We start from the raw sequence: 111,447 nt of genomic DNA on the forward strand, positions 1-111,447 counted from the left end.
CATGCGCAAAATCTCACCGTTGGGCAGCAGTACGGCATAGTAATAGGTCTCGTAGCCCATGGTCTGGGAATCGCGGATGTCCCGGCCCACACCTTCGGTCATGGCCTGACGGATCTCCGGGCGGGAGAGATGGTTCTCCATGGGCTGATCGGTAGCAGATTCAAACAGCACGCTGCCGTCCTGCGAGATCAGGGTGATGCGCAGATCATTGGTAACAAAGAACGAAAGCTGCTGCGGGTCCTGCACCAGATCATAACCGGCGCTTGCCAGATCGGCTTCCCGCTCAAGGCTGGTCCATGCCTGAGCCGTGAATGCCTTGTGAAAAACAAAGATGCAAAGCGCCGCCGTGAACAGCAGACCGAGGAAGCCCATCAGGAACAGGCGGTAGCTGATCTTTTCTTCCATGCTGCGCAGCTTCATTCTTCACCGGCCTCCTCTTCATCGGTCAGCTTGTAACCCACCTTGCGCACAGTGCAGATGTATTTGCCGGCATCCCCCAGCTTTTTGCGCAGGGTGCGGATATGCATATCCACAGTGCGGCTCTCCACCGAAATGTCGGTGCCCCACACCACCTGCAGAATGGTCTCGCGTGTCACCACCAGATTGGTGTTCTCCAGCAGCAAACGCAGCAGGCTGTACTCCTTGTAGGTCAGCTCCACCGGCGTTCCGCTCACAGTCACGTTGTGACGGGCATTGTCCAGCAGGATCTCGTGAAAGCTGAGTACGTTGGGACGTGCTTCCGGAGCCGAGCGGCGCAAGGCGGCGCGCACCCGGCTCAAAAATTCCATGATGCCAAAAGGCTTTGAGATGTAATCATCGGCACCGCAGTCCAGCCCGCGCACGGTGTCCAGCTCACTGGATTTTGCAGTCACCATGATGACGGGCAGCCTGCGCAGGGAAGGGGTGTTGCGCAGCTTTTTCAGGATGGAAAAACCGTCCTCACCGGGCAGCATCACGTCTAAGATCACCAGTTCCGGCTCTGCAGCGTGCATGGCCTGCCAGAACAGCTCAGAGCTTTCAAAGCTGGTCACTTCGTATCCGCTGGACTGCAGGGCATACTGTTCCAGCTCCCGGATGGCGGCATCGTCTTCAACAATATAGATCATTTGTCAAAATCCTCCGCAGATTGATTTTCAGGGAAGAGATAGCGTTCACGGTAACGGTCAAGACGGCGATGGAATTCCTCACTTTCCTTGGTGTCATTGCCGTGACGCAGCTCGTTGAGGTATGCGTGGGTATCAAAGCTGTCCTGTGCAACCTCGATCTGTGCAACGGCTACGTTGCTGCAGTGGTCGCACACACGCTCATAGTTGGTCAGCAGGTCGTCCAGCACAAAGCCGTATTCAATGGAGCAACTGCCGGCCTGCAGGCGGGCAATGTGGTGGGCCTTGATGGCACGTACCAGCTCGTTGACCACGGCTTCCAGCGGTTCCACCTTGCTGGCAAGATGCAGATCACCCTTGCGGAAAGCATCAGTGGTGCGGTTCAGAATATCCTGCACCGCATCCTCCAGCACTTGCAACTCGTCGCGGGCATCCTGCGAGAACTGGATTTCTTTGGTGTGCATCTCTTCGGCAGATTCCATCAGGTTTACGGAATGGTCGCTGATGCGCTCAAAATCGCTGATGGTGTGCAGCAGAGTATTTACGCTCTGGCTGTCGGCATGGTTCAGCTCACGGCTGGAAAGCTTGACAAGGTAGGTGCCGAGAGCGTCCTCGTAACGGTCTACCTGCGTCTCTTCCTCGCGGACTTTCTGCGCAAGGGTGTCGTTCCACTCATGAGTCAGGCTCATGGCCTGCATCACGCCCACACGGGCAAGCTCTGCCATTTCAGCAGTTGCAGAGCGTGCACGCTCCACGGCCACGGCAGGGGTGTTCAGCAGGCGGTCATCCAGCAGCGCAAAGCTTTCCTTTTCCGGCGAATCCGGAATGGTGAGGATAGCAAGCTTTTCCAGCAGGTTTGCAAAGGGCAGCAGCACCAGCGTTGCCACGATATTGAACACCGAGTGCACCACAGCGATGCCCCATGCCTCGATGGTGGTGTTCACAAAAGCAAAGTGGCAGACCGTATTCAGGCCGTAAAAGCCGACAAGGAAGATGGTCACACCGATGATGTTGAAGTACAGATGGACCATGGCAGCACGGCGTGCATTCTTGTTGGCACCCACAGAGGAAATCAACGCGGTAACGCAGGTGCCGATGTTCTGACCCATGATAATGGGAATGGCACTGCCGTAGGTGATCACGCCGGTGGCGCTCAATGCCTGCAGGATGCCGACGCTGGCGCTGGAGCTCTGGATGATGCCGGTAACAAGGGCACCCACCAGAACGCCCAGAAGGGGGTTGGAAAAGCGGGTGAACAGGCTGGTGAACCATGCCTCGTTCTGCAGGGGCAGGACGGCGTTAGACATGGTGGTCATGCCAGTCATCAGCACGGCAAAGCCGATGAGGATGGTGCCCACGCCTTTTTTCTTCTCACTCTTACACATATACAGCAAAATGCCGATAAATGCAAGCAAAGGACTGAAAGAAGTGGGTTTGAGCAGATTGATGAGGAGGCTGTCGCCCTGCAGGCCGGAAAGGCTCAGGATCCAGCTGGTGACAGTGGTGCCCACATTGCTGCCCATGATCACGCCGATGGCCTGATGCAGCTCCATGATGCCGCTGTTGACAAAGCCGACCACCATGACCGTGGTAGCGCTGGAACTCTGGATCACAGCGGTGACGCACAGGCCAAGGAAAAAGCCTTTAAGGGGGTTGTCAGTCAGCTTGCTCAGGATCTTCTGCAGCTGGCCGCCGGCCTGCTTTTCCAGTGCTTTGCCCATGATGTCCATGCCGAACAGGAACAGGGCAAGACCTCCAAGCAGGGAAAAGACATTGAAGATGGTCATAAAGATTTCCTCACTTTTGTTTGACGTGTTTTTGATGTGTTTCTCCTGATTTTGAGTATACAGATGCAATGTAAAATCCAAAATCGAGGGAATGTAAAATCCGTGTAAAGGTAAGAAAAATGTAAAAAATCAGTACATGGCTGCGCTGCTGCGTGCATTCTTGCCGGGCTGCGAAAAAGCCGCCCGCACAATATTGTTTTTTACCGATCGTTCTATTATAATAATAAGAAGGAATCCTGTACGGTACCTGACAGCAGGCAGGGCTGTGCAGCAAAAGGGGAGCACAGGAGGAACAAGAATGGGCACATTCAATGTCTCGCTCAAAACGCTGACCGACCGTGTCAGCATGGAAGTTGTCTATACGCCGAAGGAACTGGATCAGATCTGTGTGGAGATCGCCGAAGTGAACCGCCCGGGTCTGTTTCTGGCGGGCTATTACGATTATTTTGATAAGCTGCGTCTGCAGATCATGGGTCTGGCCGAGATGAACTTTCTGTCCGGCCTTTCACCGGAAAAACGCTACGAAGCGCTGGATCAGCTGTTCCGTCAGCAGCCGCCGGCTGTTATCGTCTGCCGCAGCGAAGAACTGACCCCCTTCCCGGAAATGCAGGAGCTGGCCCAGAAGCATGGTGTTGCACTGCTGCGCTCCAACGAGACCACCTGCACTCTGATGGGCAGCCTGATCAGTGTGCTGAATCTGGAACTGGCACCGCGTATCACCCGCCATGGTGTGCTGGTGGAAGTGTACGGCGAAGGCATCCTGATCCTGGGCGACAGCGGCATTGGCAAAAGCGAGCTTGCCATCGAGCTGGTCAAGCGCGGCCACCGCCTTGTGGCAGATGATGCGGTGGAGCTGCGCAAGGTGTCCAACCGCCAGATCATGGGTACTGCCCCGGAGAATATCCGCCACTTCATTGAGCTGCGCGGCATTGGCATCGTCAATGTGGCCCGTGTGTACGGCGTGGGCGCGGTCAAGCTGAGCGAAAGCCTTGACCTTGTGGTTCAGCTGGAAGCATGGGACCCCACTAAGAACTACCAGCGCACCGGTCTGGAAAACGAATACTACGACATTCTGGGCGTCAGCATTCCCAGCACCAGCATTCCGGTCTCACCGGGCCGCAATCTGGCTGTCGTGCTGGAAACTGCAGCCATCAACAACCGCCAGAAGAAGATGGGTTACAACGCAGCGCGTGAACTGCTGATCCGTCTGGGTCTGGACGATAAAATGGATTGATCCCACACCGCAAAAGGAGCAAGTTATCATGGAACGATTCAAGCAGAAACTGCAGGCAGCAGCGATCCCGTTCAGGGAGAACGAACCGCTTGCGGCGCACTGTACCTTTAAAATCGGAGGCCCGGCAAAGCTGTTTGTCATGCCGGAAAACGAGCAGCAGCTCTGCAGTGCAGTTGCGCTTTGCAAAGAGCAGGCTGTCCGCTATTACCTGCTGGGCAACGGCAGCAACATCCTGTTTGCGGACGAAGGCTTTTCCGGCGTGGTGATCGATGTTTCGGCACTGGACGCAGAGATCGCGGTGGAAGATACAGTCCTGACCGCAGGCGCAGGTGTCCGCCTTGCGGCACTGTGTAAGGCGGCACTGAAGCATGGCCTGTCCGGGCTGGAATTTGCCTACGGCATCCCCGGCACGGTGGGCGGTGCAGTGTATATGAATGCGGGTGCCTACGGCGGCGAGATGAAGGACGTGCTCACCACAGTGCGGTATCTTGCGGCAGAAGGCGAGGTCAGAAAAGTGCCTGCCGCAGAGCTGGATCTCCGCTATCGCCACAGCATTTTTGAAGAGAACAGCGGCTGCATCCTCTCGGCACAGTTCCATCTGCAGCCCGGAAACGCAGCGGACATCCGTGCAAAAATGGATGAATTGATGGCCAAGCGTGTGGAAAAGCAGCCGCTGGATAAGCCCAGCGCCGGCAGCACCTTCAAGCGCCCGGCGGGTGCTTTTGCGGCTGCGCTGATCGACCAGTGCGGCCTGCGCGGCTATCGCCACGGCGGCGCAGCCGTCAGCGATAAGCACTGCGGCTTTGTGGTAAACCTTGGCGGCGCTACCTGTGCTGATGTGCTGGCACTCTGTGACGAGGTGCGCGCCATCGTAAAGGAGAAGACGGGCTACGACCTTGAAAAAGAGATCCGGGTCGTCCGATAACGGAAAAATCAAAAAAGGAGCGGTAGATCAGATTATGGAGCTGTTGATCGTCAGCGGACTTTCCGGTGCAGGCAAGTCGGTGGCTATGAATGCGCTGGAAGATATCGGTTTTTTCTGTATAGATAATGTTCCGGCCGGACTGCTGCCCAGCATCACTGCATTCTCGGAAGCGGGCGACAGCCAGCTGGAGCGGGTGGCTCTTTCCATGGATGTGCGCGGCTGCCGCACCAGCGAAGAGATCGAGCGTGCGCTCGACAAGCTGGATGAGCAGGGTGTGGATTATAAAATTCTATTTCTGGATGCCCCGGACGATGTACTCATGCGCCGCTACAGCGAGACCCGCCGCCGCCACCCCATCAGCATTGCCGAGGGCATTTCCACCCGGGAGGCCTTTGCAAAGGAACGCAAAATATTGAAGCCTTTGCAGGAGCGTGCAGATTACGTCATCAATACCGCCCTGCTTTCTACAGCACAAAACAAAGAACGCATCTGCGATCTTTTTGCGAAAAATGGCGGAGCCAAGGGCGCCATGCGCCTGACCGTGATGTCCTTTGGATTCAAATTCGGCATCCCGCCGGAGGCAGACCTTGTGCTGGATGTGCGCTGCCTGCCCAACCCCTTCTACGTGCCGGAACTCAAGCATAAGACCGGCCTTGATCAGGATGTGGTGGATTTTGTCATGAGCCACCCGGAAGCGCAGGAACTGCTCAAGCGGTATGAGAACTTTTTGCAGTATGCACTGCCGCTGTACGTCAAGGAGGGCAAAAGCCAGCTGACCATTGCGGTGGGATGTACCGGCGGCAAGCACCGTTCCATTACATTTGCGCGTAAGATCGCGGAATACTGTACCTCGCTCGGCTATGAGCCGGGCGTGCAGCACCGCGATGCCAAACGCTGACAGAATTCGAGGAAGTATGAGTAGTTTTGCATCCCGCGCGCGGGAGGAAATCGCGCAGCGCAGCATCCAGAAGGATTGCTGTGTGCGTGCGGCAGCTTATGGCATTGCGTGCTTTGCCAAATATTTTGATGCAAAGGGTCTGGTGGTGCAGACCGAGCAGAAGGAGACGGTGCAGGCTGCCCAGCAGCTGTTCGCACGCTGCGGCGTGCAGGGCGAGATCCTGCACAAGCAGCGGCCCAGCGGCATGCTGTATGAGTTCAACATCCGCGCGCCGGAGCAGGTGGCCCGGGTGCACGAGCTGTTCGGCACCACGGGCAGCGAGACCAGCCTGCAGATCGATCCCCGCCTTATCCGCTGTCAGACCTGCGTCAGTGCGTACATTGGCGCAGCTTTTTTGTGCAGTGGAACGGTCATTGATCCGCAGAAAGAATATAATCTGGAATTTCTTACCTCCCGCACCAATCTGGCACGGGACTTTGAAGCGCTGCTGGCAGAGCATGAGTTTGCACCGCACCGCACCCGCCGCAACGGTGTGAACTTGATCTACGTCAAGACCGGGGCCAATGTGGAACGGCTGCTCAGCTTTATGGGCGCTGGAAACGCTGCAGAGGAAATGCATGCACAAAAAGCCTTCAAACAGGTGCGCAACCAGACCAACCGACAGACCAACTGTGATACGGCAAACCTTGGCAAAACGGCCCGTGCCAATGCGCAGACGCTGAAGGCCATCCGCTTTCTGGAAGAGCAGAATGCCCTTAGCACTCTGCCGGAGGTATTGCAGGAGGCCGCTGCCAAGCGGATGCAGTACCCGGATCTTTCGCTCACAGCGCTGTGCGGCTGCTTTGAGCCGCCCGTGAGTAAATCCGGCCTGTCGCACCGGATGAAAAAGCTGGAGGCATTGGCCGAAAATCTGCGGCAGAATCTGGAACAGGAGGCAAAAGCATGAGCGAAGCATTAGCCAATACCCGGCCTTTTGTCCATCTGCACATCCACACAGAGTACAGCCTGCTGGATGGTGCCTGCCGCATTGACCAGCTGATGGATCGCGTAAAAGAGTGCGGACAGACCGCCATTGCCTGCACCGACCACGGCGTGATGTACGGCTGCGTGCAGTTTTATAAGGCTGCAAAAAAGGCTGGCATCAAGCCCATCATCGGCTGTGAGGTGTATGTGGCCACCCGCACCCGCTTTGACAAGGTAAATAAGATCGACGGCAACAACCACCTGATCCTGCTGTGCAAAAATGAGACCGGCTACAAAAATCTGATCAAAATGGTGTCGGCCGCCTTTGTGGAGGGCTTTTATTCCAAGCCCCGCATTGATAAGGAACTGCTGGAAAAATATCACGAAGGTCTGATCTGCCTGTCGGCCTGTTTGGCAGGCGAAGTTCCGCAGGCCATTCTGGCGGGCGATTATGAGCGCGCCAAAGCAGCAGCGCTGTGGTATCGAGACCTCTTCGGCGAGGAAAACTATTATATCGAGCTTCAGGACCATGGTCTGGAAGAGGATAATACTGTGCTGCCGCAGCTCATCAAGCTTGCACGGGAGACCGGCATTCCCATGGCGGCCACCAACGACTCCCACTATCTGCGCAAGGAGGATGCCAAAATGCAGGGCATCCTGCTCTGCATCCAGACCGGCAAGACCATTCAGGATGCGGATAAAATGGAGTTCCAGACCGACGAGTTCTATGTCAAAACGACAGACGAAATGTACGAGCTGTTCTCCATGGTGCCGGAAGCCTGCGAGAATACCGCCAAAATTGCCGAACAGTGTAACTTTGATTTTGATTTTGGACACACTAAAATTCCATATTACAAAGCGCCGAACGGTATGGATAATCAGGCGTTTTTTGAAAAGCTCTGCTGGGAAGGTTTGGAGCGCCGCTACGGCCCCAATGTTCCGCAGGCCAACAAAGACCGTCTGGAATACGAGATCGGCGTGGTCAAAAAGATGGGCTACACGAACTACTATCTTATCGTGTGGGACTACGTGAACTACGCCAAGAGTCAGGGTATCCCGGTAGGCCCGGGCCGTGGCTCCGGCGCAGGCAGCATTGCGGCTTACAGCGTGGGCATCACGGATATCGACCCCATCCGTTATAACCTGATCTTTGAGCGCTTCCTGAACCCGGAGCGCGTCAGTATGCCGGATTTTGATGTGGACTTCTGCTACGAGCGCCGTCAGGAAGTGATCGATTACGTCAACCGGAAATATGGTGCCGACCATGTGGCTCAGATCGTTACCTTTGGCACCATGGCCGCCCGCAACGCCATCCGCGATGTGGGCCGCGTGATGGGCATTCCGTATCAGCAGGTGGATGCTGTGGCAAAGCAGGTGCCCATGGAGCTGAAAATGACGCTGAAGCGTGCGTTGGAGGTATCGCCGGAACTTAAGCGGATGTACGATACCGACCCGCAGGTCACAGAGCTGATCGACACGGCCTTGAAGGTGGAGGGCATGCCCCGCCATGCTTCCACCCATGCGGCGGGTGTCGTCATTACCCCGGAGCCTACGGACTACTATCTGCCGCTGGCCACCAACGACGGCCTGCCTGTGACCCAGTTCAACATGACCGAGATCGAAGAACTTGGCCTTTTGAAGATGGACTTTCTGGGCCTGCGCACGCTGACCGTCATTCATGACGCGGAAACTGCTGTGCAGAAGCACCACCCGGAGTTCTCCATCCAGAAGCTGGATTACGACGACCCGGACACCTACAGGATGCTGGGGCAGGGAGACACCGAGGGTGTGTTCCAGCTGGAATCTTCCGGCATGAAGCAGGTGCTTGTGGGCCTGCAGCCGCAGAACCTAGAAGACATTATCGCTCTGATCAGCCTGTACCGGCCCGGCCCCATGGATTCGATCCCCACCTACCTGCGCAACCGCCACGAGCCAGACAAAATCAGCTATAAGACCCCACAGCTGGCTCACATTCTGGATGTGACCAATGGCTGCATCGTCTATCAGGAGCAGGTCATGCAGATCTTCCGGGAGCTGGCAGGTTTTTCTTTTGGTCAGGCAGACAATGTCCGCCGTGCCATGAGCAAAAAGAAACATGCCGTCATGGAGGCCGAGCGGGAGCACTTTGTGTACGGCTGCACCGATCCCGGCAACGAATGCCCCGGCTGTGTGGCAAACGGCATCTCTGAGAAAGTGGCCAATGAGATCTACGATGAAATGTCCAGTTTCGCTTCATATGCGTTCAATAAGAGCCATGCGGCCTGCTATGCCTATGTGGCATTCCAGACGGCCTACCTCAAGTGCCATTATCCCAGTGAGTTCATGGCGGCTTTGCTGACCAGTGTGCTGGATAACACGGATAAGGTCATTGAATATTCCGGCGAGTGTGCCCGCCTTGGCATCAAGGTGCTGCCGCCGGATGTGAATGTTTCCAACGGCGGCTTCACGGCGGATGGAAGCGGTCAGATCCGCTTTGGCCTGAATGCAGTCAAAAATGTGGGCCGCAACCTGATCGAGAATGTGGTGAAGGGGCGGCAGAATAAACCTTACACCGGCCTGTACGATTTCTGCAAGCGGATGCATGGCAATGAACTGAACCGTCGGGCAGTGGAGTGCCTCATCAAGGCCGGCGCATTCGATCATCTGGGCAACAACCGCCACAGCCATGTGGAGGCCGTAGAAGGCATTCTGAAGAGCATTGAGACCGACTCTCGGCGCAATCTGGATGGACAGCTGGATCTGTTCTCGGTGATGAGCGGGGAAGCACAGAGCGGTGCTTCCGAGGATAACTATGAAATAAAGCAGCTGCCGGAATACAGCCATAAGGAACTGCTCCAGCAGGAAAAGGAAGTCAGCGGCCTGTATCTGTCCGGTCATCCGCTGGATGCTTACCGGGAACAATCGGCACGCATTGCATCCCACACCATCAAGGATCTTACAGGGGAAGATGCCCATGTGAAGGATGGAGAAAAAGTGCGCATTGTGTGCGCGGTGGTAAAAAGCCGCATGATGACCACAAAGTCCAACAGCATGATGGCTTTTACCAGCGTAGAAGACCTGACCGGCACCATGGAAGTGATCGTATTCCCAAAGGTGTTGGATGCTTTCCGGGATTCACTGCACGAAAATGCAGTCGTCGTGATCGATGGCAGACTGTCGGTACGGGAGGATGAAGCTTCCAAGCTGCTGGCAGAGAGCATCGTCCCGATCGAAAATTACGATCCGGCCCGACTGGATAACGGCAGGCCGGACCCGATGAAAACGGCAGCAAAGAAGCTGTATATCCGTGTGCCTTCCCGCAGCAGCAGGGAATATGCAAAGGTGGTCAATCTGCTTGGCATTTTTGATGGGGACATGCCGGTGCTCCTGTATCTGACCGATACCAAGCAGTATCTGCGTGTGCCGCGCCATCTGTACGCATCCGGCCATCCGTTGCTGTTCAAAGAGCTGGAAAGGCTGGTCGGAACGGACAACATTGCAACAAAATGACATTTCCGTGCACGAATCTTAACGCAAATCCGGCGGGATGGCTGTTTCCAAAATAAGGCGTTTGTGTTATAATGATTCAAGGCAAGTGAAGTGCTTTGGACAGCGTTAAAATGGAGAGCGCTGTGATACCATTGGGTAAATGAAGAAACAAATTGGAGGGAAACTCTCGTATGGAAAAGCAGATCAAAACGATTGGCGTATTGACGAGCGGTGGTGATGCTCCTGGCATGAACGCTGCCGTGCGCGCCGTAGTCCGTACCGGCCTGCATAAGGGTTACCGCATGATCGGCATTCAGCGTGGCTACAATGGCCTGCTGAACGGCGAATGCTTTGAGATGAACCTGCGCAGTGTGTCGAACATCATCTCTGCAGGCGGTACCATTCTGTATACCGCCCGCTGTCTGGAATTCAAGACCAAGGAAGGTCAGGACAAGGGTGCAGAGAAGTGCCGCGAACTGGGCATTGATGCGCTGGTGGTCATTGGCGGCGACGGTTCTTACCGCGGCGCTCGTGAGCTGGCCCACCGCGGCATTCCGATGATCGGTCTGCCCGGCACGATTGACAACGATATTTCCTGCACCGATTACACCATTGGTTACGATACCGCCATGAATACCGCGCTGGAGATGATCGACAAGCTGCGCGATACCACCCAGAGCCACGACCGCTGCAGTGTGGTCGAGGTCATGGGCCGCAACGCCGGTTATATTGCTCTGAATGTTGCAATTGCTTCCGGCGCTATGGCTGTTCTACTGCCGGAGAAGGAATTTGACATGCAGCGTGATATTCTGGATAAGATCGCTGAGACTCAGAAGACCGGCAAGCGTCACTTCATTATTATTGTTGCCGAGGGTGTCGGCCATGCACAGGAGATCGCAAACGAGATTCAGGCACGCACCGGCATCGACTCCCGCGCCACTATTCTGGGCCATGTCCAGCGCGGTGGTTCTCCTACTCTGCGTGACCGTGTGAATGCTTCTGCAATGGGCTACCATGCCGTGTGCCTGCTGGAGCAGGGCAGGTATAACCGCATCGTCGGCATGAGGGGCGAAAAGCTGGTGGATTACCCTGTGGATGAAGCTCTTGAAATGACCAAGACGCTTGACCCGGTGCTGCTGGACGTTTGTAACACCATTTCTATCTGATTTTTGGACTGAATTGAACGTAAATACGTGAAATACGGCATCTACAGATTGGATAAAATGTAGACAAAATCGGGTCACTCCTACACATTCCCTGTATTCAAATGCAAAAGCGGTATAAGGAATTATGGGATCTTTTCAATCTCATTTTTAAGCCAGTCGATGCTTCTTTGGGTATAAACACGTTCAGTAAGGTCTTTAATATGGTGCCCAACAAGTCGTTTGATGGCATATTCGTCCATGTTATACTTTTTGGCCATTGTAACAAAAGTAATACGTCCATCATGGCCTTTATGTTCAGGGTTCAGTGACAGCAGAGGAACGACTTCGTTGACAAGCTGCACGGAAAAAGAGGCATAGCGCATTTGCGTGACTTCGCCTTTTACGGTGTTCTGATGATGGAAACCACGCTGGCGGATCGTGAAAAATAAATAAGGCGAACCTGCTTCGAGCGCTTTTTCGTAGCGGGCTTTTACCAGGTTGTAAATTCGGGGATGAATCGGCACTGTTCGGTTTATCCCCGCTTTTGTTTTTAAGCCGCCTGTAAATGTGCCCACATCCATATCAACATCCTTCATTTTCAGGTCGCATAGTTCTCCGGGACGCCAGCCAGAGTAGCACTGAATTAGAATCATGTCAATGATAGGATGCTTGTCTATATTTGCCCATAGAAGATCGAGTTCTGCTTCGGTATAGGGAATATGACTATTCGGTTTGCGGACATACCCCGAATCGATCGTGAACATACGAGCATAATTTTTATCGACGAGTTCGCGGGAGACTGCATAATCAAAGAGCAGATTATAAAGATTTTTCATTGAGTCTTTATTATTGTTTTGTGCATGGCGAGTTTCTCCGGCGTAAACGATGGTTCCGTTTTCAATACAATTCTGCAGGTGCGAGATATGAACGTCACGGACAAGCATGTTATGAATCGAGGAGGAGTAGGCCCATGCTCTTTTATAACGGGAAATCGTAGAAGAATCCACTTTTTTCTCTTTCGTGGTCAGCCACATATCAAAAAGGTCCTGCATGGTTGTTTTATTGCTAAGGTCAAATGGATGCGCGTTGTATTTCATAAGCGCTTCATATGCTTCATTATACGTTTCAAAATAAGCGACCGGACGGAGCGGGCATACGATCGGTTTGCCTTCATCAGTTCTTCCGGCTGTGACCATTGCCCGAAAGGGCTTGCGAAGATTACGCCCTCGGACTTCGGAAATCTGGCCGAATCCATTGGGAAGACGCATATGTTTTTTCTTTTTTGGTGGCAGCGATGACTTGGATTTGAGCGGGTAACCGCAATGAGGACAAGCTGCTGCCTTATCGCTCACTTGTAGACAACACTCTGGACAGAGTTTTAACATAGAAACCTCCTTCAATCATTGTATAAATTTGCCATTTTCACTCAAAAGCTCGGTCAAACCGGGCTTTTTCTGTTTGAAAAAGCTATTCTAGGTTAAACGATAGATTTTTGCTTGTCAATCCTTCAGGGCGAAAAAGATAAAAAACAGCACGCGGGGGACCATTTTTACAAGTATCATCCTTTTGAGCCTGGGAACGTATTTAGACGCTCCTAGAGTAACACAAAAGGAGTACGATAGAATGGATAAAGCTAGATTAGAAATGGGTTCGGTTCCTGTACGGATAGCAGCACGAGTATACGGCAGAGATCCTGCTTGGGTGAGAGCTGGAATCATCGCTGGGTGGTTACCGATTGGAGAAGCGACTAGGAATGGAAAGCGCGTTACGGATATTCAGCAGATGAACTCAAAGCTGGGCAGGATCAGCTATTACATCTCACCCAAGCTCCTCTATGAGCAGACCGGCTATGAATGGAGGGGCGAAAAATGAGCAGAGAACGTGCGGAGCTGTCAAAAAAGAACCCATACCACATTCCGAGATACCGGTACTACGAACTGAAGTATTTTTGCAGGCAGTACGATGACTGGAAGAAGGCCCTGACTCTGATCGATGGCTGGCAAACATCACCCAATGATATTTCCGGCATCATCAAGGGGTGCCCACCTGTAAGCCAGACCGAGAGGATCGCACTGTCAAGAGTGTTCTACTCCAGCTGCATCGATATCGTGGACAGGTGTATTGCGGAACTTGATACGGCATTGGCACCGTACATAAAAAAGGGCGTGACAGAGGGAGACGGCTATAACAAGCTTCAAGCAAATGGCTGCCCCTGCTGCCGCGAGACCTACTACGAGCATTACCGGTACTTCTTCTGGCTCCTGAGCAAGGAACGGCAGTGACGCGAAAAAATCAGCTTCTATTATGGAAGAAGATGGATATATGCTGGTAGATACCAGTGGTAAGACACGAAGGCGAATGGACGATTCCATTCCTGCCAAGGATCGGTTTTAGATGGGCCGACCTTTGATGACATCTTCTTTTATTTTTTTGTCCGCGAAAAATTCGTCCGCTATTATGGAAAAATCCAATTACTGAAACTATAAAGGAGAGATATTTTATGGCAAAGGTTTATACGATGGGCGAACTGGAACGAGCAAGAAAAAAGGCTCAGATTCGGGAGTGGGTTCAGGACAAGAAAGATAAGGCTACGAACTGGTGCTATGCGTACAAGAACGAGATTCTTACTTATGGTCCTGTGGTCGTAAGCGGAATTGCAGCAGGAGCAAAAATGCTGTCGAAGCATACGGCACAGGCCAAAGAGCAGGATCTGAAGGACTTGTATGTGTATAGTCACAGGACGGGGCACTATATCAAATTGCGTCGAAAACTCAAAACATCCGAGTGGGCAGAATTTGATCGTAGGAAGCGTGCCGGAGAGAACGAATATGATATTCTCGCTGACATGAAGGTATTGGGTTAAAGGTACAGAGCCGTGGAGAAATCTGCGGCTCTTACTTTTTTGACGCGAAAAAATCAGCCGCCTTTATGAGAAAGGTGGTATGAACAATGTTTAGTCTGATCGTTGCAATTTTGATCGTTGTACTGCTGGTCAAATGTATTGGCCTGGTAGGGGCAAAGACGGAAGAGGTGAAACAGAGAACAAAGAAGAAACACTGAAAATCAAAATGGAGCTTATGGGAAACCGTAGGCTCTTAATTTTTTACGCAGACGCGAAAAATACAGCCTCCTTTATGGAAAGAAATGAACAAATTTAGGAGGTATTTTACTATGCTGAAGAATGTTATTAAAGGTTTTGAGGAAATGATGAACTGTGTTCTGACCGCTATGAACGAGTCGCTGAGCGATCCGTATGCGGGCTGGAACGAAGGGGAAGAACTCCTCATGCTGAACGAGGTTCGGTGTGGTATCCGCTAATGGATATTCTGACCGGAAAACGGGCGTATGGAAACATGCGCTCTTTTCTTTGACGTTTCGGTGCAGGCGCGAAAAATACAGCCTCCCTTATGGAAGGAGATAGCTCAGTTGGCAGAGCGCTGCTTGATTGCAGAGGTCGTGGGTTCGAATCCCATTCTCTTTCTTTTTTCTATTCTAGAATAGAATGTTGGCGCGAAAAACGCATTGTCCTTTATGGAAGGATGTCTTCCGAAGAACGAAAGGAGAAATGCTATTATGGCAAAACGAGTAAAGACGAATTATGACCGCGGGTACGTGAACGCTATGGATAAGATCCGCGTGTTCATCGAAAGCAGCTCGAAAGTGATGTATGTCGATACACGCGAGTATAAGAATGCTGAGACGGCACGCTGTGCTTACCGGAACGCGATCGCGCTGGTGCGGGCAGGAGAAATCGTGCGTGTTACTTGCAACCGCAATGAACTTTTCCTGATTCGCAATGACATCTGAGGCGAAATGGAGCTTACGAGAAATCGTAGGCTCTTTTTTTCCGCACGCAGGGGACGGGTTCCTCTACTATATTATTAAAAAGGAGAATTACAAAATGGACGCAAAACTGTTTCTGATCGTTTTCATCTGCATTGCTGCACTGGGGTTGGTGCTGGGTATTGCCATCGGTTTCAACCTGAGCGAAGGCCAGAGGTGTGTCGGTGATCTTGTGATCGCACCCGGTGACGAGGATGCAGACCATTACATGTTCCTGGACCTTGCGAAAAGTCCGGAAACTCTGGCAGGGAAAGAGCGGGTGATGCTGAACATCAAAATGATCCGGACGCGAAAATAACGTGGTGTTCTATGGAGGAGACTCCAGAATGATATTTTGTAAAGGAGATTTTTCAAAATGGAAAACTACGAAAACAAAGAATTGCTGAAAGACGCGGCGAAGAAATCGCTGGAAAGTCTTAAGGATCTGAAGCCGGGTACGGAAGAGTACAATACGGCTGCAAACATGGCATTGAAGCTGTACGATATGCAGCTCAAGGATGAAGCGCAGGAAAACGAAAAACAGCTGAAAGAGGACGAGGCCGTGCGGAAAGTGCACGAACTGGAACTCGATCAGGATAAAGCGGAGAAGGCGCGCAAACTTGACTGGGCAAAAATCGGCATGAAGGCACTGACGTTTGCAGGCACGATTGGCATGACTGTGTACTGGTCGATCTGCGAGGCGGGCGGCGTGACCCAGCTGTCGAGAGCAATCGGCGAGGGAGTACATGAGCTGAAGAGAGGCTTTACGGAAAAAGATTAAAAGGAGGAACCGAGGAGGGTTCGTGGCGAAAGCTGCGGACTCTCTTTATTTTTTATGCGATACCACGATAACGCCCGGCCGCAGGAGTGGACGAACTACTATGGGAGCGTCTACCGCTGCAACCATCCTGTGTACCGGGTATGCACCTTGTATAAAGAGCGCAGCAAGGGCCTGTGCGTGATCCAGCAGCGCTACAACGAGAAAAGCAAAGCGACCTACTGGAGCGCCATAGACCCATGGCTGACCGATAAGATCTACCTGCATGATGGGTTCAAGGAATACTTTGACAGCCACGCCAAACGAAAAAATCAAAACGGAGAATATCCTACCGTGACCGTGCGACAGATCATGTGGGCGCTGCGGATGAAGCCCCTGAAAAAAGAGCGCTGGGAGACCGTGTTTGACAGAAGCACGATTTAGGACGCGAATTTTACAGGGTGCTTTATGAGACGAGTTACGTCTTAACATTTATATTTTGGAGGTATGAACTATGAAACGTAAAAATGAAGTAAATTGCACGGCCCTTGGTATGTCGAACATGTCAAGGATTATCCGTATTAACCGTGCTGGCGCAGCTGGTGTGGCTTTTACTGCAGTGGGATTGATTCTTTCTGCAGTGAGCTATGCCACTCACATGCGCGGAACTATATGGCTTCTGACCAATGATGATACAGAAGGCCGGGCTGCTATTTACAAGGCTTACGATGAAACAAAAGCCAAATGGACTGACAAAGAGTAACTCAAAGGCAGGAGCCGTGGAGAAATCTGAGGCTCTTTCTTTTTAAAATGGAGGTTGGACGATGAAACTCAGAGTGATTTTGTCAAAAGAAGTTAACACTGCTCTTAAAGCGCCAAAACGTCCGGATCGAACCGTTGACATGCAAATGGTTGAAGATATTATCAAGGACTTCTTTTTGTACGGCTGGTATGTGCAAGAGCTAATCTTTGATTCGGAAGAAATGCGAAACTTTGACAATATCGTTGATGCGTTCAAAAAATACATCGATAACGAGAAGCTTTCATGCACGCTTATTCAAAGAGGGTGGCGAATTTTTCTTAGGAATGACAGCATTCCGGTTTCTGAAATCGAATATTACGGAAAAGCGATACGGAGAGAAGGGAAAAAGTGCAAGTCCTCGAAATCGTAGACGCGAGAAAAACTTGCTCTATTATGAAGGAGGTGAGAGTTATGGAATACCTTCTGGCAAAGAGCGACAGACAGCTCGGTATTTGCCTGAGAATGCTGTACGACGAAGGATACAAAGGTTTGGTTGTTGAAAGTGTGATAAACGCTAAGAACCGAATGGAGTTCCACGTCAAGGTTATGGCTGACGAAGACAAGATGGCGAAGTTGAATGACCGCTACCAGACGTTGATTTCCTAAATCTTACTCTGGAGGGCAAAAGATCTGAAACATGGTCTTTTGCTTTTGTCCGGGCCATGCTATAATGAAACAAAGGGAGGCGAAGAGCGTGAGAGTGACATCGCACATGATTGTTCCCGTGAAGAAAAACGGCAAGTGGACGACCTATATCAAAGAGTTTGAAGAAGATATTCCGGATTTGGGACGGCACTGCCTGATGTGCAATTCCTGCGGAGAACCGAGCTATCCCGAATGCATGAAAAAATGCCCGGTGGAGCGTGATCGTGTCGAGCGCGAACAGAAGAAAGCACAGGAGAAAATTGCCAAACATAAGGTCGAGATTGATATTTTAGCCGGGCTGGTTCGTGATGGTTTGCTGAAAGTGGAAGACGCTGCGCCGCGTGTGGAAATGACCGTGGAAGAATTTGAAGCGGCGATGCCAAAATGATATTTGAACCAGAGAGCTTACGAGAAATCGTAGGCTCTTTTTATTTTGTCCAAACGCGAAAAAATCTTCTTGCTTTATGGAGCAAAGACCATGAACAAAGGAGAATACTATGCGAGAAAACAAATTTTGGAACTATTCGATTACGATTGGCAACATGATTGTGACAATGGCATTCGGACTTGGAGTGGGTCTTGTAGTGCTGTTGTTTGCATTGATTGTGCGATCGATTCTTAGCAAGAAATGACAAAACAAGGTACGAACTGAACTTGTCTTTGTTCCGGAAATGAGCTGTGGAGAGATCTGCGGCTCTTTCTTTTTGGCATGGCGCGAAAAAATCAGCTTGCTTTATGGAGGTAAGAGGGCTTTATCGAAAGGAGAAATTACTATGATGAAAGCTATCAAAAACTTTATGAAGAAACCTATTACTTGGGGCGACAGCTTTAAGTGGAGCGGTATTGTTCTGGGACTGTATGCAGCAGTCATCGGGGCAATCGCTGCTTACGAGAAGTGGATCGCTTATAAGGACAAGGCAGAGAGGCTTGATAAATACAATTCATTCAGAGATATGGATAATCAAATCTGAAAGATCACGCCCTCTTATCTTTTTTGAAAATAATATTTTGGAGGTCGAACACTATGGAGGACATTATGCTGATCCGGTCAAGTTTTATGCGCCGTATCATTTCACAGATTATCAACAAGGCTTTGAAGAAGCAGACACCCGGTGTAGAAGTGGAGCTGAAAGAAGCTCAGGTGAACTGGGTGGACAAGGAGCAGAAGCTGCGGGTACATCTGGAGCTGGATGCGGAGGTAACGAAGGCTCAGCTGAATGATATTCTGAAAAAAGCTGGAGCGCTGTGACGCGAAATTTTCAATGTGCTTTATGAGATGATTAGTCTCAGATTTATATTTTGGAGGTATGAACTATGAAAAAACTGGTGAAGGTTGCTTTGGGCGCAGTGGCGTTTCTTGGCATTACCGAGTTGTTCTGCGTTGAAACCGTTGCAATCATGTGGAGAAAGCTTATGATGCGCAATGATGATTCAGCGGCAGATGCACTCGACAATGCGATGAAAGCAGGCCGAGCAAACTGGGAGCTGAAGCTGTATAAATTCCTGAAAACAGATCAGGCCGAAAGGCATCTGAAGCGCTAATCGAAAGCGGAGCTTACGAGAAATCGTAGGCTCTTTTATTTTTCAAAATGGAGGTTTAGCAATGAAACTGACGAAAACATGCGCAAAGTTTCTGCGCAAACATGGCGGGACGATCCTTGCCATCGGAGCCTCAATTGGTGTCGGTCTGACCATGTGGGAGACGGGGAAGGCGACTGTGAAGGCTACCACGTTCGTTACCATGAACAAGGACGAACCTATGGCGAAAAAAGAAATCGTCAAGGACTGCTGGAAGTTTTATATTCCAGCGGCTGTGGTTGGCGCTGGAACTGTGGCGTGCATTCTGGGGTCCAATGCGCTGAACAAGAAACAGCTGGCCAGTATGACCGCTGCCTACATGGCACTGGGAAAAACCTATCAGGAGTACCGTAGGGAGGTGGCGGAGCGCATCGGTGCTGAAGAGGAAAAAAAGCTTCGCATGGAAGTTGCTGAAAAGACAAAAGGTGAGGATGTTCAGCGGGATAAAGATGGTGATGTCATCCGGCTGTTCTACGAGCCTGCGTCGAAAAGATATTTTCATGCCACCATGTCCCGTGTCATTGAGGCATCGTACTATTTCAACCGGGAACTGGCCACGAACGGTTGTATTTCTGTGAACGAATGGTGCAACTATCTCTGCGCTGATGAACTTACCGTTACACCAGAAGGCGACGAAATGGGATGGTGTCTGGACCAACTCATATATGACTGGGATGCCTACTGGATGGACTTTGAATACGATAAACAAATCACGGATGATGGACTGGAGTGCTATTACCTGGCGCCTGCACTTGATCCGGTTAAAAATTACCTGAATTATGAGGAGGACACTTATCATGCATAAGATCGACTGGTGGAAAGTTGCATCTGTGGCGCTGATGGCTGCAAGCGCAGTGCTGAGCTTTGGACATGACCTGATCGAGGATAAAAAGACCGAGGAAGACCTGCAGGACATGGTACAGGAAGAAGTACGGCGGCAGCTGGCGGAAAAGAACCAGTAAACGCGAAAAATACAGGCTCCTTTATGGAAGAGAAATCCAATTTGAACAAAGTAAAGGAGAATGATATTTATGTACGATTACAATTTTTACGAACAAATGGACAGCCTGATGGTAAATCTGCTGGTAGATCTGGCCATCAACATGGTACGTGTGCTGTATGCTACAGTACGATACGTGTTGATGCAGCCGATCAGACTGGTGGAATACATCTGGTACTGTATCCAGATCGAGCGTGAATGTGACCGTGAGGAAACGATTCGCTTCGAGAATTTGAAACGAACTGGACACATCTGACGAAAGCGAGGACTTACGAGAAATCGTAGGCTCTTTCTTTTTTATATTTTACGGAGGTATGAAAAATGAACCTGAAATCATTTGCAAAAGCGAGTCGGCAGATGCTGAATCGCAATGCATCCAAGATCCTGGCCGGTTTTGCTATCGGCGCAGGCGTCATGGCTGTAGGTTTCGCCATCGAGGCAACTCCGAAGGCGATGATCCTGCTGGAGGAAAAGAAGGCAGAACTCGGTGTCGAAAAGCTGGATGCGAAGACCATTGTCAAAACGGCTGGCCCGGTATACATTCCGACGATCGTGAGCATGGGCCTTTCGACCGCGTGCACGATCGGTGCGCTGAAGGTGAAGAGCCAGCAGAATGCCGCGCTGGCTGCAGCGTGCACGCTCTCAGAAACGGCTCTGCGCACCTACCAGAATAAAGTTGTTGAGACCATTGGCGCAGAGAAGGAACAGGAGATCCGTGAGGCTGTTGCTCTGGATAAGATGGCAAAGAGTCCGGAGCCGGCAGTGATCCCGAATGCAAAAGGGGTCGAAATGGATGATATTTACTATGACCAGCGGGTAAAATGCTGGGAAAGCCTGAGCGGGAACTACTTTTGGACCACACGGAATGCCATTGAACGGGCTATCAACGGGGTCAACAAACAGCTGCTCAGCGATTTCCGCATGACCGAAAACGACCTGTTTGACTATCTGGGGATGGAACATAACCGAAACGGCGATCTGCTTGGGTGGGATACCGACACGACCATGGAAGTGGAAACGTTCTATGCTTCCAAACTTGATGAAAACGGTATGCCGTGCCTTGTACTGGACTACCGTACACCGCCCAAGTGGCTGGGCTATTGATTTTTTTCAATGCCCGGAACAGACGCGAAAAATTCACCTTGCTTTATGGAGGTAAAACTCCAACATTACAAAACTTTATATTTAAGAAAGAGGTAACAAAAATGGACGAAATGAATAATGTGACTATGGAGAACGAGACTTCTATGGAGGTCGCTCCTGCTGAGAGTGTTGTTCCTGCTGAGGCAGAGAATCCTGCTTACAACAACGACTGCGAGAGCAGCGCTGGCATTAGCTTTGGCACTATTGTCAAGGTTGGTGCTGGTGCGGTGCTTGTCGGAGCCGCTGCTGTCAAGTTTGGTATTCCGCTGGTGAAGAAGGGCTTCAATCACATCAAGGAGTCGATTGCCAACAAGAAGATGAAGAAAAACGAAGTCATCGACATTGAGTCGAAAGAAGTTCCTTCTGACGAGGAAACTACGGAAGAAGAGTAATGTTTGGTAAGGCGAGAGCTGTGGAGAAATCTGCAGCTCTTACTTTTTGTTTTTTTTGAAAGGGGAAAGACATGGCACAAGTAGACATGCCGAAGTCCAGCATTGGCCAGACGCCGACCGAGCCGAAAAAGAAGCTTGAGAAGGTCGTCAAGGGTAAGGTGGCGGTGAAAGAGCAAAGCGATATGCAGAAGATCGCATCACAGTTTCTGGCCGAAGATCTGAAAACGGTGAAAGACCGTATTCTGACCGATTATCTGCTGCCGATGCTCAAGAACGGTGCATGGAGCATTCTGAACTCGGCGTTCAGCATTGCACTCTGGGGTGAAGACCGCAGCCGCGGCGGCTCGAACAATTACTACGGAAACAACCGTGGGCAGCGCAATAGCTACGATGGCTATTATCAGGGCAGCCAGAACAATCGCCCGAACCCGCCGCCTGTACGCAGAAGTCTGCAAAATCTGGATTTCGAGAGTCGGGGTGACGCTGAGGACACTCTGGCGGGTCTCAGGGACGCACTGTACCGCTACCGGCAGGTTTCGGTGGGCGATCTGTGGGATCTGATGGGCGTGACAAACGATTCGACCGACTACAATTATGGCTGGTACAACCTCGATGATGCATTCATCAAAGGTATCCCCGGCGGATTCCGACTGATTCTGCCGCACACTGTACCGCTGCGCTGATAGAAAGGACTGATATTTTATGAAGTTTCTGAAAAACGTGAAAACCGACGAGTTCATGGCAACTGTGACCCGGACTGCCTCGAAGTATGGCTATAAGCTGAAGAAAGCAAGCCCTACCATCATGATCTTTGGTGCTGCTATTGTGGGCGTAGCAGCGACCGTCTCTGCCTGCAAGGCGACTGTGAAGGCTCAGGATATTCTGGAGAATCATAACGAGATGGTGAAGACCATCCATGAGACCAAGGAAAAGGTCGATAGCGGTGAAATGATCCTGAAGGAAGGCGCTGCCTATACCGAGAACGATTACAAGAAGGACCTGACCACGGCCTATGTGCAGACCGGTCTGAAGCTGGCGAAAATCTATGCACCTGCAGTAACCATGGGTACGGTTGCACTCGGCTGCATGTTCGGCTCGCACCACATCATGACCAAGCGTAACGCCAGCCTGACTGCCGCCTACATCGCTCTGGATAAGGCCTTCAACGAGTATAAGGGCCGTGTGACCGATCGCTTTGGCGACCGCGTACAGCAGGAGCTTGAGCACAACATCAAGGCCGTTGAGGTTGAGACCACCCGGAAAAATGAGCAGGGTGTAGAGGAGACTGTCAAAGAGTATACAGATGTGGCAATGGCACACACCAGCCCCTATACGCTGATCTACGACGAGACTGTGAGTTCCTGGGATAAGGATGCACAGCTGAACATGTCCCATCTGATCCAGGCGCAGGCTGCTGCAAACCGGAAACTCCACCGCCAAGGCCATCTGTTCCTTAACGATGTCATTGATATTTTGGACCCCTATGGCAACGGTATGCACCACACCCCCGAAGGCCAGGTCGTCGGCTGGATCTTGAGCCAGGATGATCCTATGAAGGAAAATCGTGTGGACTTTGGTGTAACCAACTACGTTGAGAACAACGATGCGCTGAACAATTTCATCGATGGGTTCGAGCGCTCTGTCCTGCTGCGGTTCAACTGCGACGGCGTGATCATCGACAAAATCTGAGACTGATATTTTGGAGGGACTTGCTATGACCAGATACATTAAGACGCTTTCTTATCTGTTTGCTGCCATGGCCGGAGTGTGCTTCGTCTCTAGTCTGGCAGTTCTTTCGGAGTGAGGTGTACGATGGACAGTTTGGAAAATGCATTCCTGTTTCTGGACTATCTGACCGATACCAAGCGCAAGCGCCACATGGTGGGAGGCATTCTGATGAGTGTCTCCCTTTTCTTTGGCGGTCTGGCGTTTACCATGATGACGATTAAAGGAGAAGACAATGAATCGGACAATTCGTGATGTTTTGCTGTTTGGCGCAGGTTTTGCCGCAGGTGCGTACGTTATGCACACGGTCTTCCGTACGAAGTACCAGGAGTACGCCGATGCACAAATTGATGATGTGCGCGACCACTACCGCAAGAAGGAAGCTGATCTGGATGCCATGATCGAAGAAAAGGCCCAGCAGAAGAGCATGGAGCAGCTTACGGGAAAGTACCGCACCGAGTCCGACCCGGAAGATATTGCGCCCCACGACCCCATCGAGATCATCCAGCCGGACGAGTTTGGTGACATCGACGACTATGAGACTCGCGGGCTGACCTATTATGCCGATGGCAAGCTGGTATTCGACGAGGAGACAATGCCTGTGAACGACGATGATATTCCGAACATCATCGGAACAGAGGCGCTGAACCACTTTGGCGAGTTCATGCCCAGCACCATTCATGTGCGAAACAACAACTATCATAAGGACTATGAGATCATTCAGGTTCGTCAGAACTGGGGCGACCTCTATCCGGAAAAGGAGGAAGAATGATATTTTCGGATCTTGGAGAACAGTATTATGACTGGCTCCACAAAATCGTGTGCGGCGAATGGGAGCCGAGAAATCTCTCGTTCCATCGGCTGCTCATGTACTTACATAACCGCACCTATGTTTGGGCCTGCGAAATGGACCAGTGCAGAGCAGAAGATGGTGCGAATCTGCGTTACCGTTTTGCCCGCGAATGTGATATTCCGTATGGCAAGATCGATGCGGAATTCCACGGTGTTCCGTGCAGTATGCTGGAAATGATGGTGGCCCTTGCGGTGCGCATCGAAGAACATATTATGGAGGATTCCAGTGCGGGAAACCGTGTCGGGCAGTGGTTCTGGAACATGGTTGTCAGTCTCGGGCTTGCTGCCATGGACGACGGCCGGTTTCACGAAGACCGGGCAGATTATATTCTGGACAGGTTTGAGCGCAGAGACTATGAATACAATGGTGCCGGCGGTCTCTTTACAGTGAACCGTCCGACCGAAGATATGCGTCGGCTTGATATTTGGTATCAGCTGATGCACTACCTGCAGGAAAACGAATTTTGAAAGGAAAATCAACATGGATATGACGAATATTATGTATGAATTGATCAACACCAAAACTTCGCTGGCCATTGCTGACCGTACCATCGAAACTCTGCAGAAGCAGAACCGGCGTCTGAACCGTCGGTGCCTGCGCCAGAGTCTGATGATCGCAGGGCTGACATGGCTCACCGTTACGGCCTGCAGGATGCTGAGCGAGAACGATAAGAAGTGCAAAGAGGCTGAGGAAGACGCCCGGCAGCTCCACGCGGAACTTGCTCATACGCAGCAGGTGTTGGACGATGTGAACCGCAAGAACGCCAAACAGTTCTGGACGGAAGCCGAAAAAGATATCTGCTGCGATGGGAAGGCAACCATTACCAAAAATCCGGAATAAAATGCATAGAAAGGAGGAAGTCAGTTGCCGATGATTGATTTCCTGAGGATCGCCACGCGAACCGGAAAACACGGGGTGATCGAAGTGTACCCGAACTTTATCATCACCAAGTCGAAAGACCTGATGATCCGGGGTTCTGATTTCTATGCGATCTGGCTGGAAGAACGCGGCTTGTGGAGTACCGAAGAGCAGGATGCGTTGCAGCTCATTGACCGGGAACTTGATATTTATGCAAACGAGCATAAGCAGTTTCTGGGCGATAATGTTCGAGTCTTACATATGTGGGATGCACAGTCTGGCATGATTGATATTTGGCACAAATATTGTCAGCGCCAGATGCGGGACAACTATCATACCCTCGATGAGACATTGATATTTGCAAACACCTCTGTCAAAAAAGACAGTTATGCATCCAAACGACTGCCGTACCCGCTGGAACAGGGGAGCATTGCCGCCTACGACGAGCTGATGACCACGCTGTATACGCCGGAGGAACGTGAAAAGATCGAATGGGCCATTGGTTCCATTGTAAACGGGGATTCCAAAAAGATCCAGAAGTTCCTTGTTCTGTATGGTCCGCCCGGAAGCGGCAAATCGACCATTCTGAACATCATCCAGAAAATGTTTGATGGATACTGGGCAGTGTTTGACTCGAAGGCACTTGGCTCATCATCCAATGCGTTTGCACTGGAAGCGTTCAAATCGAACCCGCTGATCGCAATTCAGCATGACGGCGATTTATCGCGTATCGAGGACAATACCCGATTAAACTCGCTGGTTTCCCATGAAACCATGATGGTGAACGAGAAGTTCCGCAGTGCCTACGCAAGCCAGTTCAAGTGCTTCATGTTTCTCGGTACAAACAAGCCCGTAAAGATCACGGATGCAAAATCGGGTCTGATCCGGCGACTGATCGATGTGGAGCCAAGCGGCGAAAAAATACCGGCAAAGAAATACCGCGACCTCGTAGGCAAGGTTGACTTTGAATTGGGTGCTATTGCATGGTATTGCAAAGACGTCTACGAGAAAAGCAAGCATCGTTACGACGATTATGTTCCGACACGAATGCTTGGTGCATCCAACGACTTCTACAACTTCATGCTGGACTCCTACTATATCTTCAAAAAAGAAGATGGCGTATCGCTGAAACGTGCCTGGGCAATGTACGACACCTACAATCAGGAGGCAAAGGTTTCGTATCCTTACTCCAGGCGAGCGTTCCGTGAAGAATTGATGAACTATTTCTCGGATTACAAAGAACGTGCCGAGGATATGAACGGCGAACGGGTGCGCAGCTACTACAGCGGCTTCAAGTACGAAAAATTCAAAGAATTTCTGGAGGACCCTCCCCCCGGGGATGATGCGGGAAATGACCCCCCTGCCTCCTCCTGGATCGAATTGAAGGAGCAGCATTCTCTCTTTAATGATATTTGCAAGGACTGCCTGGCGCAATATGCGAACGAAAATGGCACTCCCCTGCAGAAGTGGGAGAATGTCAAAACCAGATTGACCGGGATCGATACAAAAAAGCTGCATTATGTAAAAGTTCCGGAGAATCACATTGTCATCGACTTTGATATTCCCGGCCCGGATGGGAGTAAGAGCTTTGAGCGCAACCTTGAAGCTGCTTCCAAATGGCCAAAGACCTATGCTGAGCTTAGTAAATCTGGTGCGGGCATCCATCTGCATTATATTTACACCGGTGATCCGGCTAAGCTAAGCAGGATCTACGATGAAAACATCGAAATCAAGGTATTCACGGGAAAATCTTCTCTGCGAAGAAAATTGTCGAAGTGCAATGATATTTCCATCGCAAACATCAGCAGTGGCTTGCCGTTGAAGGGAGAAAAAGCAATGGTCGATGTAAAGCAGATCCAGAATGAGAAGCATCTGCGCATTCTCATCAAGAAAGCGCTGGCAAAGGAGATCAGCCCGTATACGAAGCCAAGTGTGGACTTTATTGCCCATGTTATAGACGAGGCATATGAAGGCAACGTCCCTTATAATGTGGATGACATGCGGAATGCCATCTTGGGGTTCGCCGCCAGCAGTACCAATCAGGCGGAGACCTGTCTGAAGATCGTGGCGAAGATGCACTTCAAATCGAAGGATGATATTCAGCGGGAGGCCCCTGCGGGGGAGGAAGCGCCATTGATATTTTTAGACGTGGAGGTGTTCCCGAATCTGCTGCTCGTGAACTGGAAGTTTGCCAAGCAGGGGCCTGTACACCGCATGGTGAATCCTGCACCGGACGAGATCGAGAGCCTGACAAAGTATCGGTTGGTCGGCTTCAACAACCGCAAGTACGACAACCATATCCTTTGGGCCCGCATGATTGGGATGTCGGTGGAGCAGATCTATGCGTTGTCCAAACGGATCGTCAACGAGCACACGGGCTTCTTTGGTGAGGCGTACAACCTGTCCTACACTGATATTTGCGACTTCTCATCGAAAAAACAGAGCCTAAAGAAGTTTGAAATCGAATTGGGCATCCATCATCAGGAGCTGGGACTTCCGTGGGATCAGCCGGTGCCGAAGAGCCTGTGGGACAAGGTGGCCGAGTATTGCGACAACGACGTGATCGCGACCGAGACCCTGTTCTACTCGAAAACGTGTCAGGCAGACTTTGTGGCACGTGAGATCCTGGCAGACCTTGCCGGCATGACGGTGAACGACACGACAAACTCGCTGACAACACGCATTATTTTCGGCAAGGAAAAACACCCCCGGCTGGTCTACACCGACCTTGCCACGGGGAAATCCGATGCAATCGTGGAAGTCGAGCCTGATATTTTGACGGACTGCAACATCATCAATGCCTTTCCCGGTTACGAGTGGACCAAAGGTGAAGATGGCAAGTACCGCAACATGTTCCGGGGCACAGACCTGGGCATGGGCGGTTATGTCTACGCTGAGCCAGGAATGTACACGAATGTAGCTTTGTTGGACGTTGCGTCGCTGCATCCGCATTCGGCTGTTGCCATGAACTACTTTGGCGAGTACACCAAGCGTTTCAACGACCTGATGGATGTGCGAATCTATGTCAAGCACGGCGAGTACGAGAAGGCAAAGGGGCTCTTTGGCGGTAAACTGGCAAAATACCTCGATGATCCGCAGCAGGCAAAGGATCTGGCGGAGGCGTTGAAAATCGCCATCAACTCGGTTTACGGGTTGACCAGTGCAAGCTTTGACAACCCGTTCCGCAACCCCAAGAACGTCAACAACATTGTGGCGCTTCGAGGGGCTTTATTTATGCGCACTTTGCAGGATGAAGTGCAGCAGCGTGGCTTTAAGGTGGCGCACATAAAAACGGATTCGATCAAGATCCCCGATGCGACCCCGGAGATCATTGCGTACTGCATGGATTTTGCGAAGAAGTACGGCTACACGTTCGAGCATGAGGCAACCTACGAGCGGATGTGTCTGGTGAACAATGCCGTTTATATTGCAAAGTATATGGCTGCCGACCAGTGCGAGGCGCTTTACGGTTATATCCCGGGCGACTGCAAGGACGAAGGCGGCGAATGGACGGCTACGGGCACACAGTTCCAAGTGCCGTATGTGTTCAAGACCCTGTTCTCCAAGGAGAAGATCGAGTTCACTGACCTCTGCGAGACAAAGACCGTTTCCAAGGGCGCTATCTATCTCGACAAGAACGAAGATCTGCCTGAAGGCGAACACAATTATATTTTTGTGGGACGCGTGGGACAGTTCTGCCCGATCATGCCGGGAAAGGGCGGCGCTCTGCTGCTGCGGGAAGCGGGCCTGACGGATACTGGCGAACGGAAATATGCTTCTGTGACCGGAGCAAAGGATTACCGCTGGCTGGAAAGCGAGGCGGTCTATCAGCTCCAGATGCAGGAGGATATCGACAAAAGATATTTCAACCGGGAAGTCGATGAGGCAGTTGAGGAAATCTCCAAGTACGGCGACTTCAACTGGTTCGTTGGTGACGACGGTGTTGCTCCCTGGACAGCACCCGACCTTCCATGGAGCGATGCACAGGAAGAAGCAGCAAGAAATTTTGACGTGAGGTGATATTTTATGACGAACAAACTGTACGATTCCAAAGGACAGCTGATTGGCTATATCAGAACCGTTGAGAAGAATCAGCACGACGACCTGATGAAGGTGATTCTTTCCACTGGTCACGAACTCGTATTTGGCCCGTGTGATCTGACCTCTGATCGAGACGGCAATTGGCGTATCCGTTCTGGTGCGCTCTATCCTCGGTGTGTGGGTAATAAGACGGCTTCTGCTACGAACACAGCTGCTATCAAGAACGTTATCTTTGCTCCTCCGGCCACGATCGTTTACTGGTCGGATGGCTCCAAGACCGTTGTGAAGTGCAGCGAGAAGGATGTTTTCGACCCGGAGAAGGGGCTGGCCATGGCGATCGCAAAGCGTTGCGGTGGCAATAAGGGCAGCTATTACAAGGAGATCCAGAATTGGGTCGAGAAGAGCGGGAAGAAGTATCCCGGGAAGACTGCTACGCAGAAGAAAGCTGCCCCTAAGTCTAATCCCGATCGAGAATCTATGAAGAAGTGGATTTCCAAGGCCAATGAGGACTGGAATGAGTGCCTTAAAGCCAGCGCAAATAATGACAATACGGCGCTCCTTCTCAATATGAATGCCCTCACTGCAGACCTGAAAATTCTGGAAAATGAAATCAACAAGTAAAAGGAGACTGATATTTATGTACACCAAGCGTCAGAAAGTCAACATTGATGATACCCGTTTTATCTTTACCACCAACTTCAGCGGTGATCCCAGCCGTGACCGCTTTGGCTCTGACCAGCGCCGTGTCAACGTGGTAATTCCTACCGAGGAGCTCGCGCAGCATCTGCTGGATCTGGGTGTAAAGGTCAAGCAGACCAAGCCGAACCCTGAGCGCACTTACGACGAGCCGTTTGTGCCCACGCTCTACGTGCCGGTCAACATCAAGATGGACTCCAAGTGGCCGCCGCACATCTATTGGGTCACAACTGCTGGCAAGCGCCTGCTCTGCAACGAGGACACCATCAGCCAGTTGGACTTCATCCGCGTCAAGAACGTCTGCCTGCAGGCAAATCTCGTTGAGAAGAGGAACGCACCCGGTGAGTACAGCCTGTATGCTGATGTGATGTACGTTGAGCAGGATGCTGATGCTGACCCGTATGCGGAGCGCTACGCTCAGTACGCAGAGCCTGCTCCTGAAGTGCCGTTCTAAGGAGGATACTATGGAAAAACTGTTTATCAGCTGTCCGATGCGTGCTCGCACTGCAGAACAGATCCATGCGACTATGGACCGGATGCATAAAATCGCCGAGGCTATTTTCGGCGAAGAACTGGAGGTCATCCCGACTTACTTTGAGGGCACCCCTCCTGAAAATGCCAATGATCGTCTGTGGTATCTGGGCAAATCCATTGAGAAAATGTCCGAGGCGGATTGCTTCATCGGCATTTTCGATGACCAGAAAGCTTATGATGGCTGCATCATCGAGAACCATGTCGCCAAACTCTACGGCGTACCGCAGTATCTGGTGAATCTGTCCTACGTTGCACCGGATGTCATTGAGCGGCGGCTCATTGACCAGAGAGTAGACAATCTTGAAATCTACTAATTGATATTTCGAGTGCCGGGGTCAGTCCTCGGTTGAATGCTCCAGCCGGTGAGTGCCCACGTCGCAAATGGCGTTCTCAGAGGAGGCAGCTCGATTGATACTTTGATTTTGGGAGGTTGAACGTATGAAAGTCTTGAGAATCCAGCCCAAGAAGTATCCTGAAGTTATTGAAATCGACAGCTCGCTCGAATCTCTTCAGAAAGAAGTGGCCGGTCCGATTCAGGCGGTCTACCCGTGGGATGATCCGGTTGCACTTATCTGCAATGAGGAAGGGAAACTGGCCGAAGATTCCTTCAGTAACTGTAACAGAGTGCTTTGTAATGAGATTGGGATTCCCTATGATATTGTTGTTGGAACTTTCCTGATCGTTGGTCTGACCGAGGATGATTTCGGCGATTTGTCACAGGAACTCATTCGGAGGTACGAAAAGCTTTTCCATAACCCGGAAGAGTTTGATTTCTTTACAGATGCTCAGGGAAGAACGCATCTGGACGTTCGCCCCTGTGAACCTGAAGATAACGCGAAATAATCCGCTTCCTTTACAGATGCATGAGAGCTTCGGAGAAATCTGAGGCTCTTTTTATTTTGGGTCAGTAGCTTAGTCTGGCTGAAAGCTGGCAGCTCATAACTGCGTGATCGCGGGTTCAAATCCTGCCTGACCCACCAGAGGTGCAAGCCTTATATTTGAATAAACAAAGGAGAGAACAGCATGAGCGCAAGAAACTATGTCCCGGCAATGGTGAAATGGATGGTCGAGGAAGGTACCAAGAACACCTCCAGCGGCAACTGGATATTCACGAGCGCGGAAATTGCAGAAGCATTTCCTGTAGCCGAAAGCAGCGTGATTGAGATGTTTGGAGCAATCCTGACAGAAGTTTATCAGCATGAAGCTGTGGCGGAAGCAAATGTAAATTTCGAGAGCGACGGTTCGGCAACTTTCGATTTGATCTTCTACACAGATTACTGCCCGAACATCAGTGATGAAACAAAGGCTGGGTGATTTTCATGGGTGATAGCAAAGTTACAAAGCGCTGTGCAAAGTGTGGCGCTGTGATGCACAACGTGTCTGTGGCAAGGAAATACTGCGATTTTTGCAGATTTGGCTATGCAACCAATGACCCGGTACTGCCTTTGGTACATCCGAAGTACACTGGGCCGACTCTGCAGGAAATTATGAGAGAGGCTACCAAGGAGGGGCTTCAGTATGCAGAATATTGTAAAAAACACGGACTGCACTAATCACATAAAGGAACTCTGGAAAGTTTTTGCAAAAGAAGGCAAAGAACTTTTTTCCTACACGATTCGCGGTGAAAGTGAAGACGAGGAAGAATGCACCAAACAGCTTTTAGCTTATGAGAATCATTGCTATCCTAACCAGATTCATGTTCACACGGAAATGAGGTGATTGGATGGCGGGTATAACGCTCTATGACTACCAAAAAGATGCGCTGGAACGAATGAAAATCGGATGCATCTTATGTGGTGGTGTAGGAAGCGGAAAATCAAGAACAAGTTTGGCATTTTACTATACGCTCTATGGTGGCACAGTCAACACCAAAAACTACGTTAAGATGCATGATCCACCCGACTTGTGTATTATCACCACTGCGAGGAAGCGCGATACAGGCGAGTGGGAGGAAGAGCTGGCTCATTTCTATATGTCCACCGACAGCAACCTTGATATTTACGATCACAAGGTGGTTGTGGATTCATGGAACAACATCGGAAAGTACGTTGGCGTGAAGAACGCATTTTTTATTTTCGATGAGCAGAGAGTCGTTGGCAGCGGGCAATGGGTCAAATCCTTCCTGAAAATCACGAAGGAGAATGACTGGATTCTTCTGAGTGCTACTCCGGGAGATTGCTGGACAGATTACATTCCGGTGTTTATTGCAAACGGGTTCTATAAAAACCGGACGCAGTTTAAAAATGAACATATAGTTTACTCGCGGTTCTCGAAGTACCCGAAAATCGACAGATATTTGAACACGGGCAGACTTGTGCGGCTGCGGGACAGGATTCTGGTGGATATGGACTTCGAGCGGCATACCGTACAGCATCACGAAACGGTGTATGTGGACTTTGACCGGCTGAAGTACAAGGATATTCACAAATCTCGGTGGAATCCGTATGAGAACAGGCCGATTGAGACTGCCAGCGAGTTCTGTTATCTTCTGCGCAAGCTTGTTAACACCGATTCGAGCAGGGCAGATGCGGTGCTGGATATTTGCAGGACACACCCCCGGGATATCATCTTCTACAACTTTGACTATGAGCTGGATATTCTGTTGAATCTGGCATACTGCAAAGACGTGGAGGTGGCGCAGTGGAATGGTCATAAGCACCAGCCAATTCCGGATGGTGACAAGTGGGTCTATCTTGTGCAGTACAATGCTGGCGCAGAAGGCTGGAACTGCATCAGGACGGACACCATTATATTTTACTCGCAAAACTACTCCTACAAGGTCATGGAGCAGGCATCTGGGCGTATTGACAGGCTGAACACACCGTATACCGATTTGTATTTCTATCACTTGAAGAGCAGGGCTGGTATTGATCTTGCAATCGGCAGAGCCCTGATGGAAAAGAAAAAGTTCAACGAAAGGAAATTTTATGGCATATAAAAATTGTCCGATGTGCACGAAATATGATTATTGCATGGAAGACGGGCGAGTGTGTGGCGTTACCGAAAAACTCATTGAACAATGGTTTGACGAAAAGCTCGAAGTATTAAACGAGACCCTCGATGTTTGTCGGCAACAGTCAGCATTTGGAAATGTTTTTCTCATGCTGTCTGATAGCGATATTGAGGCATTGAAATCGGGAAAGGTTTTGCACTGGGCGGGCGAAACGTTCAAATGCGGAATATTTGTTCGATATGAAGGAGTCAAGAAAAATGTGCAACCCATCGAAGAAAACAATCAAGAAAATCGACCGGATGCTGGAGAGCAGATGTAAGGAGCATAGAACGTTTGGAAATGCGCTGAAAATGTATATTTTTCGCAATCCTACTGAAATCGGCTTGGATTATGTAACATTCTGCGGCAAGGCTGGATATTTCATCGGAGTTTCACTGGAGGAATCTGGTGAGTACAACTTCTTCGGCATTTATTCGCCGGAGCAGGTATGGGAGGTTGCTTGATGAACCTGTCGAAAAAACATCTGAAGCAAATTTATAGGCGAAGGAACGGCTTTGGTGGGACTACCGTTATGCTGAGCAAGTTCTTTCATGCCGCGCCGAACAACCGGGCAGATTACAATAAAATGATGGACTGGCGCTGGAGCATGTGCACGAATGTTCGCTACATGATTCCGGGAGAAAAAATTAAACGGGGTAAAAAAGTAGCTCTGAAATACGAAGGCCTTGTTAAGAGTGGTTATTACCTAAACGCAGGACTCGCAGATTTAGGAGCTGCGCTTTTGGATGCCACATCAAGCATCAACAAATTTGTGAAAAACTTTGGAGTGTTAAAAAAATGATTAAGGATTCTGGAGACCGCACCGAATTTGAAACCGGTGCCAAGCGTGATATGCACGCAGGAAAGGGGCGGATGGACCTTCTGCCCTGGTATGGCATCATGGAGGTCAGCAAGCACTGCGAGGAAGGTGCCATGAAATATGGCGAGCACAATGTGGATAAGGGTATCCCGCTGCATTCGCTGCTGGACAGTGCTTCTCGCCACCTCGCAAAGTACATGGTTGGAATGGACGACGAAGACCACTTGCGCGCAGCCTGCTGGAACCTGCTGTGGGCTCTTAACCAGCGCGTAACGCATCCGGAGTTGGATGATAGGTTTGTGCCAAAGATGAAAAGCTCGAACGATGAGCAACTTATTACAGTTGTCTGTAGTTCCTGTGGTAGTCATTTTGAAGCGCCGACCGAATGGTGGGTCCGCAAAAGAGCACAGTATACCAATATTCCAGACGGAGTGATGACGACTTGCCCTCATTGTGGGAATGTAACAATCGTTCGGGAGGTGAGGCCTGATGAATGACTGGATGCGCGAAGTGGATTATGCAACCTACTGCCCGAAGTGCAAGAGCTTCAAGGTGCTGGAGACGGATGAACCCTGCAACGAGTGCCTGACGGAGTGTGCACGGGAGGGCAGCAAGAAGCCCGTGAAGTTCGAGGAGAAGACGCGAAAATAACAGACTCCTTTATGAGGTAAACTCATATTTGAAAGGAGATACTTATTATGAAAAAAGCATTGAAGGTTATTGTAAAAATGGCATGTATGTGCGGTGCCGTAGCATTACTGCTGTTTGAAGCTTATGACGCATGTATTAGACCGAAGATCAATATGATCAAATCTGAGACATGGAACAAGGCTTGGGACAGCGGGTATAAATACGGATATCACAATGGCCGTTTTTGCGGACTGTATGATGCACTTAGAAACGAGTATATTACACATGAGGAATATGAGAAACTAATTGGAGAAGATTAAAGGTGAAGAGCCGTGGAGAAATCTGCGGCTCTTTGTTTTTATCATTGAAAGAGATGCTTGTATGCAACGTATGAACATTAAATGCTGCCATTGTGGGGACTATACTCCATTTATCACAGAGGAGAACATTGAAGTTATTCCTCAAGTTAATCTCACAAGAACCGACATGGATTGTTTGGGCGATATCGCTGAGGCATTGAGGGAATGCGGTTGCTTGGGTATGTGTGATTTCTTGCGCCGGGTTCAGAGCGAAGTAACCCGAATTGTAGAGTATCAGGAGGAACGGTGAACGCTAAATGATATTTGCTGAAGAGGATTTGAACTCTTTGAATGCTATTGCTGGATTGCTAGCTTCATTCGGGTGTGTGCTTTATATTCAGCATAAAATTGCAAAGACCATGGAGGCTGACGAAAGGAAATGCAGAAATGAGAAACATGTCTAAGAAAACCTGGAAGCTGCGGGTTTGGAATCATATGACCGAGATGCAGAAACTGGATATTCTGCTGAAGCACGCTAAGGTTCCGCATACTTATGGACGTCGTTGGCCAGAGATGGACAGACCAGACTATCAGGAGTATCTTCCGGGCGGACGACACGATGGTGGTGAGCAAATCGTTGCATATGATGCTGCTGGAGATCGTATCTGGGATGGCATTTGGGGTTGGGGTTCCTATGGCTTTGAGCAGGGGCTTATCGAGGTGATGGGTGCGCAGCTGCTTGGCCATGATGATGTTGAGGGCTGGCTCACAGCTCGTCAGGTTACAAAGATGTGGAGGTGTAGAAATGCTGCGAAAAATTGCTGAGTATGTCAAAAAGATATTCCGCATGGAGCCGATTCCGACGACGGTTAACACCCTGCGGGAGGCTTTACAGGCCTTGGAGGTGGCTCGGAACCACTTCGAGCACTGCGACCCGGAATTTGTGGACGCGGCTATTTTTGAGTTGAACGCTGCGGAGTGCCGGGTGGATGCTGTGAGGAGGTGTGCGGGGTGATTGTGTACAAGGCGACCTATAAGTGCCGGTACTGTGAACGAAAATTCGACAGCGAATATCATTATTGCGGTTTAGATGATGCTGTTCACCATTTTGATAGCTGTATGAAGTTTCAACCGGTTCATTTCTGTAAGGGCGGACATGTTGGTATTGGAGACTTTGTGGGTTTTGAAAGGGTTGATGAAAAGTGACTGATATTTGGACGAAAGTTGGCAAATTTCTTGGCCGGGCTATTGCGCTGACACTTATTTTGTGCGCTTGGGCCATCATTATTGCATTCACGCTGAAGGTGCTTTGGTTTATCTGGTTTCGGATTCTGCTGTGAGGTGAGAAGGCTATGGACAATGGAAGAGTGTCATATGAAGAAGCCGTAGAAGCTATCCGGAATTGGATTAAGGCAGTGTACGAATTTTCTGATGATGACGTTGAAACCATCTACGCGAATGGCCGACCTATTGATATGGTAAGAGAACAAACTCGGAATGCCCTTACTACATATGATCTTGAGTATGGCTACCGGGTTCCGGTTGGAAATTTCACGTCGATAGACGATGCTGCTTGGCTGTTGGCGAATAGCTATATCACTTTGCAAGACGCACGAATCTGGTGCATTAGCACCAATCACTCACTGGTTGATATGGAGCAAGCGGTAGGAAGTATTCGATACGGTCAGACAGAAACTACGACTATCCCAGCTTGGCATGAAAAGAAAAGATCTTGGCCGTATCGGTTGGTTGCTTTTCTGAACGAAGTAATTGATATGTTTGTACAAGCTATTACGGAGGATTTCTTATGAAACACACTTTTATCTTTACCTGCACAGACAACGGTGGCGGCTATCAGCGCTTTGAAGTCAGGGCGACCGACAAGCAGGAGGCTATTGAAAAGGGTATGAAATTTGCCAAGAAATACGCCTGCGGTGACATCTGTGGGAACTGGGAGTGTAAGTTGAAGAAGGAGGGTAGCGTATGAACGAGGACTTTGGGGCGATTACTATTCTTGCTCCAAAATGCCAGCAGTGTCCAAAAGTGAAATCCTGTGACCATAAACAAATGGCTCATCTCGGGTACATAGTTCCACAAAGGGGCAACGGAAAGAGACTCAGTCAGCTCGAAATAGTGAATTCACTGATGAAAAGGAGATTTAATCATGAAAATCGTTGAACCTAAGTACGAAATCCTCACTGATATTTCTGAGGGCGGCATCGAGGAGTTGCAGCAGATCGAGCGTGTTGCCCGGGTCTGCTACAAGAGCGAGGATAAGATCACGCCGGATGGTGAATCGGCGAAGAAGCTGGTGCGCTTTCTGGTGAAGCAAGGGCATGAGGCTATGCTGGAGCATTCGCAGCTGTCCGTGCTGTTTACGTGCGATCGTGGCGTGGCCAATGAGCTGGTGCGGCACCGCATTGCGAGCTTTGCGCAGGAGAGCACCCGGTACTGTAACTACTCAAAGGAGAAGTTTGGCGGAGAGCTGACGTTTATCTGGCCTTCTTATATTCGTGGCGAGCAGTATTGTGAACTGAACGATAGCGAGGTTACGATTAAGAGTTCGTTCCTTGAAGCCATGACTTATGCCGAAAAGGACTACAAGCTTATGATCGCTAACGGTATGCGTCCCGAACAGGCTCGTTGTGTGCTGCCGCTGTGCCTGAAGACCGAAATCGTGGTGACGGCCAACTACCGTGAGTGGCGCAACATCTTCAAACTGCGTACTCCCGTGGCGGCCCATCCTCAGATGAGAGAACTGATGTGCCCGCTGCTGAAGGAACTGCAGAGCAAGATCCCGGTGGTGTTCGATGATATTTACACGTACTGGCCTGAGGACGACCAGACGGGAAAGGGTTCTATGGTGAAGTGATGCGAATTGTGCTGCTCGCAAGCGTTATTTTGCAAGCTATCGCAATTGGAATGTCTTTTGCTGAGAACATCGGCAAAGAAAAACAGAGAATCATCAGATATACAGGATGGTTCTTGCTTCTGGTTTACATGATATTTGGATGAGGTGATTAACTATGAAAAATCGTATTATTTGTGTTGTTGCATGCCTGATGATGCTCGTGGGCTGTGCGGTTCTGTGTAGCTGCTCCGAAGCGGATAAGGTGAATCGGAATATTTCCAAGCAGGCCAACTACTTTGAAGCTGAGCGCCGGATCACGGTCTATAACGCACGTACGGACAACGTCATCCTTGAAATGGAAGGCGCTATGTCCATCTCGAACAATGATAACAATGAACTTGTGTGTACGGTGAAGACCGGTCCAAACGAGTACAAGAAGAATTATATTTACCTGAACGAGTACACCATGTATGTTGTTGAGGATATCACCGGCACTCATACCGATCCATACCACTATCAGCTCTATTTCCACACGGATATTCTGCCGGACGTGGAGGTAAGATCGTGATGACTAAGGAAGAAATCGCCGATATCTATGCCGGGCGCTATGTTGACGGAACGTGGTCGTATACGCAGGCGCTGTACGAGGCGAAAAAGTGTGGGGTTTCAAAAGAAGAATTTGATGCTGAGGTCTTTGCATGGCGAGTAGCTCTCGGTAAGGTTAAGAGGAGCTCGGGACAGCGGTGATAGGATGACTACATACAAATTTGTAAATAAGATGGGAGATGCAAAATGCAGCAGAAAACACATGACTTTCTCGTGAGAATGCAGGTGCCGATGGCAACATTCGGTGGAGATCTCATGGGAGAAGCGATTGATTTCGCTATTCAGGAAATGCGGAATAATCGTTTTGTCACACTGACAGACATTGAAAATGTACTTAGCGATCGTTTTCACTGCAGTGCAAGTTCAGCGGATGCACGGCTTCGCAGGGCACTGGACGTGACTGAGTTTCGGTGTGGAGAGTATCCGAACCCCGAACTTGAGCGGCTTCGGGCCGAATATCGGATTGATCGGTGGTCTGTGAAACGGTTCATTTATGCCGCGGCAAGGAGGGTGATGAACGATTTTGACTGATTCTCGGCAACTTTTTGGCCAAAAACCCACTTCGTGGCCAAAAATTTTTGCAAAAATGGCCACAAAATATTACGATAATACGTAATAAAATTGCCGTTTGGCCAAAAACCCACTTTTTTCTTTAACTTAATAAAAATTTTAAAATTTTATATATAGTAATTAAGGATGAAAAACGGGCTTTTGGCCACGGCGAAAGTTTAACGTCTTATCGAGCCGGAAAATGTTACAATATTTTAACCTTGAACTATATCCCCTGACAGTGTAATATAGAACTGCATTAAATAGACGTACTGCCCTTTAATGAAGTGCGAGGTGAAAAATATGAACTATATGGATGCGCTTGCAAAAAATTGGCGTGAGCACGATTACTCTTTTGAAGGACGAGATGTTCTTCCGAATGGCGATGAAGTTTGGATCTACACTACATTGGAACTTGGGCTACCAGTGCTATGGGTGAAGCATCCAGACGGATCATTTGACTACCGTGTTCTCCATACTCCCGGCTATGATGAATCAACAGGCGAACATTGGTGTTGGAACTGTCATTGCCAGATGATACATCATGATGATGAATGGCTGTGCCCTAAATGCGGAGATCATATCGATGATAACGACATAGACCTTTTGTCATCTCCGACAGAGGAAGCAAGCTATCCAGACGATGACCTTGAACCAGAACCTGAGTGGTACGACTGATACAGTAAATAAGATCTGCCTCTGCGCTAACAACGCAGGGGCTTTTCTTTTGCCCGAAAATAATAAAATCTTGCAAAAATTAGCAAAAACTGACGCGATAAAAACATGCCCTTTTATGGGGGGAATAGAACGCGTCTTGAACGCACTATTCCTTTTATTTTGGAGGTTTTTATCATGCTCGAAAACAAATTCAAACAGGGATTGACGAAAGAACTGAAAGAACGCTTTCCCGGCTGTGTAGTGGTCCATCTTGACCCGAACGAGGTGCAGGGGCATCCTGATCTTTTGGTTTTGTATGGTTCCACCTGGGCAGCACTCGAAGGCAAGCGCTCAGCAAATGCGCCTCATCGTCCGAATCAGGATTATTATGTCCGTCAGATGAATGAGATGAGCTTTGCCGCTTTCATTTATCCTGAGAACAAGGAGGAAGTTCTCAATGCAATGGAACGATCATTCCAGGCTCGTGGGGCAGCACGCCTTTCTGGGCGCAAGTAAGTATCATTGGCTGAACTATGATACTCAACGCCTGGTAGATGCTTTCATGAGTTGTCAAGCAAAGGAGAAAGGCACTCGGCTCCATGCTTTTGCTGCAGAGTGCATTAACCTGAAGCAAAAGCTCCCGAAGAGCAAGAAAACCCTCAACGCATATGTCAACGATGCAATTGGTTTCCGCATGGACCCCGAGCAGGTTTTGTTTTACAGCGAAAACTGTTTTGGTACTGCAGATGCCATTGCATTTAACGACAAAGATAATTTTCTTCGTATTCATGATCTTAAAACAGGAGCTGTTCCAGCACATATGGAGCAGCTCTTTATTTATGATGCGCTGTTCTGCATGGAGTATCATGTCAAGCCGAAAGATATTCTTATCGAAAATCGCATTTACCAAAATGATGATGTTCTCATCGAGACACCGACGGCAGATATCATTGATCCCATCATCGAAAAGATTAAAGAATTTGACAAAATCATTGCGGATCTGAGATAAGGAGCAGCGTTATGAATCCAATTGAGAAAGACCTTAAAAACTACTACGGCACGAGTTCCGACTCTGATATTTTGGAGCATTACGGCACAAAGCGTCATTCCGGCCGCTATCCTTGGGGTTCCGGTGATAATCCTTATCAGCACTCTGGTGACTTTCTGTCTCGTGTGGAAACGCTCAAGAAGAAGGGCATGTCCGAGAATGAAATTTTAGATCAAATCAATAGCACTCTTCCCAAGGAGTACCAGCTCGGTCTTACCGAATTTCGAGTGGCTCGACGTAAAGCAATCCATGAGCGCAAGGCATCTGAGTATGAGAAAATCGCTGCTTTAAAGGAACAGGGTCTCGGCTGGAAAGCCATCGGTGAAAAGCTTGGTATGAGCGAGTCCAGTGTGCGCTCAAAATATGCAGGCACTGCTGATAAAAAAGCGCAGCGTGCAGAGAATATTGCTGACACGTTGAAAAAAGAAGTGGACAAGAAAGGCATGATCGATATTTCCGAAGGTGCCAATCTTGTAATTGGTGTGTCGCAATCTGAGCTTGACGACGCTGCATATACGTTGGAAGCGGAATACGGTTACAAACGTTATGGCGTAGGTATTCGTCAGCCGACCAACATCCGTCAGCAGACTAACATTACGGTGTTGGCTAAGCCTGAATTCGACCAGAAGTATGCTTATCAGCATCAGGATCAGATTGATTCGCTCGGCGATTATCATTCTGACGATGGCGGTGATACGTTCAAGAAGCTTCAGCGTCCTGCAAGTCTGGATTCAAGCCGTGTTGCCATCCGGTATGGCGATGAAGGTGGTCTGGACAAAGATGGTGTCATGGAAATTCGCCGTGGTGTGCCCGATCTTGACCTTGGCAAGAGTCATTATGCGCAGGTTCGTATCCTTGTCGATGGTGACCATTATCTGAAAGGCATGGCGGTCTACTCTGATGATCTTCCCGATGGTGTGGACATCATGTTCAACACTAACAAGCCTTCCGGCACGCCCAAAATGAAGGTCCTGAAGGAAGCGAAAGCTGATCCGGACAATCCGTTTGGAGCAGCCATCAAAGCCAATGGCCAGAGTACATACATCGGTTCTGATGGAAAGGAGCATCTTTCTCCTATTAACAAGCTGAAAGAGGAAGGCGATTGGGATACAATGTCCCGAAATGTATCTTCGCAGTTCCTATCCAAACAGCCGAAAAAGCTTATTGAAAATCAGCTGAAGCTTACAATTGCGGATTATCAGGCGCAGTATGATGAAATCATGCACTACGATAATCCTACTGTTAAAAAGAAGCTGCTGAACGACTTTGCCGATACCTGTGAAGGTACGTCCATGACGCTGAAAGCATCGGCATTTCCGGGACAATCGACGAAAGTCATTCTGCCTATCAACCGAATCAAGGAAACGGAAGCTTACTGTCCGACCTATGAGAATGGCACACAGCTTGCACTGATTCGCTATCCTCATGCCGGAACCTTTGAGATTCCGATTGTTACTGTCAACAACAAAAATGTCAGCGGCAAGCGCAATCTCGGACAGATTCAGGATGCTATTGGTATCAACGCCAAGGTGGCAGAGCGTCTGTCCGGCGCAGACTTTGACGGCGATACCGTTATGGCTATTCCTGTCACCTCCAAAGTGCCAATTAAGTCTACTCGTCCTTTGGATGATTTGAAAGACTTTGATCCGAAGACGGCATATGCTGTTCCTGAAGGCAATCCCAACAACGTGCGTCTCATGAAAAAAGAAGAGAAGCAGCGTGAAATGGGCGTTATCTCGAACCTCATCACGGACATGACTCTTCGTGGTGCGTCTGAAGAGGAACTGGCTCGTGCTGTCAAGCATTCGATGGTTGTTATCGATGCAGAGAAGCACAAGCTGGATTACAAACGCTCTGAGAGGGAGAACGGTATCCAGGAACTGAAAGAAAAGTGGCAGATCCGTGTGGATGAGGACGGTACTGCGCATTATGGTGGCGCATCAACGCTCCTGTCTCGGCGCAAGCAGACCATCCGTGTGCCTGAGCGTCGTGGTAGCGTGCGCGTGGATAAAGAGACTGGTGAACTCATTTATAAGGAGAGCGGGCGTGCCTTCATCGACCCGAAGACCAAGAAAGAGCGTATTGCCGAGGATACCGTAAGTCTGATTTCCGAGACAAAGGACGCAAGAACCCTCTCTTCTGGCACTATCCAGGAGAACTTGTACGCAGACTTCTCTAATAAGCTCAAAGCTATGGCAGCACAGGCCCGCAAAGAGGCGGTCAACATGAAGGGCATCCAGCGTGATCCTGAGGCAGCCAAGACATATGCTGCGGAAGTTATGTCACTGAAAGACAAGTACACCACAATGCTGGCCAATAAACCTAAGGAGCGCAAGGCAATGCTGATTGCCAATGCCAACATCAAGGCCAAAATTCAGGAACTGGGTTTAGACCCGCAAAACACCGAGGACAAGAAAGAAATCAAGAAGATTTCTTCTGTTGAAATGCAGCGCGCACGCGATAAGGTCGGCGCAAGTGGGCAAAAGTCCAAAGTCAGGTTTAGCGACAGAGAATGGGAAGCTATTCAGGCTGGCGCAATTTCCGACAACATGCTGTCAAAGTTCCTGAATTCTTCTGATTCGGATGAAATCGTGAAACGTGCAATGCCCAAAACCACGGCTTCGTTGTCTTCGGCCAAGTTGTCCAAAGCGAGAGCGATGTTGCGAAGCGGTTACACTTATAAAGAGATTGCACAGGCGTGTGGCGTTCCTGAATCCACCGTTTATGATGCACTTGGAAAGTGATAACAGGAAAGAGAGGCTTTGAATTATGGTTCGATGCTTTCTGACCACGTTCGATAATCCCTACAATCCGTATGAGCAGTTCGAGCAGTGGTATCAGTATGACATGGATCACGGCTATAACTCGTCTGGCCTGCTTATGCGGCTGGCACAGACCTCTTCTCAGTTCACAGACAATGAAAATGCCTACGAAATTGAGAAAGCGATCAATAAAATCGTGGCAAACGATCCAGCTAACATCTATAAGAAGCTCAAGATCGAGATTAAGGGCGATACTGGCTATGCACAAAGTGCTTAAGGCCATAGGGAGGGGTCTCAAAATCGACACCCCCCTCTCAAATCGCGCCGGTCTTTGATATTTCCCCGGAGGGAAAATTGATATTTGGGCTTTAAACATGCTGCCGAGGCCTTGGGGTGTAGACTGAGGTTTCGGCAGTTTTTGCAAGGGCTTATGGGGTGCGCGCCTCCTAAGAGCTTTCTGAGTTCATGACGTTCGACCTCCATCGGCATCGGGGCATTCTGTGTTGTTCTCCTTTATACGGAATGTTCGCTTTCTCCCTTCAAATGAAAAGCACTGCCACCACACCCATGAGCCTTTGCAAAAACTGAATTTTAGACAACAAAGAAAGAGGGCCTTTGAATGAGACCGAAGAAGAACACACCGGGAGAAGCGGCTGTGGCTTCGGCCCGGCCTGCAACAAGCCCGGAAGCACAGGAACAGTACATGATAAACCTGACCATGCAACTGGTGGAAAGAAGGCTGCGCGAAGGGACGGCTTCCAGTGCAGAAACAACGCACTTCCTGAAGCTGGCTACCATGAAAGCGGACCTTGAAAAGAAAAAACTGGAAGAAGAAAACAAACTGCTCCGGGCAAAGACCGAGACACTGGAAAACGCAAAGGACACCAAAGAAATGTACGCAAATGTGCTGAAAGCTATGGCAAAGTACAATGGCGTGGACGAAGGTGATGATGCCGACTATGAGTTTTAAAAGCTCTTATGCGGCCGGAGTCGTCCTGACAATTCTGTTTTTTATCTGCTTTGCGGCAGCGATTTTTCTGGTAAAGCGCAATATCCTGTGCGAATAGAAGACAGTGCTTTTGACGGGAGCAGTTGCATGGACACCGATGCTGCGTACAGATGACATGTTGCAGAAGAAAGGATTTTTATGATGACGGCATTTGAAGAAATCTGCTTCTGGCTGATGGCGGCGATGCCGTGGATCATGCTTGCATGCTTGTTCACAGACCGAGAACGACCAACAAGCAAGCGATACTGGTGGTATTTGCCTCCGAGTATTCTGTCGCTTTTGACGGCTATCGCAGTCGGGCTTCCACAAATTGTTGATAAGCGAATCGGCGGATTCGGATGTTGGTGTACGCTGATTTTTACATTTGTATGCGCTTACCATGACGAAATGGAAGGTCTTGAGAACCTACATGGTAAGGTGATTTGCCTCTCTATGATCTGCACGGCATTTGCCATGATCTGCTGGTGCGTGGGGTACTAAGCATATGCCCAGGAAGACATACTCTGAGCTTTGCCAGCATGCGACCTTTGAAGACCGCTTCCATTATTTGCAGCTCCATGGCAAAGTTGGATTTGATACTTTTGGTTTTGACCGGTGGCTAAATCAGAGTTTTTACCAGTCAAGAGAGTGGCGGCAGTTCCGGGACAGGATCATTGTGCGGGATGCGGGGTGCGATTTGGGATGTTCCGACCACGAGATCACGGATTGGGTGATACAAAACGGCAAACCCATTCGGCCGCGCATTATTATCCACCATCTGAATCCGCTGACAAAAGAGGATGTGCTTCAGCACTCGGACGCACTGCTGGACCCGGAAAACGTGATCTGCGTGAGCGATCGGACCCACAAGGCCATCCACTATGGAGATGATATGATCCTAAAGCCTGCATTTGCCGAAAGACGACCGGGCGACACTTGCCCATGGAGGAAATGACATGTACCCTGTACGAAAATTCAATGTTGCGGAAGCAGCATACAGCACAAACCTGCGGCTGAAGATGCAGGAGACAGAAGGAATGGTGCGGTGTATTGCACCAAGCCGGGAACGCAGTCTGGCACTGACGAAGCTGGACGAGGCATTGTTCTGGGCAAATGCAGCCATTGCAGCCGAGGGCGTGATGGACCACGAGGAATAATAAAAGGAGGAAAACATAATGAACAACGAAGCTATGATGAACCGCGCAAAGCAGCTGGTGGTGGACTACTTTAACGCTCACGTGGACGTGACCGACGGCAAAAAGCTGACGCTGGAGAACGTGTTCATCGTGTGGTTCAGTAAGACGCTGCAGAACTGGAAGGCGCTGGTGAGTACCACCGTATCTGATGGGATGTACTACGAGATCACCCACAACGGTGACAAGGGCGAGACCTATCTGGACGTCTACAAGAAGTGGGACAACCAGTGCATTGCGGACTGAGGTGATGAGAAATGGACAGTATCCTGACCTCGGTGAAGAAACTCCTTGGACTGACCGAGGAGTACACGGCGTTTGATGCAGACCTTATCATGCACATCAACAGCGTGCTGATGATCCTGCGGCAGATGGGCGTTGGGCCTCAGGAGGGCGTTGGCATCAGCGATGCAACAGCAACATGGAGCGAGTTTTGCCAAAACAGGGCGGACATCGAAGCTGTAAAGAGCTATACGGCGCTGAAGGTGAAGATGCTGTTTGACCCGCCGCAGAGTTCCAGCACGATGGAAGCAACGAAAAACCTTATCAGTGAACTGGAATGGCGGCTGTATGCAGAGTGCGACAAGGAGGACGAGAAATGCGCAGACTGATTTTTGCTGTGACGGGGCAGCAGCTTGCCAAACACGGCGACTTTGCGGGTATTACGGCTGGAAGCAAGGGCTATCTGCGCTGCCGCTTTGAGCTGAGTGATCCGGAGTGGCTCGCCGCCAAGAAAATTGCTGTGTTCAACGACGAACATGCAGTGCCTGTGGGCGCAGAAGGCGAGTGTAATGTGCCGGATGAGGTGACTGACGGAAAAAGCTTTAAGGTGTACCTTGCGGGCCAGAACGGCAAAGCCCGAATGGTGACAAGCAAGGTACTGATCGAGCAGGTGAAGTGACATGATAGATTTGGACAAGCAGTTTGCCGAGCTGGCGGATACGAGTGCTGAGGACAGCACCTGCGACTTTGTGATCGACGAAGACCTGCGCATAATTGCCATTCCGGAGCTGGGTGTGGTGCTGGGCGTTGAGGGAGATAAAGACGCGAACCGCATCCGATTTAGAATGAACAAAACATGGCGCGGATACGATATGTCGAAGTTTGACCTGCGCATCAACTACCAGAATGCAAACGGTGACAAAAACTATTACACGGTGACGAGCAAACACACTGAAGGCAATGCGGTGGTGTTTGACTGGATTGTGGCGGCGGATGCTGTAGCGTATCAGGGCGATGTGTTCTTTATTGTGGTGGGCCTTATTACCACTGGCGGAATGGTGAACTGTGCGTTCCACACGACGCTTGGCAAGGCAAAATGCCTGGAAGGCCTGGTGGTAGACACAAAAACTGACATTTCTGAGATCCGGGACTTTATGGCGACGCTGAAGGCGGAAGTGGAGGCATACGGACAGACCTTTGTGAATGCCGCTGCCGCCAGTGCAAAGGCAGCAAAGGCCAGCGAAACAACTGCTGCCAGTTCGGCCAGTGCGGCAAAGACCTCGGAGACAAACTCCGTGGCCAGTGCGAAGGTCGCAAAAACGAGTGAAACGAATGCCAGCACCAGCGCAAGCGCAGCAAAGACCAGCGAGACCAATGCGGGTACCAGCGCCGCCAGTGCTCAGGCCAACGCAAAGAAAGCCGAAGCGGCGCGAGATGATGCCAATACCAGCAAAACCGTAGCTGCTGACAGTGCAGCAGCCGCAAAAAAAGATGCCCAGACAGCATCCAGCGCGGCCAGCACTGCCACAGGTGCGGCAAGCGCTGCCAAGACCAGCGAGACCAATGCGGGCACAAGCGCATCCAATGCGAAGGGCAGCGAAACAAAATCCGGTGAATACCTGCAGGCCACAAAGGAATATTTCGAGCAGGTGCGCACCATTACGCTGGGCGCGCAGGGCTGGTATGAGACCTCAGACGCCCTGACTGCTGCGGTGCCCGTGGGTGAAAACGGCTGGTGGGCTGTGGTGGGCACCACGGACAGCATCTGGGTATGGGACCGCGACACCAATGCCTGGCGTGACAGCATGGTGACGGTAAACATGAGCGACTACTACACCCGCACGCAGGTGGATGAAAAGCTGACTGACAAAGCAAACAAGACCGCCGATGACCTGAACACGATGATCAACGCGCTGACCACCGGTGCTTCGACCCCTACTGATGCGGACTACTATGTGAGCCAGTATGTCGGCGGCGGAAGCACAACGACCACCTACCACCGTCGGCCCATGAGTGCACTGTGGACCTACATCAAGAGCAAGGCAGCCTCTGTGTTTGCGGCCAAGAGCCACACCCACAACTATGCCGGTTCCGGTTCTGCGGGCGGCTCGGCCAACAGTGCCGTCAAACTCGATACCGCAACCGCGGGCAGTGCGACGAAACCGGTATATATCAGCGGTGGCAAGCCGGTGGCCTGCACTCACTCGCTGGGCAAGGATGTACCGGCCAACGCCGTTTTTACTGACCACACTTACACCAAGATGACCGCCGCCACGGCCAGCGCGGCTGGCAAAGAGGGCCTTGTGCCTGCACCCGCAGCCGGTGCACAGGGTAAATTTTTGCGCGGGGATGGGACGTGGCAGGCCGTTGCGGCCAAAGAAGCCGTGGATGCCATGCTGGCAGAGATTCAGGCGCAGGTCGCAAAAGCTGGCGCGCCGACCGAACGTCTGGCCTTTGTCACGCAAATCTCTGCAGGCAATTGGGGCTGGAATAACACCATAAGCTGTGAAGCCACCATTCCTGAAGGTATGGATTTCATCCGCATCACTCCGAAGAATTTTAATTCTCCGTATGTGCTCCAGTTTTCTCCTGATAAGGATTTAAGCTTTAAAGCTGGAGAGAACAATGCGATATCCGCGATCTGCTCAACTGATGCTACTTTCAAATACACCGCCAGCGACCGCAAGATCAAAATAACCGTCCTCAGTGCCGATATCGGCAGCACCTGCATTCAGGGCTATAAGTATGGCACCGCCGCCACTCCCTGCATCGTCTGGACTGAGGGCGACGGCACATCCGCTAAAGACCATGACATCGATTATATCGAGATCAAGGAGCGGTGGAATGCAAGCAGCTCTAGTGACTACAAGAACACCGTGGAAGCTGTTGCCCGCGTCGTGAAAGGCAGCAAGTATACGACCGCAGGCGGTGCCACAGTCACTTTTGCCAGCGACGGCACCGTAACGGCCAGCGAATATTCCGGCACGCTTGTGGGCTACCGATACATGACGCTGACGGAAGTTTCAGAGCAGTTAGCATCCACTCAATCCGCTCTGGCCGACGCAGATGCTTTGAACCTTGACCAGGACTACCGCCTAACTCTTTTGGAGCTGGGCGTGACCGATGATGAAACAACCGCATGAACAGAAAGGAAGGACTACTATGGCACTTTATAACACCTGCAAACGCATGATCGAGCGCGGCCAGACCGCCGGTATGGCAAAGAAGCTGGATATCTTCTATGCTGCCAACAAGCTGACCGATGAACAGTACGCAGAACTGACCGAGATGCTGACCGAAAAGGCCAACGCAGCAGAGACTGAGAAATAAAAACAGGAGCTGAAAAATCAAAATGGCACTCTCGAACACGGCAACGCCGATCTACTACGGCCGGTTCCGGGAGGCCGTGATGCGCGGGGAGATCCCCGTTTGCAGAGAGATCAGTATGGAGATGAACCGGATCGACGACCTGATCGCAAACCCGGGCATCTACTATGACGATAAGGCCATCAACGGCTTTATTGCGTTCTGCGAGGACGAGCTGACCCTGACCGACGGCGGCGATGTGAAGATGCTGGACAGCTTTAAGCTGTGGGCAGAACAGATCTTTGGCTGGTACTACTTTGTGGAGCGGAGCGTGTATGTGCCGAACCCGCACGGGGCAGGCGGACACTACGAGACCAAGCGCATCAAGAAGCGTCTGGTAACGAAGCAGTATCTTATCATCACACGTTCGGCCGCAAAGACCATGTACCTGGAATTTTTGCAGGCGTACTTTATGACCGCCAACACGAACACCACCCAGCAGCTGACCACAGCGCCTACTATGAAGCAGGCCGATGAAGTGCTGGCACCCTTCCGCACTGCGTTGGCACGGGCAAAGGGGCCGGTGCTGAAGTTCATGACCGATGGCAGCCTGCAGAACACCACTGGCGCGAAAGCAGACCGTGTGAAGATGGCAAGTACCAAAAAAGGCATTGAGAACTTTGTGACCAACAGCCTTTTGGAAGTGCGCCCCATGACCATTGAAAAGCTGCAGGGCAGGCGCGACACGGTGGCGACCGTGGACGAATGGCTGAGCTGTGACATCCGAGAAGACCCCATTGGTGCCATTGAGCAGGGCGCGGCGAAAAACGAGAACTACCTGATCGTTGCGGCAAGCAGCGAGGGCACGGTGCGCAACGGATGCGGCGACGACATCAAAATGGAATTGCTGAGCATCCTGAAGGGGGAGTACATCAATCCGCACGTTTCCATCTGGTACTACAAGCTGGACAGCATTGAGGAAGTTGGTCAGCCGGAGATGTGGCTGAAGGCAAACCCGAACCTGGGCAAGACCGTAAGCTACGAGACCTACCAGCTGGACGTGGAACGAGCAGAAAAATCGCCCAGTGCCCGGAACGACATCCTTGCAAAGCGCTTCAACCTGCCGATGGAGGGTTACACATTCTTTTTCCCATATGAGGAGACCCTTTGCCACCGACCGAGAAGCTACTGGCAGATGCCATGCGCCATGGGCGCGGACCTGAGCATGGGCGATGATTTTTGTGCGTTTACGTTTTTGTTTCCGCTTTCAAGCGGATATTTTGGGGTAAAGACGAGGGATTACATTACCAGCTACACCCTGAGCCAGCTGCCCGTGAGCCGGAGAAACCAGTACGAAGAGTTCATGAAAGAGGGAACACTGTTCGTATTTGACGGCACGGTGCTGGACATGATGCAGGTGTATGAAGATCTTGATAACTTCGTGCAGCAGAACCAGTACGACGTGCGGGCGTTTGGCTACGACCCCTACAACGCGCAGGAATTCGTGGAGCGCTGGGGGCAGGAGAATGGCACCTTTGGCATTACGAAGGTGATTCAGGGTGCGAGGACCGAGAGCGTGCCGCTGGGTGAGCTGAAAAAGCTGAGCGAACAGCGGAAGTTGCTGTTTGACGAAAAGCTGATGCAGTTTGCAATGGGCAACTGCATTGCACTGGTGGACACCAACGGCAACCGGAAGCTTTACAAGCAGCGGCAGGACCAGAAGATCGATGCTGTGGCAGCTATGATGGATGCGTACATTGCGTGGAAGCAGAACCGGGATGCGTTTGAGTGATTAAGATTCTTGCTTCTTTACCCTGTGATGCTGGGGAAATTGGTTTACTATGGTTTGATGTGGTGGAAGCTTTATTCCAAGATCAGCTGCTTGTTTTTCTTTCTCAGGAGAATGAACACGGTTTTCTCCAAGATTTCTTATGCTTAAGTCGTGTTGACGAAGAACCGAGTCATACTCATCAGGACTTATGTACGAATTTGTTTCTTCAGGCACGCATGAATCTGACAGGCTGTCGTCCGTAGAAGATTCTGGAATTAGAGGCTCGTCAGCAGATTTGGTTTCTGGACTAGTTGTTAATTCAGCAATTTTATCTTTTGCAAGTTCAATGCCTCCGACAGCAAGCATTGCTGCCACAGCGGCATATCCGGTTGCTTTGACGGCTTTGGCGGCACGTGGATGCTGAAATTCAAAACTTCTCCATCCGGTAAGCGGTTGACCGTTTTCTTCATCAAAATAATCAAGGTCAAGTTCAAGCCCACCCATATCGCAGTAAGGACACTGTATGGACTTTTTCTTTCGGTTGGGTACTGGAATCTCGCTACCACAGTTCGGGCAAGTGACCGTCATGCAGAGCACTCCTTTCGTCGTTACTCGAAAATATAGGTATGATAGGACACAACAATCTCGGTATCGAGGGGGTACCAATCGCCTGTTTTAAAGGAAGGTGCACCGTCTACAGTGATCTCTATGATGTCGTACTGAGCGTGATTTTTGCCAAGAACGAGATCCTGCTTTGGCTGATCGACGATATTGATGAAACCGGCATCACGCAGCTTTTTCATGACATCGCGGGCATCTTCGCTCATGGAAATGTTTGGCATGCGGACTTCACCCATAGCAAGGTGCGATGCGGCTATCTCTTCATCCTTCAGGCGGGCAAGCTCGGCCTGATGGGCGGCGAGTTCCTGTTCCCGCTTTTGATTGATGGAATCGTAAACGCCGCGGCAGGCGAGAAGAGCAACAATTAGAACGACGCTGATGAGGATTTTCCGTTCGTTGGCACGATAGTAATTGATCGCCTTGGCAATTGCGCGCCCAGCCTGGCGGGCATGTTTTTCGTGCTGAGCGGAGGCCCATTCTTCGTAAGCACGCTGTTCTTCAGCGTCTTTTGCCTCCTGCTCTTTGCGGATACGCTCGGCTTGGTCTGCTTCGCGCTGGATGCGCTCTTCTTCGGCCTTCTTTTTGGCGCGGCGCTCCTCGATGGGAGAGGCAAAAAGGTTGATGACACGATCGACATTCTGGGCCTGCTTGATCTTTGCATCATCGACGATATGCTCGGTGTGCTCTGATTTGGAGTAGTTATAGTTCACGTTGATATTAACGCGGACCTGTGCTCCGCAGGACGCACACTGAATGACTTTTGCGTTGGCATCTTCAAACAGGATCTTTGCTCCGCATTTGGGGCATTTAGCACTCCACATACACGATTCCCCTTCCTCACAGAATGGCTGTTAAAGCCAGTATAGCATAAACACAAATAAAAGCAATAGAGCGCGAAAGAAGGTGAGTAGATGACAAATCAAAATGACTGGTGGGAGCATAAAAAGAACTGTGCACTCCACCATTCAGGCATCAAGGGCATGAAGTGGGGCGTTCGGCGGTACCAGAACAAGGACGGCACTTTGACCGCAGCCGGAAAAAAGCACTATGCCGGGGATGAGAACGCCGGTGAAGGTGCGACCGCAAAGACGGAGTACGCCCCGAAGCGGAAGGGTGGCAAGGCCGAGGATTACTCGGACGAGGAGCTGCGGGCACGGATCAACCGCCTGCAGATGGAAAAGCAGTACCGCGACCTGCAGGGGGATACCAACATCCGCGCGGACGACCCGAACCGGGAACTGAAAGCGGAGAAAGAACGGCTGCAGCTGCAGAAGGACGTGAAACAGCTGCGCAGTGATGTGTACGGCGGGCAGAGCTTTGTGAAGAGTGTGATGAAGGACGCGGGGAAGCAGTTTTTGACCAAGGCTGTAGCGGGTGCAATGAGTTACAGCGCAAAGCAGTTTGTGACGAATACCTTTGAAAACCCTGATCTGGCAAACGCCATTGTAAGCGGCAGCGCCAGCGGCGGACAGGCAAAGCAGGACGACAAGAAGAACTGACCGGGAGGAAAAATCAAAATGGCGATAAACGTTGGCTCCCGCCTGAAACGGGCGTGGAACGCCTTTACGAACCGGGACCCTCCCGGGAAGAACTACTATGGCGGAGGGAGCAGCTACCGGCCTGACCGGGTACGGCTGAACCGTGCGAATGACCGCACGATCATGACCGCCATATACACCCGCATTGCCATGGACGCAGCGGGCATCACAATCAACCACGTAAGGCTCGATGAAAACGGACGCTACGACGAAACCGTTGATTCGGGCCTTAATTGCTGTCTGAACCTTTCCGGCAACAAGGACCAGACCGGCAGGGCGCTGCGGTATGACATGTTCCTCTCTGTACTGGACGAGGGCGTGGCGGCGCTGGTGCCGGTGGACGTGGATGTGGACGAAGAGACCGGCAAAGAAAAGATCCTTTCCATGCGGGTGGCGAAGGTGAAGGAATGGTACCCCGATGATGTGCGGCTGGAAGTGTACAACGACCAGACCGGGCAGAAAGAGGAGATCACCCTGCCGAAAGCAGAAGTGGCCCTGATCGAGAACCCGTTCTACGCGGTGATGAACGAACCGAACGGCACCATCCAGCGCCTGATCCGCAAGCTGAACCTGATGGACGTGGTGGATGACCAGCTGGGATCTGAAAAACTAGATCTTATCATCCAGCTGCCATACGTAGTGCGCAACGACATCCAGAAAAAGAGAGCGGACGACCGGAGAGCCGAGATCGAACGGCAGTTGACCGGTTCTAAATACGGCATTGCCTACACCGATGGTTCGGAACACATTACACAGCTGAACCGCAGCCTTGAAAACAACCTCCTGAAAACCGTGGAATACCTGACCAACATGGCATACAGCCAGTTAGGCATTACCCCGGAGATCATGAATGGTACAGCAAGCGATGCGGTGATGACGAACTATGAGAACCGTACCATTGAACCCCTTGTGGCAGCAGCCGTGGACGAGCTGAAGCGAAAGTTTTTGACCGAGGAGGACCGGAAGGAAGGCCGCGAGAGCATGATGTACTTCCGCGACCCGTTCAAGCTGGCACCGGTGAGTGCCGTTGCCGAGATGGCGGACAAGTTTACCCGCAACGAGATCCTGACAAGCAATGAGTTCCGGCAGCTGCTGGGAATGAAGCCCTCGAAGGACCCGAAGGCGGACGAACTGCGGAACAGCAACATTTCGCAATCCGACGCGGAGATTGCTGAGAGAAACAAAACGATCACGGCTGGAAAGGAAGCCGTAGAAAGGAGTATGGCAAATCAAAATGGCGAAGTTTGATTATGACTGCAGCGGCTGGGCCACGAAGGCTAAGACCAAGTGCTATGATGGCCTGACCATTGCACCGAATGCGTTCCAGGAATGCGACGGTAAAGTTGTGACCATGGTGTACAACCATGACCATGACAATCTGGAAAACGTCCTTGGCCACTGCCTGCTGGAGAACCGGCCCGGGGGCATGTATTGCTACGCAAAGTTCAACGATACGGATACCGGCCGGACCGCGAAGGCCTGCGTGGAAAATGGCGACCTGAACGCTTTTTCCATCTATGCAAACTGCATCAAGAAGACGGGCAACACGGTCCAGCACGGCATTATTCAGGAAGTGAGCCTTGTGCTGGCAGGCTGCAACCCGGGTGCGCTGATCGACGAGGTGGTGAAGCACAGTGCTGACGAGGACTACGAGGGCGGCGAAGCATTCATCTACACAGACGGCGGCCTGAGCATTGCCCACGGACTGGACCCGGACGGTGAACCGCTGGACGACCTTGTACACAGCGGTGATGCAGCGACCGACGAAACAACACAGAAGGAAGCCAAGATGGCGGACGAACAGAAGGACGGCAAGACGCTGGAAGAGGTGTACAACAGCATGACACCCGAACAGCAGGAGTGCTGCCACGCACTGGTGGGCATGGCCCTGGAAGAGCGTGACGGAGAAGAGACTAACGGTGAGGAGGAAAAAACCGTGAAGCAGAACGTATTTGAGAAGGACACGAAGGGCACCGTGCTGAAGCACAGCATTGACGAGATCAACAAGGTGGTGAAGACCGCCAAGACCTGCGGCACCATGAAGGCTGCTTTTGCAAACGCCGGCATTGAGGACAGCGAGGTGAACGCTCTGTGCCACGGCATTGACAACATCGACTGGCTGTTCCCGGAAGATCACCTGCTGGACACCCCGCCCCGCATCATTGACAAGCCCGACGACTGGGTGAGCGTGGTGATGGGCGGCGTGAAGCACATCCCGTTCAGCCGCTTCAAGAGCCTGTTCGCCGACCTGACCGAGGACGATGCACGTGCCAAGGGCTACCTGAAGGGCAACTACAAGACGGAAGAGGTGTTCGGCCTGCTGCGCCGCTCCACTGGCCCGACCACGGTGTACAAGAAGCAGGAGCTGGATCGCGACGATGTGGTGGACATTACCAGCTTTGACGTGGTGGCATGGCTGCATAACGAGATGCGCTACAAGCTGAACCGTGAGCTGGCACTGGCCTACATTCTGGGTGACGGCCGCATGGCAGCAAGCCGTGACAAGATCGATGAGAACTGCATCCGTCCGGTGTTCAACGACGCCGACCTGTTTACCATCAAGGTGCAGGTGAAGACCACCGGCCTTTCCACCGTGGAGGACAAGTACAAGGCCTTTATCAAGCAGGCCATCCGTGCCCGCAAGGACTACCGCGGCAGCGGCACCCCGACTATGTTTACCACCGAGGATGCCCTGACCGAGATGCTGCTGCTGGAAGACGGCATGGGGCGCCAGCTGTATACGGACGAGGCCGCACTGGCCCGCAAGCTGCGTGTTGCCAAGATCGTGACCATTCCCGAAATGGAAGGCCGCAAGGGTGCCAAGGGCGGTGACCTGGCTGCTGTGATCGTGAACCTGGCCGACTACACCGTGGGTGCCGACAAGGGCGGTGCTGTGAGCATGTTCGATGACTTTGACATCGACTTCAATGCACAGAAGTACCTGATCGAGACCCGCTGCTCCGGTGCACTGACCAGCCCCTACAGCGCTATGGCCATTGAGTGGGCTGCATGAGAGACTCCTTCAGTCTCACAGTCCGCCTGACGGCGGCGCTGTTCGCCAGCTCCCTCATTGAGGGAGCCTTTTTCAAAGGAAAGGATGATAGAAAATGCTGAACAAGCTCTATGAGCAGGGCAAGGACCTGCACGTTGCAAACTACATGGCCTACGGCAAGACCGCGGACCACAAGCTGTACGCTGACGCCACTTTCAAGGAGACTGTGACCAAGGAAGAGATCGAGGATGCCTTCAAGAAGGGCCGTCTGGTGATCGTGGAGGGCGCAAACTATCTGGTGCCTGTGGCCTTTGGTGCGACCGGTGTGATCACCGTTGTGACCGGCGAGACCGTGAAGACCCAGGCATGGGCTGCTTCTGCCGAAAAGTAATCAGAAAATTCAAAATGGAGTGAAAGTGCTATGAGCAAGTGGTTTGGGAAGCTTGGTTTCGTGGAGACCAAGGAGACAGAGCTGAGTGTGCACTCTGAGATCGTGACAGAGCGTGACTGCTACGGCGACTTGACACGGAACACGCGCAGGAACCAGTCCAGCGACAAGGTGAACGATGATATCAGCCTTGCGAACACGCTAAGCGTCATCGCTGACCCGTATGTTCAGGAGCACTTTTGCAATCTCCGGTATGTGACGCTTTACGGCGGAAAATGGAAGGTGACGGACGCGAGCGTGGAGTACCCGCGCATCGTGCTGACGCTGGGAGGGTTATGGCATGGCAACGAAACTGAGTGAAAGACGCTCCGGGCTGGATGCGCTTTTGCGCAGCATCGTGAAACAGCGGTGCGGCAGTGAAAACGTGTACTACCAGCCGCCTGCAAACCTGCGGATGAAATATCCTTGTATCTGCTACAAGCTGGAAAAGATCCGCAGCCCGAAGGCTGACGACCGCGTATACCGCCAGACCTTCCATTATTCTGTTACCGTGATCGACACGAAACCGGACAGCGAAATGACAGCGGCCATGAGTTTGCTTTCAAAGGCTTCTTATGACCGCCATTTTATTTCGGACAACTTATACCACGACGTATTCAGTGTGTGGTACTGATACCTATTTATAAAGGAGGACAAAACCTATGGCAAAACTGAATTGGGACGTTGACGGTACCCGCAAGTTCCACGCCGGTGTTTCGCACGGCGTGGTTTACCCCAAGGCCGATGGCGAGGGCTACGACAATGGCGCTGCATGGAACGGCCTGACCGGCGTGACGGAAAGCCCCAGCGGCGCAGAACCTACCGACCTGTGGGCTGACAACATGAAGTACGCCCGCCTGATCTCCGGCGAGGACTACGGCTTTACCATTGAATCCTATATGTACCCGCCCGAGTTTGAACCCTGCGACGGTCTGGCTGCCCCGGTGAAGGGCATCCGCATCGGTCAGCAGAAGCGCAAGGCATTCGGCTTTACATGGCAGACCAAGGTGGGCACCGATCAGGACCCCGATGCCGGTTACATCATCCATGTGGTGTGGAATGCGACTGCAAAGCCTGCTGAGAAGAGCCACGAGACTATGAACGACAGCCCGGATGCCGAGACCTTCAGCTGGGAGTGCGATACCGTGCCTGTGAACATTGCAGACCTGAAGGCTGCGGCGGTGGCAGAGTTTGACAGCACTGAGCTGACCGCAAAGCAGATGAAGGCCGTGGAAGACCTGCTGTACGGCACCGACAGCGAGAATGCAAAGCTGCCCACCCCGGACGAGCTGCTCGCTGCAGTAAAGGCTGCTGTGTAAAAAACGCCCTCTCATCGCGCAGTCCGGCATTTGCCGGTGATGCTTGCAGCTCTCCCGAAGGGGCGAGCTTTGCTGAGAGAAAAAAATCAAAATGAACCGATAAGGAGAGATTAAGATGCTGAAAAAAACCATTTCCTATACCGACTATGACGGTAACCAGCGCACCGAGGACTTCTACTTCAACCTGTCGAAGGCGGAGATCACCGAGATGGAGCTGAGTATGGAGGGCGGCATGCGTGCCTACATCCAGAGGATCATTGCAGCGAAGAGCCAGCTGGAGCTGGTGAAGCTGTTCAAGGATGTGGTACTGAAGAGCTACGGCAAGAAGAGCGCAGACGGCCGCCTGTTCATGAAGAACGACGCCATCCGTGCTGAGTTTGAGGCACATCCGGCCTACAGCATGATCTACATGGATCTGGTGACGGACGAGGCCAAGGCAAGCGCCTTTGTGAACGGCATTATGCCCGCCGACATGCCGAACCAGAACCCGGCTATGGAAATGGCGGCGACCGTGAGTGCTGCGTCGGCATTGCCGTCGGTGAATATGGGCTGAGAAACCCTCTCACCGCTCCGTCCGACTGAATGTCGGAGCGTCACAGAGCTCTCCCGAAGGGCGAGCTGTGTTTAGAGGAAGAATGATTTTGCCGCTTCGGCGGCTAGGGATGACCGCGTAAAAAACGGCCATCCTTTTATTTTTTTGCCTTGGAAAAGACACGCATTTAAGAGCACAGGGGGAGTGAAAGAATGCTGGAATTGCATATTCCCGGCGAAGAACGCTGGGATGAGCGAACAAACATGTTCGTATACGACGAGCCGGTAACTTTGAGGTTGGAATACAGCCTGCTCTCCCTGTCTAAATGGGAAAGCAAATGGCACAAGCCGTACTTGGACGAAAACGTGAAGAAAACACGCGAAGAAACGCTTGATTTCGTCCGATGCATGACCCTGACAAAGGGTGTGGACCCGACCGTATACACAAGACTGCGGCGGGAAGACTGGCTGGCCATTCAACGATATATGAGCGACCCGATGACGGCCGCGACCTTTAAAGACCGCAAAGGCGGCAAGAAGCGCGCACGCTACCAGACGGCAGACCTGTTTTACGCCGCCATGGCAAGCTACGGCATCCCGTTCGAGTGCGAAAAGTGGCACCTGAACCGGCTTTTGGCGCTGATCCGGGCCTGCGGGGAAGAGAACCTGCCGCCCGAGAAGATGGGCAGACACGAGCAGGCGGCGCACATCCGGGCGCTGAACGCACAGCGCAGGGCGAAGTTTCACTCGAGGGGGTAAGAGCTTTTGAGCAAGGTAATTGAGATCCGGCAGAAAGGCGACTTTAAGAAAAGCCTGACCTTTTTCAGCCACATCAAGAGCTGGAGTGTGCGGCCAATTTTGGAAAAATACGGCAAGCTGGGTGCAGAACGGCTTGCAGACGCTACCCCGAAAGCCACCGGAAAGACAGCGGCAAGCTGGAGCTACGAAATCAAAATGGACAAGAGCGGGGCCACGCTGTGCTGGAAGAACTCCAACATTGTGAACGGAGTGCCCATTGCGGTGATCTTGCAATACGGACACGGCACAAGAAACGGAGCCTATGTGCAGGGGGTGGATTACATTAACCCTGCCCTGGCTCCGATTTTTTCTGCTCTGACCGATGAATTGTGGAAGGAGGTAAAGAGACTGTGAGCCAGGAAGTAGACGAGCGCGTAGTAGAAATGCGGTTTGACAACGCGCAGTTTGAGAAGAATGTGCACCAGACCATGCAGAGCCTTGAGCAGCTGAACGACAGCTTACGGCTGGACGGCGCGGAAAAGGGCTTTGAAAAGATCGGCGATGCATCGGCCAAAGTGGACTTTGACGAGATGCAGGGTGCGCTGGACAACCTGAGCGGCAAGTTTTCGGCCGTGGAAGTGATGGGCGTTGCGGCTCTGAGCCACATTACAAGGCAGGCCGTGGACACCGGTGAGAGGCTGGTGAAAAGCCTTTCCCTCGATCAGGTGACGAGCGGCTGGAACAAGTATGCCCAGAAGACTGCCAGCGTGCAGACCATCATGAATGCGACGGGTAAGAGCATTGCAAAGGTGAACGGGTATCTGGAAAAGCTGATGTGGTTCTCGGATGAGACCAGCTACGGCTTTACAGACATGACGAGTGCTCTTTCCACCCTGACCAGCACGGGCGGTAGCATCGAAAAGATGATCCCGATGATCATGGGCATGGCAAACGCCACGGCTTACGCAGGCAAGGGCGCTGCGGAGTTCCAGCGGGTCATCTATAATCTGGCGCAGAGCTACGGTACCGGTGCCATCCAGTTGATCGACTGGAAGAGCGTGGAGCAGGCAGGTGTTGCTTCCCAGCAGCTGAAGCAGTTGCTGATCGACACCGGCGTAGAACTGGGCAAGATCAAGAAAGGTGCTGTGACCACCGGCAGCTTTGACAACAGCTTGCAGAAAAAGTGGGCAGACCGGGAGGTCATGGAAAAGGCCTTCGGAAAATATGCCGAGTTTGCGGAAGCCGTCAAGGCAGAACTGGACGCGAACCCGAACAAGTACCACGGTCAGGCATCGCAGGCCATTGATGCCCTGGCTGACAAGTACGACGAAGTGACCGTGAAGGCCTTTAAGGCGGCACAGGAGGCAAAGAGCTTCAGCGAAGCGGTGGACGCTACGAAGGACGCTGTGAGCAGCGGCTGGATGGAGACCTTTGATATCCTGTTTGGCAACTACGAGGAAGCAAAGGGATTCTGGAGCGATCTGGCGGAAGAGTTCTGGAACATGTTCGCAGGCGGTGCGGCCGGGCGGAACAACTGGCTGAAGAATGCCTTCGACTCAGGCCTTGACCAGTTGCTGGGAACGGAAGGCTTTGGTGAAGCCGGAGACAACTACACAAACCTTTTGCAGAAAGCGCTGGTGAATCAGGGCCTGCTGAGCGAGGAAGGCATTGAAGAAGCGGGCAGTTTCCAGAAGGCGTTGGAAGAAAGCGGTGTGACAGCCCAGCAGCTGTACGAAGTGCTTGGGGAAGCGGCTGACTACTACCATCAGCGTGCCGCCATGAGCGACGAAGAGCTGGATAAGCTGGGGTTTGACCGGGACAAGGTGGACGCGCTGGCAAATGCCTACGACTCCATGGCGGAGCAAATTCAAAATGGCAGTGTGAACCTGGACGACCTTGCAGGCAAGATGAACCAGCTGAGCGGCCGGGAGCACTTTTTTAACGGCATCCTGAACGTGCTGGAAGGCATCAACAGCGTATTGAACCCGATCCGGGACGGATTCGGTGATGTGTTCATGATCGACGGAAGCCCACTGTACAACTTCCTGAAGGGATTTGACGAGCTGACCGGGAAAATGGCGCTGAGCGAAGAAACTGCGGAAAAGGTGCAGAAAGTATTTACCGGCGTATTCCGGGTGCTGAGCATCGGGCTGAAGGGTGTGACGACAGTTGGCAAGACCGCTTTTATGATCCTTGGAAAGTTGCTGGATCTGCTGAGCCCGATGGGCGACCTTTTGCTGAACATCGGAAGTTACATCGGCAATCTGCTGACATGGGTGGATCTGAGCCTTGGGCAGGCAGAGAGCCTTAGCGACGTGCTGGGCATCATTGTGGGTGCTGTTGCGGCGCTGGTGAGCCCCATTGCGGACGTGGTGAAGGGCGTGAAGACCCTTGTGCGCGGCGGAAACATGGAAGAGGCAAAGAAGCAGTTCGGCGCATTCGGCACCGTGGTGGATGCTGTGGGCAGTGTGCTGGACAAATTCAAAATAGGCAGTGTTTCGGCAGGAAACGTCATCGGTACGGCGTTCCAGCTGCTGGGCGGCATTCTGCTGGGAGCCTTTGAGGGTATTGGTGCACTGATCGGCCGTGCATTCAACGGGTTCAAGGGTGCCGGGGACACGGTGAGCGAGTTTGCCGACAGCAAGGTACCGCTGCTGGAGAATATCCGGGACGTGGTACTGAGTCTGCCGGAGAAGGCAGAAAAGGCGCTTGCGGACTTTGGCGGAACGCTGACCGGCATTATGAGCAACATCAGCGGTGCGTGCAGGAATGCGCTCAGCGCGGTGAAGGATTTCTTCAACCTGCAGGATGGAGTGGATCTTTACCGGCTGCTGGCGCTGATCGACGTGGGCGTACTGGCGGCAGCAATCTACGGTGCAACGGTGCTGCTGAAGAAGGCAAGCGACAACTTCAAGAAAACGCTGGCAAACCCGATCGGTGATTTCTTTAACAGCCTGACGGGTGCCGTGAACACCTGGACGAAGGCAAACACCACGAACAACCTCGCAACTGCAGCGAAAGCCATTGCAACGGCGGTGGCGTTAATCAGCGGGAGCATGTATCTGCTGGCGAAGATCAACGACCCGACGCGGGCGGTGCAGGCTTTGGCCAGTGTGATCTCGGAATTGTTTAGCATGGTGGTGGCACTGAAAGTGTTGGCAGCCACCGACCTGACAGGCCTTGACACGGCGAAACTGATCGGGACCGTTGTAGCTATCAGCATCGGCATGGCGGCGCTGACGAACACGGTTGCAAAGCTTGGAAAAATGGACGCGGCCCAGGCAGAGAAAAGTGTGGAAGCGGTTGGACACATTGCAGCGATGCTGGCCGGAATGACTGGACTGCTGGCGCTGTTCAACAAGCAGCTTGGCGGCGTGAAGGGTGCGGGCGGATTTGTGGCTGCGGCTGCGGCGGTGGACATGATCGCACTGGCACTGATCCCGCTGGCAAAAGCGGAAGCAAACGGCCTTGACATTGACGGGGCCGTGGAAGCCATCAATGGCGTGGCCATTGCCATGAGTATCCTGACCGTAGCAGCAGGCTTTGCACAGAAGCTGGCGGGAAAAGCAGGCATGAGCACCCTTGACAAGATCATCAAGTATCTTGTGAAGCTGGGCGGAATGCTGGTTGCCATCAATGCAATGGGAACGGCGCTGCTGATGGCGGCAGGGGCTGTGGCGATCTTTGCAAGCCTTGGTGACCGCATGATGGACGGTATCCGGGGCGCAGGGCTTGTGGTGAGTGGCATTGCGGCATTGCTGGTGCTGATGGCAAACACGAAGGTGAACCCCCTGCGGATGAAAATGGGTGCAGAGAGCATGGTGATCGCCAGCGCTTCGCTGCTGGTGATGGCAGCTGCCGTAAAACAGATGGGCAAAGCCATGGGGACGGACGCCGGCGGCGCTGGTATGGCCGGTGTGAGCTTAATGCTGATCGGGCTGGCAGGCGCACTGTATCTGCTCGGTAAGCAGGCTCCCGAGAGCACGGCTGCGGCGGTGGCAATGGTGGCCATGGGCGCGGCAATGATCGAAATGGCACTGGCTATCAAAATGCTGGCGGATGTTGACTTTGTAGATATTGTAAAGAGCGTGTTCAGCCTTGCAGCAGCACTTGGCGTACTGATCGCAGGATGCTGGGGGCTGGGATTTGTTTCCGCAAATCTGGCATCTGCAGCCGGTGCCTGCCTGATGCTGGCCACTGCACTGTTGATCCTGACACCGGCCTTTAAGGGACTGGCCAGCCTGACGGCAGGAGAAGCCTTTGCGGGAGTGATCGGAACCATTGGCATCATGCTGGGCTTGTTTGCCGTTGGTGCCATTACACCGGTGGCGGCAGGCATGGTGGTATTTTCGGCATGTCTTATCAGCCTTGGCAAAGCCTTCAGTGCATTTGCGGGAGGCATTATCAAGCTGAGCATTGCCGCGGCGATCCTGACAGTGCTGAGTGCATTTGCAGGACCGCTGCGCGAGGTGATCGTGAATGCAGCAGACGACATTGAAGCGGCGCTGACAGCAATCCTGACAGCCATCTGCAATACTATCAATAACTGCGCGGAGCCGATCGGCGCGGCGCTGCTGACCCTTTGCAAAGTGCTGATCCAGACCGTGATCGACCTGATCGGCTGGGCATGGAGCGGAGAAGGTGGCGAGGGAAACGGCATTGAAGGCGCGCTGGAAGAGCTGTGGAGCCAGTTTGTGGAATGGCTTGGCGAGAAAAAAGACGAAGCCGGGGAACTGATCGGCAAACAGCTGAACCCGGCGAACTGGTTTACCGTGAAAGGCGGACTGCTTGGAAGTTTGCTTGACTCTGCTGACACAGCAGCGGATGAGAGGGAAATGACGGAATACGGCACCTATATGGCCGAGGGCCTTGCAAACGGCCTGACCGGTCCGGAAAGCACGAACGTTGTTACCGGCGGTATAGCGACACTGTGCAGTACCGTAGAAACATTCTTCCGCAATTTCTGGGGCATTCACTCGCCCTCTACACGGATGGCAGACCTGAGCGAATACATCCCGGAGGGCTTCAAGGAAGGACTGACCGGAACGGACGGCACGGCTGCCATTGGTGACGGCATCAGCGGAATGCTGGATTCTGCCGGAAGCTGGCTGGATAAGTTGTTCCCGGGACTGTTGAATAAGGCAAAGAACTACGGCAGTCAGTTTCAAAATGCACTGCTCAGTGGCAGTGAATATCAGGGAATGCCGGGCTTTGACGAATGGTATGAAAAAGAAATATCGGCCTACCGCGTGAAGCGGCCCGGCGGCAAGACCGGACTGACTGCCGAAGACCTTGACGCGTATATAAAGAAGGACCCGGACGATGACGGGAATAAAAAACCGACAACCACCGGCAAGAAAAAAGGCTCCTCCGGCACGAAGAAGACCGTGGCCCAGCAGATCGAGGAAAAGTACAAGCCGAAGCTGGAAGCAAACAAGGCGGCACGGGAAGCACTGGACAGCGAGTACGAGCTGTGGCAGACCGAGAACCAATACAGTGCGGACGAGGACACGCTGCTGGCGAAGAAGATGGAGAACGCGGCGGCAGAAATTGCGAACCAGACCGACCGGGTGGCCATTGCACAGGCAAAGTACGACGAAATGCTGAAGCGCTGGGGCGCGGACAAGACAGAGACCAAGGAAGCCTACGCCAGCCTGCTGAGCGAAAAGACCAGCCTTGCGAAATTGCAGGCAGACCAGTACACCGGCCTGTTTGAAGACATCACGAAGCGGTATGACACCGACCTTGGTACACTGGAAAAAGAGTATAACCTCTGGACGGCCCAGAACAGCAACACTGCCTCAAAGTTGGACAAGATCGATCGGGAGACTGAGTACCAGAAGGATGAACTGGAGCTGAAGCAGAAAAAAGAAGCCAAGGCGAAAGAACAGTGGGAGACCCTGCGGAAGGAATACGGCGAAAGCGACCTGCGCACAAAGGAAGCCTGGAACGACTATCTGGATGCGCAGACCGAGAGCCTGCAGCTTCAAAATGACATTGCAAAGCAGTCTCTGAACAAGCTGGATGTGCAGCTTTCCATCATCAAGGACGAACAGAGCCGGATGCAGAGTCGGATGGACCTGCTGACCAGCATCTACGGCGACGGCAGTCTTGCAGACCGTGCAGAGGCCTACAAGCAGGCCGTGGAAGAATACGGCGAGAACAGCGCTGAGGCAAGAAAAGCAAAGTATCAGGGCATTACTACCAGCATCCTCGGCACAGTGGAAGCACTGCAGAACATGAATGCCGAGCTGGAAAAGACCCGGCTCATCCAGCAGCAGCTGGCTGACGGCAAAGACCTGAATGGCAATCCGCTGAGCAAAGACGATGTGAACGACCTGAAGGACCAGCTGCTTTCCTCCCGCAGTTCTATGGTGAGCTTTGCAGGGGCACTGGCAGATGCCATGGGCCTTGAGGACAGCGCCAAAAGCGCGGTGGTAAAGCTTGCCAATGCCATCCAGAAGAACTGGGTGCCCATCAGCAATGCGTGCAGTGAGGTGTGGACGAAGGTCTCCGGAGCCATGGGCGAGGAGATGACGAACACCCTGAGCACCGTATTCAAGGCGGCATTCAGCGAGGAAGGCATGGAGATCGGGACGGAATTCGTCTCGGCCATTGCATCCGCCATGCAGGGAGACTACGCTGGTGCCATCATTTCGGCGGCAACGGGACTGATCGATCTGCTGTTTACGGACACCGGAAAGCAGCTGACCGGCGGGGCAGGAGACATGCTGCTGAAGCTGTTTTCCGGAATTCAAAATGGAGACCTTGCTGGAAAGCTTGCCAACATCGGGACAGCCGCGGCAAATGTCGGCAATTCCCTGAGTGGACTGCTGCCCATGCTTGGACAGCTGGGAACGACAGGAGCCGGTGCAGGAATGGCAGTTGGCGGCATTGGCGAAGCACTGGGCGGGCTGGGCGCTTCCATACTGGCGGTGCTGCCGGAACTGCTGATTGTGGTGGGCATTATTGCAGCCATTGCAGCGCTGATCGGCGGTATTGCGTGGTTTATCAGCAGCCGGAAGAAGGAAAAGGCCACCGGCGCAAAGGACGTTGGCTCGGAGATCGACAAGGGCATCAGCGATGGCGTGAAGGAAGATGCGCCCATTGTGGACGATGCCGTGAGCGACATGACCGAGAACGCCATGGACATTGCGAAGGGTGCGCTTGGGACCATCAGCAAGGTGATGGGCGACGACTACGAGTACACGCCCCAGATCGTACCCGTGGTGGACCTGACCAACGTGCTGGAAGGTGCGGACGAGATCGACAATGCCTTTGCGGCGACAAGATCACTGAGCCTTGACGGAGACGTGAGTCGGAACCTTGCAAACAAGATCGATGCCGAAGTGCAGCTTCAAAATGGACTGAAGAGCGCCGGAAATGAGGACACACTGCGTGCCATCAACGCACTGGCCGGGCACATGGACGGCGTGGCCGAGAGCATCAAGGGCATGAGCGTGACCATCAACGGCAGAAAGGCCATTGGCTACATTGATGACCGGATGGGACGGCTGACTGCAGCGAAAGTGAAGTGAGAAAATGGCGATCATCAAAGAACTGAACCCCGGTGATACCCTGAAAGTGTACGAGGACGGCGTTGCAGCAGAGTTTGTGGTGGCCCAGCACAACTACGAAAAAGACCTGAACGGCAAGGGCAAGACCATGCTGATGCGCACCACCCTGCTGAAAGACGCAGTGAAGTGGGGCAACAACAAGAAAGATGTTTCGTGGAAGAACGAGCCGACCCTGCGCAACTGGCTGGAAAACACCTACGCAGCACGGCTGAGTGAGGACACGCTGAAGACCATCGTGCCGGTGACGATCAGGTATGATTATGGTTCAAGTGAGAGCGGTACGCTGGAAGAACAGCGGTTCTTTGTGCCAAGGGTAGTAGACTTCAGCGGAGATACGGCGCTGTTTACGGGAATCCGAAGATTTTTTGAGGATAGTCTGAGCGGCGGCAGGGCGGATATTACCGAAGGAAGCAACATCTACGACCTGTGGACGTATGTGTTCAGCACGCGAAGCACCAAAAACTACGAAGATGGCGATAACACCCGCGGAGAGGCGCTGAGCCTTTACGTGAAGCACGGCAGAGGTGCCGACCCCGGGTCGCCGGGGTACATTAACACCTACTGGGATACGACAACGGGACAGTGGGGAGTTTCCAGCCCGAATATTCTCGTATGTTTCTGCGTGGACGAGAACGCCACGGTGGACGACAATGGATGTCTGACAGCCAACAGCGGACCGGAGATCCAGAGCAACTACTTTGGCATGAACGGCGTATTTGGGCGGTGGGGAAAGTTCGGGCTGCCGTACCGCGTTTATGATGCAGATGGTAACGCCATTACCGTGACCGAAAAGCTGAACGGCGAAGTGCACAGGACGTTTACGGCAATTCAAAATGGAGTATACCGGTTTGAAATATCACAGAAAGAGCTGGAAAGCTTTGACTGGAACACCGACTATATCCTGACGGTAGAAGCCAGCGACGGCCGGACCACTAACCGGAAAAGCTGCAGAGTGAACCGCATCCGTTCATCCGGGTACGTGGTGTACATCGGGCAGATCAAAGGCACAGCGGATGGACAGAGCTACTACTGGACAGAGCGAAACATTCTGGACGATCCGTTCAACGAGAATGCGCCGGTGATCCTTGACCCGGAAGTGGCACTGGAAGCCAACGAGATCAGTTCGTTTACCTTTACTGTGCCCGTCTCGAACCCATTCTACGACAAGCTGGAGCTGAAAAAGCCGGTAGTCAGCATAGAAGAGGACGGCCGCGAGATCTTTATGGGCTATATCACCGAAATGGAAAAGAACTTTGAGCTGGACATGGAAGTGACCTGCGAGAGCGAGTTTGGATACTTGCAGGACAGAGACTGTCTGGTAGAGAACAAGTTCTACACGGCGTCCGAACTGCTGGCACTGGCGCTGACCGTGGAGGATGACCCGGAAGAACACGTCGGCTTCAAGGGCGAAGGCAAGGTGTTCCTGCCCGGAAACGTGACCGTGGAAAAGCCGGAAAGCGACACGGACAAGGAGACCAAGGCCATCAGCGACTGTTGGAGCGTACTGACGAACAGCCTGACCGGAAAGTACGGCGGATATCTGCGCCTGCGCAAAGAAATCAAAATGGTGGACGGCGTGCGCGTTTACACAAGATATCTGGACTATCTGGCAAAACTGAACGACAAGACCGATCAGGTGATCGAGCTTGGAAAGAACCTGCTGGACATTTCGTACTACATCAAGGCCGGGGACATCGTGAACTCGGTGAAGGCATATGGTTGGTACAAGAGCGGATGGTTCTTATGGGAGACCACGAACCCCATCTCGCGGGAAGCGTACAACGGAGAATCCATCAAGAAGTACGGCCTGTGCCAGCGCGTCCTTGTGGTGGAAGGAACCGATTCCACGGGAGACAGCCTTTTGAAGAAGGCCACGGACGAGCTGAAAAAGTACAGCGGTTTCACCGGAAGTGTGCAGATCAACGCTGCAGACCTGTGTGATATTGGCGTGGACACCGACCGGCTGGACTTTATGAAGGAGGCGTACGTGCTCGCGGAACCGCACAGTATCGATGACTGGCTGCCTTGCACGAAGGAAGTGATCCCGCTGCATGAGCTGGACCAGAAAGACTTTACCTTTGGCGCGACCACGGCAAAGCTCTCGTCTTTGCAGGCGGGCAACTTTGCAACGGCGGGCAAGGCGTGGAACGCGATCCAGTCCACCATTGGATACATCAACAAGTGAGGAGGATCAATGTACCATTCTCTTATTATAAATGTAGGCGACAACTACATTGACACCTGGGACGACTGGAAGCTGATCCCTTCCTCGCGGCCGGTGATCGCACCGCCCATTGAGCGGACAAAGTTCGTAACTGTGCCATGCAGAGACGGCGCATTGGACTACAGCCGTACCCCTGCAAACCGTCCTACCTACGATGACCGTACCGGAAAAATTGAGTTCTACCTCGAAAACGACTATGCCGGCTGGGACTGGGAGACCGCGTACACGACCATCTGCGAGACCTTGAAGGGACAGCGGGTGCGGTTTGCGCTGGAGGACAATCCCAGCCATTATTATTCGGGTCTCTTGTGGGTGAACCAGTTAAAAAGCGACAAGGGGCACTCGAAGATCACGCTGGAGTACAACTTGCACCCGACCATGTACACCCTGAAGGTGGAAGCCGTGGCGCTGAACGTATACGACCTGAAGCTAAACAGAGGCATGGAGTATCAGCTGCTGGTGGGCGTTGGGCCGACGAATACGTTCTACCGCAAGATGAACGTGACCGCGAAACCGCGGGATGTGGTGAAAATTACTCAAAATGGGACCATTCTGGCCCTGCGGAAAGGCACAGCGGTGGTGACGGCAGAGTGCGGCGGCATGAAAGCCGAGTGCGCCGTGACGGTAGGCGCTTACGAGAGCTTTACCATTGAGCGTGCACTGGACGGCGTGAGCGAGACGAACCCGGTGGGGAGCATCGTTGCCGGCATGAGCTATCAAAACGTGTTCAACGTAGGCGACAGCGAGAAGGAAATGCTGGAACTGACCGTAGAGATGGGAGGCACGGATGTGACCGGAAGTTGTGTTGTCATGGCAGAGGACAACGCGAGCGCACAAATCAAAATGGCATCGGTGACGGGAAATATCAAGATCACAGCGCATGCTGCAGCAAAGCCGGTGGCGGCGATGCTGTGTGCAGATATCCTGCCTGTGGAGGTAAAGCCGCTGAAACGGGTAGAAGGAGCATTCCGGCTTGGAAGATGAAAGGAAGGATGATATTTGAGTTTGGAAGCGTACTCCATTTTGAAAAATGGAAACGAAAAGCTCTCGGAGCATTTCAAGGTGCGCGAGTTCTACTGCCGTGACGGCAGCGACCCGGTGTTCATTGACACGGCGCTTGTGGAGGTGCTGGAAAAGATCCGGACGCACTTTGGCAAGCCTGTGACAATCACGAGTGGATTCCGCACGGCAAGCTGGAACGCAAAGCAGAAGAATGCCGCAAAGTTCAGCCAGCATCTGTACGGCAAGGCGGCAGACATTCGGGTGCAGGGCATCAGCGTGGAGCGGGTGTATGCCTACGCGGACAAACTGCTGGGCAACGCCGGTGGCTGCGGCATTTACCCGCCCGGTCTGGGACGCACCAACGGCTGGGTGCATGTGGACGTGCGCAAAGCCAAGAGCCGCTGGAAGGGGTGAGCGCCGATGGAAAGCATCATTGCCGCCATCCTCAGCGGTGTTGTGACCCTGATCGGCGTACTGATCGCAAACTCGCGTTCCAATGCCGTGATGGAATACAAAATTGAGGAGCTGACCCGGGAAGTCCGCAAGCACAACGGTTTTGCGGAGAAGATCCCGGTCATCCAGAGAGACATTCAGGTGTTGAACCACAGAATGTCCGACATCGAAGTACATGAATACGAACACGAAAGGAGCAACGTATGAATTTCAACATTACTGCAGGCACCATTGCACGTACCGCCGTTCTGCTGCTGGCTCTGACCAACCAGATGCTGAGCGCCATGGGCAAGAGCCCTCTGCCCATCGAGAGCACCACTGTGGAGCAGCTGGTGACGGCTGGCATCACGACCATTGCGGCACTGGTCGCATGGTGGAAGAACAACTCCTTTACGAAGGAAGCCATTGCGGCCGACAAGGAGTACGACCGCCTGAAGGCAAAGAGCGGGAAGTAAAAATGATATTTTGGGCAGGGCAGGAGCGGAAAACGTGATCCACACACGTATCCAACACTGAATGTTTCTTCTGCACTGCCTGAAAATAGTTCATCTGGCACTCACCGAAGGCAGGAACTGTCTGCATAATTCAAAATGGAGTGACCGGTAAGATGAAGAAAGCCCCTGCAACGATCGTTTATGGCTCTGAGTGGGAGCTGTGAGCGAAAGTTACAGGGACTTTTATTTTTTGAGGAAATGCGATATTATAAGAAGATTGATAATCAACAAGAGAACTGGACTCGATAGACGGCGAATGGATTTTGACGGGGCATTGTTTGGGTGGATTTTTTGACGAAAATATATCGATAATACGAGCAAAGTTCAACAGTACGGGGTTTTTGTAACACCATTTCTATCTGATATTTATAAAGTCAATACCATGGAGCTGTTCTCTCGAGGAATCGAGAGGACGGCTCTTTTTTACGTTTTGTCGCAAAAATGCATGAACTGACTGGAGCTTTCTGCATTTTAAAAAAAGAAAAATCGTGAATGAAAAGTGCATAGCTTAAAATTGAAATTTGTGGAAGGTGGTTTACGGAAAATTGTGAAGGAATACGCAGGGCGTGTTTTACTACTTTGGCAGGAAAATAACGATGAAGCGTGAGGCAAAAATTGTAGCACAAAAAGCCAATTTTGTCTTGAACTTTTTGCCGTATGTGCTAGAATAAAAGAGAAAGGCATCCTTGTGTCCAACAGATATCTGGATGTGAATATTGGAAAGTAAATTCGGAGGTAATCACAATGGCTGATATGTTTGCACCGCTGGTAGCACAGCTGAAGGCAAATCCCAAGACGATCGTTTTCACCGAGGGCAATGATCCCCGCATTCTGGAGGCCGCTGCAAAGCTGCTGGCCGAGGGCGTGCTGAAGGTCGTCATGGTGGGCAACGAGGTTGAGTGCAAGGCTGCTGCTGCCGCCGGTAACTTTGATATTTCCGCTGCCGAGATCATCGACCCCGAGAACTATGCCGGTTTCGATGAGATGGTCAACACCATGGTGGAGCTGCGCAAGGGCAAGCAGACCGCTGAGGAGTGCACCGCTCTGCTGAAGAAGTCCAACTACTTCGGCACCATGCTGGTGAAGATGGGCAAGGCTGATTGCCTGCTGGGCGGCGCTACTTACTCCACTGCCGACACCATTCGTCCCGCTCTGCAGCTGGTCAAGACCAAGAAGGGCGCACATCTGGTCAGCTCCTGCTTCATTCTGGACCGTGACTGCGGTGAAGAGGGCCTGAAGCGCATTGCCATGGGCGACTGCGCTGTTAACATCGACTATACCGATACCATTGATAAGGCTACCGGCGAGGTCAAGATCGCCGCTTCTGCAAAGCTTGCTGAGGTTGCTATTGAGACCGCTAAGACCGCAAAGTTGTTCGGCATTGATCCGAAGGTTGCTGTGCTGAGCTTCTCCACCAAGGGCTCCGGCAAGGGCGGCACCGTTGCTTTGAGCCATGACGCTGTGATCAAGGCTCAGGAAATGGATCCCGAGTTGGCTGTGGACGGTGAGCTGCAGTTTGACGCTGCCGTTGCTCCCGAAGTTGCACAGGTCAAGTGCAAGGGCAGCAAGGTGGCTGGTCAGGCCAACACCTTCATCTTCCCCTGCATCGAGGCCGGCAACATCGGCTATAAGATTGCTCAGCGTCTGGGTGGTTATGCAGCTTACGGCCCCATCCTGCAGGGTCTGAACGCTCCTATCAACGACCTGTCCCGTGGCTGCAACGCCGACGAGGTCTACAAGATGAGCCTGATCACTGCCTGCCAGTCTTGAGCTGACTGATTGAAAATAGCCGCCGCATTCACCGTACAAAACGGGCAGAATGTTGAGGCCTCAAAGGCAGATTTCAAAAAATGAGTATAGAAAAGCTGAGCATCTGTGAAAAAGCAGGTGCTCAGCTTTTTGCATTTTCAGTTCCGAAAAATTCTACTCTTTTTGAGGGAAAAAGATGAGATTTTTGCTTTCCACTTTTCGTTGGCGCTATTTTGCAACAGCCCCTTTACAGGTTTGCTCAGTTCTTTTCGATATACACGCTGGTGGAGGGGAACGCAAAATCCACACCGTCGGCCTGCATGATGTCCATAATGTTCAGGTTCAGGTCGTTCTGCATCTGCAAAAATTCCGCGTAGGCGTTGGTCAGCAGGTAGGCGGAGACCAGAATGTTGATGCTGGAATCGCCAAAGTTTGCAAGCTGTACGATGTTGGTACCCTTGTTGGTGTAAGGGCTTGCGTCCAGCATGGTCTGCAAGTCTTTCATCAGCTGTTCCAGCTTCGGGCGGGTGGTGCCATAGGTGACACCCAGATTGAACTTGTAGGGCCGCATGGTGCGCAGGGCGGCGTTCTGCACGGTGGAAGAGCAGATCTTACTGTTCGTCACCACATTGATGGTTTTATCCAGCGAGCGGATGCGGGTGGAACGGAAGTTGATGTCGATCACTTCGCCTTCCACATCGCCCGCAGTGATCCAGTCGCCCACTGAGAAGGGCTTGTCCAGCAGAATCACGATGCCGGAAAACAGGTTGCTGGCGCTTTCCTGTGCGGCCAGCGAGATGGTCAGACCAACCAGACCGGCACCGGCGACAATGCTGCCGATGGGAAAGCCCACTTCTTGTGCCAACGCTGCCACGCACAGCACGATCACCAGCACCTTGTAGGCGGTGTCCAGCAAAGAGCAGAGCGTTTTGTTGGAGCGGATCTCCGAGCTGCAGGAAGCCAGCAGCAGGGCGGCCAGATCCGATGCCGCATACAGGCCTTCGCAGACCAGCAGGGTCATGACAAGGCGGAAGCAGACCAACAGCAGCTTGGCAATGCCGGGAATGGCCCAGGGCAGGGAAGCTGCCGCCAGATATACGCCAACCGCAGTGCACATGCGCTGGATGGGTACCGCAAAGCTGCGCAGCAGGATGGGAGTGCCGTTAAAGTGCCACTTGCGGGCCAGCAGTGCCGGAATGCCCTTTTTGCTCAGCCAGCGGCGTACCAGCCATGCGGCAAGCAGAATGAGCAGCGCGCACCCTGCGCGCGCAGCCAGTGCAAACCAGCCCTCCAGCAGCACAGAGCCAAGCTCAAACGAAAGATCACGAATAGAAAAGATCATGATAACCTCCTGAATTTTATACGACCCATTTATGATACCATACCGCACCCACCCGGGCAAGAGCTTACAGAAAAGGAAGCTTGAAAGAATTACTTTGACATTTTTTGCACAAATTTTAAGATGCCCTCTTGACAAGCTGGGCCTGCCACGCTATACTTTGTGCCAGAAAGTTCGTTTCAGGGCGGGGTGAGATTCCCCACTGGCGGTAAAGTCCGCGACCACCCGCAAGGGTGCTGACCCGGTGCAACTCCGGGACCAACGGTATAGTCCGGATGCAAGAAACGGCAGGCAAATCGTTGTCTACGCGCCCTGTTGCAGTGTTTTTGTTGCAGCAGGGCGCTTTTCTATTTGTCCTTCCCGTTCAAAAAAACAAGATACGAAAAGAGCTTTCGGAACAATTTTTGTAAGGGGCATCTTACCCCGGGAAGGATCATTACCATGAAAAAAAGCACGACTCACAATCTTACTGTTGCCGCCATGCTCAGCGCGGTGGCCTTTATCCTGATGTTCATTGAGTTTCCCATTCCGATGCTCATTCCGTCCTTCGTCAAGATGGACTTTTCTGACCTGCCGGCTCTGCTGGGTGCCTTTGCTCTCGGCCCGGTGTACGGTGTGGTCATCAGCTTTATGAAGAACCTGCTGCACATCGTTATCAAGGGCACTTCCACTGCATGCGTGGGCGAGCTGTGCAACTTCATGCTGGGTGCGGTTTTCTCCGCTGTGGCAGGCGCTGTCTATAAGCACCACAAGAGCCGCAAGACCGCCATCATCGGTGCTATTGCAGGCGCTGCAGCCATGGCTGTGTTCAGCGTACCGTCCAACTACTTCATCACCTATCCGGCCTATGTGCAGTTCTACCACATGCCGCTGGAAGCCATCCTCGGCATGTATCAGGCCATCCTGCCTTCTGCAGACAGTCTCATCAAGTGCCTTGTCATCTTCAATATGCCCTTCACGCTGGTCAAAGGCCTGCTGGATGCAGTGCTGTGCATGCTGATCTACAAGCCGCTGTCTCCCATCCTGCACGGCAGAAAGTAACTTGTTCTCCACTTTTTTCTTCTTCTCAAATCATATAACCACAGCAAAACTCCCCGGTCAGGTCCCGCAGTGCGGTTCCCGGCCGGGGAGCTGTTATTTAGAGGAAAATATATCCGCCCGCGATCGATCAGGCCAATGCCCCTTTGTCCAGCCATCTGCCATGGGCCAGCCGCACAAGGAACAGCACACCGCGTATGGTCAGCTCAAAGCTCATGGCCATCCATACACCCACCAGCCCAAAATGCGGAGCCAGCAGGGAAGCCAGCGTGAGCCGGATGCCCCACATGCTGACAAGGTTCAGCACAAAGCATCCCGTGCTGTCTCCGGCACCCTGCATGGCACCGCTGGCAACGATGCTGGCACCGAACATCGGTTCGGCCAGTGCTTCAATGCGCAGCACCCGTGCGCCCAGCGCAATAACTGCCGCATCTGCGGTGAAAACGCCCATCAGGTTTGGCGCAAAAATGTACATGCCAACGCCGGTCAGCGCCATAATGCCCATGCCCATGCCGGTGCACAGCCAGGCAAAGTTTTTTGCCATATCCCGACGGTTTGCGCCCACGGCCTGTCCCACCAGTGCAAGGGATGCATCCTGAATGCCATAGCCTGCCATGTAGCACAGGCTTTCGGCGCTCACACCCAGACTGTTGGCAGCAATGGCGGTGGTGCCAAGGCCGGATACGATGCGGATGAGCAGCACCTGCGCCGAGGAAAGAACTGCACGCTCTGCGGCCAGCGGTGCGCCTACCTTCCACAGGTTCTGCAGGCAGGCTTTGGTAATGTGCCAGGAGCCGGGCTTGCGGATGCACAGCGGGCCGTCCCGCAGCAGCAGGATGGCAAGGGTCAGCACACCGCTGATAGTGGTAGCAAGGGCGGTGCCCAGTGCTGCGCCCGGTACCCCCCAGCCAAGGCCCCAGACGGTCATTGTGCGGCCAAACACCACCATCTCACGGGTGGGATTGATGAGGCAGAAGTTAAAGATTACATCCAGCACGCAGGTCAGCACGCTGATAAGGCCCGGTGTCAGGGCATCGCCGGAGGAACGCAGCATGGAAGAGTAGGTTCCCATGATCATCAAAAAGGGCAGGGAAGCCGACCAGATGGCAAAGTAGGCCGAAGCATCCGCCTGCAGGGAAGGGTCGGCACCCAGCCATCCGGGCAGAAAGCGGCTGATGCCAATGCCGAAGGCCGCAGCTGCAAGGCCCACCACAAGGTTGAAGATCATAGATTGGCGCAATACACCGCGTGCATCGTCCTGCCGGTCTGCACCCAGATACTGTGCCACCTGAATGGCAAAGGACATATATAGACCGGCCAGCATTCCATGCATGAGCCACGTGCTGGAACTGACGATGCCAATGGATGCCGTAGCAGATGCACCGATATGCCCCACCATGGCTGCGTCGATGTACTCCACCGCAGTTACCACGATCTGCTGCAGGATGGATGGGATGCTCAGTGTGAGCACCACCTGCATGGTGTGCCGCAGCGGCACCTGTTCGCCCCGGCGCATCTGCGCCGAAAGCTGCTCAAGAGAGATGGACATGAGTTCTCCTTTTATAGAAACAATAACTTTTTCGACAGACTGATATACTATTATAAGTGCGGTGCTGCAGAAAGTCAATCAAACGTGGATTTTTCTCCGGGAATGATTGATTTTTTATGGATAGCGTGATACACTTCTCTCACAAACATAAAAGAAAGAGGAACTTTGAATATGATCGAATCACTGCTTTCGGTCGTAGGACAGCGCGGTGTCGATGCTCTGGCATTCCTGCTGGCGTTTGCCCTCACGGCTTTGATGGACTCCGTTTTTCACGATAAGCTTCCGCACGACCATGGCCGCGAGTTTGCGGTGAACGGTGCGCTTTCCAAGGGTAAGGCCCGTGGTTCCGGCCTGATCTTCGTGCTGTGCATCGCCCTGGTATCGCTGGCATTCCTGCCGTTCAAGGTGGAATACGTCATCTACACCATCCTGCTCATTGCATCCATGCTGTCCGGCTACTTTGACGATGCTGCTGAAACTGCATGGAACGAGTATAAAAAGGGTATCATTGATTTTGCCATTGCCATTGTTGCAGGTGTGACCTACCTCAACTTCAACGGCTGCGGTGTGAATTTCCTGCAGTGGAGTTTCACTCTGCCGTATGCTGTGTACCTGCTGCTGATCGTTATTCTGATCTGGACCAGCATCAATGTGGTCAACTGCACCGACGGCGTGGACGGCCTTTCGGCAAGTGTTGCAGTGGTGACCATCGGTACCTACCTGCTGGCCTATAAAACAGAACTGGCTGAGTACGGCACCGCAGGCGTTGTGTTCATGGGTGCGCTGCTGGCCTATCTGTGGTCCAATGCAAAGCCGTCCAGCCTGCTGATGGGCGATGCCGGCAGCCGCGCAATGGGCTTCTTTGTCGCAATGCTGTCCCTTAAGTGCGGCCATCCGTTTGCCTTCCTGCTGGCAGCCATCGTGTTCATCGTGGATGGTAGTCTGGGCATCCTGAAGATCAGCCTGAAGCGCTTTTTGCACATTTCCATCCTCAAGAACACCCGCACCCCTCTGCACGACCACGCCCGCAAGAATAAGGGCTGGAGCGACGAGCAGGTGGTGGCCCGCTGGCTGATCATGCAGTGTGTGGCTTCGGCTTTGCTGCTGCTCATTGTCCGCGGCTAAAATATAGCAATCAAAAAAAGACGCTTGGTCTTGTCTGAATATGTTTTCCCGGCAGGGAAGCATACAGCAGTGTATCAAGCGTCTTTTATTTTATAGTTCGATGATTCGTTACAGCCCGGCCTTTTTGGCTGCAGCCTGCACGACATGGCCCACCAGAACCGAGGTGGTCACAGTGCCCACACCGCCGGGTACCGGCGTGATGGCATCCACTACCGGCTCTGCTTCGCTGAACTTTACGTCACCGCACAGCTTGCCCTCTTCGTTCACATGGATGCCCACATCCACCACGGTCTGGCCCTCCCGCAGGCAGTCGGCACCCACGGCACCCATCTTGCCCATGGCCACTACTACCACATCTGCTTCCTTGCAGATGGCGGGCAGGTTCTGCGTGCGGGAATTGCAGATGGTCACGGTGGCGTTCTCGCGGTCCAGCATCATGGCTGCGGGCTTGCCTACCACAAGGCTGCGGCCCACTACGACAGCGCGCCTGCCGGAAAGCGGAATGTTGTAATACTTCAGGATCTCAAGGCAGGCCTGCGCGGTGCAGGGAGCGTAGCCGAGATCGGTATTAGTGAACACACCGGCCAGAGAATCGTCCGTGATGCCGTCAATGTCCTTTTCCGGAGCCAGCGCCGCACGCACAGTGCGGTCATTGAACTGCTTGGGCAGCGGACGGAACAGCAGGCATCCGTGGATGGTATCCTCTGCGTTCACCTCGGCGATCGCCTTCAACAGATCGTCCTGCGAAGCATCGGCGGGCAGAAGAAACTGCTTTACCTCCACGCCCACCTTGCCGCAGCGGGCGATCACGCCGCGCTCGTAGGAGAGGTCGTCCTCCCGCTCACCCACACGCACCACGGCCAGCGTGGGAGTGATGCCTTTTGCCTTGAGCTGCTCACACAGCGCCGCATTGCGTTCGTTCATAGCGGCTACAACGGGTGCGCCCTTCAAAATCGTTGCCATAATACTTTCCCTCACTTATTTCGCAATTTGTTCATCACGGATGCAAAAACAGCGTCTGCCCGCAACACAAATTCATCCAGCAGTTTGTCTGTTTTTGCGTCCAACGCAGCAGCGCGCTCACGGTCTGCCATCAGCTTTGTGTTGATGAACACATTCAGGCTTGCGGCCTGCAAGGCTGCCTTGCACAGGGCGGCTGCACAGCCTGCGTCCGAGACGGCCATCACGCTGCCCTTGGCGGCGTATTCTTCCACCAGAGCAATGCCCTCGGCGCACTTTTCCATGATCTCAAGTGGCACGGCACAGGCGGCATCCAGCGCCTTTTCCAGCACGGCGGCTTTGTGTGCAGCCTGCTCTGGTGTGTCCTTGGGCAGGCCGTAGGCCGCAGCCAGCGGCGCAAAGGCATCGGCATCGGCCTGCACCAGCGCTTCCAGCTCTTTGCGCAGGGCATCGGCTTTTGTGTTCAGGGCCTGAATGTCTGCTTCCACGGCGGCATATTTCTTTTTGCCGGTGGTCAGGTTGCCCACCATATTGCCCAGCGCTACACCGGCAGCACCCACCAGCGCTGCCGTTCCGCCGCCGCCCGGCGTGGGGGCTTTGCTGGCCAGCTCTGCGAGAAATTTCTCACAGCTCAGCTTAGTCATTTCCATTTGTAAATACCCCTCTCTGTTACATAGGCATCCAGCCGCTGGTCGTGCTCGTCTACGGCAGCATGTTCCACCCGCTGTGCCTCAAATGCAATGCCGATCTTCACCGCGTTTTTGCAGCGGGGAAGATACCGGTCGTAATAACCCTTGCCCATGCCGACCCGGAAGCAGTCTGCATCAAAAGCCGTGCAGGGTACAAGGACCAGATCCAGCGCTTCCGGCAGCAGAATCTCCGACCGGCTCAGGATGGGGGTGCGGATGCCGTACTGCCCCATCTCCCAGCCGTCCGGGCCGGGCACAGCGGCTGTAAGGGAATACGCCTCGCCGCACACCGGATAGGCCAGTGTTTTGCCCTGAGCTGCTGCTTCGGCGGCAAAGGCAGCAAGGTCGGCTTCAAAGCCAAACGCTGCGTACAGCAGGATGGTCTGCGCATTCTGCACGGCAGCCAGCTGCCAGAGGGATGCGCACAAAGCGGCATTTGCAGCCTTGCGTTCTTCCGGGCCGAGAGCCTTGCGTGCGGCACGGCCCGCTTTGCGCTGGGTCTGCTTTGCTTCGCTGACCGTCACCAGAGAACACCTCGCTTCATCTGAAGATTGACTGACTTGAAAAATATACAAAAACGACACTGCATTTTTATACAAGTATAATAAACACTTCAGACGAAAAAAGCAAGCCTTTTGGCAAAATGGAAGTTGAAGATTCTACAGCTTTCTGCTATGATAAAAGAAAGCAATTCGGTTCGTGCGCGGAGCAGGGTGGCTTGAAGAGATCCAGAGATCCGGGGCTTTCTCCGGAAATTGAGAGGGGTAGAATATTATGTACAATGAAATGATGGACACCATCGGTCTGGTCAATACCGTTGATCCGGAGTTGGCCGCAGCCATGGATCGCGAGCTGAACCGTCAGCGCCAGAACATTGAACTGATCGCCAGTGAGAACATCGTCTCTCCCGCCGTCATGGCCGCAATGGGCAGCATCCTGACCAACAAGTACGCCGAGGGCCTGCCCGGCAAGCGCTACTATGGCGGCTGTGTCTATGTGGACGAGGTGGAGAACATTGCCATCGAGCGTGCCTGCAAGCTGTTCGGCGCAAAATATGCCAATGTTCAGCCCCACTCCGGTGCACAGGCCAATCTGGCAGTTTATTTTGCTCTGCTGGATCTGGGCGATACTGTCATGGGCATGGATCTGTCTCAGGGCGGCCATCTGACCCACGGTTCTCCGGTGAACATGTCCGGCAAGAACTATAACTTTGTCTCTTACGGTGTCAATGCCGACGGCGTGATCGACTATGCTGAGCTGGAAAAGCAGGTTAAGAAGGTGCGCCCCAAGCTGATCGTGGCCGGTGCATCTGCATATCCCCGTGCCATCGATTTTGAGAAGATCGCTGAGATCGCCCACGGCTATGGTGCATATCTGATGGTGGATATGGCCCACATTGCCGGTCTGGTGGCAGGCGGCTATCACCAGAGTCCTGTGCCGTATGCTGATGTTGTTACCACCACCACCCACAAGACCCTGCGCGGCCCCCGCGGCGGTCTGATCCTGACCAACAATCCCATTCTTGCAAAGCGCATCAATTCTGCCGTGTTCCCCGGCACCCAGGGCGGCCCGCTGGAGCATGTGATCGCCGCAAAAGCTGTCTGCTTTGGTGAAGCACTGAAGCCGGAGTTCAAGGAATATGCCCGCAAGATCGTGGAGAATGCACAGGCTCTGGCAGCAGAGCTGCAGGCCCGCGGCGTCAAGCTGGTGTCCGGCGGTACGGATAACCACCTCATGCTGATCGACCTGCGTGACGAGGAGTGCACCGGCAAGGAGCTGGAAGCACGTCTGGACAGCGTGCACATCACCGCCAATAAGAACACTGTCCCCGGCGAGACCCGCAGCCCATTCGTGACTTCTGGCGTGCGTCTGGGCACCCCGGCTGTTACCACCCGCGGCATGGGCGTGGCCGAGATGAAGGTGATCGCCGACTGCATCGCCGATTGCATCTGGCACTACGACGAGAAGAAGGACGAGATCAGTGACCGTGTGCTGAAGCTGACCCGGGATTTTCCTCTGTATCAGTAAATATCGCATTGTTTGAAAGAGGAAGCGCCTTCGGGTGCTTCCTCTTCCTTTTTTGCTGGGTTTGTGTTACCATAAACGCAAAGACAAAAGGAGAAATGACCATGAAGCGTACAGGGCTGTTACATCTATATTACGGTGATGGCAAGGGCAAGACCACCGCTGCCATGGGCCTTGCTTTGCGGGCCATGGGCAGCGGAAAGCGGGTGGTGATTCTGCAGTTCCTCAAAGGCGGCAAAAGCGGCGAGGTGCCGCTGCTGGAACAGCTGGGTGCAAAGGTGTACCGCGGCAAGGCGGGGCAGAAATTCGTGTTCCAGATGAACGAAGCGGAAAAGGAAGCCACCCGCCAGCTGCAGAATGCGAACCTCACAGCTGCCATGGCTGACCCTGCCGACCTGCTGATTTTGGACGAAGCAGGCAGCGCATGGGAACTGGATATGGTGGATAAAGCCCTGTTGCAAAAGGCCGTGCTGGAACGCCCGGCAGAGCAGGAATGCGTGCTTACTGCCCATGCTGCGCCGCAGTGGATGCTGGATGCCGCCGACTATGCCACGGAGATGAAGTGCCACCGCCACCCTTACCAGAGGGGAATTTCCGCCCGGCAGGGCATTGAATACTGACCCGGCAGCAGGATGCCGGGTGCATGAGTGAAAAGCGCAAAAACCGGGATGGGGTATTTTTCATCTTGCATTTAGCCCACTGGTGTGATATGATGAAGACAAGAAATCATGCGTGCATTTTCTGAGCAGACCCACCACAGAACAGGGAACCGCTCCGCACCGCTGCCGGGCAGTTCCCGACGGCGTTTTGTTTGAAACTGCGGTTAGTGCTTCCTAACAGATTCTGCGTCAACGGGCCGATGCGCGCAGAAGATCTGGAGGAGAATAAAATGATTGAAACGATCGTAAAAGTAGATGGTATGATGTGCGGCATGTGCGAGAGCCATGTCAACGAAGCCGTGCGCAAGGCCTTCCCGGAGGTAAAAAGGGTGTCGTCCTCGCAGGCAAAAGCCCAGACGGTGATCCACTCGGAACAGCCGCTGGACGAGCAGAAGCTGCGGGATGCCATCAATGCAACCGGCTATGAGGTCAAGGGCGTAAGCAGTGCACCTTACGAGAAAAAAGGCTTTTTCTCGTTTTTGAAAAAGTAAGCAAACCTTAACACACATAAGGGAGGCGTATCTGGATGAGGATTCTGGTTTACGGTGCGGGCGTTTTGGGCTGCGAGCTGGCCCATGTGCTGATGCAGAACAAAAAGAACGTTGTCACGCTGCTTGCACGCGGAGAGTGGAAGGAAATGATCGACCAGAAGGGTTTGATCATCCGCCACTGGGTGCAGCGCAAGACCACAACGGAACGGATCAAAACCGTGGACACTCTTGCCCCGGATGATTATTATGATCTCGTCTTTGTGGTCGTGCAGGCGGGCCAGCTGCCGGAGGTGCTTCCTGTGCTCAAGGCCAACAAGAGCCAGTATTTTGTGTTTGTGGGCAACAACCCGCAGGCAAAGCAGGTGCTGGAATTCATGCAGCGCCCGGCGGATAAGATCGCATTCGGCTTTCAGGGCACGGCAGGCCGCCGTGAACACGACCATGTGGTCAGTGTGTACGCCAGTGCTGGCATGACGGTGGGCGGTGCCACAACTCCGCTTTCTGGCACCTTCCGAACCCGGCTCAAGACCGCCTTTGACGGTGCAAAATACAAGCTGACCTTCTATGGCGATATGGATGAATGGCTCAAGTGCCACATTGCATTCGTTCTGCCGGCGTGCTATGTGTGCTATGCCTGCAACGGCGATCTGCACCGGGCCACCAAGCAGCAGCGCGGCGCCATTCTGGATGCCGCCTATGAAGCCTGCCTGATGCTCAAGGATGCGGGCATCCCGGTGAACGATGCCAACAACACCGATAATTTCCAGCCCGGCACATCGACCCGCCGTAAGATGGAAGCGATGGTGTTTACCATGACAAAAACACCGCTGGGCAGATTGTGCGTTTCGGATCACGCCATGCACGCAGTGTCCGAAATGAAGTATCTGGACGAAGCGTTCGATGCTCTGCGCAGGCAGACCGGCACGGCAATGCCCATGTGGGAAAAGCTGCGCAATGAAATGCCCTCGTGGGATAGCCTGCAGCAGAACCGGAAAGCAGCAAAATAAAACAAAAAAGAAGCAAAGGCACTGCCGCTCCTGTTTTGGGTGCGGCAGTGCCTTTTTGTTTGGGTCTCATTTATTCCAGAAGTCCTGCAGGGCAGCGGCCAGTTCTTCGCAGCTGCGCAGATAGCGGATATGCCGCCAGTGAGGAGGGAACAGCCGGGTGTATTCCTGCTGGGCAAACCGGTCATCCAGCAAAAGCACCGCACCTCTGTCTTCCGGCGTGCGGATCACGCGCCCTGCGGCCTGCAGTACCTTGTTCATGCCGGGATAGCGGTAGGCATAATCAAATCCAAAACCGTTCTGTGCGTCATAATAACGGCGCAGCATTTCCTGCTGCGGATTTACCTGCGGCAGGCCCACACCCACAATGGCGCACCCGATCAGGCGGCTGCCTGCAAGATCGACTCCCTCACCAAAGATGCCGCCCATCACGCCAAAACCCAGAAGCGTTTCGGCCGGGTCCGGCACAAACTGAGCCAGAAATTCAGCCCGAGCGGCATCATCCAGACGGCTTTCCTGCACAAGGGTGCGAATGCCCGGGTAACGTGCTGCAAAATCTTCGTGTACCTGCCGCAGATATGCGTAGCTTGGGAAAAAGGCAAAGTAGTTTCCCGTTCTGGCCTGCACCAGCCGGGCCAGTGCATCCGAAACTGCCTGCACGCTGGCTTCGCGGTCGCGGTAGCGGGTAGAGATATTCGGCAGGCAATACAGCCCCAGATTTTCAGCCGGGAAGGGACTGCCCAGTGCGACGGCACGTGCATCGCTGCAGCCCAGAACACTGCGGTAGAACGAGGGCGGAGCCAGTGTTGCACTGAACAGCGCTGCGCTGCGCCCTGCGGCAAGGCTGGCATCCACAAAAGGTGCCGGGTCCAGACACAGCAGCTGCAATTCAAGCTCTCTGCCGCGCGCGGTAAGCTGAGTGACAAAGTGGCTGTCGTATCGTTCGGCGGCACGGGTGATGTCCTGTACAGCAAAATAAAGCTCCAGCAACTGTGCATGTACTTCGGCATCCGGGTTCGCTTCCAGCCAGTCCTGCAAAGGTGCCTGTACGGCCCGTAGCGAACTGAGCAGGGCAGAGGGCGGCTCCTGCAAAAACACAGTACTGTCCTGTACATACAGCGGTTCGGGCAGTTCCAGTGCGGGGGCAGTGTTTTCAGGCAAAAGACTGGTCTGTGCCGGGTCTGCGGCATCGGTCTGGCTGCTGTGCCGGGGTGCAAGCTGTATGCAGGCTTTCCGGGCTTCCAGCAGGGCTTTGTCTGCTTTGGTCAGAGCGGTCTTTAAAGCACTTTTGCCCTTGCCCAATGCGCGTTTTGCCTCGGTCAGGCTGCTTTTACAAAAGCGTGCAGAATACATTGCTCTGGCTCTGTCGGGCAGATTATGTGCTTCATCGACCAAAAACAACCAGTCGCCGGAAGAATCAAAGAACCGCTTCAGGTGCACCACCGGATCGAACAGGTAATTGTAATCCCCAATGACCACATCGCACCACTCGCTCAGGTCTAGCCCCAGTTCAAAGGGACACACCGAAAAACGCTTTGCCGCCCCGGCCAGCGCTGCGCGGTCAAAGCTGCCGGTACCGTCCAGCAGAGCTGTCAGCGCATCCTTGATGCGGTCGTAGTAGCCGTTGGCGTAGGGACAAAGCTCCGGCAGGCAGGCGGGATGTCCCTCTGCGTCCGGATGCAGGCAGACCTTTTCCTTGGCGGTCAGCGTCACACTGCGCAGGGCAAGCTCTGGCTGTGCCGTATGCAGCCGGGTCAAGGCATCCTCGGCGGCAGTCTGGGTCGTGTTGCGGGCCGTGAGATAGAACAGCTTTTCTCCGTTGCCTTCGCCCATGGCTTTCAGCGCGGGGAAAAGCGCGCTCATGGTCTTGCCAATGCCGGTAGGAGCCTGACAGAACAGCCGCGTACCGCCCTTGCAGTCGGCGGTCTTGCCAGCGCGGCAGGCGCGGTAGATCTCGCCCGCCATAGCCCGCTGTCCGGGCCGGTACTGCGCAAACGGGAACTGCAGTGCCGCAAGGCTCTGAGTACGCTTTACATCCCACTCTATCCGGCGCTGCGCCCACGGAGCATACTGGCACAATAATTTGTCAAGAAATTCATCCAGCTCCTGCTGCGTAAAGCGGCGGATAAAGCGGATGATCTGATCGGTGTCTATCTGATAATAAGTCAGCCGGACGTTCAGTTCCGGCAGGCTTTGCTGTGTGGCATAAATGGCACCGTACACCATGCCCTGTGCCCAGTGGCAGGGGTTCATATCCTCAGTGATCTCTTCCGGCGGCACAGCGGTGGTCTTGATCTCGTCAATGACTACCGTGCCAGTCTCATCGGTAAAAATGCCGTCAGCCCGGCCCTCAAGGGTAAAAGTGATGTCCTCTGCCTGCCGCTCTACGGAGAGAAATACCTCAGCCTGATAGCCGTCTCCGGCAGCTTTTTGCAATTTGCGGTGGATGTGGGCACCTTCCAGTGCACGGTCAAACCCCGTAAACCGGCTGTCAATGCTGCCGGTCCGCAGCAGAAATTCCACCAGCTGCCGGATGGGCAGATGAACCGTTGCCAAAGCATTTCACCTCCGCTTTTGGGATACACTGACGAACCGGTAATTTCTCTTCAGACACGATTCGGGCCATTCCATCGCCCGTCCTATTGCCTCACGGCAACAGGGTCCCACCCCAGCGGACGGTCTTCAGAGAAACTCCCGGTTCGTCGAAGTAAACTGATTATTTCAGGCCGAACATCTCCATGCATTCTGCTGCCGCTTCATCCACTTTGCCAAAATCCACCGCTGCACGGTAATAGGTCTCCAACTCATCGTGGCAGCTCTTGGCCTGTGCCATCAGGGCACTGGCCTGTTCCAGCAGTTCGGCGGCAGCACGCTCGTTAAAGCGCAGCCGTGCCCGGTACGCTGCCAGATTTTCCCTGTCAAGGAAGCGGGTGCACCGCACAGCCTGCACACTGGGCAGATGCACCGGATGCCAGCGATTATCCGTCAGGAAGGCAAGCTTCAGCTCCGGGATCAGGATATGGTCGATCTTATCCTCCGGGTGCATGGCGCATGGACAGGTAATAATGTGGTAGCCCCGCGTCAGGGCTTCGGCGCGGATCAGCTCCAGCAGCAGGCGGGACACCGCGCCGTAGTCATCCCGGAACACGATAAACTTATCCGCCAATGCCTGTGCAGTGCCCTGATAAAACACTTCACCCTTGGGGGTGACGGCGGAAAGCAGGCGCAGCTCTTCGCTGCCAATGCCTTCCGTGCGCGGCATCACCCGGGTGCACAGCCGTTTGACATAACGGCGCACCTTGTCAAAATTGGCGCTGCAGGCTTCGGCGCGGCGGCTGTCCAGCAAAAGGCTGCCTGCCGATGCAATATATCGTGCAGCGCGGCTGCGCAGCAAGGCGTTGCGGGCAAACAGCGCCTTGACCTCATCGGTGCACTGGTGCAGCTTTTCTGCATCGATGGTGTGGTACAAACTCACCACCACTTCGTCCGCACCGGGAGCATCCGGCTCCACCACATGGGGCGCAGTGGCATCCACGATGGCCCTGTGCTGCCCGGGCAGGATCACGCCGTCCAGACTGTCCGGGTCGCTGGCACAGTGGATGCGCTGCGTCAGTTCGCCGCGCTGTTCGGCAGCACGGGCAAGCCGCTTCATCAGGGTGGATTTGCCGCAGCCCGGCCCGCTTTTGATCAGGTACATCTGCATACCGGGTTCGTGGCGCAGCGGTTCAAAATAGCCCTTGAAACCGGCAGGCGTTGTGGCACCCAGAAAGAAATCAATGGAATCACGTCGTGCAGCTTCCATAATCGAACACCTCTCTTTTTGTTTTAGAGTATGCAAAAGGAAGGTGTTTGGTTCTTGCAGCGGGAATGATTCAGTCTTTATGATAGGTATGTTTGCACACCGTTTCAATGCTGTCCCGCAGGGCAGTAAAATCAGCAAAGGCTGCAGGCTTGTTCTGCGGGCTGCGCAGCAGAGCGGCAGGGTGGAAGGTACCCATGAACAGGATGCCGCCCTTTTCGTACAGCTGGCCATGCTCCTTGGTCACGGAGAAATCCTTTCGGATTATCCGCTGGGCGGCAATGCGGCCAAGGCAGACCACGATCTTTGGCTTCAGCAGGCGGAACTGCTCCCGCAGCCAGGGCATACAGGCTTCGCTCTCAGCAGGCTGGGGGTCACGGTTCTGCGGCGGGCGGCACTTGACGATGTTTGCAATATAGCAGTTCTTCGTGCGGTCAAGGTCGATGGCAAACAGATATTTGTCCAGCAGCTGGCCGCTGCGCCCCACAAAGGGCAGACCCTGCTCATCCTCATTCTGGCCGGGGCCTTCGCCCACAAACAGAACTTCGGCATCTTCCACACCCTGACCGAACACCACATTGGTGCGGGTCTTGCACAGCTCGCAGCGGGTGCAGGCAAGACAGCTTGATCTTAATGTTTCCCAATCCATGGCAGCTTGATCTCCTCTTGAAACGGTATGATGCTTAATTCACAAATCGGAACAGCTTTTCTCCTAAAATAATAGTACAAAATCTAGGATGGTACGATGCATTGCATGAAATGACGAATCCACTCAATGTCTCTTTTAGTATACGACTTTTCGGCAACATCATCAATACAGTGGCCGACAATCTTTTTAATGACATGCTCATCCACACCGGCTTTCTTTGCCGTGGTGACGAACTGAACACGACCATCATGAGGACGATGCCGGGGGACAAGGCCTAAAGCATTCACAACGAATGCGTTGCCCTTTCTGTGTGTGTTTTGGCTGGCGACTTAACGATACCACGGGACGATTCACTCGTCATGGATGTGGAGAAATCATACGATAAAACGTTGTTTTATCAAAAGAATAAACAAAGAGTATCTCGGAGCGTTGATTTTAAATCAATCTGCAGCAATGATTGAAAACGATTACACGTGCGGATTTCAAAGCACTTATACAAATTGTATCCGCTTTCTCTTTGCAGAGCGCGGCTGGATGTGTTATAATCAAAATAGTTTTCTGCAATGCATTTTCAGGCGGTAGTGCCGGACGGCAGCGCGGGAGAAACCGGATAGCGGGAGAGTGGAACTTTTGGAGTTGGAACAGGCAAAAAAGCGCGTGGAAGAATTGCGCGCTGTGATCGAGAAAAACAATCGGCTTTACTATGACCAGGATGCCCCGGAGCTTGAAGATTTTGAGTATGATGCTCTGACCCGGGAACTGAAAGAATTGGAAGCGCAGTTTCCGCAGCTGGTCACGGCATCATCGCCTACCCAGAAGGTAGGCGGCACGGCCAGCAGCAAGCTGCCCAAGGTGACCCATGCGGTAAAAATGGAAAGCCTGCTGGATGCATTTTCGTATGATGAGCTGCGGGATTTTGACCGCCGCGTGCGGGAAGCCGGCATAGAGCCGGAGTATGTGGTGGAGATCAAAATCGATGGCCTTTCCTGCAGTCTGGAATACGAAAACGGTGAGCTGGTTCGTGCCTCTACCCGCGGCGATGGCGTGGTGGGCGAGGACGTGACCGCCAATGTCCGCGCCATTCGCAGCATTCCCAAAAAGTTGAAGGATGCACCGGAATTTCTGGAAGTGCGTGGTGAGGTGTATATGCCGCATGGCGCGTTCCAGAAGCTGTGTGCAGAGCAGGAGCTGCAGGGCGCAGCGCCCTTTAAAAATCCGCGCAATGCGGCTGCCGGTTCGCTGCGCCAGAAGGATGCAAAGATCACCGGAAGCCGGGGCCTTTCTATCTTTGTTTTCAATGTGCAGCAGATCCGCGGCAAAACGCTTACCAAACATGCCGAAAGCCTGGATTACCTCAAGAGCCTTGGCCTGCCGGTCTCGCCGCGCTACCATATCGTGCATGACATTGAGCAGGCCATTGCCGAGATCGAGCAGATCGGTCAGAACCGTGCCAAACTGGATTTTGATATGGATGGTGCAGTGATTAAGGTGAACGATTTTGCACAGCGCGATTTGATGGGTTCCACCAACAAATTCCCACGCTGGGCAATTGCGTTTAAGTATCCGCCAGAGGTAAAGGAGACAACGCTGCGCAGCATTGAGGTCGCAGTTGGCCGCACCGGTGTTCTTACCCCGACGGCCTGCTTTGACCCTGTCTTTCTGGCGGGTACTACCGTTGCCCGCGCGACCCTGCACAATGAGGATTTTATCCATCAGTTCGGCCTTTGTATCGGCGATACCATTCAGGTGCGCAAGGCGGGTGATATCATCCCGGAAGTGATCGGTGTTACCCATCACGCAGAGGATGCACAGCCCTATGAGATGCCCACGGTCTGCCCCTCCTGCGGTGCACCAGTCGTTCATCTGGAGGATGAAGCAGCTCTGCGCTGTGTTAACCCCGAGTGCCCGGCACAGGCACTGCGCAATATCATCCATTTTGCTTCCCGCGATGCAATGGATATCGAGGGCCTTGGCACAGCAGTTGCCACCCAACTGGTGGAGAAGGACATGGTGCACTCCGCAGCAGATATCTACACGCTGACACGGGAACAGCTGCTGACGCTGGATAAGTTCAAGGAAAAGAGCGCCGATAACCTGCTGAACGCCATCGAGGCTTCCAAGCAGAACAATCTGGATAAGCTCCTGTTCGGATTTGGCATCCGCAACATTGGCGATAAAGCTGCAGCCCTGCTGGCAGAGCATTTCGGTACGCTGCAGGCTGTCCGGGAAGCAAGTGCAGAGCAGATTAGCGAGATCGATGGGTTTGGCGGCGTAATGGCACAGAGCGTCGTGGAATTCTTTGCAAAAGAGGGAACGATCGACCTTGTCCATCGTCTGGCCGATGCCGGATTGAATATGCAGTGGAAGGGCGAACCGAAAGGTGATAAGCTGGCAGGGAAAACGCTGGTGGTCACCGGCACGCTGGAAACTCTTTCCCGCAATGAGGCGGAAGCACTGATCGTGAAAAACGGCGGTAAGGCCAGCGGTTCTGTTTCAAAGAAAACGGCCTATGTCGTGGCAGGCACGGCAGCAGGCTCCAAACTGACCAAGGCGCAGGCGCTTGGCATCCCGGTGCTGACCGAGGCAGAATTTCTGGCAATGATCAGCGACGAAAACATCTGATAAAACCGTTCCAATGGATATCCCCGCAGTTTTGTGCTGCGGGGATATTTTTATGTCCGCAGGTTCTATCCGGCAGGGACAGGCATATACTCATAGCAGGCAATGAGCCTGAAAAAGGAGAGGACAGTGTGGATGAGTATTATCGGGCGATACGCCTGCTTCCCTCATGGCTGGCCGGGCCATTGGGACAGCTGCCAGCACAGACGGCAGCGCAGATCCATGAACTTCGGTTCCGGACAGGCTGTGGTGTTTTTGTTACACTGTCGGGTCGGCAGCTCCCGCTGCAGGACCTGCCGGAGTGCCCGCTGCAGCTGAGGGAGTGTGTATTGGATCAGTTTCAGATCGAAGAGATCTTTCACACCCTGTGCGGCGGCGCGGTACATGCACATCAGACGGAGCTTGCGCATGGATTTCTGACCACACCCTCCGGCTGCCGGGTGGGTGTGGCAGGACGCTATGTGGATCGCGACGGCCAGACGGTTCTGCAGCAGGTGCAGGGGCTGAACCTGCGCATTGCAAGGGCGGTTCCGGTACAGCTGCCGGACGAACTTCTGGTGCAACTGAAAAAGCATTTTATTGGGATGCTTGTGGTCGGTGAGCCGGACAGCGGCAAGACGACGCTGCTGCGTCAGATCGCACGAGAACTGGCCGGGATGCAACGGCGAGCCTGCGTGGTGGACGAGCGCTGCGAGATCTTTCCGCCGGGTGATTCCGAGAAGATGCCGCCGCTGGATCTGCTGTCCGGCATCCCTAAGGAACGGGCTGTGCAGATGGCACTGCGCACGCTTTCGCCGCAGGTTATTTTGCTGGACGAGCTGGGCACGCTTGCCGAAACTGCAGCGCTGGAACAGGGCTTTTACAGCGGGGTAGACTTTGTTGCAAGCGTCCATGCCGCAAGCGTGGAAGAAGCCACCCGGCGGCCGCAGGTGCAGGCGTTGCAGCGGCATGGAATGCTGCGTGTATTTGTACTGCTGCACGGCTGTACAGCGCCGGGAAAAGTCCGGCAGGTCTGCATGGTATGATGCAGCTTTTTCATTGGGCAGCGGCTGCACTGCTCCTGCTGTGCGGGTGGTTGACCGGTTCTGCATTTCAGGTCAGAACAGAGCAGCATATCCTGCAGCTGCAGCGCACCGTGGAGCTGTTGCAGCGCATCCGGCAGGAGATCGCTTACCGCAGGCTGGATCTAGAACAGCTGCAGCGGTGTCTCGTGCAGGAAAAGCTGCTGGAAAGCGATGCAGCACCAAAACTGCAGGAAATTCCGGCACCGGAAAGATTTGATGATGCGGAACGCCTTTGCTTTGAGCAGTGCTTTGCCGGCCTTGGCCAAAGCGAAGCGGCGCAGGAATGCGAACGACTGGATTATTACTCTGCCCGTTTTGAAGCATTCCTGCACCAGGCGCAGCAGAAAGCAGCATCCAGGCAGGGCTTACCGTGCAGGCTTGGCCTTGCAGCCGGCGCGGTGGCAGCACTGATTCTTTTGTAGTGGCAGGAGGACGAAAACTTGGAGATCGACCTTGTGTTCAAAATTGCAGCGATCGGTATTATCGTGGCCGTCCTGAACCAGCTGCTGATCCGTTCCGGCCGGGAGGATCAGGCCATGATGACGACCCTTGCGGGTCTTGTGGTAGTGCTTTCCATCCTTGTCAAGCAGATCAGCGCACTGTTCGTTACCATCAAGTCGCTGTTTGCACTATGAGTACATCTTTTTCCATTCTGGGGGCAGTGGTCGTCTTTGCAGCGGCGCAGCTTTTGCTGCGGAAGGATGCACCGGCCTATGCGTTTCTGCTGTCCGTTGGCGCAGCATTGTTTGTGCTGCTGCAGCTTGGAGCGGCGGTGCAGGAGCTGCTTCGAAATGTACTGGCTTTCAGCCGCCGGGTGGACGGGCCTGCATTTGCCTGCCTGCTGCGCTGTGCCGGAATTTTGCTGTTGACCGATTACGCGCGGACCCTGTGCGAAGAAGCTGGTGCGGATACTTTGGCATGGTGCGCCGGGTTTGCGGGCCGATGTTTGGTTCTGGCGGCAGCATTTCCTCTGCTGGAAGAGATCTGCCAGAAGATCTGGGGGCTTGCCGCATGATAAAAAAATTCCTGCAAAAAGCGGCAGCGTTTGTATTGTGCACCGTATGCTTTCTGGCTTTTGCACCTGATGCCGCTGCGGCACAGCTGCAGGGCCTGCCCGGACAGGAGCTTTGGCAGCCTTATCTGGAAAAAGCTCCGCAAAGCGCAGAGTCCTTTGCCAAAGATCCGCTCAAATCTTTGCTCGTGCTCCTGCCGGGATCACCGGCAGAGATGATCCGGCAGATGGCACACTGCTATGCGGATGTTCTGCTGTTTTTACTGTTGCTGATCGTGCTTTCATTTCTGGTGGGAGGAGCAGCCGACAGCGCCTTGTTGGAACTGGCTGCGGCTGTGGGCTGCGGCACTCTTTTGTGGGGAGATCTGATCAGCCTTGCACAGCTGATCTGTGAGCGGATGGAGGGGTGGAAAAACTACCTTCTGGGTTTTCTTCCGGTGTACAGCGGTGTGCTCGCTGCCGGTGGAGAGGTAAATGCCAGCACAGCGGCAAGCGGTCTGCTGCTGACCGGGCTGTGCTTTCTGGCACAGGGTACGGTGCTTGTGGTCAGTCCGCTGCTGCAGAGCTACCTTGCGGTAAGCATGGCGTGCTGCATCAGCACCCAGCAGGGGCTTTCGGAAACGTGCCGTGTCATGGGCGCTTTGCTGCGCAGGGGGCTTGTCTGGGCTGGGCGGATTTTTGCAGTGCTGTTAGGGCTGCAAAGAGCGGTAACGGTTCAGCTGGACCGTTCTGCACTGCGGCTGGGCCAGCTGCTTACCGGCGGCGTGCCGGTGATCGGGCAGGCTCTGAGCGATACGGCAGAAGTATTTCTTGCCGGGATGCAGCTGCTCAAAAGCAGTCTGGGTTTTGCGGCACTTGCCGTGATCGGGGCCGAATTTCTGCCGCTGTATCTGCAGCTTCTGCTCCATTTGCTATTCCTTGCAGGATGCAGGCTTCTGTGCGGCCTTGCGGAGAACCGGCGCTGTCAGGCGCTGTTTGATTGCATGGCCGAAGCGGTAAAATGCATGGCAGCAGTAACGGCACTGTTTTTTGAACTGCTGACGGTAGGCGTGGGGCTTCTGATGATGACGGGAGGCGGATAGGAAATGCACGCATTTCAGACGGCGGCATCGGCGTTCTGCATTGCCTGTATCTGTGCGGAGATCACGACGCTGCTGGTTGGCGCAGGCTGGGCGGGCAGATGCATAAAAGCCGTTGCCGGGCTATATATTCTAGTGATCCTGTTCCGGCTGGCCCCGCAGATGAAGCTGGAACTGAAAAGTGCAGCGGCGGCGGCTCCGGCAGCGGTCAGTATCCAGAGTACGGAGACATCGCTCTTGCAGGGAGCTCAGGAACGGCTGGAAGCGGATCTTTGCGCAGAGTGTGAGCGACGCTTTGGTACAAAGGTGAAACTGGAGATCACACTGACCCGGACAGAACAGACCGTTCGGGCAGAAAAGGTACTTGTGATCCTCCCGGCGGCGTGCACATCCGCAGAGCAGAGCCGGATCGCGGCATATCTGCAGCAGGAGCTTGACATGGCACCGATACTGGAAGTGCAGGAGGACACCGAATGAAAGAAGCAGGGGGCATTTCGTTCGGAGATTCCGTGAAAGATTTTGCCCGGAAATGTAAAGGGAAACAGGGCAGAGCAAGGCTTGCTGCGGCAGTAGGCGCTCTGGCAATGCTGCTGATCCTGCTGTCGGAACTTTTTCCGCAGAACACGGCAGCGGGCAACACAAAAAACACAAAGTCTGCCCAGAGCAGCACGGAATATCAGGCACAGCTGGAGAACCGGCTGGAACATCTGATCTCACAGATGAGCGGTGCGGGCAAAACGACCGTGATGGTCACGCTGGAGACTGGGGAAGAAGCCATTTATGCGCTGGATACACAGTCCGGAGAAATGCAGTCCCAGCAGACCCATGTCCTGCTGGAAGATGGTTCAGCCCTGACCGAAACGGTATGTCTGCCGCAGGTGTGCGGTGTGGCCGTGCTGTGCGAGGGCGGCGGAGACATCCGCGTTGCTGCCCGGATCACCGAACTGGTAAGCGCACTGCTGGATCTGCCATCCAACCGCATTTGTGTGGAACAGCGCAAGGGCTGAGACCCTGCAGCTTTTATAAGGAGGAACGATTTATGAGAGCACTTTCCAGAAATACCCGCAGGGCCACAGCTGTTACATTGGCTGCCGCACTGGTGATCGCCGTATACCTGAACTGGCAGTACGCCCGCAGCGATGTGCCCACGGAACTGCCGGACAATGCTGCAATGGTCGCGGCAGAGGTTGAGGATGTCCCGGTACAGGCGCAGACGGTTCTGGATGAGCTGCCCACAGAGGCCGAAGCGGTGTCCAGCGCCAACAAAAACTATGGTGAAGCGCAGCTTGTAAGCGTTGCCAGTGACAGCGGTGCAAAGTTTTTTGAGCAGGCTCGGCTCAAGCGACAGAAGGCCCACGATGAGGCGATGGATTCCATCAAGAAAACGATGAAATCCTCGTCGCTTTCCGCAGAGGAAAAGAAGGAATATACCGCCCAGATGACCGCAAATCTGGAAGATCTGAATGCGGAGAATGAGATCGAAACGCTGATCAAAGCCAAAGGTTTTGCAGATTGCCTGTGCTTTTTGCAGTCCGGCCGGGCAGACCTTACCGTGATGACCTCCGGTGAACCGCTCACAGCGGCACAGGTGGCACAGATCCGGGATGTGGTGCTGAACAAAAGCACTGTGACTGCCCAGAACATCACGGTGGTGGAGGTCAAATAAGAAGGTGCGGCAGAGTTTTCCGAAACAAGTATTGAAATCGCACCCGCTTTGATGGTATAATAACTCTATCAATAAAGAATGATGTTGTCCTGCGTATGGCATTGATCGTTTCAGGCAGGACCATTTCAAACAAGAAAAAGCAGGCTGTGCCCGCTTTTGAATGGAGGACAACACAATGGATTTTCAGAATACAGATCTTCAGGGCGGCAGCCTTCAGATCTCCACCGAAGTCATCGGTAAGATCGCACGCTGCGCAGCATTGGAAATTGACGGCGTTGCCGAGGTTTCCTGCGGCGGACAAAATAAAAAGCTCAAGGATCTGCTGGAAGCATCCAGCATCCAGTCTCCGGTCGTGGTGGAAATGCGGGATGGTACCGCAAACATCACTCTGAACCTGATGATGAGCTTTGGTGCACGCATTCCTGCTGTGGCCGAAAAGGTGCAGGAAAACGTGAAGAACGCCGTACAGAACATGACCAATGTCACTGTGAGCCGCGTCAATCTGGTGATCGCCGGCCTTGCACAAACCACTGCAGCAGAGCAGTAAAATAAAATTCAGAATTGGAAGCCGATCCTCTCTGTGCTCTGGCCGGAGAGGCTTCGTGCTGCGAGAGGAACATTATGGAAAATATTTTGCCCCGTAGAGAAGCACGCGAGAATGCATTTTTGCTGGCATTTTCGCAGACCTTTGGTGATATCCCGCTGGCAGAGGCCATTACCAACCACGAAGAAAACGATGAAGAACACCCTGTGGATGGTTTCAGCAAGCACCTGCTGAACGCATACTACGATCATTCTGCCGAGGTGGATGACGAGATCCGTGCACATCTGCGCAACTGGACCATGGAGCGCCTGCCTCGTGTCAGCCTGACCATCCTGCGTCTGGCAGTTGCCGAGATGCTGTTTGGCGGCGAGAATAAGCCCGGTGTTGCCATCAACGAGGCGGTGGAACTGACGAAAAAGTATGGTGCGGACGAAGATTACCAGTTCGTGAACGGTCTGCTTGGCGCAGTGGCCCGGGATCACGGTCTGGATGCGGAGCAAGCCGAACAGTGAGCCGTTATACGCTTGGCATTGATACAAGCAACTATGCAACCTCTCTGGCAGTGTTTGATACAGCTGGAGAGGTTGTTTGCGCAAAGAAGCGCTTTTTGCCGGTAAAAGCGGGCCAGCTGGGCCTGCGGCAAAGCGATGCACTGTTTCATCATACGGTCGCGCTGCCGGAGATGATGCAGGAACTGGCGCAGGAATTTGATCTGACGCAGATCGATGCTGTGGGCGTATCGCAAAAGCCCCGCCCGGTAGAAGGCAGCTATATGCCTTGCTTTCTTGCAGGTGTCAATGCTGCAACGACCTTTGCACATGCAAAAGGGATCCCACTTGTGCTGACGACCCATCAGCAGGGTCACGCTGCCGCAGCGCTGTTTGCAGCTAAGGGGGAACAGCTGTTTGCTGAAAAAGTTCTGCTGTTCCATATTTCCGGCGGCACCACGGACCTGCTGCTCTGCGATCAGGTGCGCCGGATCACAACGCTTGGCACCAGCACAGACCTTTATGCCGGACAGGCTGTGGACCGTGTGGGGGTCAGGCTTGGCTTTGGCTTCCCGGCGGGTGCCGAGGTTTCCCGTCTGGCTGCACAGTGCACTGAGGAAATCAAGCCAAAATCCAGCGTGAAGGGGATGCAATGCAGCCTTTCCGGGCTGGAAAACCAGTGCAATGCCCTGCTTGCCGCAGGCAAAACGCCGGAATATGTGTGCAAGTACTGCCTGCTCTGTGTGGCGGATACAGTGGTAAAAATGACCAAAGCTGCACAGAAGGAATACCCCGGCCTGCCGGTGGTATGTGCTGGCGGAGTGATGAGCAGCGATATCATCCGTGCATGGGTGCAGAAACGTCTGCCGCAGGTCTACTTTGTGCCGGGACAGTATTCCAGCGATAATGCCATCGGTGTTTCGATCCTGGCAGCGCGGGAGGCCGGATTATGGCTGAAGTGATTACCGTTTCAGCACTCAACCGTTATGTAAAAACGCTGCTGGATGCCAACGATGCTTTGTTTGACCTTGCCCTGCGCGGCGAGATCGCAAATTTTGTACAGAATGCGCGCAGCGGGCACTGCTATTTTTCTCTGCGGGATGATGTCTGCAGCGTCAAAGCGGTAATGTTCCGCACTGATGCACGCCGCCTTGCTTTCCGCCCGGAAGAGGGAATGCGTGTAGTCGTGCGCTGCCGCGCTACCCTTTATGAGCGCGACGGCGCATTTCAGCTGTACGTGAACGATATGTTTCCAGATGGCATTGGTGCCGCACAGCTGGCGTTGGAACAGCTCAAGGCAAAACTGGAGCAGGAGGGCCTGTTTGCACCGGAGCACAAAAAGCCGCTGCCGGAATTTCCTAAATGCATCGGTGTTGTTACCAGCAAGACGGGAGCTGCCCTACAGGACATCCGCAATGTGCTCACACGGCGCTGGCCATCGGTACGGCTGCTGCTGTGTCCGGTGACAGTGCAGGGGTTTGAAGCCGCGCAGCAGGTGGCCGATGCCATCAAAAAGCTGGATCAGTGCAAAGAGGTGGACGAGATCATCGTTGCACGCGGAGGCGGCAGCCGGGAAGACCTGTGGGTCTTTAACGCAGAGATGATCGCCCGGGCTGCATACCGCTGCAAAAAACCACTGATCAGCGCAATCGGCCACGAGATCGACTATACCATTCTGGACTTTGTGGCAGACTGCCGTGCCCCCACACCTTCGGCTGCAGCAGAGCTGGCTGTACCGGATCGGGCAGAGCAGGAGCGGATATTGCTGGATTTGCAGCAAAATATTCGCAAAAATATGCAAAAACGTTTTGATTTATGCTATAATGGTCTGGAACAATACAACTTTGTGTTGGAGCAGGGCCTTGCACGCCGAAACTGGCAAAAAAGTCAGGGCCAGCTGCAGCAGGTGCAGGATGCCATCCGTCAGCAGATGCAGAAACGCCTGCATTCTGCAGAATTGCAGCTGGGTCATGCGGCAGCACTTACTGGATCGCTGGATCCATACAAGGTACTGGCGCGCGGCTACACGATGGTCACAGCAGCCAACGGCACTATTTTAAATGCAGATGATCTGCAGCCGGAAAAAACAATCTATGTTCGCAGCGTTTCCCGCCGTGCAAAGTGCAGGGTGGAAGCGGTGGAGGAGATCAATGAGAGCACCCAAAAGTTTTGAGGAAGGCATGGAACGGCTGAATGCGCTCCTTGCACAGATGCAGAGTGAGGATACGACCCTTGCAGATTCGGTCAAACTGTATGCAGAGGCCGCTTCTCTGATGGAGTACTGCCATGCTGCACTGGAAAAAACATCGCTGCAGATCGACGAGATCGACGCAAAGCTTGCGGGCACAGTGCAGGAGGAAAGCTAATGGACTATCAGGAGCAGTATCAGAATTATCTGGCGCAGGCAATGGCCGCGCTGGAAACGGCCTGCGGCCGTTTTCTGCCGGAAGAATCCGAGGTGTGCCGTGCGGCACGCTACAGCCTGATGGGCGGCGGAAAACGGATCCGTGCAGTTCTTGTTCTCAGCGTCTGCGATATGCTGGGCGGCAGTATGCAGGCGGCACAGCATTTTGCAGCTGCTGTAGAAATGCTGCACTGCTATTCGCTCATTCACGATGACCTGCCCTGCATGGACAATGATGATCTGCGCCGCGGCCGTCCTTCCTGCCACAAGGCATTTAGCGAAGCAACTGCCATGCTGGCCGGTGATGTGCTGCTGACAGAAGCATTTGAGACAGTCGCCAATGCCCCGGCAGATGCGTCTGTCTGTGTACAGGCAGCGCGGGCACTGGGTGCAGGCGCTGGCAGCCGCGGCATGGTCTATGGGCAGGAACTGGATCTGAAATACGAAGCGTTGGCCGCAACAGAAGACCAGCTTCGGCTGATCCATCGCAATAAAACGGGTGCGCTGATCAATGCAGCCATCCAGATGGGTGCGGCTGCGGCCAAAGCGGATGAAGCACAGTGCAGAGCGCTGGAACAGTATGCTTATGGTCTGGGTCTTGTTTTTCAGATCGTGGACGACGTGCTGGATGTTACCAGCACACCGGAACAGCTGGGCAAGCCCATTGGCAGCGACAGCGAAAATGGAAAAACTACCTTTGTGACCCTTTATGGTGCGGAAGGTGCCATGAAGCTTGCACATGACCTGAATCAGAAGACCTGCACGGAACTGCACCGGAATTTTGGCGAAAAAGCTGCGTTTCTGGAACAGCTTGCGCAGCAGCTTCTTGTGCGTAAAAACTAAAAATAATCCATACAGAATAAAGGAAAAAGATTATGCAGCTTATTCAAAACATCCTGTCTTTCAATCAGATCCTTACGGTTTCACTGCTCGGCTGGTTTGTGGCGCAGGTGCTTAAAACCATCATCAATTTTATCCTACTGGGCAAGTTCCAGTTGGAACGCATGTGGGGTGATGGCGGTATGCCCAGTGCCCACAGCGCAACGGTCTGTGCCATGGTCATTGCAACCGGACGCTGTGTGGGTGTTGACTCTGCCATTTTTGCAGTGGCAAGCGTGGTGGCGATCATTACCATGCACGATGCCATGGGCGTGCGGCATGAGACTGGCGAGCAGGCCAAGGTCCTGAACCAGATGATCGATCAGTGGATCGAAGTGAGCGAGAAGAATGCTCCTTTCCTGCAGAACATGCATCTGAAGGAGATGGTCGGCCATACGCCGCTGCAGGTCGTGGCAGGCGTACTGGTCGGCGCAGCCGTCGGCTTCCTGTATCCGCTGGCTTGAGACATTCTTTTTTCACGCAGGAACGCACTGCAGAAACAGAAAATCTTCATTTGAAGGACGTGTGATTTATGGGAGCATTGCTGCTGGACAGCATCAATCAGCCCAAGGATTTAAAGCAACTGAATGAACAGCAGGTGAAACAGCTGTGCGCGGAGATCCGCCAGTTTCTGCTGGAGAATATTTCCAAGACGGGCGGCCACCTTGCCTCAAACCTTGGCGTGGTAGAGCTTACCGTTGCGCTGCACCGTGTTCTGGATACACCACAGGACAAAATCGTGTTTGATGTCGGTCACCAGTGCTACACACACAAAATCCTTACGGGTCGGCGCGGACAGTTTGATAAGCTGCGCCAGCTCGACGGGATCTCCGGTTTCCCGAACCCGAACGAGAGCGAACACGATGCATTCATTGCCGGGCACGGAAACACGGCGCTTTCGCTTGCGATCGGCATGGCGTGGGCCAAAAAGCTGCATCATGAAGCAGGGCTTGTGGTCGCGGTGATCGGCGATGGTGCCTTTACCGGCGGCATGGTCTACGAGGGAATGAACAACATTGAACAGCTGGACAACCTTCTTGTGATCCTGAACGACAACAAGATGTCCATTTCTAAAAATGTCGGTGCACTTGCCCGCTATCTGACTCATTTGCGCACGACCACGGCCTATTTTGATGCCAAGGATAATGTGCGCAGCTTTTTGGATAGAGTACCGCTGGTGGGCGCTCCACTGAAAAAAAACATCACCGAGTGCAAGACGCTTTTGCGTCGGGCAATGTACCACTCTACCATGTTCGAGGATCTGGGCTTCCAGTACATCGGGCCGGTGGATGGCCACAACGTGGAAGAGCTGGAACGCACACTGCGCACCATCCGCAACCGGCAAGGGCCACATTTTCTGCACGTGATCACAAAAAAGGGCAAGGGCTATCAGCCGGCCGAGGTAAACCCCGGCAACTATCACGGCGTGTCGGCATTTGATCTGGATGGAATGCCCGACCCGGAGGTGGCACCAAAGGAATCGTTCTCGATGGTATTTGGCAATGCTCTTGTGACGGAAGGCGACCGGAACCCGAATATCTGCGCCATCACTGCAGCAATGAAGTATGGCACCGGCCTGCAGTTTTTTGCGCACAGCCACCCGGAGCGTTTTTTTGATGTCGGTATGGCAGAGCAGCACGCTGTGACCTTTGCTGCCGGGCTTGCAAGTCAGGGCATGCTGCCGGTGGTATGCATTTATTCCACCTTCCTGCAGCGTTCCTATGATCAGATCATCCACGACGTAAATCTGCTGCGGGAGAATGTAGTTTTTGCCATCGACCGCGCCGGTTTTGTCCCAGCGGATGGCGAAACGCATCAGGGCATTTACGATCCCGCTTTCCTGAGCCAGCTTGGAATGCCGCTGTATGCGCCTTCCAATTATCAGGAACTGAATTACTGGCTGCAGCAGCTGTTGAGTGACCGCTTCCATGGCCCACGGGCAATTCGTTATCCCCGCGGTGGGCAGGATGCAGCTCTGGCGGAATTTGGCTGCACCGGCGAAGATTATGATTTCCTGCGCAAGGCGGATGATGCAACAATCGTTCTGGTGAGTTACGCCGACGAACTGGCCGACCTTTTGCAGGCAGAACGTGAATTACAGCAGAAAAGTATTGCGTGTGATGTAATAAAAGCTGTAAAGCTGTATCCCTTTACAGACAAAATGATCGCTGATCTGTCAAAATATAAAATAATCCTGTTTTCGGAAGAATGCATTGCAAACGGAAGCATTGGTGAACATCTGGAATATGCTTTGCAGCAAAACGGATGGAATGGGCGCTTTATCCATTGTGCAGTGCGGAACGCGTGTCTTCCGCATGCCAGTGTGGCACAGATCAAACAGGCAACCGGTCTGGATGCAGCGCATCTTGTACAGGCCGTGCAGATGGCCGTGACGAAAGGAGAAAATTTACTTTGAAGATTCGATTGGACCAATATCTTGTTCAGCATGGTCTGACACAGAGCCGTGAGCGCGCAAAGGCGCTGATCATGTCCGGCATCGTTTTTGTCGATGAGCAAAAGGTGGACAAGGCCGGAGAGATGATCAAGGAAGATGCCAAGGTGGAAGTGCGCGGGCACGACATTGGCTATGTCAGCCGCGGCGGCCTGAAGCTGGAAAAAGCTATGAAGTGTTTCCCTCTTACACCCAATGGCAAGGTCTGCATGGACATTGGCGCATCTACCGGCGGCTTTACGGATTGCATGCTGCAGAACGGTGCCGTCAAGGTCTATGCGGTGGATGTCGGCTATGGACAGCTTGCATGGAGCCTGCGTACAGACGAGCGCGTAGTGAACATGGAGCGCACGAACATCCGCAATGTCAAGCCGGAGGATCTTGCCGAGCAGATCGAGTTTTTCAGTGTGGATGTCTCGTTTATCTCGCTGCACCATATTTTCCCGGTGGCACAGGCAATCACAACGCCGGATGCCATGGGCGTTTGTCTGGTCAAGCCGCAGTTTGAAGCCGGACGCGAAAAGGTTGGCAAAAACGGTGTGGTGCGCGACCCCGCTACCCACCGTGAAGTGCTGCACAATGCCATGGGCTATGCTGCTGCAAACGGTTTTGCTGTACGCGGATTGGATTTCAGCCCGGTAAAGGGACCCGAGGGCAACATTGAATACCTGATGTTCGTGCAGAAGAGCGGTGAAGCTGCCGTGCTGGACGACAGCGTTGCAGAGCAGGTGGTGATGGAAAGCCACAGCACGCTGGACCGCTGAGCGGCTCTGCCATCAGTCCAGAAAAAGGAGCTTCCAGCATGACGATCTATATTTCGCCGAATCCCGGCAAGACCTCCGCCAACGAGATCGCACTGCGTGCAGCGCAGATCCTAATGAACCATGGTGCAGCTGTTCTGATGTGTGAACAGCCGCGCAGAAGCTGCAGCACAGCCGGAGTGTTTTATCTGCCGCTGGAGGAATGCCTTGAGCAGGCAGATGTGATCCTGACCATTGGCGGCGACGGCACCATTCTGCATGAGGCAAATCTTTCGCTCCGGTACGCAAAGCCGATCTTGGGCATCAATCTGGGACGCTGTGGCTTTCTGGCTACCTGCGAAGTCAGCGAGATGGAAGCCAAGCTCTCCGCTGTTGCACGGAGAGAGTTCAGCGTAGACAACCGGATGCTGCTGTATGTCCGCGTTCTTGGCCACGATGGCTGGGAGGGCCACGCCCTGAATGACGTGGTGGTCACAAAGGGCCGCCTGCAGCAGGCGATCGATTTCAGCATTTACTGCGATGATATTTTAGTAGAGCACTACCGTGGGGACGGTGTGATCGTTGCAACGCCCACCGGCTCCACAGCGTATTCGCTGGCGGCGGGCGGGCCGATCCTGGATTCCCAGACGAAGGGCGTTGTTGTAACGCCTATCTGCCCGCACAGTCTGGCCAGCCCGGCCATGGTGTTTGCGCAGGAGCGCAAGCTGAATATCTGTGTGGGACAGGTGGCCGACGATGAAGTGTTTATCAGCTGCGATGGCAGAGCTGGATGTCCGCTCAAGGCCGGCGCAACGGCTGAAGTAAGGCTCTCCGATCAGGTGGTAAAGCTGATCACCTTCGGAAAAGCAGATCAGTTCCAGGCCATTGACCAGAAGATTCGCAGCAGACGATAAAGGGGAGGCGAGTTTACGATGGCGCGCAGCCGTAAGGAAGATGTAAAAAGCAAGGGAGAACGTCAGCAGGTGATTCTCCGGCTTGTGCAGGAACACCCGATCAGCCGGCAGGAAGTTCTGCTGGATCACCTTTCCAAAGAGGGATTCGAGGTAACACAAGCCACCGTTTCCCGCGATATCCGGGAGCTGTGTTTGGTAAAAGCTGCCACGGCAGAGGGGTATCGCTATGTCTCCAGCCGAAACGAAAGCTTCAACCCCAAAACGCAGGGAAGGTTTGAAACGATCTTTCATGAATCCGTGCTGGGGGTGGATTACGCCGGACATGTTGTGCTGGTAAAGTGCTATTCCGGCATGGCCAACGCCGCATGCGAGGTTTTTGACGCATTGCAGTGGAAAAGTGTGGTCGGCACGCTTTCGGGCGACGACACGTTCCTGATCGTTGCACGGTCGGAGCGTGATGCAAAAACGATCTGCTCGGAACTGACGAGACACATTGGATAAAAATAACGCGGGAGAAAAGATATGCTGAGCAGCCTGCAAATTGAAAATGTTGCTGTGATCCAGAAGGCTGAAGTACATTTCAAGCCGGGCCTGAATGTTCTTACCGGTGAGACTGGTGCCGGCAAGTCGATCCTGATCGATTCCATCAATGCGATCCTGGGAAACCGCACTTCAAAGGATCTTGTGCGCACAGGGGCCTCCAAGGCGGTGATCCGTGCAGCCTTTGAGGAGGTGCCCGGTACGGTGCTGGACAGCCTTGAGAAGGCGGGCTACGAGCGCTCGGATGCACTGATGCTCAGCCGCGAGATCACAGCCGAGGGCAAAAGCACCTGCCGCATCAACGGAATGCCTGCAACGGCTGCGGTTCTGCGGGAGCTGTGCGGAGGACTTATCAATATCAACGGTCAGCACGACTCCGTGGGCCTTCTGAACCCGGCAAGACATCTGGGCATTCTGGATGATTATGCGCAGAACAGCGCGGAGTTTCAGGACTATTATGTCCTGTACCGGGAGCTTGTGCGCATCAAGCGGGAGCTGGATGCCATGATCACCGACGAAGCCGAAAAGCAGCGCAGGATCGATCTGTTGAGCTATCAGGTGCAGGAGATCGAGGATGCCGGACTGACCGCCGGAGAGGAACAGACGCTGGAAAGCCGCCGCAAGATCCTTGCCAATGCATCTGCCATCCGGGATAAGATCGCACAGAGCTATGCATTGCTTTCGGGCGATGACGAGGCCTCCGGCGCAGTCGATCTGCTGGGCGAGGCATCCAATGCAGTGGATGCTGCCGCGCAGCTGGATGATGCACTTGCCGGTGCATCCAGTCAGCTGCTGGATCTGTATTACAATGCAAAGGATGTTGCCGCAGATCTGATCGGTCGACTGGATTCCTATGATACCAACGATGCAGAGCTGGATGAGATTGAGCAGCGTCTGGATCTGATCTACAAGCTCAAGCGCAAATATGGTGATACGGTAGAAGACGTGATTGTTTTTGGACAGAATGCAAGGGAAGAACTGGAGCGCATCCAGTCCTCGCAGGAGCGGCATGACCACCTGCAGGCAGAAAAGCTCCGCCTTTATGCGCTGGCCCGCGAAAAGGCAGAAGCACTGACCCAGACGCGCCTGCGCGCTTTTGAAGAGCTGAATAAGCGTATTTCCGGCACGCTGGATTTTCTGAACATGCCGGGCGTGCGCATGACACTGCGCCATACCCGCGGCCCGCTGGCAAGCCATGGGCAGGACAGCATCGAGTTCTACATTTCCACAAACCCCGGTGAGGCACCCAAACCTCTTGCAAAAATTGCTTCCGGCGGCGAGCTGAGCCGCATCACGCTGGCCATCAAAAATGCAATGGCCGATAAGGATGCCGTGCCTACCGTGATCTATGATGAGATCGACAGCGGTGTTTCTGGCAAAGCCGCCGGGCGTATTGGTGAGGTACTGCGCCAGAGCGCACAGGGCCACCAGATCTTGTGCATCACCCATACAGCCCAGATCGCTGCACTGGCGGACTGCCATCTGCTGATTCAGAAAAATGTAGCCAATGACCGCACCTATACCGAGATCCATCCGCTGGATGAGGAGGGCAGGGTGGAAGCACTGGCCCGGCTGATCTCCGGCGACCACGTTACCGAGCTTTCGCGTGCCAATGCCCGCGAAATGCTGGGTCTTGGCGCAAAATAAGCCAAAATAAACCGCTGCAGATAAGGGGGTTGACAAGCCCGAAGCATTGTGATAAAGTAGTTCTTGTTAATGGCGATGAAGGGAACAAGTACCTTGAAGTGTTCTGCCCAGAGAAACCCCGGTTGGTGTAAGGGGCCGCAGAGCAGCAGGGGAAATACCTCCCGGAGCTGCAGGCTGAATGCCGTTCAGGTTAATAGGCTGTGCCGCGTGCGAGCGTTACAAACGCAGGAGTGTCTCTCTACTCTGGGGTGTGCACTCGTGAGGTCGTTTCTGTGAGGAAGCGGCAAACAGAGGTGGTACCGCGAATTTTCTCGCCCTCTGCCAAATTCATTTTTGGCAGGGGGTGTTTTATTTTTCCCTCTGCCCACAAACAGGAGGAAAAAATCATGACTCTGTACGAAGAACTCAAGGCCCGCGGCCTGGTGGCCCAGATCACCGATGAAGAGATCATCGACCTGATCAACAATGGCAAGGCAACCTTTTACATCGGCTTTGACTGCACTGCCGACAGCCTGACCGCAGGCCACTTTATGGCTCTGACCCTGATGAAGCGCCTGCAGATGGCAGGCAACAAGCCTATTGCCCTGATCGGCGGCGGCACTACCATGATCGGCGACCCCTCCGGCCGCACCGACATGCGCAAGATGCTGACCAAAGAGGATATCGCCCATAATGCCGCATGCTTCAAAAAGCAGATGGAAAAGTTCATCGACTTCTCTGAGGGCAAGGCACTGATGCTGAACAATGCAGATTGGCTGCTGAACCTGAACTACGTGGAACTGCTGCGTGATGTGGGTGCCTGCTTCTCCGTGAACAACATGTTGCGCGCCAAGTGCTACGAGCAGCGCATGGAGAAGGGCCTGTCCTTCCTCGAGTTCAACTACATGATCATGCAGAGCTACGACTTCTACTACATGTTCCAGCACTACGGCTGCAACATGCAGTTCGGCGGCGACGACCAGTGGAGCAACATGCTGGGCGGCACCGAGCTGATCCGCCGCAAGCTGGGCAAGGACGCTTATGCTATGACCATCACCCTGCTGACCGACTCTCAGGGCAAGAAGATGGGCAAGACCGCCGGCAATGCCGTCTGGCTGGACCCCAACAAGACCAGTCCCTTCGAGTTTTACCAGTACTGGCGCAATGTGGGCGATGCCGATGTGATGAAGTGCATCCGTATGCTCACCTTCCTGCCGCTGGAGCAGATCGACGAGATGAGCACATGGAAGGATCAGCGCCTGAACGAAGCTAAGGAAATTCTGGCTTACGAGCTGACCAGCATGGTCCATGGCAAGGAAGAGGCCGAAAAGGCTCAGAATGCTGCCCGCGCACTGTTCAGCGGCAGCGCAATGGATACCGAGCACATGCCTTCTACTCAGCTGACCGAGGCCGACCTGACCGATGGCTCCATCGGTATCCTGACCCTGATGGTCAAGGCTGGTCTGGCAGCATCCAACGGCGAGGCACGCCGTCTGGTCGTGCAGGGCGGTGTTCTGGTGGATGGCGAGAAGGTAGCCGCTCCCACCGTTGGCTTCACTGCTGAGCAGCTGGCAAAGGGTATTGTGATCAAGAAGGGCAAGAAGATCTACCACAAGGTCACTCTGTAAAAATATTGAACATGAAAATGCCGGTGTACTCTGTTTTGGAGTGCACCGGCATTTTTTTACTTGATGGAGGATTGCTCGCTTGCTTGCAGAATTTACAGCTCGTAAGCCTTCTTCAATGCTTCGTAAGCTGCATCCTCATTCTCTGCGTGGACCAGCAGGGAAATATCCAGATCGCTGGTGGTGATAAGCAGTACTTCAATGTCGGCCATTGCCAGAGAATTCAGTGCACGGGCAGCTACGCCGCAGCTGGTGACCATTTCTTCACCAAACAGGTTCAGCTTGGAATAACCCACGCTGATCAGCGGAGAAGCCTTGGCATCCTTGTCCAGATTTGCAACGGAAATAGCCTTCATCACCAGCGGAAGATCACTGCTGGAAGCGGTAAAGCTGAAATCAATGGTGGTGCCATGGGGCGCACTCTGGCTGATCATATCTACGACCACGCCGTTATCTGCAAAGATCTGCAGGTAACGTGCCAGGCTGTTGCCCTTGAACTCTACATCCTGCACACTGATCATCATGAGACTCGGCTCAATATTGATCTTCGATACTCCGTACATAAAGATCCTCCATTCTGCCCGAAAGGCGGGCTTCAACGATACAAAATTTATTCAGGTAAGCTGCAAAAGCTCCGGGTCGATATTTTCCCGGGCAATGGACTGAATCATTTCCAGGCTGAAATCCGGATACGCCTGCCGTACTCCGTGGGCCTTTGTAAGGGCTTCGGTATAATCGCGGAACAGATAGGTACGCACATTGGATTTGCCTGCATCATAGTGGGTCACCGTCGGCAGAAGTCTGGGGGAGAGCACGCTGCAACGGACGGTGCCGTCCAGTTCGGTCGTTTTTTCAAGCTGAACCGATAAAATTGCGCCGATCAGCTGATCGGGCTTTTCCTGCGTGCTGATAAAATTGCCCAGAGAATAGGCCGTGAACACCTGCCTGCCGTCTGCTGCAGTCAGCCACTGTGCATTTTGCAGCACATGCGGGTGGGTGCCAATGATCAAGTCTGCACCCCAATCCGCAAGGCTTTGTGCCAATGCACGCTGCGCATCCACAACGGTATGACTGTTTTCCACGCCCCAGTGCACACCCACCACCACAAAATTTGCAAGCTGACGTGCCGCTTTTACCTGCTGCTCGATCACATCGGTCTGGCTGGTATAGATCACATTGGCCTGCATGGAGCTGTTCTGCGGGATGCCATTGGTATGCTCTGTGTAGGAAAGATATGCGATCGTTACACCATTGACAGTCTGCAGCGGGATATGACCGTAGTCCTCTTTGCCCTTCCACAAACCGGTGGTCACTACATCCTCCGGCATACTGCCCCAGAAGCGCAGGGTAGCGGCAATGCCGGAAGCGCCTTTATCGTAGGTGTGGTTATTGGACAGGCTGAACACCCGCACACCCGCCCGATAAAGCGCACGGGCGCAATCGCCCGGCGTAGAAAAGCATGGGTAGGTGGATGGCTCCAATTCATCCGTGCAGAGCGTTTCCTGATTGATCCAGTTCACATCATGCTGTGCATAAAAAGGCGCAATATGTTCGTAACAGTAATCGAAACTGTAAGCTTCCTCCCCGGAAGCGCGGCGCTGCGCCTGCTTATAAATGGGAGCATGGATCAGATTATCTCCTGTTGCAGAAAAGCGGACAATCTGAACCAGCGGCTGCGGTTCCGGCTCTGGCGCAGGCTCTGCTTCTTCCGGCTGTGATACAGTGGCAGAACCTGCAGAAGAACTTTCCGTGCTCACCGGTTCTGCAGTCGGTATGCTTTCCTGCAGAAAGAACTTTGGCAGCAAAGGCAGGCAGAACAGAAATACGATCAGCACCGCTCCGGCTGTCCAGAAAGCCTGCCTTCTGGCGCGGCGTTTTGCAGTCGGTCTGCGCCGGTGCTGCTGCGGGGATTGTTTGCTCATCCGCGTCCACATCCTTCCACCATGTTTCTGCCAAAAGCAGAGCAATCAGGCTTTTTAAAGTGCAGCGATCATATCACCCATATTGTACAGGCCCGGCTCCTTTTTTGCAAGGTAAACTGCTGCATTCACAGCGCCGTTTGCAAAAATATTGCGGGAGTAAGCGGTGTGCTTGAGGGTGATCACCTCGTCCGGGCCGCAGAACAGCACTTCATGATCACCCACGATGCTGCCGCCGCGCACGGAACTGATACCAATTTCCTTCGGGTCGCGCTTCTGGCGGACAGAAGAACGATCATACACATAGTGATATTCGCCATTGTTTTGCTCATTGATGGCATCGGCCAGCATCAGAGCGGTGCCGCTGGGTGCATCCAGCTTGTTGTGGTGGTGCTGCTCCACGATCTCAACATCGTAGTTCACACCCAGAATAGCCGAAGCGCGCTTGCACAGCTCCGACAGCACATTGATGCCCATGGACATATTAGCGCTCTTGAACACCGGCACCGTGCGGGATAGCTGCACCACCTTGAGCTGCAGCTCTTCCGAAAGGCCGGTGGTGCACACCACGATGGGCAGCTTGTGAGCTTCACAGTAGGGCAGAGCCTTTTCCACAGCGGCCGGAGAGCTGAAATCGATGATCACATCGCCCTTGCCGTCCAGCTTTTCCAGGCTGTCATACACAGGGATGTCGTTCTGTTCGCCATCCTTTATGTCGATGCCTGCAATCACGCGGCAGTCCTCGCGCTGTGCGATCATATCACACAGCACATGGCCCATGCGGCCGCCGATGCCCTGAATCACAATATCCGTCATAATTTTTATCCTTTCCTGCCCGTTTTGCATATCGGCATATCGCAAAATGCCCGGACAGAGCGCTCCGCCGGGCATTTTGCAGCCAAAAACTTATTCTGTAATAAGACCCTCTGCACGCAGAGCCTTTTCAATATACTCCTTGTGTGCCTCGCTCGGCTCTACCAGAGGTAGACGGCACTCGCCAGCTTCCCAGCCCAGCACATTCATGGCGTACTTCACCGGAATGGGGTTCACTTCACAGAACAAAGCATCTGCCAGCGGCAGCATTTCCAGCTGCAGCTCACGGGCCTTTGCGGTATCGCCGTCAAAGAATGCCTTGCAGCAGTTGTGCACCAGCTCCGGCTTGACATTGGACACGACGCTAATCACGCCCTTGCCGCCCAGAGCCAGCAGGGGAACCACCTGATCGTCGTTGCCGGAATAAATGTTCAGCTCGTCGCCGCACAGCTGTGCAATCTTGGCTACCTGAGAGATGTTGCCGGAAGCTTCCTTGATGCCGTTGATCAGAGGATGCTTGCTCAGTTCCAGAGCAGTCTCCGGGGCAATGTTCAGGCCGGTGCGGGAAGGCACGTTGTACATGATCACCGGGATGCCTCCGGCCTCAGCCATGGCGGTAAAGTGAGCAACCAGACCAGCCTGCGTGGTCTTGTTGTAATAGGGAGTCACCATCAGCAGAGCGTCTGCGCCGCATTCGGCAGACTTTGCGGCCAGTGCGCAGCCGTGGTCGGTATCGTTGGAGCCAGCGCCTGCAATGACGGGCACGCGGTGGTTGACAACATCCACCGTATACTTGATGGCGGCAAGCTGCTCCTCATCGGTCATAGTAGAGCACTCGCCGGTGGTGCCGCAGATGATGATGGCATCGGTATGGTGCGCGATCTGATCCTCAATAATGCGGCCCAGCTCGTCAAAGTTGATGCTTCCGTCCTCGTACATCGGGGTGATAATGGCAACACCCGCGCCGGTAAAGACAGGATTCTTCATAGCCTAAAACTCCTTTGTATG

At 53.2% G+C, this 111,447-nt stretch carries 134 protein-coding genes, 2 tRNA genes, 1 riboswitch and 1 other annotated feature (1 of these 138 cut by a window edge); of the genes, 118 read left to right on the top strand and 18 right to left on the bottom strand.

Features of this window, described 5'->3' with window-relative positions:
* The 3 genes in view from DW937_RS00760 to DW937_RS00770 are tightly spaced (each overlapping or abutting the next) and all read right to left on the bottom strand, a layout consistent with a single transcriptional unit that may run on beyond the window.
* On the bottom strand, positions 1-420 hold the beginning of the coding sequence (locus DW937_RS00760; protein WP_120119792.1) for an ATP-binding protein. 930 nt of this gene lie to the left of the window's left edge; the window shows 420 of its 1,350 coding nt (coding positions 1-420); the start codon lies at positions 418-420; its stop codon lies beyond the left edge, outside the window.
* The gene (locus DW937_RS00765) at positions 417-1,106 is read right to left on the bottom strand and encodes a response regulator transcription factor (RefSeq protein ID WP_120119793.1); all 690 of its coding nucleotides are present in this window, start codon (positions 1,104-1,106) and stop codon (positions 417-419) included. The genes DW937_RS00760 and DW937_RS00765 overlap by 4 nt, the downstream gene beginning before the upstream one ends.
* A complete protein-coding gene (locus DW937_RS00770; protein WP_120020220.1) occupies positions 1,103-2,890 on the bottom strand; it encodes a Na/Pi cotransporter family protein in 1,788 nt (595 codons plus the stop codon). The genes DW937_RS00765 and DW937_RS00770 overlap by 4 nt, the downstream gene beginning before the upstream one ends.
* A gap of 298 nt (positions 2,891-3,188) precedes the next feature.
* Between DW937_RS00770 and hprK the strand changes: the two genes are divergently transcribed.
* The 6 genes from hprK to pfkA all read left to right on the top strand — a co-directional run bounded on the left by hprK (position 3,189) and on the right by pfkA (position 11,544).
* On the top strand, positions 3,189-4,124 hold the full coding sequence (gene hprK / locus DW937_RS00775) for an HPr(Ser) kinase/phosphatase (protein ID WP_005941969.1): 936 nt from the start codon (positions 3,189-3,191) through the stop codon (positions 4,122-4,124).
* A 28-nt stretch (positions 4,125-4,152) separates the two neighbouring features.
* Positions 4,153-5,049, top strand: coding sequence for a UDP-N-acetylmuramate dehydrogenase (murB, locus tag DW937_RS00780; RefSeq protein ID WP_120119794.1), 897 nt, complete (start codon positions 4,153-4,155; stop codon positions 5,047-5,049).
* Positions 5,050-5,083: 34 nt separating this feature from the next.
* Positions 5,084-5,947, top strand: coding sequence for an RNase adapter RapZ (rapZ, locus tag DW937_RS00785; RefSeq protein WP_097777756.1), 864 nt, complete (start codon positions 5,084-5,086; stop codon positions 5,945-5,947).
* 16 nt (positions 5,948-5,963) lie between these two features.
* Positions 5,964-6,893 carry a DNA-binding protein WhiA gene (whiA, locus tag DW937_RS00790; protein WP_120119795.1) on the top strand — a complete coding sequence of 310 codons (930 nt, stop codon included), beginning with the start codon at positions 5,964-5,966 and terminating at the stop codon, positions 6,891-6,893.
* Positions 6,890-10,399, top strand: coding sequence for a DNA polymerase III subunit alpha (locus DW937_RS00795; RefSeq protein ID WP_120119796.1), 3,510 nt, complete (start codon positions 6,890-6,892; stop codon positions 10,397-10,399). Before whiA ends, DW937_RS00795 begins: the two co-directional genes overlap by 4 nt.
* 170 nt (positions 10,400-10,569) lie before the next feature.
* Positions 10,570-11,544 carry a 6-phosphofructokinase gene (gene pfkA / locus DW937_RS00800; protein ID WP_097777759.1) on the top strand — a complete coding sequence of 325 codons (975 nt, stop codon included), beginning with the start codon at positions 10,570-10,572 and terminating at the stop codon, positions 11,542-11,544.
* Positions 11,545-11,666: 122 nt separating this feature from the next.
* On the opposite strand, the gene DW937_RS00805 is transcribed toward pfkA, so the two are convergent.
* Entirely contained in the window at positions 11,667-12,908 is a 1,242-nt protein-coding gene (locus DW937_RS00805) for a tyrosine-type recombinase/integrase (RefSeq protein ID WP_118527326.1), read from the bottom strand.
* A 238-nt stretch (positions 12,909-13,146) separates the two neighbouring features.
* Here DW937_RS00805 and DW937_RS00810 point away from each other — a divergent pair, with 238 nt between their 5' ends.
* The 67 genes from DW937_RS00810 to DW937_RS01120 all read left to right on the top strand — a co-directional run bounded on the left by DW937_RS00810 (position 13,147) and on the right by DW937_RS01120 (position 51,084).
* Positions 13,147-13,395, top strand: coding sequence for a hypothetical protein (locus DW937_RS00810; protein WP_097775624.1), 249 nt, complete (start codon positions 13,147-13,149; stop codon positions 13,393-13,395).
* Positions 13,392-13,805, top strand: a complete 414-nt coding sequence (locus DW937_RS00815) for a hypothetical protein (protein ID WP_120020223.1) — start codon at positions 13,392-13,394, stop codon at positions 13,803-13,805. Before DW937_RS00810 ends, DW937_RS00815 begins: the two co-directional genes overlap by 4 nt.
* Positions 13,806-14,023: 218 nt before the next feature.
* A complete protein-coding gene (locus DW937_RS00820; RefSeq protein WP_120119797.1) occupies positions 14,024-14,386 on the top strand; it encodes a hypothetical protein in 363 nt (120 codons plus the stop codon).
* Positions 14,387-14,694: 308 nt separating this feature from the next.
* Positions 14,695-14,841: a hypothetical protein gene (locus tag DW937_RS14775; protein WP_158576314.1), complete on the top strand. Its 147-nt coding sequence runs from the start codon at positions 14,695-14,697 to the stop codon at positions 14,839-14,841.
* 93 nt (positions 14,842-14,934) lie between these two features.
* Positions 14,935-15,004, top strand: a tRNA-OTHER gene (locus tag DW937_RS00825).
* A gap of 92 nt (positions 15,005-15,096) precedes the next feature.
* Complete coding sequence (locus tag DW937_RS00830; protein ID WP_120119798.1) at positions 15,097-15,330, top strand: hypothetical protein; 234 nt, start codon at positions 15,097-15,099, stop codon at positions 15,328-15,330.
* 94 nt (positions 15,331-15,424) lie between these two features.
* The gene (locus tag DW937_RS00835; protein WP_097782122.1) at positions 15,425-15,664 is read left to right on the top strand and encodes a hypothetical protein; all 240 of its coding nucleotides are present in this window, start codon (positions 15,425-15,427) and stop codon (positions 15,662-15,664) included.
* A gap of 57 nt (positions 15,665-15,721) precedes the next feature.
* Positions 15,722-16,126 (top strand): hypothetical protein, encoded by a 405-nt coding sequence (locus DW937_RS00840; RefSeq protein WP_120119799.1) that lies wholly within the window; start codon positions 15,722-15,724, stop codon positions 16,124-16,126.
* A gap of 54 nt (positions 16,127-16,180) precedes the next feature.
* Positions 16,181-16,546 carry a hypothetical protein gene (locus DW937_RS00845; protein WP_120119800.1) on the top strand — a complete coding sequence of 122 codons (366 nt, stop codon included), beginning with the start codon at positions 16,181-16,183 and terminating at the stop codon, positions 16,544-16,546.
* A 70-nt stretch (positions 16,547-16,616) separates the two neighbouring features.
* Positions 16,617-16,865, top strand: coding sequence for a hypothetical protein (locus DW937_RS00850; protein ID WP_120119801.1), 249 nt, complete (start codon positions 16,617-16,619; stop codon positions 16,863-16,865).
* Positions 16,866-16,926: 61 nt separating this feature from the next.
* Positions 16,927-17,274, top strand: a complete 348-nt coding sequence (locus DW937_RS00855) for a hypothetical protein (RefSeq protein ID WP_120119802.1) — start codon at positions 16,927-16,929, stop codon at positions 17,272-17,274.
* Between the two features lie 41 nt (positions 17,275-17,315).
* Positions 17,316-17,510: a hypothetical protein gene (locus DW937_RS00860; RefSeq protein WP_118527314.1), complete on the top strand. Its 195-nt coding sequence runs from the start codon at positions 17,316-17,318 to the stop codon at positions 17,508-17,510.
* Between the two features lie 88 nt (positions 17,511-17,598).
* Positions 17,599-17,937 (top strand): hypothetical protein, encoded by a 339-nt coding sequence (locus tag DW937_RS00865; protein ID WP_120119803.1) that lies wholly within the window; start codon positions 17,599-17,601, stop codon positions 17,935-17,937.
* Between the two features lie 385 nt (positions 17,938-18,322).
* Complete coding sequence (locus DW937_RS00870) at positions 18,323-18,520, top strand: hypothetical protein (protein WP_120119804.1); 198 nt, start codon at positions 18,323-18,325, stop codon at positions 18,518-18,520.
* A 53-nt stretch (positions 18,521-18,573) separates the two neighbouring features.
* Positions 18,574-18,798 carry a hypothetical protein gene (locus tag DW937_RS00875; RefSeq protein ID WP_120119805.1) on the top strand — a complete coding sequence of 75 codons (225 nt, stop codon included), beginning with the start codon at positions 18,574-18,576 and terminating at the stop codon, positions 18,796-18,798.
* Between the two features lie 65 nt (positions 18,799-18,863).
* Complete coding sequence (locus DW937_RS00880; RefSeq protein ID WP_120119806.1) at positions 18,864-19,091, top strand: hypothetical protein; 228 nt, start codon at positions 18,864-18,866, stop codon at positions 19,089-19,091.
* Between the two features lie 61 nt (positions 19,092-19,152).
* The gene (locus DW937_RS00885) at positions 19,153-19,932 is read left to right on the top strand and encodes a DUF6353 family protein (protein ID WP_120119807.1); all 780 of its coding nucleotides are present in this window, start codon (positions 19,153-19,155) and stop codon (positions 19,930-19,932) included.
* Positions 19,925-20,089: a hypothetical protein gene (locus tag DW937_RS14780; protein WP_158576310.1), complete on the top strand. Its 165-nt coding sequence runs from the start codon at positions 19,925-19,927 to the stop codon at positions 20,087-20,089. The genes DW937_RS00885 and DW937_RS14780 overlap by 8 nt, the downstream gene beginning before the upstream one ends.
* A gap of 60 nt (positions 20,090-20,149) precedes the next feature.
* Positions 20,150-20,383: a hypothetical protein gene (locus tag DW937_RS00890; protein WP_133300944.1), complete on the top strand. Its 234-nt coding sequence runs from the start codon at positions 20,150-20,152 to the stop codon at positions 20,381-20,383.
* Positions 20,384-20,448: 65 nt separating this feature from the next.
* Positions 20,449-21,231 carry a DUF6353 family protein gene (locus tag DW937_RS00895; RefSeq protein ID WP_120020226.1) on the top strand — a complete coding sequence of 261 codons (783 nt, stop codon included), beginning with the start codon at positions 20,449-20,451 and terminating at the stop codon, positions 21,229-21,231.
* A 101-nt stretch (positions 21,232-21,332) separates the two neighbouring features.
* Entirely contained in the window at positions 21,333-21,662 is a 330-nt protein-coding gene (locus DW937_RS00900; RefSeq protein ID WP_120119808.1) for a hypothetical protein, read from the top strand.
* 71 nt (positions 21,663-21,733) lie between these two features.
* On the top strand, positions 21,734-22,345 hold the full coding sequence (locus DW937_RS00905) for a hypothetical protein (protein ID WP_120119809.1): 612 nt from the start codon (positions 21,734-21,736) through the stop codon (positions 22,343-22,345).
* A gap of 19 nt (positions 22,346-22,364) precedes the next feature.
* A complete protein-coding gene (locus DW937_RS00910) occupies positions 22,365-23,351 on the top strand; it encodes a DUF6353 family protein (RefSeq protein ID WP_120119810.1) in 987 nt (328 codons plus the stop codon).
* Between the two features lie 123 nt (positions 23,352-23,474).
* A complete protein-coding gene (locus DW937_RS00915; protein ID WP_097775607.1) occupies positions 23,475-23,642 on the top strand; it encodes a histidine kinase in 168 nt (55 codons plus the stop codon).
* On the top strand, positions 23,623-24,159 hold the full coding sequence (locus DW937_RS00920) for a hypothetical protein (protein WP_133300945.1): 537 nt from the start codon (positions 23,623-23,625) through the stop codon (positions 24,157-24,159). Before DW937_RS00915 ends, DW937_RS00920 begins: the two co-directional genes overlap by 20 nt.
* A complete protein-coding gene (locus tag DW937_RS00925) occupies positions 24,156-24,707 on the top strand; it encodes a hypothetical protein (RefSeq protein ID WP_120119811.1) in 552 nt (183 codons plus the stop codon). The genes DW937_RS00920 and DW937_RS00925 overlap by 4 nt, the downstream gene beginning before the upstream one ends.
* A 13-nt stretch (positions 24,708-24,720) precedes the next feature.
* Positions 24,721-25,080, top strand: coding sequence for a hypothetical protein (locus DW937_RS00930; RefSeq protein ID WP_120119812.1), 360 nt, complete (start codon positions 24,721-24,723; stop codon positions 25,078-25,080).
* Positions 25,081-25,110: 30 nt separating this feature from the next.
* Positions 25,111-29,118, top strand: coding sequence for a DUF5906 domain-containing protein (locus DW937_RS00935; RefSeq protein ID WP_120119813.1), 4,008 nt, complete (start codon positions 25,111-25,113; stop codon positions 29,116-29,118).
* Positions 29,119-29,124: 6 nt separating this feature from the next.
* On the top strand, positions 29,125-29,760 hold the full coding sequence (locus tag DW937_RS00940; RefSeq protein ID WP_120119814.1) for a hypothetical protein: 636 nt from the start codon (positions 29,125-29,127) through the stop codon (positions 29,758-29,760).
* A gap of 16 nt (positions 29,761-29,776) precedes the next feature.
* A complete protein-coding gene (locus DW937_RS00945) occupies positions 29,777-30,289 on the top strand; it encodes a hypothetical protein (protein WP_120119815.1) in 513 nt (170 codons plus the stop codon).
* A 10-nt stretch (positions 30,290-30,299) separates the two neighbouring features.
* Positions 30,300-30,683 carry a hypothetical protein gene (locus DW937_RS00950; RefSeq protein WP_120119816.1) on the top strand — a complete coding sequence of 128 codons (384 nt, stop codon included), beginning with the start codon at positions 30,300-30,302 and terminating at the stop codon, positions 30,681-30,683.
* A gap of 124 nt (positions 30,684-30,807) precedes the next feature.
* Positions 30,808-31,212, top strand: a complete 405-nt coding sequence (locus tag DW937_RS00955) for a DUF3846 domain-containing protein (protein WP_120119817.1) — start codon at positions 30,808-30,810, stop codon at positions 31,210-31,212.
* 58 nt (positions 31,213-31,270) lie between these two features.
* Positions 31,271-31,349: transfer RNA gene (locus tag DW937_RS00960), tRNA-Ile, on the top strand.
* A gap of 43 nt (positions 31,350-31,392) precedes the next feature.
* On the top strand, positions 31,393-31,683 hold the full coding sequence (locus DW937_RS00965) for a hypothetical protein (RefSeq protein WP_120119818.1): 291 nt from the start codon (positions 31,393-31,395) through the stop codon (positions 31,681-31,683).
* 204 nt (positions 31,684-31,887) lie between these two features.
* A complete protein-coding gene (locus tag DW937_RS00970; RefSeq protein ID WP_120119819.1) occupies positions 31,888-32,088 on the top strand; it encodes a hypothetical protein in 201 nt (66 codons plus the stop codon).
* A 4-nt stretch (positions 32,089-32,092) separates the two neighbouring features.
* A complete protein-coding gene (locus tag DW937_RS00975; RefSeq protein ID WP_120119820.1) occupies positions 32,093-33,307 on the top strand; it encodes a DEAD/DEAH box helicase family protein in 1,215 nt (404 codons plus the stop codon).
* Positions 33,297-33,641 (top strand): hypothetical protein, encoded by a 345-nt coding sequence (locus tag DW937_RS00980; RefSeq protein WP_120119821.1) that lies wholly within the window; start codon positions 33,297-33,299, stop codon positions 33,639-33,641. The genes DW937_RS00975 and DW937_RS00980 overlap by 11 nt, the downstream gene beginning before the upstream one ends.
* Positions 33,642-33,672: 31 nt before the next feature.
* A complete protein-coding gene (locus DW937_RS14785) occupies positions 33,673-33,825 on the top strand; it encodes a hypothetical protein (protein ID WP_165852847.1) in 153 nt (50 codons plus the stop codon).
* Positions 33,825-34,163: a hypothetical protein gene (locus DW937_RS00990; protein WP_120119823.1), complete on the top strand. Its 339-nt coding sequence runs from the start codon at positions 33,825-33,827 to the stop codon at positions 34,161-34,163. Before DW937_RS14785 ends, DW937_RS00990 begins: the two co-directional genes overlap by 1 nt.
* Positions 34,160-34,678: a dATP/dGTP diphosphohydrolase domain-containing protein gene (locus tag DW937_RS15010; protein WP_207666623.1), complete on the top strand. Its 519-nt coding sequence runs from the start codon at positions 34,160-34,162 to the stop codon at positions 34,676-34,678. The genes DW937_RS00990 and DW937_RS15010 overlap by 4 nt, the downstream gene beginning before the upstream one ends.
* Entirely contained in the window at positions 34,671-34,832 is a 162-nt protein-coding gene (locus DW937_RS14790; RefSeq protein ID WP_165852848.1) for a hypothetical protein, read from the top strand. The genes DW937_RS15010 and DW937_RS14790 overlap by 8 nt, the downstream gene beginning before the upstream one ends.
* Before the next feature lie 47 nt (positions 34,833-34,879).
* Positions 34,880-35,131 (top strand): hypothetical protein, encoded by a 252-nt coding sequence (locus tag DW937_RS01000; RefSeq protein WP_120119824.1) that lies wholly within the window; start codon positions 34,880-34,882, stop codon positions 35,129-35,131.
* Positions 35,118-35,420 carry a hypothetical protein gene (locus DW937_RS01005; protein ID WP_133300947.1) on the top strand — a complete coding sequence of 101 codons (303 nt, stop codon included), beginning with the start codon at positions 35,118-35,120 and terminating at the stop codon, positions 35,418-35,420. The genes DW937_RS01000 and DW937_RS01005 overlap by 14 nt, the downstream gene beginning before the upstream one ends.
* 146 nt (positions 35,421-35,566) lie before the next feature.
* The gene (locus DW937_RS01010; protein ID WP_133300948.1) at positions 35,567-35,935 is read left to right on the top strand and encodes a hypothetical protein; all 369 of its coding nucleotides are present in this window, start codon (positions 35,567-35,569) and stop codon (positions 35,933-35,935) included.
* A complete protein-coding gene (locus DW937_RS01015; protein WP_120119827.1) occupies positions 35,916-36,125 on the top strand; it encodes a hypothetical protein in 210 nt (69 codons plus the stop codon). Before DW937_RS01010 ends, DW937_RS01015 begins: the two co-directional genes overlap by 20 nt.
* On the top strand, positions 36,122-36,316 hold the full coding sequence (locus DW937_RS01020; protein ID WP_120119828.1) for a hypothetical protein: 195 nt from the start codon (positions 36,122-36,124) through the stop codon (positions 36,314-36,316). Before DW937_RS01015 ends, DW937_RS01020 begins: the two co-directional genes overlap by 4 nt.
* A gap of 146 nt (positions 36,317-36,462) precedes the next feature.
* The gene (locus tag DW937_RS01025) at positions 36,463-36,921 is read left to right on the top strand and encodes a hypothetical protein (RefSeq protein ID WP_120119829.1); all 459 of its coding nucleotides are present in this window, start codon (positions 36,463-36,465) and stop codon (positions 36,919-36,921) included.
* Positions 36,918-37,097, top strand: coding sequence for a hypothetical protein (locus tag DW937_RS01030; protein ID WP_120119830.1), 180 nt, complete (start codon positions 36,918-36,920; stop codon positions 37,095-37,097). The genes DW937_RS01025 and DW937_RS01030 overlap by 4 nt, the downstream gene beginning before the upstream one ends.
* Positions 37,098-37,274: 177 nt before the next feature.
* Positions 37,275-37,982 carry an FAD-dependent thymidylate synthase gene (thyX, locus tag DW937_RS01040; protein ID WP_120119832.1) on the top strand — a complete coding sequence of 236 codons (708 nt, stop codon included), beginning with the start codon at positions 37,275-37,277 and terminating at the stop codon, positions 37,980-37,982.
* 154 nt (positions 37,983-38,136) lie between these two features.
* Positions 38,137-38,529, top strand: a complete 393-nt coding sequence (locus tag DW937_RS01045) for a hypothetical protein (RefSeq protein ID WP_120119833.1) — start codon at positions 38,137-38,139, stop codon at positions 38,527-38,529.
* Complete coding sequence (locus tag DW937_RS01050; RefSeq protein ID WP_120119834.1) at positions 38,529-38,708, top strand: hypothetical protein; 180 nt, start codon at positions 38,529-38,531, stop codon at positions 38,706-38,708. The genes DW937_RS01045 and DW937_RS01050 overlap by 1 nt, the downstream gene beginning before the upstream one ends.
* Positions 38,709-38,753: 45 nt before the next feature.
* Positions 38,754-39,098: a hypothetical protein gene (locus DW937_RS01055; RefSeq protein WP_120119835.1), complete on the top strand. Its 345-nt coding sequence runs from the start codon at positions 38,754-38,756 to the stop codon at positions 39,096-39,098.
* A gap of 321 nt (positions 39,099-39,419) precedes the next feature.
* A complete protein-coding gene (locus DW937_RS14670; protein WP_133300949.1) occupies positions 39,420-39,794 on the top strand; it encodes a hypothetical protein in 375 nt (124 codons plus the stop codon).
* Positions 39,795-39,968: 174 nt separating this feature from the next.
* Positions 39,969-40,289, top strand: a complete 321-nt coding sequence (locus DW937_RS01060) for a hypothetical protein (RefSeq protein WP_097775582.1) — start codon at positions 39,969-39,971, stop codon at positions 40,287-40,289.
* Positions 40,231-40,782 carry a hypothetical protein gene (locus tag DW937_RS01065; protein ID WP_097781736.1) on the top strand — a complete coding sequence of 184 codons (552 nt, stop codon included), beginning with the start codon at positions 40,231-40,233 and terminating at the stop codon, positions 40,780-40,782. The genes DW937_RS01060 and DW937_RS01065 overlap by 59 nt, the downstream gene beginning before the upstream one ends.
* Before the next feature lie 11 nt (positions 40,783-40,793).
* The gene (locus DW937_RS01070; RefSeq protein WP_120119836.1) at positions 40,794-43,565 is read left to right on the top strand and encodes a helix-turn-helix domain-containing protein; all 2,772 of its coding nucleotides are present in this window, start codon (positions 40,794-40,796) and stop codon (positions 43,563-43,565) included.
* Between the two features lie 25 nt (positions 43,566-43,590).
* Entirely contained in the window at positions 43,591-43,860 is a 270-nt protein-coding gene (locus tag DW937_RS01075) for a hypothetical protein (protein ID WP_243111396.1), read from the top strand.
* A gap of 342 nt (positions 43,861-44,202) precedes the next feature.
* Positions 44,203-44,553, top strand: a complete 351-nt coding sequence (locus DW937_RS01080) for a hypothetical protein (RefSeq protein ID WP_120019907.1) — start codon at positions 44,203-44,205, stop codon at positions 44,551-44,553.
* Positions 44,554-44,730: 177 nt separating this feature from the next.
* A complete protein-coding gene (locus tag DW937_RS01085) occupies positions 44,731-45,072 on the top strand; it encodes a hypothetical protein (protein WP_120019905.1) in 342 nt (113 codons plus the stop codon).
* A 196-nt stretch (positions 45,073-45,268) separates the two neighbouring features.
* Positions 45,269-45,526 (top strand): hypothetical protein, encoded by a 258-nt coding sequence (locus tag DW937_RS15455; protein ID WP_347561868.1) that lies wholly within the window; start codon positions 45,269-45,271, stop codon positions 45,524-45,526.
* 1 nt (position 45,527) lies between these two features.
* Positions 45,528-45,728 (top strand): hypothetical protein, encoded by a 201-nt coding sequence (locus DW937_RS01095; protein ID WP_120119839.1) that lies wholly within the window; start codon positions 45,528-45,530, stop codon positions 45,726-45,728.
* Positions 45,729-45,746: 18 nt separating this feature from the next.
* A complete protein-coding gene (locus DW937_RS01100; protein WP_120119840.1) occupies positions 45,747-46,010 on the top strand; it encodes a DUF6275 family protein in 264 nt (87 codons plus the stop codon).
* Positions 46,011-46,021: 11 nt separating this feature from the next.
* Complete coding sequence (locus DW937_RS01105; RefSeq protein ID WP_120119841.1) at positions 46,022-46,375, top strand: hypothetical protein; 354 nt, start codon at positions 46,022-46,024, stop codon at positions 46,373-46,375.
* Positions 46,363-46,665: a hypothetical protein gene (locus tag DW937_RS01110; protein ID WP_120019901.1), complete on the top strand. Its 303-nt coding sequence runs from the start codon at positions 46,363-46,365 to the stop codon at positions 46,663-46,665. The genes DW937_RS01105 and DW937_RS01110 overlap by 13 nt, the downstream gene beginning before the upstream one ends.
* Before the next feature lies 1 nt (position 46,666).
* Positions 46,667-49,129, top strand: coding sequence for a hypothetical protein (locus DW937_RS14795; protein ID WP_165852849.1), 2,463 nt, complete (start codon positions 46,667-46,669; stop codon positions 49,127-49,129).
* Between the two features lie 19 nt (positions 49,130-49,148).
* Positions 49,149-49,316 (top strand): hypothetical protein, encoded by a 168-nt coding sequence (locus DW937_RS14800; protein ID WP_165852850.1) that lies wholly within the window; start codon positions 49,149-49,151, stop codon positions 49,314-49,316.
* 22 nt (positions 49,317-49,338) lie between these two features.
* Positions 49,339-51,084, top strand: coding sequence for a terminase TerL endonuclease subunit (locus DW937_RS01120; RefSeq protein ID WP_120119842.1), 1,746 nt, complete (start codon positions 49,339-49,341; stop codon positions 51,082-51,084).
* Here DW937_RS01120 and DW937_RS01125 read toward each other — a convergent pair whose 3' ends face one another.
* Together DW937_RS01125 and DW937_RS01130 are read right to left on the bottom strand one after the other, a co-directional pair.
* The gene (locus DW937_RS01125) at positions 51,085-51,651 is read right to left on the bottom strand and encodes a hypothetical protein (RefSeq protein WP_120119843.1); all 567 of its coding nucleotides are present in this window, start codon (positions 51,649-51,651) and stop codon (positions 51,085-51,087) included.
* A 20-nt stretch (positions 51,652-51,671) separates the two neighbouring features.
* The gene (locus DW937_RS01130; protein ID WP_120119844.1) at positions 51,672-52,505 is read right to left on the bottom strand and encodes a hypothetical protein; all 834 of its coding nucleotides are present in this window, start codon (positions 52,503-52,505) and stop codon (positions 51,672-51,674) included.
* 90 nt (positions 52,506-52,595) lie between these two features.
* Here DW937_RS01130 and DW937_RS01135 point away from each other — a divergent pair, with 90 nt between their 5' ends.
* From DW937_RS01135 to pta, 17 genes are all read left to right on the top strand, one after another.
* Positions 52,596-53,183, top strand: coding sequence for a hypothetical protein (locus DW937_RS01135; RefSeq protein WP_120119845.1), 588 nt, complete (start codon positions 52,596-52,598; stop codon positions 53,181-53,183).
* Positions 53,184-53,201: 18 nt separating this feature from the next.
* On the top strand, positions 53,202-54,470 hold the full coding sequence (locus DW937_RS01140; RefSeq protein ID WP_120119846.1) for a phage portal protein: 1,269 nt from the start codon (positions 53,202-53,204) through the stop codon (positions 54,468-54,470).
* Positions 54,457-56,235 carry an HK97 family phage prohead protease gene (locus tag DW937_RS01145; protein ID WP_120119847.1) on the top strand — a complete coding sequence of 593 codons (1,779 nt, stop codon included), beginning with the start codon at positions 54,457-54,459 and terminating at the stop codon, positions 56,233-56,235. Before DW937_RS01140 ends, DW937_RS01145 begins: the two co-directional genes overlap by 14 nt.
* Positions 56,236-56,329: 94 nt before the next feature.
* Positions 56,330-56,605, top strand: coding sequence for a hypothetical protein (locus DW937_RS01150; protein WP_120019893.1), 276 nt, complete (start codon positions 56,330-56,332; stop codon positions 56,603-56,605).
* Positions 56,606-56,635: 30 nt separating this feature from the next.
* Positions 56,636-56,962: a hypothetical protein gene (locus DW937_RS01155; RefSeq protein WP_120119848.1), complete on the top strand. Its 327-nt coding sequence runs from the start codon at positions 56,636-56,638 to the stop codon at positions 56,960-56,962.
* Positions 56,943-57,275, top strand: a complete 333-nt coding sequence (locus DW937_RS01160) for a hypothetical protein (protein WP_133300950.1) — start codon at positions 56,943-56,945, stop codon at positions 57,273-57,275. The genes DW937_RS01155 and DW937_RS01160 overlap by 20 nt, the downstream gene beginning before the upstream one ends.
* Positions 57,276-57,303: 28 nt before the next feature.
* Entirely contained in the window at positions 57,304-57,960 is a 657-nt protein-coding gene (locus tag DW937_RS01165) for a hypothetical protein (protein WP_120119850.1), read from the top strand.
* A 115-nt stretch (positions 57,961-58,075) separates the two neighbouring features.
* Entirely contained in the window at positions 58,076-58,513 is a 438-nt protein-coding gene (locus DW937_RS01170; RefSeq protein ID WP_207666624.1) for a hypothetical protein, read from the top strand.
* A 191-nt stretch (positions 58,514-58,704) separates the two neighbouring features.
* Positions 58,705-59,250, top strand: a complete 546-nt coding sequence (locus DW937_RS01175; protein WP_120019889.1) for a hypothetical protein — start codon at positions 58,705-58,707, stop codon at positions 59,248-59,250.
* 6 nt (positions 59,251-59,256) lie between these two features.
* The gene (locus tag DW937_RS01180; RefSeq protein WP_120119851.1) at positions 59,257-59,643 is read left to right on the top strand and encodes an HK97 gp10 family phage protein; all 387 of its coding nucleotides are present in this window, start codon (positions 59,257-59,259) and stop codon (positions 59,641-59,643) included.
* Complete coding sequence (locus DW937_RS01185) at positions 59,640-66,767, top strand: tape measure protein (RefSeq protein ID WP_120119852.1); 7,128 nt, start codon at positions 59,640-59,642, stop codon at positions 66,765-66,767. Before DW937_RS01180 ends, DW937_RS01185 begins: the two co-directional genes overlap by 4 nt.
* A gap of 4 nt (positions 66,768-66,771) precedes the next feature.
* On the top strand, positions 66,772-68,991 hold the full coding sequence (locus tag DW937_RS01190; RefSeq protein WP_120119853.1) for a phage tail protein: 2,220 nt from the start codon (positions 66,772-66,774) through the stop codon (positions 68,989-68,991).
* Between the two features lie 9 nt (positions 68,992-69,000).
* The gene (locus DW937_RS01195) at positions 69,001-70,014 is read left to right on the top strand and encodes a hypothetical protein (protein WP_120119854.1); all 1,014 of its coding nucleotides are present in this window, start codon (positions 69,001-69,003) and stop codon (positions 70,012-70,014) included.
* 15 nt (positions 70,015-70,029) lie between these two features.
* Entirely contained in the window at positions 70,030-70,446 is a 417-nt protein-coding gene (locus DW937_RS01200) for a D-Ala-D-Ala carboxypeptidase family metallohydrolase (protein ID WP_120119855.1), read from the top strand.
* Positions 70,447-70,452: 6 nt separating this feature from the next.
* Positions 70,453-70,692: a hypothetical protein gene (locus DW937_RS01205; RefSeq protein WP_097775474.1), complete on the top strand. Its 240-nt coding sequence runs from the start codon at positions 70,453-70,455 to the stop codon at positions 70,690-70,692.
* A complete protein-coding gene (locus tag DW937_RS01210) occupies positions 70,689-70,940 on the top strand; it encodes a phage holin (RefSeq protein WP_097781758.1) in 252 nt (83 codons plus the stop codon). The genes DW937_RS01205 and DW937_RS01210 overlap by 4 nt, the downstream gene beginning before the upstream one ends.
* A 783-nt stretch (positions 70,941-71,723) precedes the next feature.
* Positions 71,724-72,749: a phosphate acetyltransferase gene (pta, locus tag DW937_RS01215; RefSeq protein ID WP_120119856.1), complete on the top strand. Its 1,026-nt coding sequence runs from the start codon at positions 71,724-71,726 to the stop codon at positions 72,747-72,749.
* A 238-nt stretch (positions 72,750-72,987) separates the two neighbouring features.
* On the opposite strand, the gene DW937_RS01220 is transcribed toward pta, so the two are convergent.
* Positions 72,988-74,070, bottom strand: a complete 1,083-nt coding sequence (locus DW937_RS01220) for a mechanosensitive ion channel family protein (protein WP_165852851.1) — start codon at positions 74,068-74,070, stop codon at positions 72,988-72,990.
* 168 nt (positions 74,071-74,238) lie between these two features.
* A riboswitch (FMN riboswitch) is annotated at positions 74,239-74,358 on the top strand.
* Positions 74,359-74,508: 150 nt separating this feature from the next.
* Here DW937_RS01220 and DW937_RS01225 point away from each other — a divergent pair.
* The gene (locus tag DW937_RS01225) at positions 74,509-75,108 is read left to right on the top strand and encodes an ECF transporter S component (RefSeq protein WP_097777761.1); all 600 of its coding nucleotides are present in this window, start codon (positions 74,509-74,511) and stop codon (positions 75,106-75,108) included.
* 127 nt (positions 75,109-75,235) lie between these two features.
* Here the strand turns inward: DW937_RS01225 and DW937_RS01230 are convergent, their stop codons facing one another.
* On the bottom strand, positions 75,236-76,654 hold the full coding sequence (locus DW937_RS01230) for an MATE family efflux transporter (protein WP_120019885.1): 1,419 nt from the start codon (positions 76,652-76,654) through the stop codon (positions 75,236-75,238).
* A gap of 171 nt (positions 76,655-76,825) precedes the next feature.
* Here DW937_RS01230 and DW937_RS01235 point away from each other — a divergent pair, with 171 nt between their 5' ends.
* On the top strand, positions 76,826-77,779 hold the full coding sequence (locus DW937_RS01235; RefSeq protein ID WP_120119858.1) for a phospho-N-acetylmuramoyl-pentapeptide-transferase: 954 nt from the start codon (positions 76,826-76,828) through the stop codon (positions 77,777-77,779).
* Between the two features lie 108 nt (positions 77,780-77,887).
* Here DW937_RS01235 and DW937_RS01240 read toward each other — a convergent pair whose 3' ends face one another.
* From DW937_RS01240 to DW937_RS01250, 3 genes are read right to left on the bottom strand one after another with little or no spacing between them, the layout of a single operon-like run.
* Positions 77,888-78,742, bottom strand: coding sequence for a tetrahydrofolate dehydrogenase/cyclohydrolase catalytic domain-containing protein (locus tag DW937_RS01240; RefSeq protein WP_118527280.1), 855 nt, complete (start codon positions 78,740-78,742; stop codon positions 77,888-77,890).
* A gap of 11 nt (positions 78,743-78,753) precedes the next feature.
* The gene (locus tag DW937_RS01245; protein WP_097777764.1) at positions 78,754-79,389 is read right to left on the bottom strand and encodes a cyclodeaminase/cyclohydrolase family protein; all 636 of its coding nucleotides are present in this window, start codon (positions 79,387-79,389) and stop codon (positions 78,754-78,756) included.
* Complete coding sequence (locus tag DW937_RS01250) at positions 79,380-79,952, bottom strand: 5-formyltetrahydrofolate cyclo-ligase (protein ID WP_097777765.1); 573 nt, start codon at positions 79,950-79,952, stop codon at positions 79,380-79,382. Before DW937_RS01250 ends, DW937_RS01245 begins: the two co-directional genes overlap by 10 nt.
* 250 nt (positions 79,953-80,202) lie before the next feature.
* On the opposite strand from DW937_RS01250, the gene glyA reads away from it, so the two are divergent.
* The 4 genes from glyA to DW937_RS01270 all read left to right on the top strand — a co-directional run bounded on the left by glyA (position 80,203) and on the right by DW937_RS01270 (position 83,610).
* The gene (gene glyA / locus DW937_RS01255) at positions 80,203-81,456 is read left to right on the top strand and encodes a serine hydroxymethyltransferase (RefSeq protein ID WP_005942005.1); all 1,254 of its coding nucleotides are present in this window, start codon (positions 80,203-80,205) and stop codon (positions 81,454-81,456) included.
* A gap of 101 nt (positions 81,457-81,557) precedes the next feature.
* Positions 81,558-82,073, top strand: coding sequence for a cob(I)yrinic acid a,c-diamide adenosyltransferase (locus DW937_RS01260; RefSeq protein ID WP_097775481.1), 516 nt, complete (start codon positions 81,558-81,560; stop codon positions 82,071-82,073).
* A gap of 269 nt (positions 82,074-82,342) precedes the next feature.
* Positions 82,343-82,603: a cation transporter gene (locus DW937_RS01265; RefSeq protein WP_044953687.1), complete on the top strand. Its 261-nt coding sequence runs from the start codon at positions 82,343-82,345 to the stop codon at positions 82,601-82,603.
* A gap of 35 nt (positions 82,604-82,638) precedes the next feature.
* Entirely contained in the window at positions 82,639-83,610 is a 972-nt protein-coding gene (locus DW937_RS01270) for a 2-dehydropantoate 2-reductase N-terminal domain-containing protein (RefSeq protein WP_120119859.1), read from the top strand.
* A gap of 66 nt (positions 83,611-83,676) precedes the next feature.
* Here DW937_RS01270 and DW937_RS01275 read toward each other — a convergent pair whose 3' ends face one another.
* The 3 genes from DW937_RS01275 to DW937_RS01285 form a co-directional block, all read right to left on the bottom strand.
* Positions 83,677-86,163 (bottom strand): ATP-dependent DNA helicase, encoded by a 2,487-nt coding sequence (locus DW937_RS01275; protein WP_120119860.1) that lies wholly within the window; start codon positions 86,161-86,163, stop codon positions 83,677-83,679.
* A gap of 160 nt (positions 86,164-86,323) precedes the next feature.
* The gene (locus DW937_RS01280) at positions 86,324-87,409 is read right to left on the bottom strand and encodes a hypothetical protein (protein ID WP_120119861.1); all 1,086 of its coding nucleotides are present in this window, start codon (positions 87,407-87,409) and stop codon (positions 86,324-86,326) included.
* Positions 87,410-87,479: 70 nt separating this feature from the next.
* On the bottom strand, positions 87,480-88,055 hold the full coding sequence (locus DW937_RS01285) for a uracil-DNA glycosylase (protein ID WP_120119862.1): 576 nt from the start codon (positions 88,053-88,055) through the stop codon (positions 87,480-87,482).
* A 621-nt stretch (positions 88,056-88,676) separates the two neighbouring features.
* On the opposite strand from DW937_RS01285, the gene ligA reads away from it, so the two are divergent.
* The 22 genes from ligA to tyrS all read left to right on the top strand — a co-directional run bounded on the left by ligA (position 88,677) and on the right by tyrS (position 107,710).
* On the top strand, positions 88,677-90,677 hold the full coding sequence (gene ligA, locus DW937_RS01290) for an NAD-dependent DNA ligase LigA (RefSeq protein WP_118527268.1): 2,001 nt from the start codon (positions 88,677-88,679) through the stop codon (positions 90,675-90,677).
* A gap of 128 nt (positions 90,678-90,805) precedes the next feature.
* A complete protein-coding gene (locus DW937_RS01295) occupies positions 90,806-91,699 on the top strand; it encodes an ATPase, T2SS/T4P/T4SS family (protein WP_120119863.1) in 894 nt (297 codons plus the stop codon).
* Positions 91,696-92,160 carry a hypothetical protein gene (locus DW937_RS01300; protein WP_120119864.1) on the top strand — a complete coding sequence of 155 codons (465 nt, stop codon included), beginning with the start codon at positions 91,696-91,698 and terminating at the stop codon, positions 92,158-92,160. Before DW937_RS01295 ends, DW937_RS01300 begins: the two co-directional genes overlap by 4 nt.
* An 18-nt stretch (positions 92,161-92,178) precedes the next feature.
* Positions 92,179-92,373, top strand: coding sequence for a stage III sporulation protein AC (spoIIIAC, locus tag DW937_RS01305; protein WP_005942027.1), 195 nt, complete (start codon positions 92,179-92,181; stop codon positions 92,371-92,373).
* On the top strand, positions 92,370-92,753 hold the full coding sequence (locus DW937_RS01310) for a stage III sporulation protein AD (protein WP_120119865.1): 384 nt from the start codon (positions 92,370-92,372) through the stop codon (positions 92,751-92,753). Before spoIIIAC ends, DW937_RS01310 begins: the two co-directional genes overlap by 4 nt.
* Complete coding sequence (locus DW937_RS01315; RefSeq protein ID WP_120079284.1) at positions 92,750-93,832, top strand: stage III sporulation protein AE; 1,083 nt, start codon at positions 92,750-92,752, stop codon at positions 93,830-93,832. The genes DW937_RS01310 and DW937_RS01315 overlap by 4 nt, the downstream gene beginning before the upstream one ends.
* Before the next feature lie 3 nt (positions 93,833-93,835).
* The gene (locus tag DW937_RS01320) at positions 93,836-94,306 is read left to right on the top strand and encodes a hypothetical protein (protein WP_120119866.1); all 471 of its coding nucleotides are present in this window, start codon (positions 93,836-93,838) and stop codon (positions 94,304-94,306) included.
* Positions 94,303-94,836 (top strand): stage III sporulation protein AG, encoded by a 534-nt coding sequence (locus DW937_RS01325; RefSeq protein WP_120119867.1) that lies wholly within the window; start codon positions 94,303-94,305, stop codon positions 94,834-94,836. The genes DW937_RS01320 and DW937_RS01325 overlap by 4 nt, the downstream gene beginning before the upstream one ends.
* Positions 94,837-94,868: 32 nt before the next feature.
* Entirely contained in the window at positions 94,869-95,495 is a 627-nt protein-coding gene (locus DW937_RS01330) for a SpoIIIAH-like family protein (protein WP_120119868.1), read from the top strand.
* A gap of 160 nt (positions 95,496-95,655) precedes the next feature.
* Entirely contained in the window at positions 95,656-96,042 is a 387-nt protein-coding gene (locus tag DW937_RS01335; protein ID WP_120019874.1) for an Asp23/Gls24 family envelope stress response protein, read from the top strand.
* Between the two features lie 74 nt (positions 96,043-96,116).
* Positions 96,117-96,551, top strand: coding sequence for a transcription antitermination factor NusB (gene nusB / locus DW937_RS01340; protein WP_097777779.1), 435 nt, complete (start codon positions 96,117-96,119; stop codon positions 96,549-96,551).
* Positions 96,548-97,489 (top strand): glycoprotease, encoded by a 942-nt coding sequence (locus DW937_RS01345; RefSeq protein WP_120119869.1) that lies wholly within the window; start codon positions 96,548-96,550, stop codon positions 97,487-97,489. The genes nusB and DW937_RS01345 overlap by 4 nt, the downstream gene beginning before the upstream one ends.
* Positions 97,477-98,700 carry an exodeoxyribonuclease VII large subunit gene (gene xseA, locus DW937_RS01350; protein WP_165852852.1) on the top strand — a complete coding sequence of 408 codons (1,224 nt, stop codon included), beginning with the start codon at positions 97,477-97,479 and terminating at the stop codon, positions 98,698-98,700. The genes DW937_RS01345 and xseA overlap by 13 nt, the downstream gene beginning before the upstream one ends.
* Positions 98,678-98,893 carry an exodeoxyribonuclease VII small subunit gene (xseB, locus tag DW937_RS01355; protein ID WP_243111397.1) on the top strand — a complete coding sequence of 72 codons (216 nt, stop codon included), beginning with the start codon at positions 98,678-98,680 and terminating at the stop codon, positions 98,891-98,893. Before xseA ends, xseB begins: the two co-directional genes overlap by 23 nt.
* Positions 98,893-99,774 (top strand): polyprenyl synthetase family protein, encoded by an 882-nt coding sequence (locus tag DW937_RS01360; protein ID WP_120119871.1) that lies wholly within the window; start codon positions 98,893-98,895, stop codon positions 99,772-99,774. The genes xseB and DW937_RS01360 overlap by 1 nt, the downstream gene beginning before the upstream one ends.
* Positions 99,775-99,806: 32 nt before the next feature.
* Complete coding sequence (locus DW937_RS01365; RefSeq protein WP_097777783.1) at positions 99,807-100,274, top strand: divergent PAP2 family protein; 468 nt, start codon at positions 99,807-99,809, stop codon at positions 100,272-100,274.
* Between the two features lie 68 nt (positions 100,275-100,342).
* Positions 100,343-102,226, top strand: coding sequence for a 1-deoxy-D-xylulose-5-phosphate synthase (dxs, locus tag DW937_RS01370; RefSeq protein WP_120119872.1), 1,884 nt, complete (start codon positions 100,343-100,345; stop codon positions 102,224-102,226).
* A complete protein-coding gene (locus DW937_RS01375; protein WP_120119873.1) occupies positions 102,223-103,026 on the top strand; it encodes a TlyA family RNA methyltransferase in 804 nt (267 codons plus the stop codon). Before dxs ends, DW937_RS01375 begins: the two co-directional genes overlap by 4 nt.
* 38 nt (positions 103,027-103,064) lie before the next feature.
* Positions 103,065-103,916, top strand: coding sequence for an NAD(+)/NADH kinase (locus DW937_RS01380; RefSeq protein ID WP_120119874.1), 852 nt, complete (start codon positions 103,065-103,067; stop codon positions 103,914-103,916).
* 18 nt (positions 103,917-103,934) lie between these two features.
* The gene (locus DW937_RS01385) at positions 103,935-104,417 is read left to right on the top strand and encodes an arginine repressor (protein ID WP_120019868.1); all 483 of its coding nucleotides are present in this window, start codon (positions 103,935-103,937) and stop codon (positions 104,415-104,417) included.
* A 21-nt stretch (positions 104,418-104,438) separates the two neighbouring features.
* Positions 104,439-106,103: a DNA repair protein RecN gene (gene recN, locus DW937_RS01390; protein ID WP_120119875.1), complete on the top strand. Its 1,665-nt coding sequence runs from the start codon at positions 104,439-104,441 to the stop codon at positions 106,101-106,103.
* Positions 106,104-106,169: 66 nt separating this feature from the next.
* Positions 106,170-106,425 (top strand) — a binding site (T-box leader).
* A 64-nt stretch (positions 106,426-106,489) separates the two neighbouring features.
* Positions 106,490-107,710 (top strand): tyrosine--tRNA ligase, encoded by a 1,221-nt coding sequence (tyrS, locus tag DW937_RS01395; RefSeq protein ID WP_044953690.1) that lies wholly within the window; start codon positions 106,490-106,492, stop codon positions 107,708-107,710.
* 92 nt (positions 107,711-107,802) lie between these two features.
* Here the strand turns inward: tyrS and DW937_RS01400 are convergent, their stop codons facing one another.
* From DW937_RS01400 to dapA, 4 genes are all read right to left on the bottom strand, one after another.
* Entirely contained in the window at positions 107,803-108,270 is a 468-nt protein-coding gene (locus DW937_RS01400; protein ID WP_005942068.1) for an ACT domain-containing protein, read from the bottom strand.
* Positions 108,271-108,321: 51 nt separating this feature from the next.
* Positions 108,322-109,629: a CapA family protein gene (locus DW937_RS01405; protein ID WP_243111398.1), complete on the bottom strand. Its 1,308-nt coding sequence runs from the start codon at positions 109,627-109,629 to the stop codon at positions 108,322-108,324.
* A 54-nt stretch (positions 109,630-109,683) separates the two neighbouring features.
* A complete protein-coding gene (gene dapB, locus DW937_RS01410; protein ID WP_120119877.1) occupies positions 109,684-110,442 on the bottom strand; it encodes a 4-hydroxy-tetrahydrodipicolinate reductase in 759 nt (252 codons plus the stop codon).
* A gap of 90 nt (positions 110,443-110,532) precedes the next feature.
* Positions 110,533-111,426, bottom strand: coding sequence for a 4-hydroxy-tetrahydrodipicolinate synthase (gene dapA, locus DW937_RS01415; RefSeq protein ID WP_118527234.1), 894 nt, complete (start codon positions 111,424-111,426; stop codon positions 110,533-110,535).
* Between the last annotated feature and the right edge of the window lie 21 nt (positions 111,427-111,447).

Source organism: Faecalibacterium sp. AM43-5AT (assembly GCF_003603345.1).
Lineage (GTDB): Bacteria > Bacillota > Clostridia > Oscillospirales > Ruminococcaceae > Faecalibacterium > Faecalibacterium taiwanense.

Coding starts and splice junctions, on each gene's coding strand:
- DW937_RS00905 (WP_120119809.1), top strand. CDS start 21,734: ATGGCACAAGTAGACATGCCGAAGTCCAGCATTGGCCAGACGCCGACC.
- DW937_RS01160 (WP_133300950.1), top strand. CDS start 56,943: ATGGCAACGAAACTGAGTGAAAGACGCTCCGGGCTGGATGCGCTTTTG.
- DW937_RS00895 (WP_120020226.1), top strand. CDS start 20,449: ATGAACCTGAAATCATTTGCAAAAGCGAGTCGGCAGATGCTGAATCGC.
- DW937_RS01320 (WP_120119866.1), top strand. CDS start 93,836: ATGCACGCATTTCAGACGGCGGCATCGGCGTTCTGCATTGCCTGTATC.
- DW937_RS00900 (WP_120119808.1), top strand. CDS start 21,333: ATGGACGAAATGAATAATGTGACTATGGAGAACGAGACTTCTATGGAG.
- murB (WP_120119794.1), top strand. CDS start 4,153: ATGGAACGATTCAAGCAGAAACTGCAGGCAGCAGCGATCCCGTTCAGG.
- DW937_RS00820 (WP_120119797.1), top strand. CDS start 14,024: ATGGCAAAGGTTTATACGATGGGCGAACTGGAACGAGCAAGAAAAAAG.
- DW937_RS14795 (WP_165852849.1), top strand. CDS start 46,667: ATGATAGATTTGGACAAGCAGTTTGCCGAGCTGGCGGATACGAGTGCT.
- DW937_RS01150 (WP_120019893.1), top strand. CDS start 56,330: ATGCTGAACAAGCTCTATGAGCAGGGCAAGGACCTGCACGTTGCAAAC.
- DW937_RS01330 (WP_120119868.1), top strand. CDS start 94,869: ATGAGAGCACTTTCCAGAAATACCCGCAGGGCCACAGCTGTTACATTG.
- DW937_RS01300 (WP_120119864.1), top strand. CDS start 91,696: ATGATGCAGCTTTTTCATTGGGCAGCGGCTGCACTGCTCCTGCTGTGC.
- DW937_RS01335 (WP_120019874.1), top strand. CDS start 95,656: ATGGAGGACAACACAATGGATTTTCAGAATACAGATCTTCAGGGCGGC.
- DW937_RS01130 (WP_120119844.1), bottom strand. CDS start 52,505: ATGTGGAGTGCTAAATGCCCCAAATGCGGAGCAAAGATCCTGTTTGAA.
- DW937_RS01280 (WP_120119861.1), bottom strand. CDS start 87,409: ATGGAAGCTGCACGACGTGATTCCATTGATTTCTTTCTGGGTGCCACA.
- DW937_RS01315 (WP_120079284.1), top strand. CDS start 92,750: ATGATAAAAAAATTCCTGCAAAAAGCGGCAGCGTTTGTATTGTGCACC.
- DW937_RS01210 (WP_097781758.1), top strand. CDS start 70,689: ATGAATTTCAACATTACTGCAGGCACCATTGCACGTACCGCCGTTCTG.
- DW937_RS01165 (WP_120119850.1), top strand. CDS start 57,304: ATGGCAAAACTGAATTGGGACGTTGACGGTACCCGCAAGTTCCACGCC.
- DW937_RS01380 (WP_120119874.1), top strand. CDS start 103,065: ATGACGATCTATATTTCGCCGAATCCCGGCAAGACCTCCGCCAACGAG.
- DW937_RS01385 (WP_120019868.1), top strand. CDS start 103,935: ATGGCGCGCAGCCGTAAGGAAGATGTAAAAAGCAAGGGAGAACGTCAG.
- DW937_RS00870 (WP_120119804.1), top strand. CDS start 18,323: ATGATGAAAGCTATCAAAAACTTTATGAAGAAACCTATTACTTGGGGC.
- DW937_RS00855 (WP_120119802.1), top strand. CDS start 16,927: ATGAAACTCAGAGTGATTTTGTCAAAAGAAGTTAACACTGCTCTTAAA.
- DW937_RS01070 (WP_120119836.1), top strand. CDS start 40,794: ATGAATCCAATTGAGAAAGACCTTAAAAACTACTACGGCACGAGTTCC.
- DW937_RS01030 (WP_120119830.1), top strand. CDS start 36,918: ATGAAACACACTTTTATCTTTACCTGCACAGACAACGGTGGCGGCTAT.
- DW937_RS01175 (WP_120019889.1), top strand. CDS start 58,705: ATGCTGGAATTGCATATTCCCGGCGAAGAACGCTGGGATGAGCGAACA.
- DW937_RS14790 (WP_165852848.1), top strand. CDS start 34,671: ATGAATGACTGGATGCGCGAAGTGGATTATGCAACCTACTGCCCGAAG.
- DW937_RS01120 (WP_120119842.1), top strand. CDS start 49,339: ATGGCACTCTCGAACACGGCAACGCCGATCTACTACGGCCGGTTCCGG.
- glyA (WP_005942005.1), top strand. CDS start 80,203: ATGTACAATGAAATGATGGACACCATCGGTCTGGTCAATACCGTTGAT.
- DW937_RS00850 (WP_120119801.1), top strand. CDS start 16,617: ATGAAACGTAAAAATGAAGTAAATTGCACGGCCCTTGGTATGTCGAAC.
- pfkA (WP_097777759.1), top strand. CDS start 10,570: ATGGAAAAGCAGATCAAAACGATTGGCGTATTGACGAGCGGTGGTGAT.
- DW937_RS01125 (WP_120119843.1), bottom strand. CDS start 51,651: ATGACGGTCACTTGCCCGAACTGTGGTAGCGAGATTCCAGTACCCAAC.
- DW937_RS01310 (WP_120119865.1), top strand. CDS start 92,370: ATGAGTACATCTTTTTCCATTCTGGGGGCAGTGGTCGTCTTTGCAGCG.
- DW937_RS00840 (WP_120119799.1), top strand. CDS start 15,722: ATGGAAAACTACGAAAACAAAGAATTGCTGAAAGACGCGGCGAAGAAA.
- DW937_RS01235 (WP_120119858.1), top strand. CDS start 76,826: ATGATCGAATCACTGCTTTCGGTCGTAGGACAGCGCGGTGTCGATGCT.
- DW937_RS01155 (WP_120119848.1), top strand. CDS start 56,636: ATGAGCAAGTGGTTTGGGAAGCTTGGTTTCGTGGAGACCAAGGAGACA.
- DW937_RS01015 (WP_120119827.1), top strand. CDS start 35,916: ATGCTGCGAAAAATTGCTGAGTATGTCAAAAAGATATTCCGCATGGAG.
- recN (WP_120119875.1), top strand. CDS start 104,439: ATGCTGAGCAGCCTGCAAATTGAAAATGTTGCTGTGATCCAGAAGGCT.
- DW937_RS00875 (WP_120119805.1), top strand. CDS start 18,574: ATGGAGGACATTATGCTGATCCGGTCAAGTTTTATGCGCCGTATCATT.
- DW937_RS01270 (WP_120119859.1), top strand. CDS start 82,639: ATGAGGATTCTGGTTTACGGTGCGGGCGTTTTGGGCTGCGAGCTGGCC.
- DW937_RS01080 (WP_120019907.1), top strand. CDS start 44,203: ATGAGACCGAAGAAGAACACACCGGGAGAAGCGGCTGTGGCTTCGGCC.
- DW937_RS01365 (WP_097777783.1), top strand. CDS start 99,807: ATGCAGCTTATTCAAAACATCCTGTCTTTCAATCAGATCCTTACGGTT.
- DW937_RS00830 (WP_120119798.1), top strand. CDS start 15,097: ATGGCAAAACGAGTAAAGACGAATTATGACCGCGGGTACGTGAACGCT.
- DW937_RS00945 (WP_120119815.1), top strand. CDS start 29,777: ATGTACACCAAGCGTCAGAAAGTCAACATTGATGATACCCGTTTTATC.
- DW937_RS14775 (WP_158576314.1), top strand. CDS start 14,695: ATGCTGAAGAATGTTATTAAAGGTTTTGAGGAAATGATGAACTGTGTT.
- DW937_RS00955 (WP_120119817.1), top strand. CDS start 30,808: ATGAAAGTCTTGAGAATCCAGCCCAAGAAGTATCCTGAAGTTATTGAA.
- DW937_RS01285 (WP_120119862.1), bottom strand. CDS start 88,055: ATGGATTGGGAAACATTAAGATCAAGCTGTCTTGCCTGCACCCGCTGC.
- DW937_RS01095 (WP_120119839.1), top strand. CDS start 45,528: ATGTACCCTGTACGAAAATTCAATGTTGCGGAAGCAGCATACAGCACA.
- DW937_RS01060 (WP_097775582.1), top strand. CDS start 39,969: ATGCTCGAAAACAAATTCAAACAGGGATTGACGAAAGAACTGAAAGAA.
- DW937_RS01360 (WP_120119871.1), top strand. CDS start 98,893: ATGGACTATCAGGAGCAGTATCAGAATTATCTGGCGCAGGCAATGGCC.
- DW937_RS01105 (WP_120119841.1), top strand. CDS start 46,022: ATGGACAGTATCCTGACCTCGGTGAAGAAACTCCTTGGACTGACCGAG.
- DW937_RS00970 (WP_120119819.1), top strand. CDS start 31,888: ATGCAGAATATTGTAAAAAACACGGACTGCACTAATCACATAAAGGAA.
- DW937_RS01110 (WP_120019901.1), top strand. CDS start 46,363: ATGCGCAGACTGATTTTTGCTGTGACGGGGCAGCAGCTTGCCAAACAC.
- thyX (WP_120119832.1), top strand. CDS start 37,275: ATGAAAATCGTTGAACCTAAGTACGAAATCCTCACTGATATTTCTGAG.
- nusB (WP_097777779.1), top strand. CDS start 96,117: ATGGAAAATATTTTGCCCCGTAGAGAAGCACGCGAGAATGCATTTTTG.
- DW937_RS01065 (WP_097781736.1), top strand. CDS start 40,231: ATGCAATGGAACGATCATTCCAGGCTCGTGGGGCAGCACGCCTTTCTG.
- DW937_RS00765 (WP_120119793.1), bottom strand. CDS start 1,106: ATGATCTATATTGTTGAAGACGATGCCGCCATCCGGGAGCTGGAACAG.
- pta (WP_120119856.1), top strand. CDS start 71,724: ATGGCTGATATGTTTGCACCGCTGGTAGCACAGCTGAAGGCAAATCCC.
- DW937_RS00910 (WP_120119810.1), top strand. CDS start 22,365: ATGAAGTTTCTGAAAAACGTGAAAACCGACGAGTTCATGGCAACTGTG.
- DW937_RS01190 (WP_120119853.1), top strand. CDS start 66,772: ATGGCGATCATCAAAGAACTGAACCCCGGTGATACCCTGAAAGTGTAC.
- DW937_RS01225 (WP_097777761.1), top strand. CDS start 74,509: ATGAAAAAAAGCACGACTCACAATCTTACTGTTGCCGCCATGCTCAGC.
- DW937_RS01135 (WP_120119845.1), top strand. CDS start 52,596: ATGACAAATCAAAATGACTGGTGGGAGCATAAAAAGAACTGTGCACTC.
- DW937_RS00975 (WP_120119820.1), top strand. CDS start 32,093: ATGGCGGGTATAACGCTCTATGACTACCAAAAAGATGCGCTGGAACGA.
- DW937_RS00835 (WP_097782122.1), top strand. CDS start 15,425: ATGGACGCAAAACTGTTTCTGATCGTTTTCATCTGCATTGCTGCACTG.
- DW937_RS00935 (WP_120119813.1), top strand. CDS start 25,111: ATGATTGATTTCCTGAGGATCGCCACGCGAACCGGAAAACACGGGGTG.
- DW937_RS00950 (WP_120119816.1), top strand. CDS start 30,300: ATGGAAAAACTGTTTATCAGCTGTCCGATGCGTGCTCGCACTGCAGAA.
- DW937_RS00860 (WP_118527314.1), top strand. CDS start 17,316: ATGGAATACCTTCTGGCAAAGAGCGACAGACAGCTCGGTATTTGCCTG.
- DW937_RS01010 (WP_133300948.1), top strand. CDS start 35,567: ATGTCTAAGAAAACCTGGAAGCTGCGGGTTTGGAATCATATGACCGAG.
- DW937_RS01230 (WP_120019885.1), bottom strand. CDS start 76,654: ATGTCCATCTCTCTTGAGCAGCTTTCGGCGCAGATGCGCCGGGGCGAA.
- DW937_RS00810 (WP_097775624.1), top strand. CDS start 13,147: ATGGATAAAGCTAGATTAGAAATGGGTTCGGTTCCTGTACGGATAGCA.
- DW937_RS15010 (WP_207666623.1), top strand. CDS start 34,160: ATGATTAAGGATTCTGGAGACCGCACCGAATTTGAAACCGGTGCCAAG.
- dxs (WP_120119872.1), top strand. CDS start 100,343: ATGGGAGCATTGCTGCTGGACAGCATCAATCAGCCCAAGGATTTAAAG.
- dapB (WP_120119877.1), bottom strand. CDS start 110,442: ATGACGGATATTGTGATTCAGGGCATCGGCGGCCGCATGGGCCATGTG.
- DW937_RS14780 (WP_158576310.1), top strand. CDS start 19,925: ATGCATAAGATCGACTGGTGGAAAGTTGCATCTGTGGCGCTGATGGCT.
- DW937_RS01050 (WP_120119834.1), top strand. CDS start 38,529: ATGACTAAGGAAGAAATCGCCGATATCTATGCCGGGCGCTATGTTGAC.
- DW937_RS01140 (WP_120119846.1), top strand. CDS start 53,202: ATGGCGATAAACGTTGGCTCCCGCCTGAAACGGGCGTGGAACGCCTTT.
- DW937_RS01245 (WP_097777764.1), bottom strand. CDS start 79,389: ATGGAAATGACTAAGCTGAGCTGTGAGAAATTTCTCGCAGAGCTGGCC.
- DW937_RS01220 (WP_165852851.1), bottom strand. CDS start 74,070: ATGATCTTTTCTATTCGTGATCTTTCGTTTGAGCTTGGCTCTGTGCTG.
- DW937_RS01325 (WP_120119867.1), top strand. CDS start 94,303: ATGAAAGAAGCAGGGGGCATTTCGTTCGGAGATTCCGTGAAAGATTTT.
- xseA (WP_165852852.1), top strand. CDS start 97,477: ATGGCTGAAGTGATTACCGTTTCAGCACTCAACCGTTATGTAAAAACG.
- DW937_RS01195 (WP_120119854.1), top strand. CDS start 69,001: ATGTACCATTCTCTTATTATAAATGTAGGCGACAACTACATTGACACC.
- DW937_RS00920 (WP_133300945.1), top strand. CDS start 23,623: ATGAATCGGACAATTCGTGATGTTTTGCTGTTTGGCGCAGGTTTTGCC.
- DW937_RS00930 (WP_120119812.1), top strand. CDS start 24,721: ATGGATATGACGAATATTATGTATGAATTGATCAACACCAAAACTTCG.
- DW937_RS00770 (WP_120020220.1), bottom strand. CDS start 2,890: ATGACCATCTTCAATGTCTTTTCCCTGCTTGGAGGTCTTGCCCTGTTC.
- DW937_RS00805 (WP_118527326.1), bottom strand. CDS start 12,908: ATGTTAAAACTCTGTCCAGAGTGTTGTCTACAAGTGAGCGATAAGGCA.
- DW937_RS00980 (WP_120119821.1), top strand. CDS start 33,297: ATGGCATATAAAAATTGTCCGATGTGCACGAAATATGATTATTGCATG.
- DW937_RS01055 (WP_120119835.1), top strand. CDS start 38,754: ATGCAGCAGAAAACACATGACTTTCTCGTGAGAATGCAGGTGCCGATG.
- DW937_RS00880 (WP_120119806.1), top strand. CDS start 18,864: ATGAAAAAACTGGTGAAGGTTGCTTTGGGCGCAGTGGCGTTTCTTGGC.
- DW937_RS01025 (WP_120119829.1), top strand. CDS start 36,463: ATGGACAATGGAAGAGTGTCATATGAAGAAGCCGTAGAAGCTATCCGG.
- rapZ (WP_097777756.1), top strand. CDS start 5,084: ATGGAGCTGTTGATCGTCAGCGGACTTTCCGGTGCAGGCAAGTCGGTG.
- DW937_RS00885 (WP_120119807.1), top strand. CDS start 19,153: ATGAAACTGACGAAAACATGCGCAAAGTTTCTGCGCAAACATGGCGGG.
- DW937_RS00845 (WP_120119800.1), top strand. CDS start 16,181: ATGCGATACCACGATAACGCCCGGCCGCAGGAGTGGACGAACTACTAT.
- DW937_RS00795 (WP_120119796.1), top strand. CDS start 6,890: ATGAGCGAAGCATTAGCCAATACCCGGCCTTTTGTCCATCTGCACATC.
- DW937_RS01405 (WP_243111398.1), bottom strand. CDS start 109,629: ATGAGCAAACAATCCCCGCAGCAGCACCGGCGCAGACCGACTGCAAAA.
- DW937_RS01400 (WP_005942068.1), bottom strand. CDS start 108,270: ATGTACGGAGTATCGAAGATCAATATTGAGCCGAGTCTCATGATGATC.
- tyrS (WP_044953690.1), top strand. CDS start 106,490: ATGACTCTGTACGAAGAACTCAAGGCCCGCGGCCTGGTGGCCCAGATC.
- DW937_RS14670 (WP_133300949.1), top strand. CDS start 39,420: ATGAACTATATGGATGCGCTTGCAAAAAATTGGCGTGAGCACGATTAC.
- DW937_RS00925 (WP_120119811.1), top strand. CDS start 24,156: ATGATATTTTCGGATCTTGGAGAACAGTATTATGACTGGCTCCACAAA.
- DW937_RS00890 (WP_133300944.1), top strand. CDS start 20,150: ATGATATTTATGTACGATTACAATTTTTACGAACAAATGGACAGCCTG.
- DW937_RS14800 (WP_165852850.1), top strand. CDS start 49,149: ATGGCACTTTATAACACCTGCAAACGCATGATCGAGCGCGGCCAGACC.
- DW937_RS01000 (WP_120119824.1), top strand. CDS start 34,880: ATGAAAAAAGCATTGAAGGTTATTGTAAAAATGGCATGTATGTGCGGT.
- DW937_RS01100 (WP_120119840.1), top strand. CDS start 45,747: ATGAACAACGAAGCTATGATGAACCGCGCAAAGCAGCTGGTGGTGGAC.
- DW937_RS01260 (WP_097775481.1), top strand. CDS start 81,558: ATGAAGCGTACAGGGCTGTTACATCTATATTACGGTGATGGCAAGGGC.
- DW937_RS00940 (WP_120119814.1), top strand. CDS start 29,125: ATGACGAACAAACTGTACGATTCCAAAGGACAGCTGATTGGCTATATC.
- dapA (WP_118527234.1), bottom strand. CDS start 111,426: ATGAAGAATCCTGTCTTTACCGGCGCGGGTGTTGCCATTATCACCCCG.
- DW937_RS01265 (WP_044953687.1), top strand. CDS start 82,343: ATGATTGAAACGATCGTAAAAGTAGATGGTATGATGTGCGGCATGTGC.
- DW937_RS14785 (WP_165852847.1), top strand. CDS start 33,673: ATGTATATTTTTCGCAATCCTACTGAAATCGGCTTGGATTATGTAACA.
- DW937_RS01145 (WP_120119847.1), top strand. CDS start 54,457: ATGGCGAAGTTTGATTATGACTGCAGCGGCTGGGCCACGAAGGCTAAG.
- whiA (WP_120119795.1), top strand. CDS start 5,964: ATGAGTAGTTTTGCATCCCGCGCGCGGGAGGAAATCGCGCAGCGCAGC.
- DW937_RS00815 (WP_120020223.1), top strand. CDS start 13,392: ATGAGCAGAGAACGTGCGGAGCTGTCAAAAAAGAACCCATACCACATT.
- DW937_RS00965 (WP_120119818.1), top strand. CDS start 31,393: ATGAGCGCAAGAAACTATGTCCCGGCAATGGTGAAATGGATGGTCGAG.
- DW937_RS00990 (WP_120119823.1), top strand. CDS start 33,825: ATGAACCTGTCGAAAAAACATCTGAAGCAAATTTATAGGCGAAGGAAC.
- DW937_RS01085 (WP_120019905.1), top strand. CDS start 44,731: ATGATGACGGCATTTGAAGAAATCTGCTTCTGGCTGATGGCGGCGATG.
- DW937_RS01170 (WP_207666624.1), top strand. CDS start 58,076: ATGCTGAAAAAAACCATTTCCTATACCGACTATGACGGTAACCAGCGC.
- DW937_RS01205 (WP_097775474.1), top strand. CDS start 70,453: ATGGAAAGCATCATTGCCGCCATCCTCAGCGGTGTTGTGACCCTGATC.
- DW937_RS01240 (WP_118527280.1), bottom strand. CDS start 78,742: ATGGCAACGATTTTGAAGGGCGCACCCGTTGTAGCCGCTATGAACGAA.
- DW937_RS00915 (WP_097775607.1), top strand. CDS start 23,475: ATGGACAGTTTGGAAAATGCATTCCTGTTTCTGGACTATCTGACCGAT.
- xseB (WP_243111397.1), top strand. CDS start 98,678: ATGAGAGCACCCAAAAGTTTTGAGGAAGGCATGGAACGGCTGAATGCG.
- DW937_RS01075 (WP_243111396.1), top strand. CDS start 43,591: ATGGTTCGATGCTTTCTGACCACGTTCGATAATCCCTACAATCCGTAT.
- hprK (WP_005941969.1), top strand. CDS start 3,189: ATGGGCACATTCAATGTCTCGCTCAAAACGCTGACCGACCGTGTCAGC.
- DW937_RS01045 (WP_120119833.1), top strand. CDS start 38,137: ATGAAAAATCGTATTATTTGTGTTGTTGCATGCCTGATGATGCTCGTG.